Origin of the sequence: Cellulophaga fucicola (assembly GCF_900119145.1) — a bacterium.
GTDB classification, from domain to species: Bacteria; Bacteroidota; Bacteroidia; order Flavobacteriales; family Flavobacteriaceae; genus Cellulophaga; species Cellulophaga fucicola.
Genome location: NZ_FPIY01000001.1, coordinates 115344 through 230686 on the forward strand (window position 1 = coordinate 115344; position 115343 = coordinate 230686).

A 115343-nucleotide genomic window follows, 5' to 3' on the forward strand; every position below is an offset into this window, starting at 1 on the left:
GCAATGTTTGACTACACTAAGACTATTTTACAAAAAGTAAGTTTTGATTCTAAGTTGTTTTGCAAAGAACTAGAAAAATCAATTTCGAGGTTGTTACCTTACGAAATTGAAGAATTAAAACTCTGGTTAAATTCTTTTACTACAGATAAGCCGGAATTAAGGCAGTGTATGATATATATAAAGAACTAAAAAAAAGCCACCAATAAGGTGGCTTTTTTTATGCTTTAATTTTATTGTTAATAGGACTAATAATTTTTACATCTTGAAAAGCAATTGCACCACGTACAACACTTGTAATTACTTCGTGTAGCGCATTTGTAATTTGTATTTTAAGTTCTTTTTTATGGTAAATAAGACTTACTTCTCTTGCAGGAGATGGAGTTTCAAAATGTTTTAAATTTTGTTTTTTCTTATCATCTAAATCCAATGTGTTTAAATAGGGTAACAATGTCATTCCTAAACCCTCGTTAGACAGGTTTATTAAAGTTTCAAAACTACCACTTTGCAATCTAAAATGGTCTACAACAGAGTTTTTAGGAGATTTACACAAGTTAATTACACCATCTCTAAAGCAATGTCCGTCTTGCAAAAGCAAAACATCATCAATATCTAAATCTTCTGGAGTTAATTTTTCAATATTGGCCAACCTATGTTGCTGTGGTATGTAACCAACAAATGGCTCGTAATACAAAGGTCTTTCTTTTATAAATTCAATCTCTAAAGGAGTAGCAGCAATAGCAGCATCTATTTGTCCGTCTTGTAAATTTCTAATAAGAGTATCTGTGCTTTGTTCTTTAATAACCAAATTCACTTTAGGAAATTTAGAAATAAAAGTCTTTAAAAACATAGGTAAAAGTGTAGGCATAATAGTAGGTATAATTCCTAAAACATACTCACCACCAATAAATCCTTTTTCTTGATCTACAATATCTTTAATACGATCTGCTTCGTTTACAATGTTTTTAGCTTGTTCTACTATTTTTTGGCCGACTTCTGTAATAGAAATTGGTTTTTTACTTCTGTCAAAAATCTGAATATCTAACTCGTCCTCTAACTTTTGCACTTGCATACTTAAAGTTGGCTGTGTAACAAAGCTTTTTTCTGCTGCTAATGTAAAGTTTTGGTATTTAGCAACCGCTAATACATATTGTAATTGAGTTATTGTCATTCTTGATAGGTTAAAACTATAAAATTATAAAAATAAATGATTTAAATCACCTCAAAAATACTAAATAGAAGCTAACTTTGTAGTAACAAAAAAAGATATATATTATGAAATTAAACAGTATAGGATTAGAGGTAGAAAAAGCTACAGAACTAAACAGTAAATTAAATATATTATTATCTAGTTTTCAGGTGTATTATCAAAATTTAAGAGGTGTTCATTGGAACATTAGAGGAAAACGTTTTTTTGATTTACATATTAAGTTTGAAGAGTTATATACAGACGCAAATTTAAAAGTAGATATGATTGCAGAACGTATACTTACGTTAGGTGGTAAGCCATTGCATACTTTTGAAGATTATATGTCTATATCTAAATTGCCAGTAGGTAAAAATATATCTGTAGATGTAGAAGCAATAAAATTAATTGTTAATTCTTTAAAAGAATTATTAGTTATAGAACGCGATTTACTAGAACTTTCTGGAGATGCAAATGATGAAGGTACAAACTCTTTAATGAGTGACTTTATAGCTGAGCAAGAAAAAACTATTTGGATGATGAATGCTTGGTTAGAGGAATAGATTTCTGTAATTAAGTTGACAAAAAAGGGAGATAAAGCAATTGCTTTATCTCCCTTTTTTATGTTGGCTGGTTATTTTTAAAATCTGATAGCAAACTCTAAGTCTTTGTCTGTTACTGTAAACTTAGCATCGTTAAAGCTTGGTGGTCCATAAGGAGTTGAAGATCCAGATATGCCATAATCTTCTGTTGGCATTCCGTTTGCTTCCCTATCCATTTGTTTGTTATTATTTTTGTCATGCATTGCTAAAATTGCATACTCTCCAGGTTTTACATCTTTAAAAACTAAAGTTATTTTGCCATCTTTAATTGTGCTTTGCAGGTTTTGTACACCTTTACCTTTCATAAAAGTTTCTACGTTGTGTAAGCCAGCTAAAACAGAGCCATTATCGTTTGCTACATTATCTATGGTAATAGTAATGTTATATGCAGTTTCTTTGGCTTGAGCTGTTACCACAACACTCATTAAAAATAATCCTAAAAGTAATCCTAAAGTTCTCATAATATTTGTTTTTAAGTTGATTATGATACAAAGGTGCATTGGTAATTGTCTTTTTTAAAATGCAATAGGCTCAATTGTAGTTTTTTAAGACTGAATTGTCGAATATTAGTTTGTAAGGATAAAAAGAGACTGTTTATATGATTAAGGATTTTAATAAGAAAGATTAAGAGTGTAATACATTGAAAAATTTAGAGGAGAAATCTTTTTTATGTTAAGATCCCTCTAGCGTTTTTTGAAGATCAGAATTAATATTATCCGTAATAATGCTTTTTAGTTCATTGGTCTGGTAGTTATATTTTTTAATAACTGTGGGTTCGTTATTATAATCATATGTACCGTCGTTATTTTTATCGACTCCAAAGCTAATGATGATGTCTTTACTATCATTTAGAAAATGATATGAAACAATATCCATATTGTCATTTGCTACTTTCTTTAATTTTTTTTGATTGAATGAATAGATATAGAGCGACTTAAAATCAGCTAAATTAATTACACCGTCTTTATAAGTGTCTTTTTCCGCGGCATTAAACATTAAAAAGATATCATCAGAAAAATATTCAGTTTTTATGTCGTTAAAATTTACTCTTTTGATAAATAGTTGTTTAGTTATGTCACTTTTTTGGTTGTAGATAATAACATTATTATAGTTTCCATAAAACTCACGCGAATATCTATTGTCTTTAGATTCATAACTACTAGATTTACTTGCTATATTTAATAAACCATTTATATCTTCAGGTTCATTTAAATTTTTATGTGATACAGGAATAATATAAACAGAATTAAGTGTGTCTATAAGCATTGGAGTTTCATAAGAGATTACTTGTTCTCTTTTATTTTCTTTTTTTAACTCATCAATTTTCTCATCAGAAAGAATTCCTGTTTCTATATCATCATAATCATTAAACCTAAAGTATTCAGAAATAGCAATTCCACTAATTGTGATTATTGAAAATATAACAAGAATTATAGCTAGTGTGCCAAGAATAGCTAGTACTTTTTGATTATAGTTTTTTATTTTATCAGTTTTCATCATGTTTCAATTACTCTAAATACGGAATATTACTTATTAATCTAAAAAAGTTCGGTTATAGCTAAACGGATTACTCTTATTTGGATCTACGGTAACTTCTACAGCTCTGTAACCGCCATCTATTTGTACACGAGTTATATTTTTTTCTGGCCAGGGTTTGTTTGTAAACCAAATATGTCCGTCTCCTTGTAAGTAGAGTATAGGTTTGCCAAATGCAGCTGCACTACTTCTAAAAACATTTGTAAATGCTTCAAACTTTGTAGCGTCACCTTCTGTAATATTTGCGTGTCCAAATACAACTACGGCATTTACATTTTCTTTTTGGGTTTCTAAATGTTGTTTAACCCAATTGGCATTATCTGTTAATCTAGTTTGCCATTCTGTTGCATTGTGTACTGTGCTGCCAACTATGTTTATGCCTATAAATAAAACCTTGTTCTGTATCCAACTAAAATTTTCTTGGCGTACATCTTGGTAGCTCACAGGCTGGTTAAAATTCCAGTTTGTGTTTAGTTTTAAAAAATAAGTGTTCCAATACGCAAAACCTTGTTCCGGATCTATACAATCGTTAAACTCGTTATCTCCTAGAACAACAAAGGTTGGTGTATTAAACTGTTTTAAAATGTCACTAACATCTTTGTAAACGGATTCTTCACAAGCACCAGCTCCAGGTTTTATATCTCCTAAATGAATTACAAAGTCCGACTTTGCTCTTGTATTATGAGCTGCAATAACCTTAACAATAGAATCTCTTTGTTCCGCGTTATAAGGGACATCGCCAATTGCTGTAAAAACAACATTTGGTATGGCGGGTGTTGGTAATTCTTCTTCTTTACTATCGTTAGAACAAGATGTAATTTGCAAAAGGGAAGTTATACCTATAAAAATAAGTATAGTTTTAGAGAATAAATACTTTTGGTTGGTTGTTGGCATATTTAAAAATACAAAATTATACGGTATCTACTTGGTTTTTAGTAGATACCTATTTTTGCTTTTTCATTTGCTTAGCTATTTTCTTACTACCCGCATCTCTTTTTTCTAACTCTTCAATTATTTTAGGTTTGTCTTCTTGTCTTGTTTGAGACAGCTTGTATGTGGCTTGTATATCTGTTATTTCAATCTCAAAAGCAACAATACCATTTACTTGTGCTAATGTACCTTTAGATAAATTATCTAGATGTATAGGACATTCAGAAGCTTTCTCGTATTTATTAACTAATGTATGTAAACCTTCCATAGCAACATCATTATTTACAATAGATACTTTGCCATACACGTGTACAGCAATATAGTTCCAAGTGGGTACTTCTTCATCTTTATACCAAGAAGAAGAAATGTAGCCGTGTGGTCCGTTAAAAATGCAAAGTACTTCTGGAGTTTCCTTAAAATTATGCCACTGTGGGTTTGCTTTTGCAATATGCCCTACAAGTATGTCTTTTCCGTCTTTACTAGCTAACTCTAAAGGAATATGCGTAGCCCAAGGTTTGCCATTAGTTTGATTTACCAAAATGCCAAAACTATTTTTAGCTATAAAATCTTTTACTTCTTCTATATTTTTATTTTGATAAGCTGGCGGAATATACATTGTTACTTTTTTGTAGTTAGTGTTGTTAATACTGATAAATGATCTGATATATGTTTGTTATTGTCTAGTCTGTTATCTATAATTTGTACAGATAAAACATTAAGGTGTTTTACAAATATGTAATCTATTCTGTCTTTTACAATCTTATCTGTAAAACCATTAAAAGTGCCTTTTGGTCCGTATGGTTTTTCTGCTGTTACTGTGTAGCTGTCTTCTAGATAATTTTTTATGGTTGTAATAGTTGCTGTATTTGGGGTAACATTAAAATCTCCCATTAAAATAACAGGATAGTTTTCTGTGTTTAAACTCTTAATCTTTTCTATAATTAGTTTAGCAGAGTTTTTACGAGCTTCCACACCAATATGGTCAAAATGAGCATTAAAAACCCAGTAGTTCTGTTTTGTTTTTTTATGTTGAAAAAGGGCGTAAGAACAAATACGCTCCATTGATGCATCCCACCCAATAGAAATTTTGTTAGGTGTTGTAGATAACCAAAATGTACTAGATTTTATAACCTTAAAATTATTTTTGTTGTAGTAAATGGCGCTGTATTCTCCCTTTTGTTTACCATCATCTCTACCAACGCCTATGTAATTGTAGTTAGGTAAATTAGAGTCTAAATAATTAACTTGGTTGTGTAAACCTTCTTGTATGCCTAAAAAAGACGGATTGTAATGTTGTATTAAGGCCACCATTTTAGCTTTACGAAAGTTCCAGTTGTTTATAGTGTCACCAGTATTATCATACTTAATATTAAAGGTCATTGCCTTTATATTCTGACTAGTAAGAGAAACCGAAAATAATGTAAATACAAGAACTATAACAAAAGCATATTTTTTAATCATCTCTAATTGTTTTAGTAGAAGTTTCTACAAGTTTATTTATTTCGGTAAGTTCTTCTTTGGTAAACTCACGGTACGTACCAACTGGCATATCTAAAGAGATATTCATAATACGTACACGCTTTAGGGTAACAACATTGTATCCTAAATACTCCGTCATTCTTCTAATTTGTCTGTTAAGACCCTGTGTAAGTATAATTTTAAACTCGTATTTACTTAACTTTTCTACTTTACATTTTCTAGTAATAGTATCTAGAATAGGTATGCCATTACTCATTTGATGTACAAAGTCGTCTGTAATAATATTATCTACTTTAACTATGTACTCTTTTTCGTGATGGTTTCTAGCGCGTAGAATTTTGTTTACAATATCGCCATCGTTAGTTAAGAATATTAAACCTTCACTAGGCTTATCTAATCTACCAATAGGAAAAATACGTTTAGGGTAATTTATATACTCTATAATATTATCTTTCTCTACACGTGTATCTGTAGTACAAACAATGCCAACAGGCTTGTTAAAGGCTAGATATACAAAATCTTCTTTAGGTTCAGAAATTAGTTCTCCATCTACGCGTACTTCATCATCAGGAACTATTTTAGTTCCCATTTCTGGCACTTTACCATTAATGGTTACACGTCCTTGGTCTATTAGTTTGTCTGCCGCTCGGCGAGAACAATAACCAACTTCACTTAAATATTTATTAATTCTAGTTGCTTGTACTTCTTTCATTATAATTGCTATTCTAACAACAAAGATAAGGGTTTGTTTTACTTTGTTCCCTTAATTTTTCTGAGTTTTAGTCGTGTAGATTACAGAATTGGGCTAAATTTTTACAACTCATCTATAAATACATACAATTCGGTTTTATTTTATTGTTGTAGTGTGGGTAATACTTCAACTTTGTAACAGATAAGAACAGTAATTATTTAGTAAATTAGAGCCAAATCAGATTTTAAAATGTTCAATATTAAAAAGATATTAAAAATAAGTATTTACATTACAATTGTACTAACCATAATAAATGTGTTAGGTACTATTAGTAACGGCTTTTCTTTAACCAATACATTACGTAGTGTGGCTATTGGTTTTTTGTATTCATTTGTTTTAAGTTGTGTAAACTCTTATTATTTTCAGTATATATCTAGTATTTATAGTTGGGAGGAGCAACCTAAAAAAAGACTATGGCTTGGTGCATTAGGGTCTGTTGTGCTAACACTTATTGCTTTTGCAATTGTAAAGTTTATAATAGCTATTGTACTTTTTGGTAATAGTGTAGAGTATTATGTAAACAGCCAAACGTTGTCTCCGTATATGATTGCTATACTAATATCTATAGTGGTTTCTTTAGCATTACACGCTTACTATTTTTACAAGTACATACAAGACTCTAAAATAAAAGAACAAAAAATAATAGCAGGTACAGCATCTGCAAAGTTCGATGCTTTAAAAAATCAGTTAGATCCGCATTTTTTATTTAATAGTTTAAATGTGTTAACTAGTTTAATAGAAGAAGACCCGTTCCAGGCACAAAAGTTTACCACATCATTATCTAAAGTATATAGGTATGTTTTAGAGCAGAAAAATAAAGATTTGGTGACTGTAGATGAAGAGTTGCAGTTTGCTAAAACATACATACGCTTACTAAAAATGAGGTTTGAAGAGAGTATTGTTTTTGAAGTGCCAGAAAAAAGCAGCAATCCAGACGCTAAAATTATACCATTATCGCTACAATTATTATTAGAAAATGCGGTAAAACACAACGTAGTATCATCTAACAAACCTTTACATTTAAAGGTAGAAGAAATAGATAATATGTTAATAGTGAGTAACAATTTACAGGAGAAAAAAGTTGTTAAAAAGAGTAGTGGAGTTGGACTTAAAAACATACATCAGCGCTACAAAATGCTAACAGACAGAACAGTAATTATTAACAAAGAAGCAACAGAATTTAGTGTTCACTTGCCAATCTTAACCAAAAAAGTATCAATCATGGAAACGCAAAAAGTACATTTAGACGAAAAACGATATCAAAGAGCAAAAGAACGAGTAGAAAAAATAAAAGGGTTTACATATAATCTAGTAGCATATTGTTTTGTTATTCCTTTTTTAATTTGGTTAAATTACCAAACAACAGATTTCCCTTGGTCAGTATTTCCTGCCTTTGGATGGGGCTTAGGGTTAGCTGCTCACGGTATGGAGGCTTTTGGTTACAATCCTTTGTTTGGTAGAAACTGGGAAAATCGTAAGATAAAAGAATATATGGAAGACGATAAGTTTTAAAAAAAATACACCAACTAACCTTAAAAACAAAACTATGGAGATTAACACTAACGAAGACAAGTATATAAGAGCTAAAGAGCGTGTAAAGGACGAAAAAGAGTTTTATAATAAGGTAATATCTTCTTCTTTTACAGTAGCCGTAGTGGCGGCAATAAATTACTATGTAAACGAATTTAGTAACCCTTGGTTTTTATGGGTTGTGTTAGGTGTAGGTATTAGCCTTGCTTTTAAAGCAGTAAAAGTATTTAATGTTTTTCCTTTTATGGGTAAAGACTGGGAGCAGAAGAAAATTAACCAGTTGATGAAGGAGGATGAGGAAACTAACAAAAAATGGAGGTAATGGAAGATTATAGTCAGGAATATAGAAATGAAAAGCTAGAGAGAGCCAAAGAAAAAATAAAGCAGCTAAAAGGATTTTACGTACACCTAACGGTATATGTTTTGGTAAACGCCTTTATTGTTGGTAGTGTTATTTATAACTCAGGATGGGATGGCTTCTTAAACATAGGAACTTACTTTACACCATTTTTTTGGGGAATAGGACTTGTTGGTCATTATTCTAAAGTATATGGTTCGTTACCATTTTTTAGTAAAGATTGGGAAAAGCGACAGATAGAAAAGTATATGGAAAAGGAAAAAAGAGAGTCAGATGACTTTTTAAAAAAGAAATAAAATGAAAAAAGAACCATTGAGTAAATTAGCAAGAGCAGAGAAAAAGGTAAAAGAAATTAAGGATTTTTATAATCATTTAGCTTGGTTTTTAGTGGTTAATATTGTGGTCTTTATTGTTAGATTTAAAATGTTAGATATCTTCTCTATTGAATTTGATTCTGTAGGAAAAAACATTACTAATTGGATTGATGTTAATATGACGATAATGCCGTTACTTTGGTTGTTTGGTTTAACCTGCCATGGACTTTATGTTTTTAAAGACAAGTTTCGTTTTTATGAAAACTGGGAGCAACGCCAAATTGAAAAATATATGGAAGAAGATAACGATACAAAGTACATGTAGTTTTAAATTATAGAATCTTAAATTTTAAAAATAGAACAGGTAGTTTTAGATTAATTTTTATAAGTTGCCAACAATAACTAAATAGCCAAACTAATGAATGTAATAATTATTGAAGATGAAAAACCAGCAGCAAGAAGACTCAGTAGATTGCTTGCAGAGTTAGATGTAACAGTTTCTAAAATGTTACACTCGGTTGAAGAATCTATAATTTGGTTTAACGAGAACAAGCATCCAGAATTAATTTTTTTAGACATACAATTATCAGATGGATTGTCTTTTGAAATTTTTGATCAAGTAGAAGTAAAAAGTTCTATTATTTTTACCACTGCTTATGACGAATATGCACTGCAAGCTTTTAAATTAAATAGCATAGATTATTTACTAAAACCTATAGATGATGAGGAGCTAGAAATTGCAGTAAAAAAGTATAAGGATATGACCTCTTCTAAGACTCAAATATCTGTAGATTTTGAAGACATAAAAAGATTGTTAGTTAACCCAATAGAACGCGAATATAAAAAACGATTTACAGTTAAGGTAGGGCAGCATATAAAGATTATAAATGCAGATGAGATAGAATGCTTTTATAGCGAGAATAAAGGTACCTATGCAGCTACTGCAGATGGTAGAAATTACCTATTAGATCTTACCCTTGAGAATTTAGAATCTGAGCTAGAACCTAAAAACTTTTTTAGAGTTAGCCGTAAGTTTTATGTAAATGTAAGTTTTATAAAAGATATTGTATCTTACACAAATTCTAGATTAAAACTAGTATTAAATAAGTACAATGAGTCAGAAATTATAGTGAGCAGAGAAAAGGTAAAAGACTTTAAGTTGTGGTTAGAGTAATTGTTTTTAAATAGCTGGATTATAATATTTTAATAATATAAAAAAACCTAGTATAAGTTTTCTCTATACTAGGTTTTTTTATGCTTTTAGGTATCGTTACTCTATTCTGTTCTCATCAAAAGAAGATGGTAGTAATTTAGGAATCAATTTAATAAAAATAGGTAGTAAAATAGCTCCTCCTGGCAGCATAAAAATTGCTAAGGAAGGTATGCTTTTAAAAATATCTAAGAGTTGGTTTTGTACTTTTCTCTTCTCTTCTACACTTAAATTTGTAACCGTAGACTTAGAAATTAAGGCTACTAATTCCTTGCTTTCAGATAACTCTTTTTGCAATCTTTTACTATTTCTTAGTATTAATTTATTGGCAAATTTAGAAGTGTTATCATAGAATTTTTCAGCTAGATTATGGTCTTTTAAATGTGGTATTTTTTTAGCGTTTTCTTTAAAAAACACAGCTACTTTTTCTATTGAATTTTCAACCTCTTTTTTTGATAAATTTAGATCGTTTGCAATGCCAAAAACAAACTCCGATTCTTTGTAGTCTAGGGTTAAATCTTCCCATGCTGTAACGCAAATAATATCCATTAAATATTGGTATTCTATGGGCGTAAATTTGTCTATTAAACGGGCTCTGTATTGTGCGTCAAAATGATGATAATCGTCTGGTAAAAATGATAAAGAAGCAATAAATAAATAGCTTAATCGCTCGTCATATTTTTGCTGATGTTTAGAATTTAGCGTGTGGTGTACAAGATTTATTAGGATATATTCTAACTCTTCTGCATACTTTTTAATGTCTTTTTCATCCTGTAAAAAACGTTTAAAAACTAAAACATCAACAAAAAGTAAGGTATTTGTAACAGTGCTTCCAAAGGTTTTATTTATCAAATTATCTTCTAAAAAGACTCTGGATTTTATAAGAATTTCTAGTTTGTTACTTGCTTTTGAACTGGTAAAAACCTTGTCAAAAAAGCTAGAATCTACTCCTAGGGCATCGTAAAAATGATTCGTTTTTTCTACAAAATTGTTGTAATTTTTATCGTTGTATGCTATAACATAAGTAAAATATAAAGCAGAAATAAGGTTCGCTTTTGCATTTTCATCCTCTGTAGGCGTGTGTGTAATTGGTATAAAATCTAACCATTTTACATGTATTCCGTAAATAAAGCCTGTAGTACAAAGACTACGGTATAAGTCATTAAAATTAGAATAAGTAACACCACTATTTGTTACTGTTTGTCCAAACTTATCTATCCATCCAGAAGAAGAAGGGTTCATAACTTAATTTTTATGCTAAGCTATATATTGTAAAGATGTAATAAATGCTTTATTTCGTTTTAACATAATTTTAACAATTAAAAACCAAACCCTCCTAATCAATGCTCCGTAGGTAAGGCGAATTTAATTTTAAACATACTACAATGAGAAAAAACAGAAATTTATTAGTTGTATGCTTACTAGCAATAGTAGGTGTAGTTTTAGTAGCGGCAGACCATATAGATGCTCCGTCTACTACAGGGAAGACTGCAGATATTGCAGATTTTTACGCTTTTGAGCCAACAGTTGGGTCAGATAACACAGTATTTATTGTAGATCTACAAACAAGCGTTCTACCAGATTTAGCCTATGGTACTTTTGATGAGAACGTATTAACAGAAATAAATATTGATAGAGATGGAGATTTAGTTGAAGATATAGTAATACAGGCTATACCAAGAGATGGTGTTATGTATTTCTTTGGTCCAGTTGCACCTTCTTCTACTGGTTTAAGTGGAGAAGTAATGGTAGATTCTCCTTTAGGATCTGTTGCTATTTCTAATGCTACTGCTACAGTAGAAGAGTTATCTAACGGAGTTAAGTTATTTGCTGGCCCAAGACAAGATGCTTTCTTTTTCGATTTTTTCCAATTTAATGCTGTAATAGGCGGTATGGCTCCAGAGGGTTTTAAAGCTTCTACAGAGGCTGTAGATACTTTTGATGGTGCAAATACTATGTCTATAGCAATAGAGATTCCTAATACAATGTTAGGTACAACTACTGCTACTAATGCTTTAGGTTTAGAAGTATACAAAACTTGGGTTACTACAAACAAAAAATAATAACAACACTAAAAATTACAATTATGAAACTAAACAATATAAAACATCTTGCCTTAGCTTTTGGAGCGGCATTAACTATTGCATCTTGTTCTGATGATGATAACGGAGATATGCAAATGGAACCAGAAACGACTGATTTTTCTGGAACGTATGCACAGGTAGACCATATGGGTAGACCAGGTATAAATACAGTTTTATCTTTTGATATGGACGGGCAAGCAAGTGTAAAAGACGCGCAGAATGTTACAATACCATCGGAAATGGGAGCTATGTTCCAGGCTGGTTTTGAAGCTAGGTTAGAACAATACCATGATGTTTATGCAAATTTATTAGGAGCAGATCCTGCAGCTGTAAACTATGAGAACAATATTTTAGGTTTAGATGCTGCTACATTAACTGGCTATTTAGCTGCCGATGTTTTAGAAGTTGCTCCTAATTTACCAACTACTTATTTTAATCCTGGTACAGACAACGATGGCGATGGTAGAATTTTAGTGCCAGATGGTGATGAAGTTGCTTTAACTGGAAGATTAATTACAGACGATGTTATTGATGTTTCTTTAATTCTACTTTTTGGTGGAGCAGAAGGTGATCGTTTTAGTGGTCAAGATACAGATGGCGACGGTATGGCAGACTTACCTCGTTTAACATCAGATGGTGTTAGCTTAACAGCAACAGTTTCTACTGATTTTCCTTTTTTAGGAACTCCAGAAAACTAGAATACAATAACTATGAAGGGAGGTTTTTGCCTCCCTTTATTACTACTTTTTATAACTCTACAAAATTAAATATAATGAAAAAGATAGCCCTATTTCTTTTAATACTAAGTATAGTTTCTTGTAACCTAACAAGTAACCCTACAATTACAGATAGTCAAGATTACAATGCTTATTTAAAGGTTGATGCAGAAAAAACAACCTCAAGAAAATATGAGTTGTGGAACTCAAAAATAAAACCAGACAGTATGCAATTAACCAGTTTTGGTATAGTTGCGCAAGAGTATAACAGGTATTTTAAAAATACAGGCAAAATAGAATACTTAAAAAAGGCAGAACAAAGTTTAGTTAAGGCAGTAGAAATTGCAGCAGTTGGTAAAGCTGGTTATTATAGGTCTTTAGCGCGTACTTATATTTCTGAGCACAGATTTAAAGAAGCTTTAGAAATGGCAATGAAAGCTCAAAAAATGGGAAGTGGAGTAGAAGAAACTCAAAGTCTTTTGTTTGATGTGTATATGGAATTAGGAAATTATACGGAAGCAGAAAATAATTTGAATCTTCTGAAAGATAAAAATAGTTTTGGTTATTTAATACGTATTGCTAAATGGAAAGATTATAAAGGTGATTTAGATGCAACCATTGCTTATATGGAAAAAGCAAAGCAATTAGCAGAAATGGCGAATGATAAAACTCTTAAAATATGGTCCTACACTAATATTGCAGATTATTACGGTCACGCCGGAAGAATTGAAGATTCTTATAACTACTATTTAAAGTCATTAGAGTTAGAGTCGCATAATGCTTATGCTAAAAAGGGAATTGCTTGGATTGTATTTTCTTATGAAAGAAACCCAGAAGAAGCATTGCGTATTCTAAATGCGATTACCAAAAACTATAATTCTCCAGATTACTATTTGTTAAAGACAGAGATTGCAGAATATCAAGGGAACCATAAAGAGAAGCTTAAAAATATGGATCAATACATAAAGGCAGTAGGCAACCCTGCTTATGGAGCTATGTACAACAGTTATAATGTTAATTTTTATTTAGATTACACAGATTTATACACAAAAGCTCTAGAAATAGCGGAACAAGAAATTAAAAATAGAGAAACACCAGAGTCGTATATGTTATTAGCAAGCAGTCTTTATAAAAAGGGAGATTTAGCTAATGCTCTACAAATTATAACAAAGCATATAGATGGTAAAACGTTTGAACCACATATTTTATATAATGCTGCAGAAATATACAAAGCAGCAGGTAATACACAAAAGGTCAAAGAATTAAAAGTAGAGTTATCTGGAGCTATTTACGAATTAGGTCCAAATATGGAGAAGAAGATTGAGCTATTATAAGTAAGGTTAGGGATTATGTATAAATACAACTTTTGTAGAGTTTAGTTGTAGGTTGTTGCTAAAAGTGCCAAAGCAGTAATGTTTTTTAGGCACTTTTTTTAACAAAATTTAAGATTTTTTTGTATCTTCAATACTAAATCGGTAAAAATGTAGTTTTAATAAAACCACTTAACCTAAAACTCCGTATGTAGTGAAAATCGCGGTAGTGCAATACCTAAAGTTGTACTATTTGTATTAAAACATATTTGTTATGGAATATTACTTTTTTATACTTTGGATCGCAATTATGGCCTTTTATGGCTATAAGTTATTAACTGCTCATAAATCTTTAAAGAAGATGGAGTATAATAACGCACACAAGAGAAAAGAAAAACAGATTAAGATACACAAATAGTGTTTTTTAATAGGTACTTAAAATATGTTTGTTTAACATTTATTGGTTTTGTTAAATAAGGAAGCTCTACGCGTGTAGGGCTTTTTTTGTACACTATTATAAGACGAGACAATATATAAAGACAAAAAATCCTCTAGCATATGCTAGAGGATTTTTTAGTTTGGATTATAAAAACTATTAAGAGTTAGATGCTACACCTAACGTATATAGTTGTTCTAGATTTGGAGACTCACTACCACCAGCTGGTTCTAGTGTAATTCCAAAAGCTTCAGATTCATTATTATTTGCTAACGCAAATATTTTATTTTCATCACCTTTAAAGTTTTCTAATAAACCAAGACTTGTTGGTGTTAAAGGATTAAGTTTTAAAGACCATACTTGGTATACAAAACCATCTGGAGGTTCTGGTAATCCTTTTGCATCTATAAAAACTTTCTTTTCTTCTTTGTTCCAATATGCTTTAGCAAAAGACTCAGGAGATACAGCTTGTCCGCCTAAGGCAACTACTGCAATATTCTGATCTCTAATTGTATTTAGTAAATCTTGAGATTTTATTAAAGAGTTGTTGGCATTCTCTATTGTAGTTTCTAAAGTTTCCTTTTCTTGAGATACAACCTCAATTTTAGACTCTAACTCTTTATTCTGGTTATACATCCAAAATAAACCAGCAGATAAGACAACTGCAGCAGCCCAACCTGTATAACTAGCCCAGTTGCTTTTTTGTTTTGGTAATGTTATAACTTTAGTTTCAGACAAGCCTAATCTAGACCTTAAAGAGCTAAAATTAGCTTTGTCCATTGTTGGTGCAGCTTTTTTACTTAAAGCTAAAATTGATGCTTCTATAGCTTCTATCTCCTTTTTTAATTCAGGATATTGTTCAGCATCTTTATGTACTTGTTCGTTTTCTTCTTTAGAAAGCAAACCAGCAACATAAAGTTCTAATTTTCCGGATGATATGTATTCTTCAATATTCATATGCCTAGTTCAATACATTTTTTCTTAGTTGCGATATGCAACTTCTATTTCTTGTCTTTACGGTACCAATAGGAATATTTAATTCCTCAGAAGCTTCTTTCTGCGTATACCCTTTAAAATACAGCATTTCTATTATCTGTACGCAGGTACTTTTTAAATCTTGTAAAAACTTTTTAATGCCTATAGCATCTGTCTTATGATCAAGATTTGTACTGTCTTCTAGTATACCTACGAAGTAATCTGCAGATAGGTTTTGTTTGCTGTTTTTGTGGGACTTAGAGCGCACTTCGTCGATAGCGGCATTTCGCGCAATGTTCAAAATCCACGTAAAAAAACGACCTTTAGAAGAATTATATTTATCGGCATTATTCCATATTTTAATAAATACATCTTGACAAATTTCTTGCGATATATCTGAGTTCTTAACAATAGTGTTAATTACACCACAGATATTTTCTGCATACATATTGTAAAGTTTTTCAAAAGCTTTGGGGTCTTTTTGCTGAAACTGTACTACTAGGGTTTCTAATTGCATATAAATTTATATATCTAGATTCTAAAAATACAAAAAGCTACGTAATAACGTAGCTTTTATATAGATTGCTTTTGGGTGTTTGTGTATATTACTTTTTCATTAAAAGAACTTCTCCTTTTATAGCAACATCTTCCCAAGTTTTACTTATACCATCTGCACCAGTATGTAATGCCTCACAAGCTTTGTTAATAGATGCAACTGCATCTAAAGCACTCCACTCACCTAAATTCATTACTCCAGTAAAGGTAAATTTGTTGTCAGCTAATTTTTCTGTTTCTAATGGTATGTTAGCTGTTTCTCCGTTTAATGTAACGTCTAAAGAAGTTTTATCTCCATCAACTTTTAAAACACCAGAAATTAACTCTGTATTTTTCATTACACCAAAAAAGAATTCTAAAATTTTAGGATCTCTTGTTCCAGTACCATCGTTTGTAAATAAGCTACTAACAGGAATACTAAACTCCGTGCCATTTAACGCTTCTAAAGCTGTAGCGCCAGTATTAGATTTAGTAATGTTAATAGTTTTAAATGTTCCGCCAACAGGTACTTTGTCTGTAGTTTTATACGCAGTAAAACTAGCTTTTGTAGAATCTGCAATTAAAGAATATTGTACTTCTGTCTCTGTGTGACTATGATCTGCACCATTATGGTCTTCTGAGCTATGAGAATTTTCTTTGTTTGCATTTTTACAACTAAAAGCTGCTACGGCTAATAAGCTTACACATACTAATTTTATCTTTTTCATAATACTATAATTTAATAAAGTATAAAGGTAAAAAATCTATTACTCTTATCCTTTTAATTAATTGTAAAGGTTTTAATTTCTTTAAAAGAAATTGTTTTTAAGTCGCTTATTTTAGATTTGTACGGATTCCATTTTTCGGTAAAGAATGTATTCGTTTTTTCTAAAGTTTTTTCTAACTCTTCTTTAGCAAACTGTATTAATCTATTTTCTGTCTCTGTTATTCCAGTTTTTCTACTACGTACATAACCACTAGCGCTGCTAATTCTTTGCATAACTGTAATTTCTGGATTTCTTGTTATGCCTTGTCTTTTGTCTACTTTACCTAAATAAAGAGCAATAACACTATCTATTTCTTTTACAATGTTTGTAGATAGTTTTATCTCTTCTTTATATTTTTCTTTATCAAGAGTGGCTAAATCTGCTTTGTATTTAGTTGCAGTGTTTTTACTTTCTACCAGCTGTTTAACCGCGTCTGCAGCTGTTTGCGTATAATTAGCTAAAACTTTACTAGCAGTATAAACATCATTAATTGCAGCTGTAGATACATTTAATCTTGGATCTGATTTTACCGTTAGCATTGTTTCTTCAGTAGTTGTGCCGTATGTTAACTGCACTTTGTATGTACCTGGTTTTATACGTTGTCCGCTTGGTTCTCTTTTAGATTTACGTATGCTACGCGATGGTCTTTCTGGACCTTTTTCTGTCATATTCCATTGGTAACGGTGTAAGCCTGTTTTTTTTGGAGCTTTAATTTTTATTGTACGTATTAAATCGTCTCCATTAAAAAACTGAAACTGTAAAGAATCTTTAGAAACCACACCATCTTTTTTAGCAGGAGTATTTTCTTTTTCTTCCTTTTTGTCATCAGCATCTGGTTTTTTTACTTTTTCTTTTTTCTTATAAAAATAAGTTAGCATTGCTCCACCTTTTTTGTTTTCGCCATTAAATAATGCGTCAGCGCCAAATCTGCTTCCGGTTGGTTGTTGGTAAGCAGCTTGGTATGCTGTAGGTGGCGTAAACAAAGCAACATCTTTAGTAAGTACAGTTTTGTCTTTAGCTATGGCTCTTAGTGGTCTAATATCATCTAAAACCCATGCAGCTCTACCAAAAGTGCCAATAACAAGATCGTGCTCTCTAGGGTGTATAACTAAATCTTTTGTAGATACAGTAGGGAAACCTTCTGTCCATTTCTGCCATTTAGTACCAGCATCAAAAGAAACATATAAACCATCGTCTGTACCTAAAAATAATAGGTTAGGAGTTTCTAAATCTTCAACAATAGCTAAAGCATAACTTTTAACATCGCTCTCATCTACAATTCGTGTCCACGTTTTACCATAGTTTGTAGTTCTATATACATAAGGTGTGTAATTAAACCTTCTGTAATCGTTAGCAACAAGTAACGCTTCTCCTTTATTTTTATTAGATGCTTTAATCTGTGGAATCCAACTACCTTCTGGTAAACCTTTGATATTTTTAGAAACATCTGTCCAAGTGGTACCACCGTTTTGTGTTATATGCACACGGCCATCATCTGTACCAATCCATAGCATATCTTTTTCTACAGGAGAAGGCTCTATGACCAAAATTGTACAATGATTCTCTGCACCAGTGGCATCCATAGTTAAACCACCGCTTTCGCTTTGTTTTTGTTTTTCAGGATTGTTTGTAGTTAAGTCCGGAGAAATTACAGTCCATGTTAACCCTTTATCTGTTGTTTTGTGTACAAACTGACTACCAAAATAGGCTGTAGCGTTGTTAAAAGGATCTTGTCCAATTGCAGAGTTCCAGTTAAATCGTAATTTAGTTGCTGCATCTGGCGAAGTTGGCTTTACAGAGTAGTTGTTACCTGTTTTCCAATCGTATCTAGATAAAGATCCTTGCTGACTCATAGTATAACCGTACTGAGAATTATCTAAATCTGGAACAACATCAAACCCGTCTCCAAAAGAAATTTCTTGCCAGTAGCTATTACGTATCCCTTGAGATTTCCATACAAAAGCAGGTCCACGCCAAGAACCATTGTCTTGCATACCGCCATAAACATTATAAGGAAACTCGTTATCTACATTAATATGATAAAATTGAGCAACAGGTAAGTTGCCAATAAAACGCCAAGTTTTACCACCATCTTTGGTAATGTTTAATCCGCCATCATTGCCGTCCATCATAAACTCTCCATTTTCAGGGTGTATCCACCATGCATGATGATCTGGGTGTACACCATTATCTGCACCATAAGCAGGCATTAATTGGGTAAAGTTTTTTCCTCCATCCTCAGATACATTTATATAAGTAAAAACAGAATATACTCTATTCTCGTTTTTAGGATCTACATAAATTTCTGAGTAGTAAAAAGGTCTATTTCCTATATCAGCTTTATCATTAATTTTTTTCCATTTAAAGCCACCATCTTCAGATTTGTATAGTGCATTTTTTTTAGCTTCAACTAAAGCATAAACAACATTAGGTTTGTTGCGTGCAATAGCAATACCAATACGGCCTAAATCGCCTTTAGGTAAACCATCCTCTTCTGTTATTTTTTTCCAGTTTTCTCCGCCATCGTGAGTCATATATAAACCGCTGCCGCTACCACCAGATTTAAAAAACCAAGGATCTCTTTTGTGTTCCCACATAGCGGCAATAAGCTTATTTGGGTTTGTAGGGTCCATTACCAAATCTGCAACACCAGATTTGTTGTTGGTAAATAATATTTTTTTCCAAGTAACACCGCCATCTGTAGTTTTATAAACACCACGTTCTGGATGTTCTCCCCAAGGAGAACCAATTGCACCAGCATAAACTATATTTGGGTTTGTAGGATCTATTACAATTCTGTGTATGTGTCTGGTTTTTTCTAAGCCCATTGGCAACCAGTTTTTACCACCATCTAAAGACTTGTAAATACCGTAGCCACCATTTAAACTGTTTCTTGGGTTACCTTCTCCTGTACCAACCCAGATAACAGATGGATTACTTTGTTGTATGGCAACAGCACCAACAGATGCAGTAATTTCTTTATCAAAAATAGGGTCCCATTTTATACCACCAGAAGTAGATTTCCATAATCCGCCAGAAGCTGTACCTGCATAAATAATATCTGGGTTGGTATGTACTGCGTCAATGGCAGTTACACGGCCGCTCATACCTCCGGGACCAATATTTCTAGGTTTTAAATCTTGTACATAATCCATTTTAAAGTCTTGTGCGGAAAGGCATAATACCGTAAAAAAGAATAAAAGTGAGTGTAGTTTTTTCATTTTTAGTTGATCTTAGTTTGGTTTAAAAATAGGTATTTGTGAGTTATTTTATTGATTATCAGTAGATTTTATTTTCTTTATCTTTTTAGGGTTAATCCATAGTATAATTCCGCTTACGCTAATAAATATAAGACCTAAGGCAATTATTGAAGAATAAAAAAGTTTAAATACAGACGCATCATTCTTTATTAAAAAATCTAGAATAGACCCATCGTGTATCATTTCTATAATAGTATCTGTACGCTGCTTTACAGATACAATTTTACCTGTGTAACAGTTAATTTGTAGTTCTGTAAAATGATCTTCGAACCTAACTTTAGCAATACCTTTTGTAGGTCTGTAATCTATTCTATTAATTGTAGTAGAGAGTTGCAAAGAGTCTATATATGCAATAGCATTTTGTTCTATTTTTTCTAAAGGAACAAGTGTTTTGTTGTTGTGTGTTATTTTAGATGTTGGTGGCTGTAAATAAAGTTCTTTTTTCCAGGCGAGTAAAGCGCCTGTAATACTTATAAGTAGTATAAAAAGAACCAAGACAATGGCTATTGTTTTGTGTAATTTTCGGTATAAACGAGTGCTTTTTGCAAGCTTATTAATCTTTATTTTCAATAGGAACTTATTTAAAGTTTCCGAAAATAACGAAAAGTCTATCAAAATTTCATAATAATATGTTAACAAAGCGTTCTGTTATTTAGCAAAGATTTAATATAATTTGATTTTTGAAAACCAATGTTTAACTCAAAAAGCCGTATTTTTATACTTGTATGAAGAATGATAAAATAAACAGAAAAGGTTTTGTTTTTAAAGAATACAAAGCCCCTTCACAAACTCCGTTTGAAAAGCTTTTTGATATATTTAAAGAGCTTATTACACATACATCTGGAGATTTTGATGAAGCTATAGATTGGTTGCGGGAGTTAGATAAAGAGTATAAACTTACTACAGAAGACTATACCATAGACGATTTTATAGAAGACCTTAAAGCTAAAGGATATATAAAGGAAGAAATAAAACCAGATGGTACCAATGGTACTGCTATTACTGCTAAAACAGAAAGAGCTATAAGACAAGCAGCACTAGATCAGATTTTTGGTAAAATTAAACGTAGTGGTTCTGGTAACCATAAAAGCAAAGGTGTTGGAGCAGGAGATGAGCACACTGGCGATTTTAGAAATTACCAATTTGGAGATGCTTTAGATAAAGTCTCGATGACCGAGAGTTTACGAAATGCACAAATTAATAACGGTATTGATGACTTTAATTTAACGGAAGACGATTTGGTTGTTGAAGAAACAATGCACAAATCGCAAATGAGTACGGTGCTTATGATAGACATAAGTCATAGTATGATTCTCTATGGGGAAGACCGTATTACGCCTGCCAAAAAAGTAGCAATGGCATTGGCAGAGTTAATTACCACGCGCTACCCAAAAGATACCTTAGATATACTTGTTTTTGGTAATGATGCTTGGCCTATAAAAATAGCCGATTTACCATATTTACAGGTAGGTCCTTACCACACAAATACCGTAGCTGGTTTGCAATTGGCAATGGATTTACTGAGAAGAAAGCGTAATACCAATAAACAAATTTTTATGATTACAGATGGTAAACCTAGTTGTTTGCAAATGCCAGATGGAACATATTATAAAAATAGTGTTGGTTTAGACGAGGACATTATTAATAAATGTTACGGAATGGCACAACAAGCAAGAAAATTACATATACCTATAACTACTTTTATGATTGCACAAGACCCATATTTAATGCAATTTGTAAAAGCGTTTACCCAAGCAAACCAAGGAAAAGCATTTTATACAGGTTTAAAAGGATTAGGAGAAATGATTTTTGAAGATTACGAGACCAATAGAAAAAAACGAATTAAAGGATAATTAATTAGCTGTTAGTTTATAGGTGCTAGTCTTTAGTTTAAAAAAAAGAGTGCTAAAAACCAATAATAAACAGCCAAAAGCTATAGAATGAAAATAGATACAATTAAAACACTAGGCGAATTAAAAAAAGCCGGATACCAAAGCAAGTCTATCAAAGACGAGTTAAGAGATAATTTAATAGAGAAAATTAAAAATAAAGAAGCAACGTTTACGGGTATACACGGTTACCAAAACACAGTAATACCAGAATTAGAACGTGCAATTCTATCTAGACATAACATTAACTTATTGGGTTTACGTGGACAAGCAAAAACACGTTTGGCTAGATTAATGCTTAATTTATTAGATGAGTATATACCTGTTGTTAAAGGGTCTGAAATAAATGATGACCCATTACAACCAATTTCTAGATATGCAGTAGAGCTTATTAAAAAGGAAGGAGATAATACACCTATTACTTGGATGCATAGAAGTGAACGTTTTGCAGAAAAATTAGCAACGCCAGATGTTACTGTAGCAGATATTATTGGTGATGTAGACCCTATAAAAGCAGCAAACTTAAAATTGAGTTATGCAGATGATAGAGTAATACATTACGGAATGATACCACGTGCAAATCGTTGTATTTTTGTTATTAATGAGTTGCCAGATTTACAAGCAAGAATACAAGTTGCTTTGTTTAATATTTTGCAAGAAGGCGATATACAAATAAGAGGTTTTAAATTAAGATTGCCTTTAGATATGCAATTTGTTTTTACAGCAAACCCTGAAGATTATACAAATCGTGGTAGTATTGTTACTCCTTTAAAAGATAGAATAGGATCGCAGATTCTTACACATTATCCAGAAGATATAGAAACGGCTAAAATTATTACTGCGCAAGAAGCTAAATTAGATAGCAGACAGTCAGATGCTATTTTAGTGCCAGATTTAGCAAAAGATCTTTTAGAGCAAATTGTTTTTGAAGCACGTAAAAGCGAATATATAGATGCTAAAAGTGGTGTAAGTGCTAGACTAAGTATTACTGCTTTTGAAAACTTATTAAGTACAGCAGAACTTAGAGCTCTAAAAAACGGAGATAATAAAACAACAGTTAGACTTAGTGATTTTATTGGTATTATACCTGCAATTACAGGTAAGGTAGAGCTGGTTTACGAAGGCGAACAAGAAGGAGCAGCTAGTGTTGCTTATAATTTAATTGGCGAAGCAGTACAAACATTATTTGTAGAATATTTTCCTAAGATTGAAAAACTTAAAAAACAAGAAGATGCTAGCCCGTATGACGATGTAGTTTCTTGGTTCTTTAATAACGAAGCTGGTTTTGAGCTATTAGACGATCTTAGTGATAAGGAATATACTAATATGTTAGATGCTGTATCTCCGTTAGATGATTTATTAGGGGAGCATCAACCAAAATTAAAAAAAGAAGAAAGTTACTTTGTAAAAGAGTTTATACTTTGGGGCTTAGTACAATTTAAGCAATTAAGTAAATACAGATTTACAGAAGGTATACAGTTTAAAGATCCGTACAGTAGTTATATAAGCGGATTATAACCTATTATACATATTTAGACTTTATATTAGAATCGCAGAGTTTAACTATTTCTGCGATTCTTTTTTGTTTTGTTTCTACCCTTTTAGCTTGACTTAACCAGTGTAAATATTGTTTTTTATATGATGGTGCAAAATTATTATAATTGTTAAAAGCATTTGGGTTTTGCTTAAAAGCAGTCATTAAATTTTCAGGAATAATACCTTTTTCAACAGCATCTAAAGCGGTCCAAGAGCCATTTTGTTTTCCTGTCTCTACACTATCTAAGCCACTTTGGTGCATTAAACCATCAGCTGTAAGGTTATTTATATGCTGTTTATTTAATTTGCTCCAAACACTTTTTGCTTTTCGTTTACAAAAGTATTGTCTTCTTTTTCCATCACCCAAATTTTTAACCGTACTATCTATCCATCCAAAGCAAAGGGCAACTTTTACAGCATCTTCCCAAAGCATACTTTCTTTTTCGTGACTTACTTTATATAGTATTATATAAATACCAGGACTTGTTTTATGGTTATTTTGTAACCACGTACGCCACTCCTTTGTATTTTTAAAATAGAGTTCTGGTTTTGTTTCCATTTTTAGTTTGGTGATACTTTAGTATAAAGATTAATGTATATTTATATCCAAAAATAAAACAAAAAGTATGCAGCGTACATATTATTTAATTGCTTTAACTTTTATAACCGTCATGTCTACACAGGCTCAGGAGCAAACCAACCAACAATTACCGTATTACCAAATACCAACCGCACCAGAAAAATATACAGCAGGTACGGTAGCTGCAAGGACTATAGATGCGTTAGGTTTTAGATATTATTGGGCAACAGAAGGTTTAACAGAAAAAGATCTAATGTATAAACCCAATAAAGAGGGAAGAAGTACAGAAGAAACTGTAGATCATATTTTGGGATTGTCTAAAATGATTTTAAAAGCAACTAGCTTAAAGGCTGATGATACAAATACAGAAGAACTAACTTTTGAGCAAAAAAGAAAACTAACATTAGAAAACTTTAAAAAAGCAAGTACTATTTTTAAAAGTGCAACCAATTTAGAAGAACACGAATTGGTATTTAATGAAAAATTTAAGCTTCCGTTTTGGAATGCTATAAATGGGCCTATAGCAGATGCTATTTGGCACAGCGGACAAATAGTGGTAATGCGTAGATCATCTGGCAATCCAATGCCAAAAGGTGTTAACGTATTAATGGGTACTAAAAACTAATTTATTTTAACTTAAAACTAATTCATCAATAAAGAAATGAGAAAAATGAAACCTTTTTTGGCAGCATTAATTGTGTTGTTTGTAGTCTCTTGTAAAGAGAAATCGGAACAAAAAACAGAAGAAACAGCAAAAACAGAATTTAAAGTAGAATTTGAAAAATTTACATTAGATAATGGCTTACAAGTTATTTTTCATATCGATAGATCGGACCCTGTAGTAGCAGTAGCATTGACTAGTCACGTTGGTTCTGCTCGTGAAAAAGTGGGTAGAACAGGTTTTGCTCACTTATTTGAGCATTTATTATTTTTAGAATCTGAAAACCTAGGTAAAGGTGGTTTAGATAAAATGAGTGCTCGTATAGGTGGTTCTGGTGCAAACGGATCTACCAGTAGAGATCGTACAAATTATTTTCAAACAGTCCCAAAAGATGCATTAGAAAAAATGATTTGGGCAGAGGCAGACAAGCTTGGCTATTTTATTAATACAGTTACAGAACCTGTATTAGCAAAAGAAAAAGAAGTTGTAAAAAATGAAAAAAGACAACGTGTAGATAATAACCCATACGGACACGTAAATTACGTAGTAACAAAAGCATTGTACCCAGAAGGGCACCCATATAGCTGGACGGTTATAGGTTCTTTAGAAGATTTACAAAATGCAACTTTGCAAGATGTAAAAGACTTTTACAACAAATGGTATGTTCCTAACAACGTAACATTAACTATTGCAGGTGATTTTGATGTTGCAGAGGCAAAATCGTGGGTTAAAAAGTATTTTGATGAAATTAAAAAAGGAGATGCTATACCTACTTTAGAAAAACAACCAGTTACTTTAGAGACAACTAAAAAATTATATTACGAGGATAATTTTGCTCGTTTACCACAACTATCTTTAACGTGGCCTTCTGTTCCTCAGTTTGATAAAGATGCATATGCTTTAGATGTATTAACTACTTATTTATCTGATGGAAAAAAAGCTCCTTTATATAAAACCTTGGTTGAAGAAAAACAACTAACAGATTATGTAAGAATGTATAACTCAACATCGGAACTTGCGGGTGAGTTAGGATTGTCTGTTACAGCTTTTGATACTACAGAACTTACCAAAGTTAACAGTGCTATACAAGAAGCATTTGCTGCGTTTGAAAAAGAAGGTATCTCTGATGCAGACATTAATAGAATTAAAGCAGGACAAGAAACAAATTTTTACAATTCGCTTTCTAGTGTGTTAGGAAAAGGATTTCAGTTAGCACAATACGAGATATTTGCAGGTGATCCTGGTTATGTTAGTGAAGATGTAGAAAAAATACTAGCTGTAACTAAGGAAGATGTTATGCGTGTATATAATACATATATAAAAGATAAAAACTATGTAGCTGTTAGTGCGGTACCAAGAGGACAAGCTTCTTTAGTATTAGAAGGGTCTACAAAAGCTGAGGTTGTAGAAGAAAAGATAGTAGAAGGTAAAGAAAGTAATTTTGATCCTAGTATTGCTGCTACTTATGAGAAAACTCCTTCTAGTTTTGATCGTAGTATAGAGCCACCATACGGATCTAGTCCAGACGTAAAAGTACCAGACGTATACAAAGAAGAGCTTTCTTCTGGTATTAAGGTTTTTGGTATAGAAAATAACGAAGTGCCATTAGTACAGTTTAGTATTAAAATTAATGGTGGTATGTTGTTAGAAGATAAAAATAAAATTGGTGTTTCTAATTTAGTAGCTTCTATGTTAACTAAAGGAACAAAAAATAAAACACCAGAAGAGTTAGAAAATGCAATAGAAAGTTTAGGAGCAAGTATTAATGCATCTGCCAACGACCAGTATATTACAATTTCTGGTAACTGTTTGGCTAAAAATTACACTAAAGTAATAGAGCTTGTTAACGAAATTATCTTAGAGCCACGTTGGGATGCTAAGGAGTTTAGTCTTTTAAAACAAAGTACAATTAGTCAAATTCAGCGCCAACAAGCAAATCCAAATGGTATAGCAGCTAACGAATTTTCTAAATTAGTCTACGGAAAGGATCATATTTTAGCAAATAACAATGTAGGTACAACAGCTTCTGTTGCGTCTATTACTATAGAAGATTTAAAAAACTATTACAATGCTAATGTATCACCAACAGTTACAAGTTTCCATATTGTAGGTGATATTACAGAACCTAATGTAAAATCTTCTTTAGCATCTTTAAATAAAAATTGGAAAGCAAAAGACGTTACAGTACCAACTATAGTTGCTGCAGAAAAGCCAGAAAAATCTAAGGTATATTTTTATAATGTGCCAGATGCTAAACAGTCTGTACTTATGTTTGGTGCACCATCTTTGGCTGCAACAGATAAAAATTACTATGGAGCCCAGGTAATGAACTATAGATTAGGTGGTGGTAGTTTTGCCTCGCAACTTACACAAGAGCTAAGAGAAGGTAAAGGGTATACTTATGGTGTGCGTTCTAGCTTTAGTGGAGATAAAACAGATGGTTTATTTTCTATATCTAGTGGTGTGCGTACCAATGTAACTTATGAAGCTTCTAATTTAGTAAAAGAAATTTTAGAGAAGTATAGCGCTGGTTACAGTCAAAACGATTTAGAGGTATCTAAAGGATATATGATAAAAAGTAATGCAAGAGCTTTTGAAACTATGGGTTCTAAGTTAAATATGTTACTTAATATAAGTACATATGACTATCCAGTAGATTATGCTAAGCAAAGAGAAGAAGGAGTTAAAAATATGTCTGTAGAAGATGTAAAAGCATTGGCAAATGATTATATAAATCCAGATAAAATGATTTACTTAATTGTAGGTGATGCTAAAACTCAACTTAAAAAATTGAATAAGTTAGGATACGGAGAACCGGAATTACTAAACCCAGAAGAAATTCTAAAAGACTAAATTAAAGTTTAGTTAAAAAAGAAAAATCCGCTCTATGGCTAGAGCGGATTTTTTTTATTCTATTAATTTTAGGCTTACAATCTATAAGTTTTTAAGATTAATATAGAAGTTAGGATCAAAAACAACTGAAGCATCAGATGAAGCTACATCTGTAGTTTTCCATTCTTTAGAAGGAAAAACCCACTGTTCCTTATCATTAATTTTTACTTTAACAGGCATAGCAAAACCATCTACAATATTTGTATATCTGTATTGTAATTTATTACTCTCAATTTTATACTCTAAAGTAGGTATGCGTACATCTCTTAAATACTGATTAAAAAAAGTTGTTAAGTCTATACCAGATTGATGGCTTAAGTAACCTTCAATTTGTTCTGTAGTTACTATAGAATGATAAAAATCTTTGTTTAATCCTCTTAAAATACGTCTCCACTTTTCATCATTATCTACCAATTGTCTAATGGTATGTATCATATTAGCACCCTTAAAGTACATATCTCCAGAGCCTTCATCGTTTACATCATAATTACCAATAATAGGTTTGTCATTAGCAATATTTCTTCGCAAACCAATAATGTATTCATTAGCTGCTTGTGTGCCGTAATAATAGTCCAAAAAGATACTTTCAGAGTACGTTGTAAAGCTCTCGTGTATCCACATATCAGCAATATCTTTATTGGTAATATTATTCGCAAACCACTCGTGACCAGATTCGTGAATAATTAAATAATCGAATTTTAAACCCCAACCAGAGCCAGAAAAATCGTTACCCATATATCCTTGCTTATACTTATTGCCATAAGTAACAGAGCTTTGGTGTTCCATTCCTAAATATGGAGCTTCAACTAATTTGTAACCATCTTCATAAAAAGGGTAAGGTCCAAACCAATGCTCAAAAGCTTTCATCATTTTTGGGGCATCTTTAAAATGTACTTTTGCTTTTTCTAAATTATCGCTAAGCACATAATAATCCATAGTTAATGGTCCTTTTTCACCATTGTAAACTTCAGAAAAATGTACATAATCGCCAATATTTACATTTACACCATAGTTGTTAATTGGGTTTTTAACTACCCAATGAGATGTTACTGTATTTGCGTGTTCTTCAATTTTTTCTAATCTTCCGTTAGAGATGTTAGATAAACCTTTTGGGTTGGTAACACTAATACGCATACTATCTACCTCATCGTACATATGGTCTTTGTTTGGCCACCAAACACTGGCGCCTAAACCTTGACAAGATGTAGCAACAAATGGCTTTCCGTTTTCATCTTTAGACCAAGAAAAACCACCATCCCAAGGAGCGTTTACAGCTTCTTTTGGGTTGCCTTTATAGTGTACAACAATTTCGTTTACAGCTCCTTTTTGCTGTTTTTGTTTTAGTTTGATAAAATGAGCGTTAGTAGCTGAGGTAAACTTAAGTTTTTTACCTTTTTGCGTCACTTTTGTAATCTTTAAAGGTGGTTGCAAATCTACTTGAAGCACTTGGTTATTTTCTAAAACAGTATATCTAATAGTATTTTTACCAGAAATATATTTTTTAGCAGGATCTACAGTTACATCTAAATCATAATAATTTAGATCCCACCAAATACGCTCTGGCGTAATAGTGCCACGTAGCGTGTCGGTTTTAGTAAATGTTTTTTGTGCAGTAATAGCAAAGCTAAAAAGAATGGCTGCACTTAGTAAAAAAGTTTTTTTCATAAGAGTAGTAGTTGTTAGTCTTACAAATATATACTTATCTAAAGTTCTTATAAAAAGAAAAAGCCATTAAAAAGTTTCCTCTTTAATGGCTTTATTATATTGTAATGTGTGCTTAGTTTTGATTAACACTAAGTAAGTTTATATCAAAAACTAAAACAGCCCCGCCTGGTATAGAAGCACGACCACTATCACCATATCCTAATCTAGATGGAACAAGTAAAATACCGTTACCACCTTCTTTAAAATAAGTAATACCTTCCGTCCATCCTGCAATTACTTGTTGTAAGTTAAATGAAATACCATTAGCATCACTTTCATCAAAAGTATTACCATCTGTAAAATATCCTTTATATGCTACTGTAACATCAGATGTTGTAGTTGGTCTTAAACCTGTTCCTTCGTCATTAATTACATAATACAAACCAGTAGGACTTTTTAAAGCTGTTAAGTTATTCTCTTCTATGTAAGCTTTAATTTCTTTTTCGTTCTGTTCTGTGTAATCTACATTGTCGTCATTTTTACAAGAAATAAATAATGTAAAAACTAGTATTAGTATTCCGTATTTCATAAATAGTGTTTTTTTGCTGGGCAAATATACTTAAATAGAGTTGGGTATATTTTTAAAATTAAGTTAATAAATAAACTTACCTCATTATCTGGTTAGGAAAAACAACAACACTCTCAAAACCATCTTTGCCAACAGCAGCAACACCAAAAAAGTAATTGTCTATAACAATACCGTCTAAAGTGTGTTCTGTAACATTACCAACATATTTACTATAATCCCAAGTAGGAGAGGTGGTATCTCTCCAATAAATTTTATAGCCTACAGCACCATCAACCGGACTCCATTCAAATTTTGCTGAAGGAGCAACTATACCTCCAATTTTTACTATTTTTGGAGCAGGTGGCGCCCAGGCTAAATTGGCCATAGTTATAGCATTTACAGCTGTTAGTTTTTTTGCGTATCCAAAATTTACGTGCTCTACAACATCTCCATAAGCAATGCCGTTTTCTGTTCTAATATCTTGGTGTTGTTGTGTGTAATTTTCGTGAGCTTCCATTATACGTATACCCGGAAAACCTAAATCGTTAAATGGTCTGTGATGACCACCTCTGCCAAACCTATCTAATCTATAAATCATCATAGGGTTCATCTCTGGCATATATGTTTTTACATTTTTGTGTATGTAACGAGCCAATTGACGAGAAATACCATCTACCTCACCGCCATAAAAACGTCTTGCTTGTCTTTGTCTGTCTGTTTCGTTAGCAGGTACAGGTTCAGAAAAAATTCTAAAATCTCTATTGCTAATTACTCCGTCTACACCTTTAATATTCCCAATCATATCATTGTTAAGAATACCAATAATTTCCCATTCTTTTTCTTTTGCATATTTGGCTAAACCAGCACCGCCAAATAAACCTTGTTCTTCACCAGATAATCCAACATATATAATGCTGTTTTCAAATTTGTAGTTAGATAGTACTCTGGCTGCTTCAATAGTACCAGCCATACCGCTAGCATTGTCATTTGCTCCAGGAGCATCTGTAGTAAAGTCCATAGTATCACTTGCTCTAGAATCTATATCGCCACTCATAATAATATATCTGTTAGGGTATTTTGTTCCTTTTTGTATAGCAACAACATTAACAACCCACGCGTCGTGTGGTACTCTATTGTTTCCTTTTTTGGTCACAAAATCTTTCTGGTAAAAAACCGATAAACAGTCGTTACAATTACTAGATATGTTTTCGAACTCAGATTTTATCCAGCGCCTAGCTGCACCAATACCTCTAGTGTTAGAAACAGTATCGCTAAATGTATTTCTAGTGCCAAAATTAGCAAGAGTAGTTACATCACTTTTTATACGCTCTTCTGATACAGCATTAACAATATCATAAATTTTAGAGTTTGTTTGTGCATTTGCATACGTTACACCAAGAATAAACAAAAGCGAGAATAATTTTTTAAGAGTCATTTTTTAGTTTTTTTATGTGAGTTAGTTATATTTCTTTCTTAGTAAAGCAAATAAACCAATTAATGGTCCAATACCTAAAAATAAGAAAATTAAGGGAGTATTTATTTTTGTAGTTAGAGCGGATAAGAGTTGAATACTAATAATACTAATAGCAAACCCTATAGAATTTACAATAGTTAAAGCAGTACCTTTTAATTCTGGAGGAGCAGCTTGTGCAACAAGACTAGAAAATTGAGGCGAATCTGCGGTTACTGCCATTCCCCAAACAGACCAACTCATAAAAAAGAATAATGCAGGTAGCATAAATAATAGAGGAGATATAAAACAAAATACCCCAGATATAAACAAAGCAATAACGGCAACTTTGTAACTGCCATATTTTTTAGAAAAGTAACCTCCAAAAGCACAAGAAAATGCTCCTAGGGCAATAATTATAAAGGTTAGTAATGGTACAGAATAGTTTACGTTTTGTATGTTATTTATAGTTTTAATGGCTAATGGTGTAAAAGCCCAAAAAGCATATAGTTCCCACATATGGCCAAAATAGCCAAGTGCAGCTTTAGAAAATATAGGATTCTTAAATAACTGTATGCCTGCTTTTAGCTCTAATTTAGAACTTTGTTTTCTAAACGGACCATTAGGAACAAATAGTAGTACAATTAGCCCTCCTAAAATAGCTAGTATAGAAGTTGCTTGTACTATAGTTTGATAATTACTACCCCAGCCTAAGCCACTTATTAAAAAAGGGAAAGCTGTACCTAAAACAAGTGCACCAACCAAATAACCTAATGCTTTACCAAGTCCGTCTTTGTAATAGTCTGACGCTATCTTCATACCAACTGGGTAAATACCAGCTAAGAAAAAACCAGTACCAAAACGCGCTCCTAATATGTGCCATTTTGTAATAGTATCTACCAGCAAGCTAAAATTGCAGAGCGCAGCAAATAGTGCACATAAAGCAAAAACTTTAGAAGGTGAAAAACGATCGGCAATCATTAATAATGCAAAGACTAAAGTACCTAGGATAAAACCCAATTGAACCGAAGATAGAACATAGCCAATAATACTATCTCCTAAGCCAGTTTTTAAAGCTAAATCATCTACTATAGCATTGCCTGCAAACCATAAAGATGTACACGCAAATTGCGATACTATTAATAATGGTAAAATATGAGATTTCTTTATCAAGCTGTTTTGTTAAGGCTTATTGTTGGTCGTACAAAAGTACTAAACCTAAACCCTAAAAATTAATCTATAAAACGCTTTAGTAATTTACGAACATCTTTTGTGCCATCTACATAATATTTAGCTTGTGTTTTTTGGTGTCCTACTTTTACAGTAATAGCAGATTCTGGTAATTCTTGAAACATAAACTCGTCTGTCCAATCATCACCTATAGCAAAAACAAAATCGTAAACATCATCATTATAAACACGCATAGCAGCACGACCTTTGTTAACATTACTACTTTTTATTTCCATTACCTTGTTGCCGTTTAATACGCTTAAATCGTCATTAGCTATTAAGCTAGTTAATACAGTGTTTAATTCGGTAGCTCTTTTGTTTCCAAAATCTGGATCTGTTTTTCTGTAATGCCAAGCTAAAGAATAATTTTTAACTTCAATAAAACTACCAGGTGTGCGGTCTACAAAAGATTCTAAAACAGGATGTATTTTTTCCATCCAATCTTTTTTTACGTTTTCTAGCATTCTAAATTCTTCACCTTCTTGGGATATCCATACACCATGTTCTACAATCATATTGTATTTTTTGTGTAAAAACCACTTGGTAAATGTTTCTTTATCTCTGCCACTTATTAAGTACATAACAGTGTTTGGTTGTGAAGATATACGGTCTAATAAAGCGTATAGTTCTTCATCTGGATTAGCTTTTTGTGGATCATTTTTAAAAGCGGCTAAAGTGCCATCATAATCTATAAATAACAGTCTCTTTTTAGCCGATGTATAGTTTTGTTGTATTGTATTTAAGAGCTTCTCAGATAATTTTTTAGAAACAAAAATATTGCTATTTTCTCTTTGCTGTTTTAAAGAGTTTACAAAATCATTAGCCCATTTTTCAACATTGTAACGTTCTAATCTTTTTTGTAAAATATCATTGCGCTCTTGTTGTTCTTCTACTGGCATATTTATAGCTTGTTGCAAGGCATCTACAGTCTGTTCAAAGTTATTAGGGTTAATTAGTAATGATTCATTCATCTCATTAGCAGAGCCAGCCATTTCACTTAAAATTAAAACCCCAGTTTTGTCTGTTCTTGTAGCAATGTATTCTTTGGCAACCAGATTCATACCATCACGAATAGGAGTAAGCCATGCAATATCGCAAGAAGTGTATAAATCTATTAAGTTTTCAAAAGGCATAGATCTGTAGAAATACCAAATTGGTGTCCAATTTACCGTAGAGAATTCTCCATTAATTCTACCAACCAACTCATCAACTTCTTTCTTTAATAATTGGTATTGGGGTACATTAGATCTAGAAGGTACAGCTAAAATGATTAGCCTAACCTTTTCTTTATATTCAGGGTGTTTGTTTAAAAAATATTCAAAAGCATTCAATCTTTTTGCAATTCCTTTAGTGTAATCCAATCTATCTATAGACAAAATTAATTTTGCATCTTTTGTAGATTCTTTGTGTGAATTTAATCTTTGTTGAAAATCTGACTGATGTTCTGTTGCGTTTAGTGAATTTGCTTTACCAGCTTCGCTAAATTTTTTGTAGTCTATTCCCATAGGAAAAGAATCTACTTTAACAATTCTATTTTCTATATGAACTTCGTTAAAACTAACATCTAATCCTAATAAACGTCTCACAGAACTTAAAAAATGCCTTTCATAGTCATAGGTATGAAACCCAATTAAGTCAGATCCAAGTAATCCTCTTAAAATCTCTTCACGCCAAGGTAGTGTTCTAAATATTTCATAAGACGGAAAAGGAATATGTAAAAAGAAACCAATAGAAATGTCTGGCTTTTTCTCCTTAACCATTTGGGGTACTAACATTAATTGGTAATCGTGAACCCAAATAATATCATCGTCATCTGCCTTAGCAATAATTTCATCTGCAAACTTTTGATTTACTGTTTTATATATTTCCCAATTATCAAGTTCAAACTCAGAATACTCTAAAAAATAATGGAACAATGGCCATATTGTTCTATTGCTAAATCCAAAATAAAACCCATCTACTTCTTCTGCATTTAGTTTAACTTTAGCACATCCGTGATCTTTTAAAGTAGCATCTATCTTACTTTCTAGCTCTTTAGGGATGTTTTCATCTGTTAAACCGCTCCAACCAATCCATAAATCATTACTTCCAGAGTGTACAGATTTCATCCCCGTTGCCAATCCGCCAACACTGGGAGTTGTTTTTATTTCATTATTATGAATTTCCAATTGTACTGGTAGTCTATTTGAGATAATGATAGTTTTACTCATAAATCGGTATTTTTTGGTAGTATTTAATTGATTTTTGTATAAATTTCGATAAAATTGGTAATAAAACCTACTAATTAGAAATGTTTAACCCTAATTTATTATATGGATAATTTAGACTACGGAATTATAGGAAATTGTAGAAGCGCAGCCCTTATCTCTAAGAATGGTGCAATTGAATGGAGTTGCTTGCCTGCATTTGATTCTTCCTCGGTTTTTGCTAAGATTTTAGATGAGAATAAGGGAGGTAGTTTTGAAATCCTAACGACAGAAGACTATAAAATTACACAAAAATATGTAACCCAAACTGCAATATTAGTTACCACATATACTAGAGGAGAGCATATTTTTGAAGTACGAGATTTTATGCCAAGATATAAAACAGAAGATGGTTCTTATTACTCGCCACCAGAAATTATACGCTATGTTAGGTACATCTCTGGGACTCCAAAATTCAAGGTCTTATATGATCCTAAGTTAGAATATGCTGCCGGAGAAACAAAGACATATATAAAAGACAATTTTATTACTAGTTTAACACACGGAGAAAAGTTTGATACAGTTTTTTTATACACCTCTTTTAATAAAGAAAGTGTAATAAACGGTACAGAAATAGAGCTAACTGAAGATGGTTACTTTTTGTTTGGGTACAATGAGAAGATTTTTGCACCAAGTGTTAAAAAAGCATATTTAGAACAACAACGTACCAAGGTTTATTGGTTAAACTGGAGCGGAAAAATTCCTAAGTACGAATTATATAACGACGAAATAAATAGAAGTTCCATAACTTTAAAGTTGTTAACTTACGATAAAACTGGTGCTGTTTTAGCCGCAGCAACCACTTCTTTGCCAGAAACTATTGGTGAAGTAAGAAACTGGGATTACCGTTTTTGTTGGATTAGAGATGCCTCTATGGTTATAAAAGTTATGTCCGAACTAGGACATAAAAACGTAGCCAAAAGATACTTGCAATTTATAATAAACCTTATACCAGATAAGGACGAGAAGTTGCAAATAATGTATGGCATTAATGGTGAAAAACAGTTAACGGAAGAAACTTTAGAACATTTAGATGGTTATAAAGGATCTAAACCCGTACGTGTAGGTAATGCAGCTTACAAACAAAAGCAGAACGATATTTACGGCATTCTTATGGATGTTATTTACGAACAGCTTGTTAAGTTTTCTACCGATTTAGAAAATGGAGAAGATTTGTGGGGTATAACAAAAGGTATTGTTTGGATTGTAGAGAAGCACTGGAAAGAAGCCGATAAAGGTATTTGGGAGTTTAGAGCAGAAGATCGTCACTTTACATTTTCAAAAGTTTTATGTTGGGTAGCAATAGATAGGGCTATTAAAGTAGCGAGAATCTTTGATAAAAACCATAAAATTGAAAAGTGGACCAAATTAGAACAAGAAATTAAAAGAGATATTCACGATAATGCTTGGAATGAGGATGTTAATGCATTTACACAGTCTTACGGGTCTACATATTTAGATGCTTCCGTTTTGCTAATGGAATCTTATGGATTTATACATGCTAAGCACCCTAAGTTTGTTGCAACAGTTAAAGCTGTAGAAGAAAACTTATGTAATGATGGTTTGCTGTATAGATATAAAAATGAAGACGATTTTGGGTTACCATCATCATCATTTACTATTTGTACTTTTTGGTTTATTAATAGTTTATTTAAAATAGGTGAAGAAGAGAAAGCACGTATGTATTTTGATAAATTATTAGGGTATAGCAACCACTTAGGATTATTTAGCGAAGATGTAGATTTTAAAACAAAAAGACTTTTAGGTAATTTTCCTCAAGCATATTCTCATTTAGCTTTAATAGAATGTGCTCTTAATTTCTCAGCAAAAAAAAATGAAGAAAAAATACTAGAATCTATGAGAGAGTAGGTTAGTGACTTTTTCATTAGTGTATTATAAAAAAGATCCCTTATGCAATTATAAGGGATCTTTTTTATCTATATATTTTAATTTACTTCAGCTAAAATTTGTTTTAATAATTGCTGCAAGTGAATTTTAGTTGTAAACGGATTCATTATAGTTACACGTAAATAATGTATGCCTCTTAGTTTTGTTTGTACAATGTAGAATTCGCCTTTTTCTAATAAAGATTGACGAATTTTTTCATTTAAAGAATTGGTTTCTTTTTCTGATAACGCATCATTTATATACCTAAAGCATACAATGTTTGATGCAGGTTCTACCGCAATTTCAAAATTTGGATTTGCAACAACCATTTCAGCAAATTGATGCCCTAAGTTGTAAAGTGTAGTTACATATTCATCAAAAATTTCTTCACCATAAGTTTTTAAAATAGTATACCAATGTATGCTTGCCATTGTTTTAGTACACTCAAACGTACGTTTGGCAATGTTGTACCAATCTTCTTCTTTAGATTCTTCTAATAAATAATCTGCTTTCTGACTAAATGTTGCGTGTGATGTGTTGCCGTCTTTAAAGAGTAGGGCAGTAGTAAGTGCTGGCATCATCATCATTTTATGACCATCTATTACTATAGAGTCTGCTTTTTCTATTCCTTTTACCGTATGCTTATAGGTTTTAGAGAATATTGCAGCGCCACCGTGAGCACCATCTACGTGAAACCATATATTTTTTTTTGCACTAAACTCTGCAATAGCTTCTAAATCGTCATAAATACCAGTAGAGGTAGATGGCGCACTACCAATAATGGCAAATATTTCTATTCCAGAGCTTTTTGCTTTCTCGTATTCTTCATTAAGTAAGCTAATATCCATATTAAAATTAGAGGTAGATGGTATTTTTATAATTCCGACATCTCCTAATCCCATAATTCTTGCAGCTCTATCTACACAGTAATGTGCTTCTTCACTAACCATAATTCCTAACGCATTAACGCTTCCTTGGTTCCATACGTTTGTAGTTGCTTTTGCTTTACGTGCTGTAAGTAACGCTGTTAAGTTGGCTAATGTGCCACCAGAAGTTAATATACCGTTAGAAGCTATTGTATAGCCTGCTTTTTTACAAATGTAATCTGTAACAATGCGTTCTATTGCAGATGCTGCCACACCCATTTCATAAACAGCCATACCATTGTTTAAAGATGCACTTAGCATTGCTGTAAGAGCTGTAATAGGCAAAGTAGGTGTTACTTGATGTCCAATATATTTAGGATTGTGTACATGTATAGAGTGGTCTATTATAGTGCTAAACAAGTTTTCTTGATTGCCATTTTCTAAATAGTCTTTCCAAAAAACGTGTTCATCCTTAGGCTGACTCCAATGTATAACCTTGGTGTTTTTTTCTTGAATTGTATTTTCAAAATGATCTGCTAGTTGATCTACTAAATCGTGCCCTCTTTTTCTGAAATTTTCTGGACTATAAGCTTCGGCTAATTTTTTCAATCTATAAGAATTAAATAGTTGTTGTAAAATTAAGCCTTTTAAACAAAAAAAACCATCAGCAAAAACTGATGGTTTGTTAAATCTCTGCTTTGTAAGCTTCAATTCGAATTAGTCAATCTTTATTCTTACTTACAAAAAGTAAGTAAGAACGGCAGTAAATATAGTCCCTTTTATGTTAAAAACAATATTTGTTTTCTGCCTTTACTTTTTCTGCAATTTCGTTACGTAAATCTACGATGTCTGGATAGTTTTGGTACTTAGTAAAACGCTTAAGTCCCATTAACATCATACGTTGCTCATCGCCTTCAGCAAAAGAAATAATACTTTCTTTTCCTTTTTTCTCTATAATATCTACTGCATTGTATAAATACAACTTAGACATTGCAATTTGAGTTTTCTGAGAATCTTCACCAAAACGTTTTGCGTTTTTCTCTGTTCTAAGAATAGCAGATTCTGCCATATAGATCTCAATTAAAATATCTGCAGCAGCAATTAATAATTGTTGGTGTTCTTCTAATTGTGGTCCAAATTTTTGAACAGCACCACCAGCAACCATTAAGAATGTTTTCTTTAGTTTCTTAATCATTACCTTTTCTTCTGAAAATAATTCAGAAAAATCTGGAGTTTCAAAAGAAGGAATACCCATTAGTTCGCTTTGTACTTCACTAGCAGGACCTAATAAATCTACGTGACCTTTCATTGCTTTTTTAACCAACATACCTACAGAAAGCATACGGTTAATTTCATTTGTGCCTTCGTAAATACGAGCAATACGTGCATCTCTCCAAGCAGCTTCCATAGGTGTTTCTTCAGAGAAGCCCATTCCACCAAAAATCTGAATACCTTCATCTGCACAACTTTGTACATCTTCTGATACAGCAACTTTTAATATAGAACACTCAATAGCGTATTCTTCTACACCTTTAAGTTCTGCTTCTTGGTGTGTATTACCAGCAGCTTCACGCATTGCTATACGATCTTCTATGTTTTTAGAAGCTCTATATGTTGCAGACTCACCAACGTAAGCGTTAGTTGTCATTTCAGCTAATTTTATTTTAATAGCTCCAAAATCTGATATTGGAGTTTTAAATTGCTTGCGCTCGTTAGCATATTGCACACCAGTTGTTACAATTCTACGTTGAGAATCTAAACAAGCAGCTGCTAATTTAATACGACCAACGTTTAATGCGTTCATTGCAATTTTAAAACCTTCTCCACGACCAGCAAGCATATTTTCTGCAGGTACAACAGTATCGTTAAAGAAAACTTGTCTAGTAGAAGAAGCTCTAATACCTAGTTTGTGTTCTTCTTCACCTAATGTAATGCCATTAGCGTTTTTTGGATCGTACTCAACAATAAAACCTGTAATGTTTTTATCATCTTCAATACGAGCAAAAACAATCATCAAACTACAGAAACCTGCATTTGAGATCCACATTTTTTGTCCGTTAATTTTGTACGACTTACCATCATCAGAAAGAGTAGCAGTTGTTTTACCTGAATTTGCATCAGATCCTGCACCTGGCTCTGTTAAACAATAAGCACCAAACCACTCACCAGTAGCTAATTTAGGAACGTATTTTTGTTTTTGTTCTTCGGTACCATATAATGTAATTGGCATTGTACCAATACCAGTATGTGCACCAAAAGCAGTACTAAAAGAACCAGTACCACTAGAGATGTAATCACAAGTTAATACTGTAGATACAAAGCCCATTCCTAGTCCGTTATATGCTTCAGGAACAGCAACACCTAAAAATCCTAATTCACCAGCTTTACGCATAACTTCTTCTGTTAATGCATAATCTTTAGCTTCGAATCTTGCTTTGTGTGCTATAATTTCACGTTCGTTGAATTCAGCTACCGCTTCTTTCATCATTGTTTGTTCTTCTGAAAAATCTTCAGGAGTAAAAACGTCTTCGCAATTTGTTTCTTTTACTAAGAATTGACCTCCACGTAGGATATCTTTTTCTGTATCTGCCATTTGTTTTTTTATATTAGATTATAGAAGAAAGAAAATAGAATATAGACTCAGTTTAGTCCGTTTTGGAATCCCATTGTCATTCTTTGGAATTCTTCTATTTTATCTTCAATTGTTTTTAATATTTCGTTGTTTATATATTTTCTATGTTTTGCTACTAGTAATTGAGTTCCTAATTCAAAGGAAGAATCTAAAGCAATATCTAGATAATGACTAAAAGATTTATCTGTTCTAGAAGAACCCTCAGCAATGTTGCTTGGCATTGATACTGAGCATCTACTTAATTGTGAACTTAAATCAAATCTCTCGTGCTTTGGAAAATTTAATAATATATAAGAAATATAATTTGTAATCTATAAACCGAGCTTCCAAATTTTTAAATTTCTATAATTATGTCTTTGTTTAGCGCACATTTGTCTTTACTCTTTGCTCTTTTCTCTTTTTAGTTCAGAAACTCAAATATTCCACAAGCTCCTTGTCCTGTACCTACGCACATTGTAACAGCTCCGTATTTACCTTTCATATCACGTTTACGCATTTCATCAAATAACTGTACAGATAGTTTTGCTCCTGTACAACCAAGTGGATGACCTAGTGCAATTGCACCACCGTTTACGTTAATAATATCTGGATTAAGACCTAATTCTCTAATTACTGCTAGAGATTGAGAAGCAAAAGCTTCGTTTAATTCAATTAAACCTAAATCTTCTTGCTTTAAACCTGCTTGTTTTAATGCTTTTGGAATAGCCTTAACCGGACCAATACCCATAATGCGAGGTTCTACACCTGCAGCTGCATAGTTAACTAAACGAGCAATAGGTTCTAGATTTAATTCCTTAACCATATCCTCACTCATAACCATTACAAAAGCAGCTCCATCACTCATCTGTGAAGAGTTACCTGCTGTAACGCTACCACCAGCAGCAAATACCGCACGTAATTTAGCTAAAGCTTCTTTGCTGGTTCCTTTACGCGGACCTTCATCTTTAGTTACTGTGTAAGATTTTGTTGCTTTCTTTCCGTTAGCATCAATATAAGTTTGTTCTACTTCTATTGGTACAATTTGGTCTTGGAAACGATCTTCTGCTTGAGCTTTTAAAGCTTTCATATGCGAGTTAAAAGCAAACTCATCTTGGTCTTCACGAGAAACTTTAAATTGCTTTGCAACAGCTTCAGCAGTGTTACCCATTCCCCAGTAGTAATCTTCGTGTCCTGCTTTAACTATATCGTAGTTTAATTCTGGTTTAAAACCAGTCATAGGAACACTACTCATACTCTCTGCACCACCAGCAATAATACAATCTGCCATACCGGCTTGTATTTTTGCAGTAGCCATACCAATAGTTTCTATTCCAGAAGAACAAAAACGGTTTACGGTAACACCAGGAACATCAACAATATCTAATCCCATTAGAGAGATTAAACGTGCCATATTTAGTCCTTGAGCTCCTTCTGGCATTGCGTTACCAACAATAACATCGTCAATACGCTTTGGATCTAAACCAGGCAGCTCACTCATCATATGTTTAATGGTTTCTGCAGCTAATTCATCTGTTCTTTTAAAACGAAACACGCCTTTTGGAGCTTTACCAACTGCGGTTCTATATGCTTTTACTATATATGCTGTTTTCATTTTTCTTAGTTTCTTAAAGGTTTACCTTTGGTTAACATGTGCTGAATTCTTTCTAGTGTTTTACGTTCTGTACATAAACTTAAGAAAGCTTCGCGTTCTAAATCCAATAAGTATTGTTCGCTAACAAGTGTTGGTTCAGATAAATCTCCACCAGCCATTACGTAGGCTAATTTGTTTGCAATTTTATGGTCATGCTCACTAATGTAGTTACTATCTTCCATAGAATCTGTACCTACTAAGAACATACCTAAAGCTTGTTTACCAAGTACTTTAACATCTGTTCTGCGTACTGGCTGTGTGTAGCCCATGTCTGCCATTAATTTAGCGTGTTGTTTTGCTACAGCTATTTGGCGATCTTTATTTACTACAACAATATCTTTTCCTTTTTGCAAAAGGTTAGAGTCAAAAGCTTCGTAAGCAGAAGTAGAAACTTTTGCCATACCAATAGTTAAGAAATGCTCTTGTAATACATTTAATTGTACATCTCCTTTGCTAAATAGGTCAGATGCTCTTAAAGCCATTTCTTTAGAACCACCACCACCAGGAATAACACCAACACCAAACTCTACAAGGCCCATGTAAGTTTCTGCTGCTGCAACTACTTTATCTGCGTGCAATGATAACTCACAACCACCACCTAAAGCCATTCCGTGTGGAGCAGAAATAGTTGGGATAGATGAATAACGCATACGCATCATTGTATCTTGGAAGTATTTAATAGCCATATTAAGCTCATCATACTCTTGTTCAGCAGCCATCATAAATATCATACCTATGTTAGCACCAACAGAGAAGTTTGCAGCTTGGTTACCTACAACTAAACCAGCAAAATCTTTTTCAGCAATATCTATAGCTTTATTTAAACCAGCTAAAACATCACCACCAATAGTATTCATCTTAGATTGGAACTCTACGTTAAGTATACCATCTCCTAAATCTTCTACAACAACTCCAGAGTTTTTAAATACTTCTTTTGTTTTTCTGATGTTATCTAGAATGATAAATGAATCTTGTCCAGGAATCTTAGTTTGTTTTTTAGATGGAATGTCATAAAAGTATGAAGCGCCATCTTTTACAGTGTAAAATGATGTACTGCCAGAAGCAATCATATCATTAACCCAAGCAGCTGGCTCTAGACCTTCCGCTTTCATTAATTCTATTCCTTTTTCTACTCCAATAGCATCCCATATTTGAAATGGACCGTGTTCCCAACCAAAACCAGCTTTCATTGCATCATCAATCTTGTACAATTCATCTGAAATTTCTGGAATACGATTAGATACGTAAGCAAATAAAGCAGTGAAACTTTTTCTGTAAAACTCACCAGCCTTATCTTTTCCTTTTACTAATATTTTAAATCTGTCTACTACTTTATCAACAGTTTTAGTAAGTTCTAAAGTTGCAAATTTTGCTCTTTTAGCAGATCTATATTCTAATGTGTTTAAGTCTAATGATAAAATTTCTTTTTTACCTTCAGCAGAAACAGTTTTTTTATAAAATCCTTGTCCAGTTTTACTTCCTAACCATTTGTTCTCCATCATTGTATTGATGAAGTCTGGCAATTTAAAAAGTTCTAAACGTTCGTCTTTTGGGCAATTTTCTCTAATTCCGTTTGCTACGTGAACTAAGGTGTCTAAACCAACAACATCTACAGTTCTAAAAGTTGCAGATTTTGGACGGCCAATTACTGGTCCAGACAATTTATCTACTTCTTCTATAGTTAAGTCTAAATCTTTTACTGCATGAAACAAGCTCTGAATACTAAAAATACCAACACGATTACCAATAAAGGCCGGAGTATCTTTTGCAACTACAGATGTTTTACCTAAAAATTGTTCTCCGTAACCGCTTAAAAACTCTAATACAGAAGCATCAGTTTTTGGTCCAGGAATAATTTCAAATAAATTTAAGTAACGTGCAGGGTTAAAAAAGTGCGTTCCGCAGAAATTTTTCTGAAAATCTTCAGAACGACCTTCACTCATAAAATGAATAGGGATACCAGAGGTATTAGATGTAATTAACGTTCCTGGCGTACGGTACTTTTCAAGCTTTTCAAAAACTTGTTGTTTTATATCTAGCCTTTCAACAACAACTTCCATTATCCAATCTACATTGGCAACTTTAGCAATATCATCTTCTAGGTTACCCGTAGTAATACGACTAGCAAATTTTTGATTGTAAATAGGAGAAGGTTTAGATTTTAAAGAAGCTGTTAAAGCATCGTTTACCAACCTGTTTCTAACTACTTTGTCTTCTAGTGTTAAGCCTTTCGCTTTTTCTTTGTCGTTTAGTTCTCTAGGAACAATGTCTAACAATAGCACTTCTACACCAATATTGGCAAAGTGACAAGCAATGCCACTACCCATAATACCAGAGCCAATTACAGCTATTTTTTTTATGTGTTTGTTCATTTTTATTTAGACCTATTTATTAGTTATATTTTATTTAAAAATTTCTTTTTTAGCAATTAGCGCATTTATAGTTTCTGTTACCTCAAAAAAGTTATTTAGCTTTTCTTCTGGTATACTTGCTTTTATAACGCTATTAAATTGAAATACAGTATCCTTAGATAGGGTTCTTTTTTCTAAACCTATATCAGTTAGGTGTATTATTACGCCTCTTCCATCATTTGGGTTAGGTTTGCGAACTATAAATTTTTTTGCTTCTAAACTCTTTAATATCCTAGATAGACTAGTGGCTTCCATTCCCATTTTTGGGCCTAATGCAGTAGATGCAGTACCTGTTTTTGGGTCTATACTTAATAGAGTAAAAGCCATAGCCATAGTGTTATTATGGTTCTTTGCTTCTTCGTTATACATTTTGGCTACAGCTAGCCAAGTTTCTCGTAAAGCATAATCTATGGTAATCTCCTTCATTTGATGTTTCAATAGGTTACCAAATATAGTAAAATTTATTATGCATGCATAATAAATTCAATAAAAAATGAGAGCTTAATGTATGCTTAACATTAAGTATACGTTGTATGTGAAGTAGGGTAGTAGTTTAGCTGCTAATGATTTAGGGTATTAGCAGCTAATTACAATTTAGTATCCGTAAATATCATTATAAAGAGCTTTATATTTCTCTTTTATAATTTTTCTTTTAAGTTTTAGAGTAGGGGTTAAGTGTCCGCCTTCTACACTCCATGTATCTGCTGTTAATCTAAATTGCTTAATTTTTTCCCATTTAGCAAAGTTTTCATTGGCAGCATCTACTTCTTCTTGGAAACGAGCAATTACATCTTTATTAGCAACAATTTCTTCATTGCTACCTAGTTCAAGATTGTGTATTTTTCCCCAGTTTCTAATAAACTCAAAATCTGGTTGTATAAAGGCAGCTGGCATTTTTTCGCCTTCACCAATTACCATTACCTGATCTATAAATCTAGATTGTTTACATCTGTTTTCTAATAACTGTGGCGCAACATATTTACCACCAGATGTTTTAAACATCTCTTTTTTACGATCTGTTATTTTTAAGAAGCCATCAGCATCTATTTCGCCTATATCTCCTGTATGAAAATAACCGTCTATAATTACTTCTGCTGTTTTAGCTTCATCTTTATAGTAACCCATCATTACTTGTGGACCTTTAATACAAATTTCTCCGTCTGATGCAATTTTAACTTCTGTATTCTGAATAGGTTTACCAACGGTGCCAATTTTAAAACCACCATTACGCATATCGTTTACAGAAACAACAGGAGAAGTTTCTGTTAAGCCGTAACCTTCCATAACACCAAAGCCTGCTGCGTTAAATACGCGAGCTAAACGTGGCTGCAATGCTGCACTACCAGAAGCCATAACACCAACTTCGCCACCTAAAGCAGCTTTCCATTTGCTAAAGATTAGTTTACGTGCTATTGCTAATTTTTGTTCGTACCACCATCCGTTTGCTCCATAAGGTTCATATTGTAAACCAACATCTACAGACCAAAAGAATAATTTCTTTTTAATACCAGTTAAAGCAGCTCCTTTAGCTATAATTTTATCGTAAACTTTTTCTAGCAACCTAGGTACAGCCGTCATTACATGCGGGTGTATTTCTTGTGCATATTCACTAATTTGGTCTATTGGCGCATAGTGTATAGTTGCACCACAATACTGGTACAAATAAATTAACATACGCTCGTATACGTGACATAGTGGTAAAAAGCTAAGTGCTTTAGATGTACCTAATGCTATTGGTATTCTTTTAAAACTTCCTAAAGCATTGCTCACAAGATTTTCGTGAGATAACATAACACCTTTAGGTCTTCCGGTTGTACCAGAAGTATATATTAGAGTAGCTAAGTCTGTTGCCTTAACGCTATCTTTTAGTTTTTCTACTTCAACTTGGTTAGATTCGTCTTTACCAAGCTCTAACATTTCTGACCAATTTTTACAATCGTCCAAATCATCAAAAGAATAAACTTCTAATAAAGACGGTACTTGATCCTTAATTAATTTTACTTTTTCAAAAACATCACGACAAGAAATAAAACAGTATTTAGCTCCAGAATGATTTAAAACATAGGCATAATCTTCTTCTGAAATAGTTGGGTAAACAGGCACGTTTTGTGCGCCCAACTGCAGAATTCCAATATCCATAATATTCCACTCCATTCTATTGGTTGAAGATATTACGGCAATTTTGTCGTCCTTAGAAACACCTAACCTTAACAGTGCCCTACTCATTGTATTTGCTTTGTCTATATACTCTTGCGTAGACATATATACCCACTTGCCATCATACTTTGTAGCTAATGATTGTTGTAGGTTGTATTCTTTTAATTGATAGTAAGGAAAATCAAATAATCTAGTAACTTCTTGCATAAGAATTGATTGTATCAGAGTTGCAAATTAAGAAAAGGAATGCTTATTTTAAAATTAGATTCGTAAAAAAACACTGTAAATTCTATTATTTTCTTAGTTTAGTTTAGTAAAATGCTATAATTTAACAAGTTAACATTTTGTTAAAATTGTATTTAGATTAACAATTGTTTTGTTTTTATTCTTTTTAACTTAATTAAGGACACTTTTATTGCTAAACGCATATCTAAAATACAACAATTATTAACCAGAAATATATAATTATATGTTATAATTTTATTCTTAAGTGTCTCTTTTTTAGAGCTATTTGTGCTGTATTACCATTTGTCTACAGTAAACCGCATTTTATCGTACAAAAAGAACAAGCTATCTTTATGTAAGATAAATATATCTAAGTGTTTAGGATATTTGCCGTAATTAATTAACGCCCAAATTATTAATTATGAATAAATATCTACACAACTTAGGTTACATAAAAAAAAAGATTATACTTTTTTTGTTTTCAGCTATTACAGTTATAAGTATAAATGTATCCGCTCAGTCAGATCCTTTTGAGTGCGACTTTAATGCGTATTTATTTCAGACTAACGATGTTTATGCTTTAGATTTAGCTTCGGGAAGCTCTTATTTAGTTGCAGAAGACATAGTGCCAGGTAATATTAATGCAGCTGCTTATAATTCTGCAGATGGTTATATTTGGGGGTACTTATCTTCTCCGCAGATGTCAATAGTACAAATAGGAAAAGATTTTACGCCAACAATACATACTATTCCAGAATTACCTAATAATGGTAATAAGTATGTTGGAGACATTAATTTGGACGGCATTTATTATTTAAGAGCTGGTGGCACTACATATTACGCAATAGACTTAAATCCAGAGTCTAATAACTATTTAGAATATATAGGTTCTTACACTTTAGATACAAGTATTAGTATTCATGATTGGGCTTTTAATGCTGTAGATAGTAAAATATATAGCGTTAGTAAAAGTACAAATAAATTGTACAGAATTACAGCAGAAACAGGTATGGTAGAAGATTTAGGTGAAGTTCCTATTTTAGCAGGACTTACTTATACATATGGTGCTGTTTATTTTGATGTAGATGGTAACCTTTATGTTTCTGCAAACCAGACAGGTTCTGTGTATAAAATTAATAATGTACAAGATATTACGCCAAACAATATAACATCTAATATATTTGCTTTTGGCCCTTCTAGTTCTTCTAACGATGGTGCGCGTTGCCCAACAGCTCCAGTGCCACAAGAGAATTGTACAAACGGAGTAGATGATGATGGTGACGGGTTAGTAGATTGTGATGATCCTTCTTGCTCTGGTGTTAGTGCTTGTCCTGTAATTACAACAACTTCTGGTGGTAACGATGGCGGATTAGAAAGTAACGATAGACTTGCAAATTTAATTACCAATAGAAATTACAATAGAGCAAAAAACAATTACATTTTTGATAAGCTAACTGCTGCACAGGTAACAAAAAGTAAAGGGTATAAGCTTAGTGGAAAATACGATAGTGCTAACATACCTCTAAATGCACTTGTTCCTTTAGGTGTTCTTGGAGAAACTAGTACCATAGAATCTTCTCCGGCAGATTTACTAGCACTTACAAATGCTAGCGATATTTTCTCTGTAGATTACTTATCTGGAAACGAAACTATTGGAGCCTTAATGGTTATTAAAACTGAAGATAAAGTGTATGAGCACAGTAAGTTTATTTGTGATCGTTTTTTAGGAGCAGAATTACTATCTGTTTCAAGTTTAAAGGTAAGAGATAACAATTTTATAAAATCTATAATTAAACAAGCAGATGGCAATAAGGAATTTGCATTGTCTTTTTCTGCAAGACTTAATGCAGATAAGAGTTTTACAATAGAATCTCATTGGAACATAGATGCGTATGAGAATAATAGTATGTTTTATAATTTTCAGATATGGTCTAATTCTGTAGATGATTTAGTGCTGCTAGCAGAAGAAATATTGTCTTTGTTAGAGGCTAATAACAAAATAGCAGCGTACAAAGGTTCTGCGCCACCACCAGTATTTGTTAGGTCTGCAAAATATGTAAACGGAACTGTAGAAATGCAGGTTGTTAATACAAACGTTTCTAAAAAAATAACTTTAGAAGGCGGATTAAAACGTACCGAAACTAGTGAAACAGATAAAGTAACGTTAGAATCTTCTTTAGATAAATATATAGATGTAATTTCTGTAGAAACGGGTGCTTTATTCGATTTAGGTTTTAGACTTAAAAATGAAAAAGGAGATACTCCAGATGATTTATTTGTTGCAGATGCTCCTTGGGGATTAGACAATTCTTCTGCTTCTACATCTATTGATATTTATGAGATAGAACAAAACAACGATTCGTATTTTGGAGATGGTTATAGAGTAGAGCGTAACGTGCATTTAAAAGGCACAACACAAGAGTATTTAGGAGCATATAGAGCTTTTAATCCTAGATTCTTGGCAGTAGATTTATCAGAATATAAAAAGTTGTCTTTTACTGCATCTGGAACAGGAACCTTAGAGGTTAAATTACTTAAAGGCTCTGGAGAACCATATATTGCTACTGTAGAACTAACAAGAGAGGCTAAACGTTTTGTTATAGAAGATAGCGATTTTAAAAACGAACATGGAGGTACAACAGATTATGCATCTTTAAAAGTATTGTTGTTTAACTTAAAATCATTAGACGGTAGTTTGCAAGAAAAAGAATTACAATTGTCAGATATTGACTTTAATAATACAGAAGAAAGAAACAACTATTTATCTAAAAATAAAACCAAATCTATATTACTACCAAACCCTGTAGAGGAAAAAACAACACTTTATTTCTATGAAGAATTAGCTAGTAAATATACCTTAGAATTCTATACAATCACTGGTACATTAATACCTGCACAAACTATTGTTGGTACAGCAAAAAAAGGACAAAATAGTATAGAGATAAATGCAGAAAAGCTAGCATCTGGAATATACCTTTACAAGTTAATTAGCTCTAATAATGCTATGTGGAGCGGTAAAATGATAAAAAGATAACTAAACACAACCATAAGTAAACACTACCATTGCAAACACAAACCATTGCAAAAAAAAGCAGGATTTTTATAATCCTGCTTTTTTGTTTTTTTTAAGATGGCAATCTGCTTTTTATAAACTTAAATTGTCCGTTATGGTTAGACTCGTGCTCGCAAACGTGAAACCATTTACAATAATTGTTTGTTGGTCCCCAAGGAAAAGCTTCATCTACTTTTAAAAGCCATTTGTCATCCCTATTTGCAAACTCCTTTAAAGTATTTTGTCGTACTTCATCTAAGGCATCTAAATAATAACTTAACTCGTTACCTTTTATTTTTTTTCGTGCCTTATCGCCTAAACCAGAAGCAACACTCCATTTTTTTGTGTCTTCTTTAGGCCAGTCTCCCCAGGTTTTATCGTTAAAAGTATGTATTTGGTAAAATCGCTCTGTTGCAGCTAAATGCATAAGCATTGCACCAATAGAGTTGGCGTTGTCGTCTACCAAATAGTCTAACTCTGTAACACTCATATTGTGTACAGGAGCTAATATTACCATACGCATCCAAGTCATCATAGAAACTAAAGTTCCTATTTGCGGACTGTAACCTTCTTTTGGCCCAATAATATTAATATCTGTTTCTTGTGTAACAATAGTTGTTGGTTTGCCTAACGGAAAAGCTAATAAACTACTTGTTCCCATTGTTAGTAGAGATGCATTTTTAATAAACGACCTTCTGCTGCTGTTCTGTTCTTTTTTTTTCATTTTTTTATAGATTGATGAATATGTAGGTAAGTTACAAAATTTGCAACAACACAAATTCATCATATTTTCAGTCATTTTTCTTACAAGTTCTATTGTTGTACACTTGTTATATTGCTTATTTTTGCAGACTATTAAATTAGTAGTATGATTAAGAAGCGTGCAAAACAGCTTACTTTTATTTTAATAATCCTTTGTCATTTAGGTTTCTTGGCGGCTATTATTTTTGAAAAGCAGAACAATTATTTAATTTTTGGCTTTTTAATTATTGCATTGGTCTTATTACTTGTTACCTATAAAAAAACTCCTGTTAGTGCTAAAAATCACACTTTTGAACATTTTTTAACTGTAGCCTTTGTCTTTTTTGGGGCTATAGTCACCTATATATTGCATACCTCTTTTGGGTTTTCTACCGTTTTGGCAGCTTCAACAGTAGGTTTGACAATTAGTTTTGTTCCTAACGTAATTAAAAATAATGCAGTAGTAAATACAGTGCCAACAGCTGTCTATTGTGGAGCATTTGTGGGTATGACAAATGCTAGCGTTGCTCCAGACTATGTTTTTATAGCTTTAGCAAGTGTTTTTACTGGTTTACTTTTAGTTGGGTCTAAAGATAGTTTTCACGGAGTAGGAGGCAAGCTTGGTACATTGGCTTTCGGTGGAGTTGTGTTGGCATTTTTAATAACATTTTTACTATCGCAATGAAAGTAGCACATTTTATATTAGTTTTTGCAGGTAGTTTATCAGCAATTGTAACATACCTACTTCAGTTTAAGTACAAGCAAAGTGCTGTAAGAGCATCTGCACTGGTTGGTGTTTTTTCAGGTTTATTTGTGTTGGTGTTTCCCAATGTACTGTCAAGCTATTTATCACAGAATTTACCATTGGTATGTTTTGGAGCTTCTTTTATAGGTATGGTATCTTCTAACCTTGTAAAGAGCTATTGGACAATAGGCGTATCTGGAACAATTTTCACAATACTTTTTTTAAATACGAGTAAATTGTTTACAGGCTTTGGAGGCGGATTAGGCTCTGCCGCTTGTATAGCTCTTTTGGTAACCTTGGCAATACCAATTGTAGTAAATAAAGGGAATGTAACAAACGGTTTTTTACAGCTAAAAAGACTAATAAATAAACGAAGCTTAAAAAAGTAAGATTGTTATTTTAAAGCAATACTTTTAAGTTCTAATTTAAAATCTTCTGCTGTTTTATTGCCAATTAAAAAGGCTATTTCGTTAATGTTTTCTGCGCTAAAGTTAGGAATATCAACCTTATTTCCTCTAAACATTGCATACATATTACTTAGCTTAATTTCTATAGTTTGCCACTCTCCATTTGTGCTAAAAGGAGCAATAAACCAATGTTTAGTTTCTGAGTTTTCTTTTATTCTAAATTGATATGCTTTACCATCGCCTTTTAATGTAATACAAATAGTAGTGTAGTTTTTACAGTGTAACGATGTACTGTGTTTAACCATTGCAAAACCGCCATTATTATCTAGTGATACGTGACCATTAAAAATAGCTAAATTATTAATTGTAACCTCAAAATTACTTTTAGATACCCCACCCATAACCGCATCTGTAATAGTATGCCATTCTTTTGAGTCTGTTGAGGAAGTAAAATCGATAATAGTTTTCATATAAGTTGATGAGTTTTACACTGTGAAGATAAGTTGTTTTATCAAGCATAAAAAATCCCGCTTAATGGTTATAAGCGGAATTATTGAGAATTGATTAAACTTTTAATTTTCTTTAAAGAAAAATTCATGAATGTCAATTATACTTCCTCTTCCCATTTGGACTAGGTTTTTAGTTTCCTTTAAAAAGATACCAAGCGATTTTTCATTGTATATAAATTTTATTTCATCATTATAATCTTTTGTCACATATAGATCACCCGATAATTGATAAAAAGGAACTTCCATTTTGCTTTTTATTTTAACTCCTTTATTTACAATTTTTCCATTTGTAAGTGATTCTTTTATGTAATTATCTCTATCCTCTCCTGAAGCAGTTTTTACGTATACAGTCATCATATTTAGCCATTCTTCAGAATCTATTAAGAACCACATTACTTTTTCATAATCAATTCCGTATTCATTTATCCACCCATAGCTAGTAAAACCTAATAAAATATGTTTTTTTCCATTTAACTTTGGTTTATCAGTCGGTATAAATTCCTGTATTTTAAAAGTTATTACAGAAGTATTAGATATATCTTTTAATTTTTTTCCGTCAAAATCTAATGTCTTTAGAGAAAAATTTTCAAATTCAGGGTTGTTAGATAAGATATACTGTGTAGCTGTTAGTTCTGCTCTTTCTTTCATTTGCTCTACCGCAGCCACTCCAGCTCCAATTGCTAGCAATGCTCCTGCAGCAGCGGCTACAACTGCTCCTTTTTGCTGTGAATAACCCGTTTTAGGAACTATACACATTGATAATAATAAAATAGTAAGAATAATTTTCTTCATGATTTTTTTGATTTTGTTATTTAATCTAAAATTCAAGAAAATTTTTCAATCTATATTACGGATATACGTAATTGGCTATGTTTTTTCTTATAAGAGAAAAGAAATGGAAATAAAAATAACCCGTTTCGTACTAGAAACGGGTTATTTTAAGTATATGTATAAAAAGTATTTTTAAGCACTAAAATGTTCACTGTTTTTAGCTTCTTCTAAGATGTCTTTATATAATGGGTGGTTTAGGTAGCCTCCATAAGCAATATCTGCCATAAATATTGATGGATATTCATTTGCTTCTATAATTATAGGGCCATTTTCGCCAATTGCAATATCCCACCCTATATATCTATCAGGGATAAAATCAACAGCCTTAAATACTACATCTTTTAATTCTTGAAAATAGGGTATAGAGAAACCTTCAAATACATATCCATTATCTGGGTGAGCTATATAATGTGCACCACCATATTCCATATATTGATGTCCTATTTTATTTAGAATTCCGTTTTGTAAATTTATACCAACGTAAAAACCTCCAGAATGTGCGTTATCAACAAAACTATCTCCAACTCCAAATCTCATAAATGCAGATAGAATGTGTGTTTTTCCTTCTTTATCAATAAAAGTTTCTACTCTTATTGTATTTACACATTTAGGGTGTATTTTATTTATTTTAGGATGTTGTTTTACAAACTCTTCGTGTACACAACTATCAGAAACGACATATTGAAAACATTTATTTATGTCATCAGCTAAATGCTCTTTTCTTATTTTATAACATCCTTTTCCGCCATATAGAGAAAGTGGTTTAATAAATAAACAGGAGTCTTTATTTTTGCTAAACACTAGTTCATAAAAAGAAATTAAATCATTTTTAGTTTTAATTTTATAAACATTATTCTCAAAGAAGAAATTGGAATTAAAATTGTAGCTTTTCAATTCTGGTACGGGTAAATTATTTCTTTTACAATAAACAGAAAAGATTAACTTGTTGGAGATGATTGTAGTGTATTCTATTTTATGAAAATTTGCACTATGTTGAATTTTAGAAGCTTCTTTTGTGCTAATATAGTCCAAGTAATTATGAACTTCTTTTCTGTATAAGTACTTAAAGTAATAAAAAGGAACTTCCTTTTTAAGAATCCATAAGTGAATAGATTCTTTTAAAATTTTACCCATACTTTTTTTTCTGTTATCCTTTAGGAATACAGAAAGTCTGTTTTTTGTTTTTTGTATCATTATATTTATTCACCATTTAAATACTTCTTAATGGGGGGATTTTGAATAAAATAATATTAAAGTGCACATAATATAAAAATATGTATACACTTTAAAAGTACAAAAAAATCCCATTTCAACTAAGAAACGGGATTTTACTTTATGATTTAAAAAGAAATATTATCCTTTTTGTTTTAAGATCCACTCTCTAGCATTTGTAAATGCTTCTAGCCAAGGCGTAACTTCGTCCTTACGGTCTGTTGGGTAATTTGCCCAGTTCCATTGGAACGTAGAACGCTCTATATGTGGCATTGTTACTAGGTGTCTTCCTGTTTTATCACATAGCATAGCAGTGTTAAAATCACTACCGTTTGGATTTGCAGGATAGCCCTCATAACCATAAGTAGAAACTATGTTGTAGTTTTCTTTTTGCATTGGTAAGTTAAACTTTCCTTCACCATGGCTAATCCAAACACCTAATGTTGTACCTGCTAATGTAGATAGCATTATAGAGTTGTTTTTTTCTACGGTTACAGATGTAAAGTTACTCTCGTGTTTATGAGAGTCGTTATACGTCATTTTTCCGTGTTGTTCATGCTCTGGGTTAATAAGGTCTAACTCCATAAATAACTGACAACCGTTACAAATACCAATAGACAAAGTGTCTTCTCTTTTAAAGAAGTTGTTTATTACTTTGTTGGCTTTTTCATTGTATTTAATGGCGCCAGCCCAACCTTTTGCACTACCAAGTACATCTGAGTTAGAGAAACCACCAACGGCTCCTAAAAACTGAATATCTTCTAAGGTTTCACGGCCCGATATTAAATCGGTCATATGTACGTCTTTTACATCAAAACCAGCTAAGAACATTGCATTTGCCATTTCACGTTCAGAGTTACTTCCTTTTTCACGTAGAATTGCTGCTTTTGGTCTTTCTCCATTAATTAAAGGTAATTTACCCGTAAAGTTAGCAGGGAAAGTATATTGTAAAGGCTGATTTTTATAATTGTCAAATCTGTCTTTAGCTAAGTTGTTTGCCGTTTGTTTACTATCTAATAAGTATGATGTTTTAAACCACGTATCTCTTAACGATGTTACGTTTAGTCCCATTTCCATACCATTATTTTTTATAGTTAGTGTTGCTTCTTTAGCCACAGAACCAATTTTAATAGCATTTACCCCAGCGTTAGCAAATAAAGCTTCTACACTTGCATCTGCCTGAAAAACTACACCAGCATTTTCAGCAAATAATAATTTTATGGTGTCGTCTTCACCTAATGCAGATAAGTCTAAGTTAGCACCCAAATTAACATCAGCAAAACACATTTCTAATAAAGTTGTAATTAAACCACCAGAGGCAACATCGTGTCCAGCGTTAATTTTATCAGCTTTAATAGCGTCTTGTAATGTATTAAATACTGTTTTTACATAAGCAGCATCTGTAACATTTGGAGCGCTATTACCTATTTTGTTTTGTGTTTGTGCAAAAGAAGAACCACCTAATTTAAAGTTGTCTTTAGATAGGTTTATGTAGTAAATAGCATTGTTGTTTTTTTGTAAAACAGGTTCTACTACTTGGTTAATATTGTTACAATTTGCAGCAGCAGAAATAATTACCGTACCAGGAGCTATTACTTCTTCATCTTTATATTTTTGCTTCATAGAAAGCGAATCCTTACCAGTTGGTACGTTAACACCTAAAGCAATACTAAACTCAGATACGGCTTCTACAGCTTCATACAAACGTGCATCTTCACCTTCGTTTTTACAAGGCCACATCCAGTTTGCAGATAAAGAAACAGATTGTAAACCATCTTTTAAAGGAGCCCAAACAATATTAGTTAAAGCCTCTGTAATACTATTTTTACTACCTGCAGCTGGGTCTATTAATCCTGAAATAGGAGAGTGCCCAATAGAAGTAGCAATACCTTCTTTACCTTTAAAGTCTAATGCCATTACACCACAATTGTTTAATGGTAATTGTAATGGACCAGCACATTGTTGTTTGGCAACACGGCCACCAACACAACGGTCTACTTTATTTGTTAACCAATCTTTGGAGCCTACGGCTTCTAATTGTAAAACTTGCTCTAAATAATCGTGAAAGAACTCTAAAGAATAATTAGGGTTTTCATAATTACGAGTAACAGTTTTATCTGTTAGTATTGTTTTAGGGGAACTCCCAAACATATCTTCTAAAGCTAAATCCATAGGTTTTTCTCCTGTAGTTTTAGACTCAAATGTAAATCTATGGTTGTTTGTAACCTCACCAACTTCGTACATTGGAGAACGCTCACGTTCTGCAATGCGCTCTAGTAAGCCCATATCATCTTTACCTATAACAAGACCCATACGTTCTTGAGATTCGTTACCAATAATTTCTTTAGCAGATAATGTAGGGTCACCAACAGGTAATTTATCCAAATCTATATGTCCGCCTGTATCTTCAACAAGTTCAGACAAACAGTTTAAGTGTCCGCCTGCACCGTGATCGTGTATAGAAACAATAGGGTTTTCATCGCTTTCTACTAAACCACGAATAGCATTTGCTGCTCTTTTTTGCATTTCTGGATTAGAACGTTGCACTGCATTTAGTTCAATGCCAGAAGCAAATTCGCCTGTGTCTGCACTAGAAACAGCAGCGCCACCCATACCAATACGGTAATTGTCGCCACCAAGAATTACTATTTTGTTACCTTCTTTAGGTTCGTCTTTTAAAGCTTGATTTTCTTTAGCGTATCCTATACCACCAGCTTGCATAATAACTTTATCAAACCCAAGTTTACGAGCATCTTCTTGATGCTCAAAAGTTAAAACAGAACCAGTAATTAAAGGTTGTCCAAATTTGTTTCCAAAATCTGAAGCTCCATTAGATGCTTTTATTAAAATATCCATTGGCGTTTGGTATAACCAAGGACGTTCTTCCATTGCTTTTTCCCAAGGTCTATTTTCTTCTAGCCTAGAGTAAGATGTCATATATACCGCAGTACCGGCTAAAGGTAAAGAACCTTTTCCGCCAGCTAGTCTGTCTCTAATTTCTCCACCAGAACCAGTTGCAGCACCATTAAAAGGTTCTACTGTTGTTGGGAAATTGTGAGTTTCTGCTTTTAATGAAATAACAGAATTAAACTCTGATTCCTTATAAAAATCTGGCTTATCTGCTGTCTTAGGCGCAAATTGTGTTACTGTTGGGCCTTTTATAAAGGCAACATTGTCTTTATAAGCAGAAACAATATTACTAGGATTTTCTTGAGATGTTTTCTTTATCAATTTAAATAAAGAAGAAGGTTTTTCTTGGCCATCTATAACAAATGTGCCGTTAAATATTTTGTGTCTACAGTGTTCTGAGTTTACTTGGCTAAAACCAAAAACTTCAGAATCTGTTAGTTTTCTTCCAATTTTAGTAGCTACACCTTCTAAATATGTAATTTCTTCATCGTTTAAAGCTAAACCTTCTTGTTGGTTGTAGGCAGATATATCTTCAATTGGTAAAACAGCTTCAGGAGTACTGTTAACTTTAAAAATATCTTGATTTAACTGTGCGTATTTCTGAGAAATCATTGGATCAAAATCTTTAGCATCTGCAGTAGAAGCAAAAAATTCTTCAATTCTAAAAATACCTTCTATACCCATATTCTGAGTAATTTCTGTGGCATTTGTACTCCAAGGCGTTATCATAGCGGCTCTTGGGCCAACAAAAAAGGCGTCAAGAGACGCCGCATTTATTTTAGGATTGTTGCCAAAAAGCCAAGTTAACTTAGTAATATCTTCTGGTGTAAGATTGTTTTTGGTTTCTACAGCAAAGATTTTGCTGGAATGGTCTCCGAAAAAGTGAATCATTGTAGCTCTTGTGTTGTTTTGTTTAACAAGCCACAAATTTACACTTTTTAAGTGTAATTTTTTAGAAGAATAGTTAACAGTTTTTAGTGGTGATTGTTAATTTCTTCTAACTCCTAATTTAGGTGTTTTAAAGTGCTAATAAATGAGTCTATAACTTGTAGTGAGTTTATAAGATGTAAATTGTAGAATAAGAAGTATCTAAAATGAAAAAGAGCCTTGTCGGCAAAAACAAGGCTCTTTTTACGAGAACACTATATGAAAATGAAAAATTTATTCTGACTAATTATACTGCTAATATATAGCGAGTGTTTTGTTTTTTAAATTTTATGTTGTCAACTGCTAGATACTTGTTGTTTGTAAAGTAACTTATGTTGTTTTGGGTTTTTTATCAATAAAAAATGAATACAAAAAACAAAAGCCCTTTAAAATGAAAAAGAGTCTTGTCGGCAAAAACAAGACTCTTTTTACGAGAACACTATATGAAAATGAAAAATTTATTCTAACTAATTATACTGCTAATATATAGTGGGTGTTTTGTTTTTTAAATTTTATGTTGTCAACTGCTTAATACTTGTTGTTTACAAAGTAGCTTATGTTGTTTCAAGTATTTTTTAAAAAAATAAAGTAGGGTTTTTTAAATGTTAGTTGTTATAAAAAGGTATTGCAATATTGAAGAACGTTGCAATTGTTTTAACTTAAAAGCCAAATTTTATGAAAAAGCTACATTTTTTATTACCTGCATTTATAATAGTAATGTCATTTACAGTAACAGCACAGGAGAAAAAAACTACAGAAAAAGAAAAGTTATCTTATTATGAGCAACGTGCTAAAGAAGATGCTGCTTACGAGCAGTCTACTGAAGTAGTAACAGAAGGCGAAGAAGAATTTTGGGAAGAACAAAAGGCTTACGAAAAGGATTTAAAGAAAAGAGATAGAAAAGCGTATAGAGCTTATATGAAAGGTAAGAGAGATGCTTATGCAGAACACGCAGAGCATTGTGACTCTCATTGTCACCATAGTAATTACTACCATAGTCACGCTACGTTTTACTATAGCTACAATAATTACAGAAGAGAACCTAGGCGTTCTACTGTAGTAAGAACTAACGTTGGTATTGGGATACCAAAGGTTAGAATTGGATTATAATTGATAATTTATAATTTGTATTTGGGAAAGAAAAAGTCGGCTGGTTAGAGCCGACTTTTTTGTATTATATATGTATTTTTTTATTTATTTTTTTTCTAACATAGCCATATAAAAGCCATCAAAACCAGAAGTAGAAGCGTATATCTTATCTTCTTTTGTTAAAGTAAAGTCTGCACCAGCCTCAGAAGCTAAAAATGTAATAACTTGATCGTTGTTTTCTTGCGGTAAAATAGAACAAGTTGCATATACCAACTTACCACCACTTTTAACCATTCTACTATAGCTTTGTAAAATTTCTTGCTGTGTTTTAGTAATTTTCTCTAAAAACTCAGGTTGTAATTTCCATTTAGCATCTGGGTTTCTTCTTAAAACTCCAAGTCCAGTACAAGGTGCATCTATAAGAACACGGTCTGCGCTATTGTATAGTTTTTTAATTACTTTGGTAGAGTCTATTGGTCTTGTTTCAATATTGTGAGCGCCATCTCTTTTAGCACGTCTTTTAAGTTCTTTTAATTTGTTGCCGTAAATATCTAAAGCAATTAAAAGCCCTTTGTTTTCCATTAGAGCAGCAATATGTAAAGATTTACCACCAGCACCAGCACAAGTATCTATAATACGTTGACCAGGTTTAACATCTAAAAAGTGACCAACCATTTGTGAAGACGCATCTTGCATCTCGAACATACCATTTTTAAAAGCTTCAGTTTTAAAAACATTAGCTCTTTCTGTAAGTACTAATGCATCTGGGTATCCTTTAATTGGGTTAGCAATAATATTGTCTTCTAATAATGCTTTTTGCAAACTTTCTTTAGTTGCTTTTAGTGTATTTACACGTAAAACAACTTGTGCTTGCATATTTAAAGCATTCATTTCTTTGGTCCATTTTTTATCGCCTAAAGCTTTTTCTCCTAATTCATCTATCCAATCTGGAATAGATTCTTTAAACTTTCTAATTTTAGACAATTCATCAAATCTACCTTTAATTCTTCTTGTAGGTGTATCTTCTAATTGTTTCCAATCTGGTAACTCTATTCCTTTTAAAACAGCCCAAACAGTCCAAATTCTAAACAAATTAGGTCTGCTAAACGGAGCTTTAACTTCTGCTATTTCTGTGTATAGTCTTTTCCAACGTACTATATCATATGTTGTTTCAGCTATAAAACCACGATCTCTAGATCCCCAACGCTTATCAAACTTTAAAACTTTTTCTACAACCTTATCTGCATATTCGTCTTCATTAAAAATAAGGTTTAGTGCGTCTATAACCGCAAATACTAAGTTTCTATGTAATTTCATTTTTACTTTTTATTATTTTTTTTGATATCTAGATGTTCGCAAAACGCAAACCTATCCTAGAATGTATATAAATTTAATTATTCTTCTATGTAAAATTTCACGGAAGAAAAATTACATTCAATTCGTTTAAAAAAATATGGCTGCAAAGGTATTGTTTTAGAAAGGAATACACTTATTTTTGATGAAATATATGTGTGTTAATAGCTATTTAAAGATGTTCTTGCGTATTTAAATAAAGAAGTACTCTGTTTTATAGCTGTAATTGAGTACATAAAATTAGATAAAAATGAAGAAAGTAATATTTGTATTGTGTTCATTAGCACTTTTTGCTTGTGAAGATAAGAAAGAGGTAAAATCGTTTTCTGCTGTTACTGTTAAAGATATCTACACAGAAAAAGTAAGTATTAGAGCTATAGATGTTTTAGATGGTAGTTTAGGTTTTGCAGGTAGCAATGGCATTTTTGGTTCTGTAGATTTAAAAACGGATAAAGTTTTAACTAACGTACAAAAATACGATACTATTTTACCAGAGTTTAGAGCTACCGCACATACAGCAACGGACTTTTTTATGTTATCTGTAACTAACCCTGCGTTATTATATAAAACAGGTGAAAACGGACAGATGGAGTTAGTTTATACAGAAAAAGGCGAAGGTGTTTTTTACGACGCTATTAAGTTTTGGAATAATGCAGAAGGTATTGCTGTTGGCGATAGTGTAGATGGTTGTTTGTCTGTTATTATTACTAGAGATGCTGGCGCAACTTGGAATAAGGTTGCTTGCGCTAGTTTACCAGAAGGTATTGCTGGTGAAGGTGCTTTTGCTGCTAGTAATACTAATATTGCTATTGTGGGCAATAAAACGTGGGTAGCAAGCACTAAGGGACGTGTTTATTTTTCTAATGATAAGGGAGTAACTTGGGAAATATATACTGTTCCTATGGATGGACTAGGGGAGACACACGGTATATTCTCTATAGATTTTTATGATCAAAATTTAGGTTTTGCTATTGGTGGCGATTTTACAAAACCAGAAAAAAATATAAGAAACAAGGCTATTACTTTAGATGGAGGTAAAACTTGGAATCTAATAGCAGATGGTAAAGAGCCAGATTATAAAAGCTGTGTTCAATTTGTACCAGGAAGAAAAGGTAACGAGTTGATTGCTGTGGGTTTTACTGGAATATCTTATTCTAAGGATAAAGGACAAACTTGGAAAGAATTATCTAGCGAGAGTTTTTATACAATTAGATTTGTAAACGATACTATTGCTTATGCTGCAGGTAAAGACCGAATAGCTAAATTGGTATTTAACTAAAAAGAAAAAGGAAAGCTTATTGCTTTCCTTTTTGATGTTTATCTCTATACTCGCGTATTAATTGTCTTTTAAACTCTTCTTCTACACGTGCAAGTTTGTATGTTTTTCTGTAGCTTAATACTTTGCTTATTTTAGCGTAGTATGTTTTTGTAATATCTACTTTCTCTCTTTCGAATTCCAAATACGTATCTAGTAAGTGTTTAGAGTCTTTTTCAGATAAATTACTGTAATCATATTTTTTTTTTAAGTCTCTTCTGCCTTCATATAATTTATGAAGATCTTTTTCAAAATTCTCATATATAGGCCAAAAACCTTTAGCTTCACTACTAGATAATTCTAATTTTTCTGTAAAGTAGGCTACTTTTAGGGATTTAATTTTTTCCCAATCATTTTTTTGACCATAAAAAACTGTAGTTCCTACAAAGAAAACTAAAACAGCTATTAGGTTACGGGTATTGTTCTTCATCATCTTCTAAATATATATCTTGTATGTCTATACTATTGTTAGACTCCAAGTAATTCATAATTTCATTTTCATTAAAATTGCTCTCTACAACATCAGAAATATTAATGTCATCTACAGGTAATATCTGTGCCAGGTCGTAAGTAGAGAATTCTATATCATTTTCATTAAAATAGCTTTCTATGTCAGATGCGGCTATGTCGTTAAAAGTGATACTTGTAGAACTTGAGTTGTTAAATACTACGGCTGCAATTAAAATAGCAACTGCGGCTGCAATACTAGAGGCTGCATATAGCTTCTTTTTAAAAGAATGTAGTTTAACAACCTTAGGTTCTTTTTGGTTTAGTTTGGTTTGAATTTTGGTATGCAGTGTACTAAAATAGTCGTCAGGAATGGTGAAGCCTTCGGTTTTTGGAATAGCAGTTTCTTGAGCAATAGAATTGTTCAGTTTTTCTGAGAAATTTTCAAAATATGACTCAGGGGTTTTAAATCCGCTATTTTTTGGTAGACTTTTCATACTTATAATTTGACTGTCAATACTCTAAATGGTTTAATTGCTTTTTAAATAATTTTCAATTTTTTTTGCTGCTTGATGGTAAGAAGCCTTTAAACCACCAACGGAAGTGCCTAGTATCTCTGATATTTCTTCGTATTTTAACTCGTCAAAATATTTCATATTAAACACTAATTTTTGCTTTTCGGGCAATGTGTTTATTGCTTTTTGTAGCTTTAATTGAATTTCATCACCCTCAAAATAGACGTCTGACTGTAAATTTTGGAGTAAAATGTCTTGTAATTCTTCATTAGTTACGCCTAACATTTTAGATTTAGTCTTTAAAAATGATAAAGATTCATTAGTCGCAATTCTATATATCCAAGAAAATAGTTTACTATCGCCTTTAAAACCATCGATGTTTTTATATACCTTAATAAAGGTGTTCTGTAAAACATCATCTGCGTCTTCGTGGTTCAGTACAATTTTACGAATATGCCAATATAACCTTACTTTGTAGGTGTCAACTAAAACCTCAAAAGCCTTGGCTTGTGAGTCTTTTTGTTTTAATTGATGTACTAAAGTTTCTTCGGTTACCAAATTGTGTATATTTAAAATTTAGACTTTTATAAGTGAAAAAGGTTTAATTCTATGCATCAAAAGATTGCATATCTACTAGTTTTTTATAAACGCTATTGTTATTAATTAATTCTGCATGAGATCCTTGTTCTACAATTTCTCCTTTTTGTAAAACTACAATTGTATCTGCACTTTGTATCGTAGATAACCTATGTGCAATAACAATAGAGGTTCTGTTTTGCATCATCTTTTCTAATGCATCTTGTACCAAACGCTCGCTTTCTGTATCTAAAGCAGATGTAGCCTCGTCTAAAATCATTATTGGAGGATTTTTAAGAACCGCACGTGCAATAGATAAACGTTGCTTTTGTCCGCCACTTAGCTTGTTACCACTATCACCAATATTAGTTTCATAGCCATTTGGTTGCTCCATTATAAAGTCGTGAGCATTAGCAATCTTAGCAGCTTCAATAATTTCTTCTTCGGTAGCATTAATTTTACCTAAAGCAATGTTGTTTTTTATACTATCGTTAAATAAAATAGAGTCTTGTGTAACTAGTCCCATTAAGTTTCTAAGCGACTTTTTAGTTAGATCTTTAATGTTATTGTCATCTATTGTTATTTCACCCTCGTTAACATCGTAAAAACGAGTAACAAGGTTTGCAATAGTACTTTTTCCACTACCAGACTGTCCAACAAGAGCAACTGTTTTTCCTTTGTTTACTTTTAGATTAAAGTTTTTAAGAACGTACTCATCTTCATACTTAAAAGATATATTTTTTAATGTAATGTTGTTCTGGAAATCTTCTTTTACAATTGCATTTTCTTTTTCTGCGATAGGATTTTTAGTTTCTAAAATCTCTAAAACACGTTCTGCGGCTGCATTACCTTTTTTAACTCCATAAGATGCTTTACTCATTGCTTTTGCAGGAGTTAGTATTTGGTATGCAAGTCCCATATAAGTTATAAATAAACCCGCTTCTAAAGTTTTTTCAACCAATACCATTTGTCCACCATACCATAAAAGAATACCAATAACGCCAATACCTAAAAATTCACTAGCAGGAGATGCAAGATTTTGTCTGTTTAATAAGCTATTAGAAAATTTAAAAAATCTATTAGTTGATTTTTGAAACGTTCCTGCAAAAGTTTTTTCTGCATTAAAAGCTTTTATAACGCGTAAACCACCCAAGGTTTCTTCTAAAATTGATAAAAATGTACCTTGTTCTTTTTGTACTTTATCCGATTTCTTTTTTAACGATTTACCAATTAATGAGATTAAAAATCCAGAAATAGGTAGAAAAATAAAAACAAATAAAGTTAATTGCGGACTAAAAGTAAGCATTGCTGCAATTGTAAATATAATAGTAAGAGGTTCTCTTACTATTAATTCTAATACTGATAAAAACGAATGTTGAATTTCTAAAACATCAGATGTAATACGTGCAATTGTATCTCCTTTTCTTTTTTCTGAATAGTAAGATATTGGTAGCTCTACAGTTTTATCATACAAAGCATTTCTTAAATCTTTTAGAACACCGTTTCTTAAAAATGTAATAAAATACATAGCTAAGTAGCCAAATACATTTTTTAAGAAAAACATACTTATAACTAAGCTAACCATTAGCATTAGAGCATCTCCTTGGTCTCCGTTGCTAACGTTTTGTGTAATAAAAAAGTTTAAGTAGTCTATGGCATAGTCTTTAATCTCTGCTAATCCTTCCCATTGTGGCGCTACAGTGACAGCTTCTGTATCTCCAAAAAGTACAGCAAGCATAGGAAATAAAGATACCATTGCAAGTGTGCTAAATAGAGCGTAAAAGATATTGGCAATTATATTTAGTATTGCATACTTTTTGTATGGCTTAGCAAAAACTAATATTTTTTTAAAGTAATTCATTAATTTAAATTCAGTTCTTTTAGAATTCTGTTTATTTTATCTTCTAATTGTGAGTTAATCTCTTTGTAATCTTCAGCTTTTTCTAAACTAGCATTAACACTAAAGTAGAATTTTATTTTAGGCTCTGTTCCACTTGGTCTAGCAGCCATTTTAGTGCCATCTTTTGCTATGTAAATAAGAACATTAGATTTAGGAATAGTAATTTCTTTTTCTTCTCCTGTAATTATATTTTTAGCTGTAGATGTATTGTAGTCTTCTATCCATTCTACTTTAGAACCATCTATTGTAGTTACAGGATTGTTTTTAAAATCTACCATCATTTGCTTAATCTCCTCTGCTCCAGTAGCTCCTTTTTTTGTTAAAGAGACTAACTTTTCTTTGTAAAAACCACAGTCTACGTAGGTGTCTATTAAATCCTTGTAAAAAGAACTTCCGTTGGCCTTAGCATTTGCTCCAATTTCGCAAGCAAGTAGAGTAGAGGTAACAGCATCTTTATCTCTTACAAAATCACCAACCATAAAACCAAAACTTTCTTCGCCACCACCTACAAAATATTGATTAGGCGCGTCTTTTATCATTTTAGCAATCCATTTAAAACCAGTTAGAGCTGTTTTGCACTCTACATTGTAAAGATCTGCTAACCTGTTCATCATTGGAGTAGATACAATTGTAGAGCCAATAAACTCGTCTCCTGTAAACCCTTTTTGTTTGCGTTGCTCTAAAAGAAACTTGGTCATTAAAACCATTGTTTGGTTACCGTTTAACAACTCTAATTTTCCTTCTAAATTACGAACAGCAATACCTAGTCTATCGCAATCTGGATCTGTGCCAATAACGATATCAGCATCAATTTCTTCAGCTTTTTTTATAGCCATAGAAAGTGCCTCTGGTTCTTCTGGATTAGGAGAAACAACCGTTGGAAAATCACCGTCTGGTTTTGCTTGCTCTTCTATTATAGTTACATTTTTATAACCGGCACGTTTTAAAACCTCTGGTACAGCTGTAATAGATGTGCCGTGTAAAGATGTAAATACAATTTTAAAGTTGTCTTTATCTTTTGCGTTAAAGTTTCCGTTTTCTACAGATGCATTTAAAAAAGCTTCATCTACTTCTGTATCTATTAATTCAATTTTAGCTTCATCAGCATTAAAGTTTACTTCGCTAAAATCTAGTTTGTTTATTTCTGAAATAATTTCTTTGTCCTGTGGAGGTACAATTTGTCCGCCATCTGTCCAGTATACTTTATAACCATTATATTCTGGTGGGTTATGAGATGCTGTAAGTACAATACCAACGTGACAGTTTAGGTGTTTAACTGAAAATGATAAAGCAGGTGTGGTTCTAAGATCAGAGAATAAATATACTTTTATGCTATTGGCAGAAAAAACGTCTGCTACAGTTTTAGCAAGTGTGTCACTATTGTGTCTACAGTCGTAAGCTATAACAACTTTTAACTCTTCGTTAGGGTATACTTTTTTAAGGTAATTACTTATGCCTTGTGTGTTTTTACCTAAGGTATATTTGTTTATACGGTTGGTTCCAACGCCCATTATACCACGCATACCACCAGTACCAAATTCTAAGTTTTTATAAAAACTATCGTTTAATTCTTCAGGGTTATTTTTTATTAAATCTTCTACTTTAGATTTTGTGTTTGCATCAAAAGTAGTTGTAAGCCAAGTTTTTGCTGATTCTAAAATTGAACTCATTTTTATTTTTTTTATTAGTGTTGTAACTATTTTTTATTTGGTATTTAGCTCTTCAGAAATAGAATATCTAGTTTCATTTTTTTTAGAGCGTACCATAATTTCTCCTATAAAGCCAGCTAAAAATAACTGACTACCCATTAACATAGCGGTTAAAGCAATGTAAAATTGTGGTCTGTCTGTAATTAGTCTGCCAAATCTATTTAAGAATAATTTATCTATACCTAAATATAATGCAAAACCAAAACCAATTATAAACATTAATGCGCCTAAGGCACCAAATAGGTGCATAGGTCTTTTTCCAAACTTAGATAAGAACCAAATTGTAATTAAGTCTAAAAACCCATTAATAAACCGTTCCATTCCAAATTTGGTGTTACCGTATTTACGAGCTTGGTGTTGTACTACTTTTTCATCAATTTTTGTAAATCCTGCATTTTTAGCAAGAACAGGAATGTAGCGGTGCATTTCGCCAGAAACTTCAATGTTTTTAACAACATCTTTTCTGTAGGCTTTTAGTCCACAGTTAAAGTCATGTAGTTTAACGCCAGATGTTTGTTGTGCAGCCCAATTGAATAATTTGGAAGGTAAATTTTTAGCGATAACAGAATCGTACCTTTTCTTTTTCCAACCAGAAATAAGATCAAATCCGTCCTTTATAATAAGGTTGTAAAGTTCAGGTATTTCTTCTGGGTTGTCTTGTAGATCCGCATCCATAGTAATAACAACATCTCCTTGTACAGCTTTAAAGCCCGCATGTAAGGCTTGCGATTTGCCAAAGTTGCGTTGAAATCGAATACCTTTTACATTTGGATTTACTTCAGATAACTCAGTTATAACTCTCCAAGAATTATCTGTGCTGCCATCGTCTATAAAAAGTATTTCATATAAAAAATGATTGGATTGCATTACGGATACAATCCAATCATGTAGTTCTTTTAATGATTCTTCCTCGTTTAAAAGGGGAATAACAATAGATAAGTTCATAAGGTACTCTTGAAAATATATTCAAAAGTACAAATTCCTAAATAGTTTCTTGCTTTTTTATTAGTAATGCAGGAATTAAAGAAAGAATAAAGCCCATTATAATGCTATACAGTAACCCAAATAAGATTTGCATTGTTGGTGTCTGAAATGGTTTGGTCATCTCTATATTTGCTTCTATTTGTTCTATAGTCAAGCCAGACTCTAAAAGCATTGCTTTCTGGTATTCGGTTGCTTTAGTCATAAAATCAGGATCTATTACACCTACAAGTATTTGATTAAAGATTATACCTATAATACCGCCAACTAAACTAACGCCTACTCCAATTTTTAAAGCCTGACCAACAGATATAAAACCTCCGTTTGCTTTTTTAAATTGAAACATACCTATTAGAATAAAAGCTAAGGTTAATAACATAGACACAACAAAGACCATTGCGCCGCCTTGGTAATGCATATCTAAAGAGAATAACATTAACCCAAACACCACGCTAATACCTCCTAGTATTAATCCGTAGTTTAATGCGTATTTTCCAGTTTTTGGTAAATTTTCTTCCATTTTTATATTATTTTTGGTTATTACTTAGTTAGTAATCTTTTTAGTAAATTTGTTACAGTACAAAGGACGTTATTTTTTTTATCTTTTTTTTTAGATAAACATTGTGGTTTTCATAAAAATGCGTATTTTTGCACCGCTAAATTTATTTAGAAGAATTAAAGTTTTTAAAAAATGAGAAAAGGTATACACCCAGAGAATTATAGATTAGTAGCATTTAAAGATATGTCTAACGAAGAGGTATTTTTAACTAAATCTACAGCAAATACAAAAGAAACACTTGAGGTAGACGGTGTTGAGTATCCATTAATAAAATTGGAAATCTCTAGAACATCTCACCCGTTTTACACTGGTAAAGCGAAGTTAGTAGATACTGCTGGACGTATTGACAAGTTTAAAAACAAATACAAGAAATTTACTAAGTAATAATTTCTTTACAATATATTTAAAAAGTCACTTTTCAATTTATTTTGAAATGTGACTTTTTTTAGTTTTTAATTAAAAATCTTTTTAGTGTTATGAATTATATTTTATTTGATGGTAGCGCAAGAACAGCATTATTACCTTTTACTTTTACTAGGCCTGTTGCAGAGATTAGAGTAGGGATACTTACCATACGTGAAAAATGGGAAATGCATCTTGGGAGTACTACAAGTACAATAACAGAAGACTATTTAAGTGAAAAACACCCAATGGTGGAGTTAGAAGAGAATGTAATGATTAATGCGTCTTACCTCCCTAATACTACTTTGGTTGCTTTAATTGAAGATTTAAAAGAAAACCAAGTAATATACCATAACGACAATATTGTTGCTTTTTTTGCTAAAGAAGCACAAGAAGAAATAGATTTTGATACTTACGAAGTAATAGACTTTAAGGGAGATGTAATAACTATAGAGCAAACTTGGGATATTTTTTCTAAGAATGAAGAAGCATTGCAAGAAGATTTTGATCTTGTTACTGCCGGAAGAACTAGTGTGTCTATTTCTAAAACCAATACAGTAATAAACCCAGAAAACATTTTTATAGAAGAAGGTGCAATTGTAGAGCACTGTATTCTTAATGCTACAAAAGGGCCTATTTATGTTGGTAGAGATGCAGAAATTTGGGAAGGTGCTATGGTGCGTGGTGGTTTGGCATTATGTAACAATGCTGTAATAAAAATGGGAGCAAAAATATACGGTGCTACAACTATTGGTCCTTACGGTAAGGTTTGTGGCGAAGTAAGTAATTCTGTTATTTTTGGATATTCTAGTAAAGGCCATGAAGGTTATTTAGGAAATTCTGTTTTAGGAGAATGGTGTAATATAGGTGCAGATTCTAACAACTCTAACCTAAAGAACAATTACGCTAAAGTTAAGTTATGGAGCTATGAAACAGAAAGATTTGAGCAAACAGGTTTGCAATTCTGTGGTTTAATGATGGGAGATCATAGTAAAAGTGCCATAAATACAATGTTTAACACGGGTACGGTAGTAGGGGTAAACGTTAATATTTACGCCCCAGGTTTTCCAAGAAACTTTGTGCCTAGTTTTAGTTGGGGTGGTGCTTCTGGTTTTACAACATATGGAACTAAAAAAGCTTTTGAGACAGCAAAAGTTATGATGGAAAGACGTAATGTAGAGTTTACGGAACAAGATGCTGCAATTTTAACTCACGTTTTTGAAGAAACAAAAAAATGGAGAAAAGATTAAATAATAATTAAGAAGCAGTAATACATTAAGTAAATTCTAATAAGTTTTTGTATTTTTCCATTTAATTTTTTAATCTATAACAGCATTGAAATTAAATGAAAAAGCTAACCTTAATTCGTCACGGAAAATCCTCTTGGAATTACGATGTTTCAGACAGAGATAGACCTTTGTTAGAGCGTGGTATTAATGATGCTTATCTAGTAGCTAGTGCTATTAAAGAGCCGGTTATAGATGCGGTTTTTTCAAGTCCGGCTAATAGGGCATTGCATACGTGTAATATCTTTTTAAGAGTACTAAATATACCTTCTAGTGACTTACGTGTTTATGATGAGCTTTACGATTTCTCTGGAGAACACGTTATCAACTTTATAAAATCTTTAGACAATAGTTTAGAACACGTTGTTATTTTTGGACACAACCATGCGTTAACTCACATTGTTAATTTATGGGGAGATAAAGAAATTGAAAATGTACCCACGGCAGGTTTAGTTCAACTAAATTTTAATGTGTTAGAATGGAAAGCTATTACGAAAGGTAATACGCTAAATGTAATATTTCCTAAAAATTTGAAGAATGATTAAGACAAAAAATCAATATATAAATAGAGAAATTAGCTGGTTAAGTTTTAACGCGCGTGTATTGCAAGAAAGTGCAGATGTAAAAGTGCCGTTAATAGAAAGGCTACGTTTTTTAGGTATATTTTCTAATAATTTAGATGAATTTTTTAAGGTACGTTACGCAACAGTAAAGCGTATTGTAGACGCGGGTAAAACAGGTAAAAGTGTTTTAGGTGGCGAAAAAGCTAAAGATTTATTAGAGGAGATAACAACTATAGTTATAAAACAGCAGACTAGAAGTTTAAAAATTCTAGGTGATATAGAAAAGGAGTTAGAGACAGAGAATATTTTTATTATTAACGAAAAAGAAGTTAATAAAAACCAAGAAGCTTTTATAAAAACATACTTTACAGAAAAAGTAAGTCCGCGTTTAATGACAATTGTTTTAAACGATTTAAGAGAGTTTCCGTTATTAAAAGATACCGCAGCATATTTGGCTATAAAAATGGTATTAAATAATGTTAATGAAAACGGTATTCCTGAGAATAAGTACGCATTAATAGAGATTCCTAAAGAAATAGAACGTTTTGTAGAGTTGCCAAAGGAAGGTGATAAAAATTATATTATTCTTTTAGATGATTTAATTAGATATTCTCTGCGTCATATTTTTAATATGTTTACGTATAAGTCTATTTCTGCGCATATGATTAAGATTACTAGAGATGCAGAATTAGATATAGATAATGATCTTAGTAAGAGTTTTATAGAGAAAATTTCTTCTAGTGTGGAGCATCGTAAAATTAGTGATCCAGTACGTTTTGTATACGATAAAAGAATAGCAAAAGATACCTTGGCTTTTTTAATGGAAAAGATGGGGATAGAGGAAACAGATAGTATAATTCCGGGTGGTATTTACCACAACCGTAGAGATTATATGAAATTTCCTAGTTTAGGTCGTAAGGATCTTATGTACGGGAAAATTACGCCTTTACCCGTTAAAGATTTTAGTTTAGAAGGTAGTATTTTAGAGCGTATTGCAGAGAAAGATCATTTGCAGTATACGCCATACCATACATTCTCTTACATCACTAAATTTTTAAGAGAGGCAGCATTAGACCCTCAGGTAAGAACCATAAAGCTTACGGTGTATAGGTTGGCGAGTAATTCTCAAGTAGTTTCTTCTTTAATAAATGCGGTTAAAAATGGTAAGCAAGTAACGGTGCAAATAGAATTGCAAGCTAGGTTTGATGAGCAAGCAAATATTGAATATGCAGAGTTGTTACAAGCAGAAGGGGTTAAGCTTATTTTTGGAGTACCAGGCTTAAAAGTGCACAGTAAAATATGTGTTATAGAGAGAGAAGAATCAGAAGGACTTAAGCGTTATGGGTTTATTAGTACAGGTAACTTTAATGAATCTACGGCTAAAATTTATACAGATTATACGTTGTTTACAGCGCATTCATCAATATTAAAAGAGTTAAATAAAGTTTTTGATTTTTTTGAAACTAGCTATAAAATTAATAAGTACAAGCACTTAATTGTATCGCCTCATTATACAAAAAATGTTTTTAGAGCGTTAATAGATCAAGAGATTGAAAATGCAAAGGCAGGTAAAGATGCTTTTATAAAAATTAAGATGAATAGCTTAACTTCTTATAAAATGGTAGACAAACTTTACGAGGCTAGTAATGCTGGGGTAAAAGTTCAATTAATTATTAGAGGTATTTGTTGTTTAGTTCCCGGAGTTAAGGGAATGAGCGAGAATATAGAAGCAATTAGTGTAGTCGATAAATTTTTAGAACATACACGTGTTTTTATTTTTGGTAACGATGGTGATACAAAAATTTATATTTCATCTGCAGATTGGATGACAAGGAACTTGGATTTTAGAGTAGAAGTTGGTTGTCCTATTTACGATAAAGATATTAAAAAACAACTATTAGATACTTTTGATATTTCTTGGAATGATAATTTAAAAGCACGTATATTTTCAGTTAAACAAGACAATGCATATCGCAAAGATAATATGCCAGAATTGCGATCACAGTTTGCACTGTATAATTATTATAAGGAGAAATTAAATAAATAGATTTTTATTTTGAAGATTTTTAAGCTTGCTGCAATAGATATTGGCTCTAACGCCATACGTCTGCTTATACATAACATTATCGAAACCAAAGGAAAGAAGACAGAGTTTAGAAAAAGCTCCTTGGTTAGGGTGCCTATACGTTTAGGTGAAGATTCTTTTACTGTTGGTGAAATATCTGATAGAAATATAGAACGAATGATTGATGCTATGAAGGCATTTAAATTATTAATGAACGTAAATGGTGTAGATGGTTATATGGCTTGTGCTACATCTGCAATTAGAGAGGCTAATAATGGGTACGAGGTTGTAGAAAAAATACGTAACGAAGCAGGAATAAATATTCAAGTTATAGACGGTAAAAAAGAAGCAGCTATAATTGCTTCTACAGACTTAAAAGAGTTAATTAATAACGATCAGGCTTACTTATATATAGATGTTGGTGGTGGTAGTACAGAGTTTACCGTTTTTTCTGAAGGAAAGCTAATAGCCTCTAAATCTTTTAAAATTGGTACAGTTAGACTTTTAAATGATATGGTTGGAGTTAAAGTCTGGACCCAGTTAGAAGAATGGATTAAGTTGTATACAAAAGACCTTGTAAAAGTTTCTATAATAGGTTCTGGTGGTAACATAAATAAGTTGCATAAAATGTCTGGCCGTAAAATAGGGGAGCCATTATCTTATATCTGGTTAAATGCTCAGTATCACTTTTTAGAAAGTATGAGCTATGAAGATAGGGTGTCTGAACTTGGTTTAAACCAAGATAGGGCAGATGTTATTATACCAGCAACACGTGTTTTCTTATCAGCAGCAAAATGGTCTGGAGCAAAGAAAATACACGTGCCAAAAATTGGATTATCAGATGGTATGATCAAGACTTTGTATCAAAAAAATAAAGAGTCTATTTAATAATTTAATTACCCGTGTATATTTCCTCTTTCGCCTAAGTTTTTCATTAAACTAGCTTCGTATTCTAATAAATCTTGCCATTTTTGGTCAACTTCATCACGGTCACCATATTGTCTGGCAAAGTTTAGGAACATAGTATAATGTCCGGCTTCGCTAATCATCAATTTACGATAAAATTCAGCTAAATCTTTATCTGTAAGTTCTTCAGATAGTAACCTAAAACGTTCGCAACTACGAGCCTCTATTAAAGCGGCATACAAGAGCCTGTGTACCAATTGTGTTGTTCTGCTACCTCCTTTAGGAAAAAACTTTAAAAGGTCTATTACATACAGGTCTTTGCGGTCTCGGCCTAATGTATTACCACGAGCAATAATACGATCATGAACCATTTTAAAATGTCCCATTTCTTCTCTAGATAATGCAATCATTTCTTGTACTAATTCTGTGTATTCTGGAAAGCCAACAATTAACGAAATAGCTGTAGCAGCTGCTTTCTGTTCGCAAAAAGCATGATCTGTTAATATATCATCTATGTTTTTTTCTACAATGTTAACCCAGCGTGGGTCTGTAGGGAGTTTTAAGCCTAGCATAATTTATGTATTATAGTGCAAAAATAGGTATATTGATTAGTATGTAAATAAAAAAGACATATTTTCTATGGTAGAAAATATGCCTTTTAAAGGTCTAGGTTGATTAGTTATTTTAAATATAATATTGATTTAAAGAACACTTGTTTGTATAATAGAATACAATAGTAGGTATTACTGTTAAAATTATATTAAAACCTAAATGTAGCATAAATCATTCAATAATGAAATAAAATAGACGAAAAAGTAACAAATCTGTACTATTTGTTAAATCATTACATATTCTCTAATGCTCTTGTATTTGTATTAAATTATTGTATGTTAGTTGTTTGTATGTTTTTTGTTGACTTTTTGTCTAGTTTATATTAGTTTGCTTTTCTGTATCTATTTAAAAATAAATGGTTTAGCTTTTCATAAATTTATTACCTTACCATTAATTAAGAACAACCATTTAATAAACTATCATTTCATGAAATCTATATTTTTAAAAGTTTTTGTATTTATATTTTTAAGTATTTCCTTTTTTTCTTGCGGCTTACAAAGTCCTAAAGTTTTAGTGTTTACTAAAACAGAAGGCTTTAGGCACGGATCTATAGAAAGTGGAGTAGTAGCATTAGAAAAAATGGCTAACGATCATAAATTTGTTATTGATACTACAGCAGATGCAAAGATGTTTACAGAATCTAATTTAAAGCAATATAAAGCGGTTGTTTTTTTGAATACTACGGGAGATATATTAAATGATGAGCAGCAAGCAGCTTTTGAAAAATATATAAAATCTGGGGGTGGTTATGTTGGTATACACGCTGCTGCAGATGCAGAATACAGTTGGCCTTGGTATAATAAGTTGGTTGGCGGGTATTTTAATGGTCACCCTAAAGTTCAGAAGGCAACATTACAAGTTATAGATAATACTCATTTAGCTACTAAAATGTTAGATGCCACTTGGGAAAAGGTTGATGAATGGTATAACTACAAAGATTTAAATGAAGATGTAAATGTATTACTAGATATTGATGAAAAGAGTTACTCTGGCGGTACAAATGGTGATAATCATCCAATGGCTTGGTATCATGATTATGATGGAGGTAGAGCTTTTTATACGGGATTAGGCCACACTAATGTAACTTTTGAAAACCCTGTATTTTTACAGCATTTATATGGTGGTATAAAATATGCAATGGGAGAGAAGAAGTAAAGGTTAAATACTTAAATCAAATTCCTGTCGTAGCAAGTCTATTACAGGATTTTTTTCTCTAAGTTTTTGATATTTTTCTTCTGGAGTAAAAGCAAATTTCTTTATAGCTTCTTCGTTAACCGTAATTTCTAAAGTTATAAAGTAGTTGTTAAGTTCCTTTTTTAGGTACTCCATAAGATCAAACTTTTCACGTTCAACCTCTTTTTTCATAGTGTCGTTAGGCAATTGTATGGCAATTGTTGTTCTGTCTTTTAACGTTGGTGTATCACTATGTAAGTTAGATGCTAAAATACGCTGTCCTTCGGCTTCTATTTTATCAACAAAGATATTCCATAACTCCTGTAGTTTTTCTTCTGTAAAATCATCATCAGGAAGAGTGCTTTCGTCAATTACAACATCAATTTTATTTAGTTTATGCTCTTGTTTTGCTTTTAAACTAGATAATGATAAGCCAGAAACTCTTTTAGGAGCATTAATGTCTAGTTTTTTTATGGCAGGAGGTGGAGTAATTTCTGCTGTTGTTACACTTGTTTCTTTGGTTATAACAGTAGGGGTGGCTGTTGTAGGAACTACAATTGGTTTAGTGTCTGCAACAGTTATTTGTTCTTTGGTCTCTGTAGGCGCAGTTTCATTCTGGTTAGTAGTAGAGTTATTTGTTGTAGCCTTTGTATTGGCTAACTCTATATTTCTGAAATGAGATGCAGGAACCAGTGATATAATTTGGTTGCTTAATGCTATAGATTCAGGATTTTTTTTTTCTCCATCAAAAGTGATAGAGGCTAATTTCATTAAGGCAAGTTCTATTAACAAGCGCTGATTTTTACTTGTCTTGTAGTCTAAATCTGTGCTGTTTGCAATGTCTATTGCTTTTAGAAGAAATGCATTGTTGGTTTGTTGTGACTGTTTTAGATATCTTTTCTTGGCTTCATCGCCAACCTCAAGTAAATCTACAGTATTAGGGTGTTTACATACCATTAAATCTCTAAAGTGAGATGCAAGACCTATAATAAAATGATGTCCATCAAAACCTTTACTAAGTGTAGTGTTAAACAAGATTAGTAAAGATGGTATATCGTTTTGTAAAATATAATCTGTAGTTGTAAAGTAGGTGTCGTAATCTAATACGTTTAAATTTTCTGTTACAGCCTTACGTGTAAGCTGCTTCCCAGAGAAACTAACAACCCTATCAAATATAGAAAGAGCATCTCGCATTGCACCATCTGCTTTTTGAGCAATAATATGTAAAGCATCATCATCTGCTTCTATACCTTGATTTTCTGCAATGTATTTTAAATATTCTGCTGCGTCTTTTACTGTTATTCTCTTAAAGTCGAATATCTGACAACGAGACAGAATCGTTGGTATAATTTTATGTTTTTCGGTAGTTGCTAAAATAAAAATAGCGTGTTTAGGCGGTTCTTCTAATGTTTTTAGAAAAGCATTAAAGGCTGCCTGAGATAACATATGTACCTCATCAATAATATAAACTTTGTATTTACCAACTTGTGGTGGTATACGTACTTGGTCTATTAAACTTCTAATGCCATCTACAGAGTTATTAGAGGCAGCATCGAGTTCAAAAATATTAAAAGCAAAATCTTCTTCAGACTGTTCTTCACCGTCAGAATTAATCATTTTTGCTAAAATACGAGCACATGTAGTTTTACCAACACCTCTAGGACCTGTAAACAATAAAGCTTGCGCTAAATGATTGTTTTGTATGGCATTTAAAAGTGTATTTGTAATAGCTTGTTGCCCCACAACATCTTTAAATGTTTGTGGTCTGTATTTCCTAGCTGATACTACAAATGGTTCCAATTATATTGCTTTTTTTTAGTGAACTACTGTTAACACTACAAATATAAAAATACCCTCTTATTTTACCTTGTATTTTGTAAAGATATAGTACTTACTTATCAACAATTAAATTACCTTTGCCACGAGCAGGTTACTCTATCGCTTTACAATTTAATTTGTAAAGAGGAAAGTCCGGACACCATAGTGCAGCATAGCGGGTAACGCCCGTCCGTTGTAAGACGAGGACAAGTGCAGCAGAAAGTATGTACAGGTAATGCTGTAGTGAAACCAGGTAAACTCTATGCGGTGCAACGCCATGTAAATTAGCGTTATAAGGGTACACGCCCAAGCTAAAGGGTAGGCGGTTTGAGCTTTTGGGTAACCAAAAGCCTAGATAAATGATAGAGGAGTTTCTTTTAGGAACTTTACAGAATCCGGCTTATTGCCTGCTCTTTTTATTCTTCAGATTTTATTTTCAAAAAAGCTAAAAACACTTCCTCCGTATCTTTTTGCATAAGAGAAATGTGGTAGGTGTTCTAATTTTGTGTGTTTAGAGTGCTCTACTATCAACATTCCGTCTTCTAGAAGTAATTCATTTTTAAAAACTAGTTCTGGAATTTTAGAAAAGTTTTCTAAAGATAAATCGTACGGTGGATCTGCAAAAATTACATTAGACTTTATAGAAGTGCGTTCTAGATATTTAAAAACATCACTTTTTACAGTAGATAAATTAAACTCTAGTTCTTTTGCAGTTTGATTTATAAATTTAATGCAGCCATAATCTGCATCTACACAAATAATATTTTCTGTACCACGAGAAGCAAACTCGTAACTAATGTTGCCTGTGCCAGAAAATAAGTCTAAAAGACTAACATCTTCAAAATAATAATGATTGTTCAAGATGTTAAAAATGGCTTCTTTAGCCATATCAGTTGTTGGTCTAACAGGCAGTCTTTTAGGAGCTGTTATACGTTTGCTTTTATGTTTTCCAGATATTATGCGCATTATAGAGCGTTTAAGATGGTAAGGTCAATGTTTTTTTTAGTGTAATCTCCTAATTGAAAAGTACTACTGTCTGGAGCATATATAGAAACATTTTTAAAATGCTTGTAGCTTCCTTTGTAAATATCACTATCCTCCTCTATTTCTCCAAAAAGTCTAAGTAGTAGGGTTTCGTTATTTAATTTTAATTGCTCGCAAGTAAAAAGTAAATAGTATAAAAAGTCTTCAGTGGTAGTATACTCAAAACTATTAAAAAGCAATAATTTCTTTTTGTCTAAAACTGTTATATCCATCTGTTTTTCAGAGGCGTAAATATAACAAGTAATGTCATTATTTGTATTTGCGTTTAGCAAAGAAGTAATTAGTATAGACGAGCTGTGTTTGTATGTAAACTCACCAAATAGATCATAGATGTAATTATTTATGTTAACCAATGGTACATATACATTTATAATGTCGTAGTTGGTAATTTCGTCTTGCGCTAGTAAGTCTGTAGCTAAAACTTTGGTATTGTATTTCAAATAATTTTTTGCTTCATCCTCAATAAACAACGGTTTAGGAACAAAACAAAATAGTGTATTTCTATGTATACCTATGACTTCAGAAAACTCTTGCTCGGTAATTTTATGTTCTGTAAACATAGTTACCAACTCTTTTTCTAACTCAATAGGGTTTAGTTCTTCATCAAAAGTTTTTTGGTCTGATACTATAATAGAATTATCTAAAGTATCAACAACACAAAAAGAAAGTCCATTCAAACTAATTTGAATGGACAATTTTTTATAATTAGATGTAGAATCTAACGTATTATTTTTTTTCTTTTCTGTCATAGATTGGAGGCCAGTTACCACTAGTGCTTACATCTTCTAAGTCACCAACAATAATTTCATCGCCGTTTATTTCTTCAACACTATTTAAAACTTTTTCTCTTTCTGTTAAATCTTTAGGCTGATCATATAAAACAACATCTTTTTTAGTTGATGCTTTAAATACAGAAACAGCTTTACCACCTTTTTCAATAGTAGCTGTACTCATTTTAAATTCAGCTTTACCATCTTCAGAGAAAGGAACATACATCATTCTTTCGTATCTCTTATCAGACTTAAATAAAGAATCTTTAACAGGTACTATGCTTAAAGTATCTACAATTTTTACATCTCTTTGTAAATCAATGCCAAAATCTTTATCATACTCCATATAAGAAGAATCTCTCTGTTGTATAATATAGTAGTTTCCTTTTTCTACAAAATTAACTAAAGCTTTAAAATTAGGAGCAAATTTACCAGTGGCAGATTTATGAGCTTCTTGTACATCTCTAATATCTTTTAGAGAATTTACTACAGCTTGGAAGCGCTCTTGTTTTACTTTTTTAAATTCTATAGGACCATTTACAGATTGGTAGATCATGTATCCAAAAAAGATAGCTGCTAACCAAAGAACAATTTTAATTACGGTTTTCATCAGTATACTGTTGTTTTTATTTAGTGGTTTGACACAAATCTACAATTTTTTTTTAATCACAAAAGTATTTCACCTTAAATTTCATCATTATCTTTGAACACATATGAATCTACCTACCTCAACATCATTTTTTACAATTTTAAAAGATAAATTTCCTTTTGAGCCTACTTTAAAGCAACTTATAACTTTAGAAAAGCTCTCTCAGTTTCTAATTTCAACAGAAAAAGACACGCTATTTCTGTTAAAAGGGTATGCTGGTACAGGAAAAACAACAATTATAGGCACAATTGTAACAAATTTATGGCATGTTAAAATGAAAGCCGTTTTGTTAGCGCCTACAGGTAGAGCAGCCAAAGTAATGTCTAATTACGCAAACACAAAGGCGCTAACTATACACAAGAAAATATATTTTCCTAAAAAACAAAGTGGTGGTGGTATACAATTTACGCTAGCACCAAATAAACATACAAATACAGTTTTTGTAGTAGATGAAGCTTCTATGATACCAGATGCACCATCTGATTCTAAGTTATTTGAAAACGGTTCTTTGTTAGATGACTTAATGTCTTATGTGTATTCTGGAAAAAATTGCAAACTAATTTTAATAGGAGATACGGCTCAGTTGCCACCCGTTAGATTAGATATTAGTCCGGCTTTAGATGAAGACCGTTTGTCTCTAAATTACAATAAAGAAGTAACTAGAGTAGAGCTAGATGAAGTAATGAGACAAGCTGAAGACTCAGGTATTTTAATGAACGCAACAAATTTACGAGAACAATTACACGGTAGTTTTTTTGAAGATTTTAAGTTTGATGTTAATCCGTATAAAGACATTGTACGTTTAATAGAAGGGAACGATATTTTAGAAGCTATAGAAGATTCTTATTCTCAGAACGGAAAAGAAGAAACAGCTTTTATAGTACGTTCTAACAAACGAGCTAATTTGTATAACGCTAATATTAGAGGCAGAATTTTATATCTTGAAAATGTAATTGCTACTGGTGATTATATGATGGTGGTTAAAAACAACTACTTCTGGATTAAGCCAACCACAGAGGCGGGCTTTATTGCTAACGGAGACATTATAGAGATTTTAGAGATTTTTGCAATTAAAGAATTGTACGGTTTTAAGTTTGCAGAGGTAAACGTAAAAATGGTAGATTATCCTAATATGCCTCCTTTTGAGACTGTTTTAATGTTAGATACCATAGATGCAGAAACACCGTCTTTACCTTATGAGGATAGTAATAGATTATATCAAGAAGTAATGCTAGATTATGCAGATGAAACTTCTAAATATAAAAAATTTTTAAAGGTTAAAAATAACAAATATTTTAATGCTTTACAGGTAAAATTCTCGTATGCTATTACATGTCATAAATCTCAAGGTGGACAATGGGATACCGTATTTGTAGAACAGCCGTATTTGCCCAACGGTATAGACAAAGATTATTTACGTTGGCTATATACTGCTGTAACAAGAGCAAAAAATAAACTGTATCTTATAGGATTTAAGAACGATTTTTTTCTTGATTGGGAATAACCTATTTTTGGTATAATATATGTGTATAACTAAGCAATAGTTGCTTTTTTTAGCAATTATAAACACATAAAACCATTAGTAATGACAACAGAAACAATAATAAGCATATTTTTAGGAATAGGATTAGCCACATCTGTGGGTTTTAGAGTCTTTTTGCCACTCTTTGCGTTAAGTTTAGCCGCATATTTTGGGGTTTGGGAACTAAACGGAAATTGGGATTGGATAGGTAGTTTACCAGCCTTAATAGTTTTAGGTGTAGCTACATTTGTAGAAGTTTTTGCTTATTTTATTCCTTGGGTAGACAATATTTTGGATACTGCTGCCGTACCTTTGGCCGCTATAGCTGGTACAGCGGTAATGGTATCTACAGTAGCTAATTTAGACCCGGTAGTAACTTGGTCTCTAGCTATAATAGCAGGTGGTGGTACAGCCACAGCTATAAAGGGGACCTCTGCAGCTGGTAGGTTAACATCTACAGCAACAACTGGTGGTTTAGCAAACCCAATAGTAGCAACAGTAGAAACAGGTACAGCAGTAGTTGTATCTACAGCAGCCATAATAGCACCAGTAATAGGAGCTGTTTTGGTGGTAATAATATTGACATTAATTTTTAGAATGTACAGAAAATTAATGCCCAAACGAAAACAATAGAAAAAGATATACATGAAGATTATTGCAATGATTCCTGCACGTTATGCAGCATCTAGATTTCCGGGTAAACTAATGCAAAATTTAGCGGGTAAGCCCGTAATTGTTAGAACTTATGAAACTGCTGTAAATACAAATTTGTTTGATGATGTATTTGTGGTTACAGATAGCGATACTATTTACAATACCATTACAGAAGCTGGCGGTAAGGCTATAATGAGTATTAAAGAACACGAGTGTGGTAGTGACCGTATAGCAGAGGCTGTAGAAAATATGGACGTAGATATTGTTTTTAACATTCAGGGTGATGAGCCTTTTACTCCTAAAGAAGGACTAGAAGAGTTACTGTCTGTTTTTAAAAACGATGAAACAAAAGAAATAGATCTTGCCACAATTATGTCAGAAATGACAAATGAAGAAGATATTAAAGACCCAAATTTTGTAAAAGTTATAGTAGATAACAGAAATTTTGCATTGTACTTTTCTCGTTCTCCAATACCATACCCAAGAGAAAAAAATGTTGATCTTAAATATTATGAGCACAAAGGTGTTTATGCTTTTAGAAAGTCTGCTTTAATGGATTTTTATAATTTACCAATGTTGCCTTTAGAAGCATCAGAAAAAGTAGAGTGTATACGCTACTTAGAATATGGTAAAAAAATAAAAATGATTGTAGATAATACTTCTGGTATAGAGATAGATACCCCAGAAGATCTAGAAAGAGCACAGGCAGAATGGAAGTAGATTACAAGAATATAAAAGTTATTGGTTTTGATGCTGATGATACACTTTGGGTTAATGAAACGTACTTTAGAGAAGCAGAAGAGCGTTTTGCAGAGTTATTAGAGGGGTACGAGACTAAAAATAAAATAGATCAGGAATTGTTTAAAATGGAAATGCAAAATTTAGGTCGTTACGGGTACGGCATAAAAGCATTTGTATTGTCTATGGTAGAGTCGGCTTTAGAGCTGTCTAACAACAAGGTAAGCAATTCTGTAATAGCAAAAATTTTAGATATTGGTAAAGAGATGATAGCGCAACCGGTAGAGTTATTACCTGGTGTTGAGTCTGTTTTACAAAAGCTTCAATCTAAATACAGATTAATAGTTTTAACTAAAGGAGATTTACTAGACCAAGAGCAGAAGTTAGCAAAGTCTGGTCTGCAAAAATATTTTCATCACGTAGAAGTTTTAAGCGACAAAAAAGAGGAGAACTATAAAAACTTGTTAGATCATCTTCAAATTAAAACATCAGAATTTATAATGCTTGGTAATTCTTTAAAGTCTGATGTGTTACCAATTGTAAAGTTAGGAGCACAGGCGGTACACATTCCTTTTCATACCACTTGGGTACATGAAATGGTTTCTAAAGAAGAACAAGAATCTAATAATTATTTAACTTTAGATAAGATTGAAGATATTTTATCTTATTTAAAATAACATATTTTAAGAAAAAGAAATATACATAACCAGATAGGTTTACTTAAATTTGTACTATCATATTAAATAGATGTAATACTATGACAACATATAGAAACTTCCCAATGGTACCTAGAGTAATTTTTGGGAACGGTAGTTTTAGCCAAATAGGAGACATTTTAAAGTTGAAACGTAAAAGTGCTACGGCTCCTTTTATTTTTTTAATTGATGATGTTTTTGAAGGAAAAGAACTAGCTACAAGAATACCTTTGGTAGAAAATGATAAAACTATTTTTGTTTCATCAGAATTTGAACCAAAAACATACCAAGTAGATGCTTTGGTAGAGCAAATTAAGGCAGAATATAATGAGTTGCCTTCTGGTATTATTGGTATTGGTGGTGGTACATTGTTAGATATGGCTAAAGCTGTAGCTATAATGTTAACTAACCCTGGTAGTTCTGCAGAATACCAAGGATGGGATTTAGTTAAAAACCCAGCAGTTTACCACGTAGGTGTACCAACAATTAGCGGTACAGGAGCAGAAGTTTCTAGAACAACAGTATTGTTAGGGCCAGAACGTAAATTAGGTATAAATTCAGATTACACTCCTTTTGATCAGGTTGTTTTAGATCCAGATTTAACACAAGGAGTATCAAAAGATCAGTGGTTTTATACAGGTATGGATTGTTATATACACTGTGTAGAATCTTTAGAAGGTACTTTTTTAAATGCTTTTAGTCAGAGTTATGGTGAAAAAGCAATGGAACTTTGTCATGATGTGTACTTAAAAGATATTCCAGAATCAGAATCTAGAGATAAATTAATGATGGCGTCTTGGCACGGTGGTATGAGTATTGCTTACTCTCAAGTAGGTGTTGCGCATGCATTAAGCTACGGATTGTCTTATTTATTAGGTGTAAAACACGGTATAGGAAACTGTTTGGTGTTTAATCATTTAGAAGAATTTTACCCAGAAGGTGTAAAAGTATTTTATAAGATGATGGACAAGCATAACATTACATTGCCAACTGGTATTTGTAAAGATCTTACAGATGATGAGTTTACAACAATGATTAATGTTGCATTAAGTTTAGAGCCACTTTGGGAAAATGCCTTAGGAAAAGATTGGAAAAAAACAGCAACTCCAGAGAAATTAAAGTCAATTTACAAGAAAATATAGTAAAGTTATATAAGTTATTAAAAAGCCGAAAGTGTTTATTCACTTTCGGCTTTTTTTGTAGTAATTTTATAGATAACTATAAATTAGAACAAAATGTACGTTATTATAGGTGCTGGAATAGGAGGGTTAACAACTGCTTTGGCTTTTGAAAAGCTAAACATACCATATCATTTGTATGAAAAAGCAGCTACTATAAATGCTATTGGTGCAGGTATTTGGTTAGCTCCAAACGCTTTAAAGGTGTTTGAGTGGTTGGGTATTTTAGATCAGATAAAATTAGCGGGTAACTCTATAGATCGTATAACCATAGCAACATCTACCTTAAAAACCCTAACAGATAGTAAGCAAGATGATGCTAAAGAACAGTATGGGTATTCTACAGTAGCTATACATAGAGCAGAGTTACAAAAAGTACTAGCTAAGAATGTACCAACAGATAAAATTAGTTGGGGAAAAGGGTTAAGTAGTTATGTAGAAAATAAAGAGAATATAACACTTACTTTTTTAGATGGTACAACAACTAAAACAGACTATTTAATAGCAGCAGATGGTATAAACTCAGTAATACGTAAACAACTTTTTCCAGAAAGTGAAATTAGATATAGCGGACAAACATGTTGGCGAGGTGTTACTAGTTTTTCAATAGGGGAAGAGTTTAATCATAGAGGTTTAGAAATGTGGGGAAAAGAGACCCGATTTGGTATTTCTAGGCTTTCTAAAGATAAAACATCTTGGTTTGCGGTAGTTAAGAGTAAACCATTTTTAACAGATAATAGAGAGATTCTAAAAGAAGATTTACTTGCAAGGTATGCGGATTATACAAGTATTGTTAAAGACCTAATAGCAAATACAGATATTAATGCAATTCTTAGGAATGATATTATAGACCTTAAGCCAATTAAAAAATGGTATTCTAATAGGGTTTGTTTATTGGGTGATGCTGGGCACGCTACAACACCAAATATGGGACAAGGTGGAGCACAGGCTATAGAAGATGCTTATTTTTTATCAAAAGTTATAGCAGAAAATACAACAAAAGATGCTTTTAAGGAGTTTCAAAAAGTAAGATACAAAAAGGTATCATCTATTGTAAATCAGTCTTGGTTAACGGGTAAAGTTGCACATATAGGTTTTGGTGCAAGTATTAGAAATATGGTGTTTAAAAGTATGCCAAAATCTATGATAGATAAAAAAATGCATTACATCTATACTTTAGATAAAGAGTAATGTATTTTTGTATCTCACTATTGTAATAATGATTAAGAGGAAGAAAGATGATGCATGCACTAGCTAAATTTATATATTTTAAAATAATGGGGTGGACCGTAAATGGGGCTTTTCCTAAAATTGATAAATGTGTTGTAATAGTAGTGCCACACACTAGTAATTTAGATTTTTTTATGGGTTTACTTATACGTAGAGTCCTTAATGAAGAGTTTAATTTTGTTGGAAAAAAAAGCTTGTTTAAATGGCCTTATGGATGGTATTTTAGATGGCAAGGTGGTATGCCAATAGATCGTACAAAAAGCAATAATTTTGTAGATGCTTGTGCAGACTTAATAAAAAACACAAAAAAAATACACTTAACATTAGCTCCTGAAGGCACGCGTAGCAAGGTTACTAAATGGAAAACAGGTTTTTACTATATAGCTAAACAAGCTAATGTACCTGTGGTTTTGGTTGCCTTTGATTATGGTAAAAAAGAAATAAAGATATCTGAAGCTATACGTACTACCGATAATACAGAATTAGATTTTAAAACCTACGAAGCTTTTTTTAAAGGAGTAGAGGGTAGAGTAAAAAGAAATATGTAATTATTTTTAAGTTTGATAAAAAAAAAAGCCCTCAAAATTTTATTTTGAGGGCTTTTTATATGAATTTGTTATGTTTTATTCTTGCATAGAATGATAAACGTTTTGTACGTCATCATCTTCTTCTAATTTTTCTAAAAGTTTTTCTACTTCTGCAACGTGTTCTTCGTTATCAAGAGCTTTAGTTACTTGAGGTATACGTTCAAAACCTGAAGATAATATTTCTAATTCTCTAGATTCTAATTCTTTTTGTATAGCACCAAAACTTTCAAAAGGAGCATAAATTAAAATACCATCATCATCTACAAAGACCTCTTCGGCACCAAAATCTATCAATTCTAATTCTAATTCTTCCGGGTCTAATCCTTCAGCAGGTATTCTAAAGTTGCAAGTATGGTCAAACATAAACTCTACAGAACCAGAAGTTCCTAAGCTACCATTGCATTTATTAAAGTAGCTACGTACGTTTGCAACTGTTCTTGTATTGTTATCTGTAGCAGTTTCTACTAAAATTGCAATACCGTGAGGAGCGTAACCTTCAAAAAGCACTTCTTTATAATCACCAAGACTTTTGTCAGATGCTCTTTTAATAGCACGCTCAACATTATCTTTAGGCATATTTACAGCCTTTGCATTTTGTATAACAGCTCTTAAACGTGAGTTAGTGTCAGGATCTGGTCCGCCATCCTTTACAGCCATTACAATATCTTTACCAATACGAGTAAATGCTTTAGACATTGCAGACCAACGTTTCATTTTTCGTGCTTTTCTAAACTCAAACGCTCTTCCCATAAATTAAAATGCTATAAAAATTAGTATAAAGGCAAATTTAAGAAATTTTAATAGCGTAGCAAATGATGACTAGTCTTTTAGCTAACTAAATTGAGTTTTGTGTATAAAAAAAAAGAGAGTTACCAATTGGCAACTCTCTTTTTGGTCTTATTTATGTGTTTTTCTTCTATTGTATAGTAAAATCTAAATCTACATAAGTTGGAGGTAAACATCTAGAGTCGTCACAAACCATAAACTCTACTTCTGCAACAATACTTGTTTTGCCAGGTTTTGCCAATTTAACACGTTGTGTAAATTTAGCTTTACCTTCAAAATATGTAATTTTCATATTAAACATTTTGTCATCTACAGTATGTCCTTTTTCTTCTATTGTTTTACCAGATAGTTTATAGTTACTACCTTCTTCAAAGATAAAAGTAGTAGCTATTGGTCCACCTTCAGCTACGTTTTGTGAGTATAAATGCCAACCAGCATCTATTGTTGCTGTAGCAATTAAATCATACTCAGTTGCAGATATTTTTTTAACTGATGTTGTCCATTTTACCGGATCTAATATTTGTCCATAAGAACTAATACTAAGCATTAAAACTACGGCTGCTAAAATGTATTTTTTCATTATTTGTTTTTTTAGGTTATACTTTAGGTTTGCAAAATGCGTACCAATTATTTTTTAGATGTAAAGTTACCAACACCTTCTTTTAACCAGTTGTGATATTCTTCTACATCTGGTGTATAAGCAACTGGGGCATTTAAATTTTCTTCATTATGGTCTATAAGAACGTAATATGGTTGTGCATTTGTACCATATCGCAATTGTTGTAGTTCACTCCATTGCTGACCTGTATAGCGTAATTTTTTACCAGGACGTAATTTAGATTCAGGAGCTTCACCTTCAAACTTTATTTTTTCATCAACATATAAAGAAATCAAGATAACATCATTCTTTAAAACATCTAATACATTGTCTTTTACCCAAACGTTTTGCTCCATTTTTCTACAGTTAACACAAGCGTGTCCTGTAAAATCTATCATAACGGGTTTGTTTACTTTTTTAGCATAAGCTAAACCTTTTTCATAATCATTAAAAGCAAGTATGTTATGTGGTGCCATTAAATGTGCGCCTTCTGGTATTTCTTGAGTATGTGTAGCTGTGCCACCACCAGTTTGCATATTACCAACACCATAAGGAGATTCGCTATAATGTTGTGGTGGAGGAAAAGCACTAATTAAATTTAATGGTGCTCCCCAAAGTCCAGGAATCATATATATTGTAAAGGCAAGGGTAATTAATCCCATACTTAATCTACCTACAGATATATGTTTTAATGGTGAATCATGAGGTAGTTGTAATTTACCAAATAAGTATAGTGTTAAGGCTCCAAAAACGGCTATCCATATCGCTATAAATACTTCGCGTTCTAGTAAGTGCATTTGTAAAACCATATCTGCATTAGATAAGAATTTAAATGCTAAAGCAAGTTCTAAAAATCCTAAAACAACTTTTACAGAGTTTAACCATCCGCCAGATTTTGGTAAAGAGTTTAACCAACCTGGGAAAGCAGCAAATAAAGCAAATGGTAAAGCAATTGCTAAAGAGAAACCGAACATACCTACAATTGGACCTATTTGGCTACCGCCAGAAGCAGCTTGTACTAATAATGTACCAACAATTGGTCCTGTACAAGAGAAAGATACTATAGCTAACGCTAGTGCCATAAAGAAAATACCAACCAAGCCACCACGGTCTGCTTGTTTGTCTACTTTATTTGCCCAAGAGTTAGGTAACATAATTTCAAAAGCACCTAAGAATGATGCAGCAAAGACTAATAGTAGAACAAAGAAAATAACATTAAACCATACGTTGGTAGACAATGCGTTTAAAGCATCTGCACCAAATACAGCACTAACTATAATTCCTAATAATAAGTATATTACAATAATAGAAATACCATAGATAATAGCGTTACGTATTCCTTTGGCTTTTGTCTTACTTTGTTTTGTAAAAAAACTAACCGTCATTGGTATCATAGGAAATACACAAGGAGTTAGTAAGGCTGCAAAACCAGATAAGAATGCAAGGAAGAAAATAGAGAATAGACCTTTACTTTCATCCTTTTTAGAATTTTTATTTTCAGAAGTAGTTTCTTTTTTAGCAGGAGCAACTGTTGCTTTTTCCGTGCTAAATTTAAACTCTATGTCTTTGTAAGTAGGAGCTAAACATTGTGTATCATTACACACCATATAATTTACTTCTCCGTTAACTACAGATAACTCTTTGTTTATAATTTTTATACGTTGTTTAAATGTAGCAGAGTTTTCAAAATACTTTACCATCATATTGTTAAAAGCAGGTTCTGGAGCAGAATGTCCTTCTTCTTCAGTAGGAGTACCAACAAGCGTATAATTCTCGCTTTCTTTAAAAGTAAAACTTGTAGCTATTGGTCCGCCTTCGTCAAGTTTTTGAGAATATAAATGCCATGAAGCGTCTATACTGGCTTTCATAACTAAATCGTATTCTGTATCAGAAATTTTTTCTACAGATGTAGACCAACTTACTGGGTCTAAGATCTGTGCTTTTACAGTACTACTAAAAACAGTAGTAAAAATAACTAGTAGGAAATAAAAAGTACGTTTATTCAAAATATAATATTTATGGATATATAATATAAGACGTAAAAATAACAAAGAACCCTTACTTTAATGTTGTTAAATTTGGTTAATATTTTAAAGTTAAGTTTACGCTTTCTTAATATAAGAGTAATAAATAACTAAGTTGGGTGACAAATTAGTATAAAATAATGCACAAAAAAATCATCTTGATAAATTACCAAGATGATTTTTATATTTTAAAGTGTATAGTTTACTGTATTATAACAGGCTATTTAAAACTTCTTTTAACTTAGGGTCAGATGGTCTAGGAGCATTTGCATTTACAATATTACCTTCTGTATCTAATAATATAAATTTAGGAATACCTTGTATAACGTAATCTTTAATAAAATCTGAGTCAAAATTATTATCTGCTAATAACTGTACACCTCCTAATTCTTTGTCTACAACCATTTGCTTCCATTTTTCATAAGCATCTGGTCTATCTACAGAGATACTTACAAACTCTATGTTTTTACCATGGTATGCTTCTTCAGTTTCTTTTAAAGCAGGGATTTCTGCTAAACAAGGTCCACACCAAGTAGCCCAAACATCTATGTATACATATTTACCTTTTAAATCTTCTAAAGATGTTTTGCCTCCAGCGTGGTTTTCATAACCAATAAACTTAGGAGAAAGGTTACCTGCTTCTACAGCCTTTAATTTAGTGTAATACTCTTTTACTGTTTCTTTCTGATCTTCATCTGTAGAAGCAGCCATAAAAGTATTGTAGTACTCATCTAGTTTTTCTGTAACTGTAATACCAAAAACAGTTTCTTTTAATAAACCATTTCTAATAACCTCTGACTCTATAGGTGCAATTGTTTTTAACATAGCAAGGTCATAAGACATAGAATCCTTTTCTGCTTTATCTCCTGCAATTTTGCCATAGTGTGCAATTACTAAAGATTTGTAAGAACTAGAGTTGCTAAAGTCCTCTTCGTTAGTAATGTCAATAGCACTTAACTCCGCTAAAAAGTTTTCAGAAACTTTAAAGTCTGGCTTTTGAGCATAATGTTGGTGGTAACTTTCAAAATTAGATAAACTTACAAGGTAGTTGTAGTTGTTATCGTTTTTCTGAGTTGTTTTAAAAGCCTCAGATAAACCTTCTGTACCATCTAATAAAGAATTAATAGCTGCTTTTTGACTTGCCATTTTTTCCTTAAAAGCAGCTTCTTCTAGAGTATAAGGGTTAGTACCGTCTCTAAATTTAGCTTCTTTTTCACTTTTGGCTTTAAAAAAATTGTTTTCTACAGAGCCAGTACCAGTCATAGCTATACTTTTTGCAAAGTCTTTGGCGTCTGCGCTAAAATTAATGTTAAAACCTTCTTCTAAATAGATACTAGTTCTGTTTTTATCGTTAATAAGTGCATACTGCCCTTTAGGAGATTGTATAGTATCTACAAAAGAACCATCTGCAGCTAAAGTAAGCGTGTCAATTGCTTTTCTATTCTCATAACTAGCAATTAAAACTTGATTCGTAGTTGCATTAGTAACCTTACCAGTTACTATAGCATAATCTATAGGTGCTACTACTTCTTCTTTACAAGAGGCTAAGCTTATTACAGCTAGGCCTAAAACATAAATTGATTTTTTCATTAGTTATTATTTTTTAGGTTTAAACGCAATCTCGTATGTTTTTGCGCCTTTTAATAATGTTTTAGTGAATTTTTGAATGTCTTTTACTGTAATTGAATTTACAATGTTTTCAAAATTCTTAGGATCGTTCATATTATAACCTTCTAAAACATAGTTTTGAAGTAGGCTCATATCATACCCATTATAATCTTTAGATTCTTTACGTTCTTTAATAAAGTTAGTTAAGGTTTTATCTAAATCTACTTGACTAATTTCGCCTTCACCTATTTTTTTGATTTCTGCGTGTACAATTTTTAATAAATCGTCTACTTTATCAGGGTTACAATCAAAGCTAACACTAATGCTACCTTCAGATACTGGTCTTTTAGAAAAACCTGCACCAGCTCTAGGAGAGTATGCGCCGCCTTCTGCTTCTCTAACTGTTTCTGTAATCCTTAATTGTAAAATATCACCTAAAGCACTTGCTAAAATATCGTTTTTAAGGCTGTATTTCATTTCGTTTTTATAACCAACTCTAACAGAACCTTTTTCATCTTCCATTTTCAAGAAAATATCTTTATCTGTAGCATTATTTACCCAAACTGAAGGATCTACTTTGTAGTTCTCTTTTGTTGTGTTGGCAGAAATACTAGCAATATATTTAGCTAATAAAGGCTTTAACTCATCTTTTTGTACATCACCTACAATAAAGAATGTAAAGTCAGCTGCATTGTTAAATCTGTCTAAGTAGATTTCTTTCATTTTATTAAATGAAACATCTTGCATATAAGCCTCGTCCATAACACGTACCTTAGGGTTGTTGTCGCCATAAAGTGTAACAGTAACGCTATCTTGCATTTTAGAGTTAATATCTTTGCTTTTTCTTGCTAAAAAGTTGGTTATATTACCTTGTAAAACCTTGTATGCATCTTCATCAAAACGAGGATTTTCAAAACGTAAATAAACCATTTGTAACATAGTCTCTACATCTTTAGTTGTAGAAGAGCCACTAATGCTTTCAGATAAACTAGATAAGTTAACACTTGTGTTTGCTGTTTTGCCAGCTAATACTTTAGGTAACTCTGTTGCAGAAAACTCCCCTAAACCAGACATTTGCACTATGTTACCCATAATGTTTGCAGATGGCAGGTCTTTGTCTTCTAGTAAAGATGTACCACCATAACTAGTAGCAGTTAATTTTACATCGTTCTTGTTTTTGTCTGCAAACTTGTAATATACTTTTGCACCATTACTTAGTGTAAAAATTGTAGCGCCAGTTTCTTTGTTTTCTTCTTCAGATACAATGCTACCGGCTTTAATTGTTGTTCCAGAAATTAAAGTTTTACCACTAAACTCGTCAGCATAAGCAGTTAATTCACTATTGTTTTCTGATCCAGAAATTATAGCTAAACCTTCTTCTTTAGTTAAGTTCTTTTTTCCTTTTACACCAGTTACGTTAAGTGTTCTATTTTCTTTTGTGTAAAGGTTTTTTATGATTGTATGAAAATCTTCTTTAGTTACCGATGCAAATATTGCTTGTACAATTTTGTACTCTTCTGCAATAGGAGTAATAGTTTCATTAGATAAATAGTTAGCTTTTATAGAGTTAATAAGTTGTCCGTGAGACATATCATCTTCTTTACTAATACTATTTTCGTAATAACTTTCATATTGCTTTTTAATACGATCTATTTCGCCGTCTGTAAATCCAAATTTAACAGCTCTGTTAACTTCGTCCATTACTGTTTTAAAAGCATCTTGCTGTTGTCCTGGCTTAGGGCTAATGCTAACAGAAAAATCGTTATTTAATCTAGCTTTTTCACTAAAACTAACTCTAGCTCCTAAAAAAGTAGCATCTGGTTGTTGTCTAATCTCGTTTAATCTTGTAGATAACATAGAAGTTACCATACCTTTTAATAGCGATTCTTTTAAATCTCCTACAGTTTGGTCTTTTATTGTTTTAGGATGATTTATACTGAAAGAAATACTTGCAGTAGAAACCTCTTCATCCATAGCAATGTTATAAAGCATTTCTTTGTTTCCAGGAATCTCTACAGAAAAACGTTCTTTGGGACTTTTTACAGCTGGAATTTTAGAAAATTTATCTTTTATTTTTTGCTCAATCTCGTCTACGTTAATATCACCAACAATAGCAATAGCTTGTAAATCTGTACGGTACCAATCATGGTAAAAATCGCGTAAAGCTTTGTATTCAAAATTGTCTACAACATCCATTAAGCCAATTGGTAATCTATTGCTGTATTTAGAGTTGTTAAACATAACAGGTAAAGATTGTTGTAGAATTCTCATTCTACCATTTTGGCGTGTTCTCCATTCTTCTTTAATAACACCACGTTCTGCATCAATCTCCTCGTCTGTAAGTAATAGGTAGTTAGACCAGTCATTTAATACCAATAAACAAGTATCTACCAAACCATCTTTAGTTGGTATATTATCCATATTATATACGGTTTCATCAAAACCAGTATACGCATTAATATCTTTTCCAAAAACAGCTCCGTGTTTTTGTAGTGTATTTAAAATACCTTTTCCAGCAAAGTTTTTGGTACCATTAAAAGCCATATGCTCTAAAAAGTGAGCTAAACCTTGTTGGTCATCGTTCTCTAAAATAGAACCTACATTTTGTATAATATAATAACTGGCAACACCTTTTGTTACGTCTGTATTATATATGTAATAAGTCATTCCGTTTGGTAAAACACCTTTTTTAAATTTAGTGTTTACTGGCAGTGGTTGGTTTAAATCTAACTGCTGAGCAGAGAGCCCAATACATAGAAATAAACTAAGCAGAGTTGTGATTTTCTTCATTTTTAAATTGTGTTAGTTTTTGTTAGTATATTATTAAGAGACGGTTAAATAATGCTATACCCTTATTATTATACTGTTAAATAAATTATAAATAGTAAGTCTACCTATTCTTGTTTTGTTACAAAAAATAAATATTTTAACTTTTTGTTTTTCATTGCCCCCCTATTTTTATTAGGTTTTAGGCTACGTACACGTAAGATGTATGGTGTACTAGTATGTTCCTTTTATTTTTTACGCTAGTCGATGATATTTTGTTATCCGTCTATTAATAACACTAAGTTTATTTGTATTAACATAAATTTAAATTGTAATAAGATTAAAAAATCTAAATTAGTAGCTTTTGTTTTTTGATGAATACCAAACAAAAAATAAATGAAGTTGCTTAACTTGTAGCTTTAATCAATGAAATTAACCAAATTAACTCAAACTAAATTAATATGCAGATAATAGAATCTTCAACTATGTATGATGTTATCATAGTTGGTTCTGGTGCTGGTGGAGGTATGGCAACTAAAGTTTTGTCAGAAGCCGGACTTAAAGTAGCTGTAGTAGAAGCAGGCCCATTTTTTGACCCCAAAGACCCTAAACAACAAACACAATTTAAATGGCCTTACGAGTCGCCAAGAAGAGGTGCTAATACCGTAAGAGACTTTGGTGAGTTTGATATGGCTTTAGGTGGCTGGAATATAGAAGGAGAACCGTATACGCAAAAAAATGGATCTAAATTTAATTGGTTTAGATCTAGAATGCTTGGTGGTAGAACCAATCACTGGGGACGTATATCTCTGCGTTTTAGTGAAAGAGATTTTAAACATAAAGATGTAGATGGTTTAGGTGATAACTGGCCTATTGGTTATGAGGATGTTAGACCATATTATGATAAAGTAGATAAATTAATTGGTGTTTTTGGTTCTAAAGAAGGACTTATTAACGAGCCTGATGGTTTTTTCTTGCCAGCACCAAAACCAAGATTGCACGAGTTGTACTATATGGATGGTGCAAAAAAATCTGGAGTTCCTGTAATTCCTGCACGTATGTCTATGGTAACTAAAAAAGTAAACAAAGATCGTGGTGTTTGTGTGTATTGTGGGCAATGTGCTAGAGCTTGCCAGTACTACGCAGATTTTTCATCTGGTAGTTGTTTAATTTTTCCGGCGCAAAATAATGGCGGACAAATAGATTTATTTGTGAACTCTATGGTTAGAGAGGTTACTACTAATGATGAAGGTAAGGCAACTGGTGTTTTATACATAAATAAAGAAGATCGCAAAGAATACAGATTAAAAGGTAAGGTTGTTGTTATGGCAGCATCTGCTTGTAGTTCTGCACGTATTTTATTAAATTCTAAGAGTGAGCAACATCCTGCTGGTTTAGGAAACAGTAGTGGTTTAATTGGTAAATATTTACACGATTCTACTGGTGCTAGTAGAGGTGGTTTTATACCATCTATGATGGACCGTAAAATGTACAACGAAGATGGGGTAGGTGGTATGCACGTATATTCACCTTGGTGGTTAGATAATAAAAAGTTAGATTTCCCTAGAGGATACCATATAGAAGTTTGGGGAGGTATGGGAATGCCAAACTACGGCTTTGGTTTTAATCCTAACAACTTTAACGAGTACTTTGGAGAAAAAGTTGGTGGTTATGGTAATAGTTTACGTTCTGATGTTAAAAAGTACTACGGCGCTACTTTAGGTTTTGGTGGTAGAGGAGAATCTATTGCTCAAGAAAGTAACTATTGTGAAATAGATCCTAATACAGTAGATGAATTTGGTATCCCTGTATTGCGTTTTAATTACCAGTGGACAGATTACGAGCGTAACCAAGCCAAGCATATGCAACAAACCTTTGAAGAAATAATTCATAATATGGGTGGTAAGGTGTTAGGAGATACACCAACATTAGAGCAAGATTACGGACTTAATAAGCCAGGAGAAATTATACATGAGGTTGGTACAACACGTATGGGAGATAATCCAAAAACATCTGTTGTTAACCAATACGAGCAAATGCATGACGTAGACAATGTGTTTATAGTAGATGCAGGACCTTTTGTTTCTCAAGCAGATAAAAATCCAACTTGGACAATTTTAGCCTTAGCTTGGAGAACATCAGATTATATAGTAGAACAGTTTAAAAAGCAAAATATCTAAGTTATGGATAGAAGAAAAAGTATAAAATCTATTATTCTTGGTGGTGTAGCCGGTGGTTTAGCTTTAAACGGATGTAAACCAGGAACAGATAGTGATGCAGTTGTACCTGAAGAGGCAGCTGTAGACGAAAAATATTTTGGTCGTACACCTGAAGAAAAAGAACAAATAGCAAAATTAAACGCAGAACAGTTTTTTAATGAGCACCAAATGGAAACATTAGGTGTCTTATGTGCACTAATTTTACCTGCAAACGAAAAATATGGTAGTGCTACAGATGTTGGTGTGCCAGATTTTATAGAGTTTATGGCTAAGGATATTCCAGCATATCAAACAGAGCTTAAAGGTGGTTTAATGTGGTTAGATCATAAAAGTAATAAAGACTATAGTGTAGAGTTTAAAAAAGCTACGCCAGAACAGCAAAAAGTAATTCTAGATGGTATTGCTTTTCCAGATGAGAAAGAGCCAACATACGAGCAAAATTTCTTTTCTTTAGTACGTAATTTAACAGTAACAGGTTATTACACATCTAAAGAAGGTATAGAAGATCTAGGATATAAAGGTAATACACCCAATGTTTGGGATGGAGTGCCGCAAGATGTATTAGATAAACACGGAAAATCTTATCCTAAGGAATGGATGCCTAAGTTTGTAGATCAAAGCAAACGAAATGTAATGGCAGAATGGGATGATGATATGAATTTAATTACGTAATCTAATTAAGTTTTAAGTTAAGAGTGTTAAATTGCCTTTGGAGTTATAATCTAAAGGCAATTTTGCTTTTTATAAAATGATTAGAAAACAGAAGAATGAAACCAAAACACTTATTACCATTATTACTAGTTAGTTTGTCAATAGCTTGTAAAGAGAATAAAACAACTCCTAAGCTAAATGATGTGCAAAAAGATACAATTACAATTAAACAAGACACAGTTGTTGCTACACCAGTGGTAAAAGAAATAAAATACAAATCTCTTACAGGTTTGGCAGATACTACATTTGTACGTATAGCAGATTTTAGTGGCGATTTTGCTTATGATTTACGCTATGCAACTGCTAATAATTTTTTAAAAGAAAAAGTGTACAATTGCCCTGAGTGTTACACTCGTGCAAAAACTGCTAAAGCTCTTTTAGCTGCTAATGCAGATTTTATGAAACTTGGATACCGTATTAAGTTTTTTGACTGTTACAGACCAAATTCTGTACAGTATAAAATGTGGAAGATTGTACCAAATCCGCAATATGTTGCAAACCCTAAAAAAGGGTCTATACACAACAAAGGTGGTGCTGTAGATATTACACTAGAGACATTAGACGGTGTAGAAGTAGATATGGGAACAGATTTTGATTTTTTTGGTAAAAAAGCATATCACGATAATACCAATTTGCCTGAAGAAATTTTAGCAAATAGAAAATTGTTAAAAGGAACAATGGAGAAACACGGCTTTTGGTCTATACGTACAGAGTGGTGGCATTACAATTTATCTGCAATGTCTAATGCAAAGGTGGCTAATTTTAAGTGGGATTGTCCAGAGTAGTTTGTTATACTTTACTGCACAACAATACAATTTTATTATTGTTACAATCTGTAGTAAAAAACAGGTAGTTTGTACCACCATCTTTAATTTTAAACTTTTTACGAATGTTTACAACGCTTTCAGGGAAATTACGGGTTGTAATATTAGCTTTTGTAAGTTGCAAGCGTTGTATCTCTTTTTTATTATAAGGTATTTGTTTTTCTATTGTAAAACGTCTTCCTGCAAAAGCTACTAAGTTTGTAGAAGTGTATAAATGTGCATGCTCGTGCAGTTTATTTATATTGTAATAAGCAGCAACAGATTTAAATGCTCCAGATTTTAAAATAGCCGAATTGGGTTCGTACAAATAACGTTGAGGTTCATTGTAATTTAAAGCAACCTCCCTTTCATCTGTATAATTAAAAGAAAAAAGAGCATCTTCAGTTTTAGTTATATTGATGGTTTTTATATTGATATCTGAGGTGTAATCCTTTTTTAATACCCATAATAATTCTTTTACCTCATTGTTTACTGCTACAACGTGTATTTCTTTTACATTTTGTAACGATTTTATACCAACTGAAAAATCTAACAGCGGTGATGTTTTTATAAGAATGTTATCAGCTTTGCTAAAAATTAAATCTAAATGTTCTGGTACGTTAGGCAAACAATCTTCTAAAAAAAAGACTTTTCCTTTGGCGTCATTTCGTCTAGAGGGATCAATGTATATCCAATCAAAAAAGAGGTCGGTGTTTTGTAGAAACTCTAAACCATTTTCTGCATAGGTTTTAATATTGTTTGCACCTAACGTTTTAAAGTTGTGTGTTGCTATTTTAGATACGTTCTTAGAGATTTCGCAATGGTAAACAGTAGTTAATTTTTTAGCGAAGAAAAAGCAATCTACACCTAAGCCTCCGGTAAGGTCTATAAGTGTTTTGTTATTTACAATAGATGCTTTGTATGCTGCTGTTTTTTCTGATGACGTTTGCTCTATATTTAGTTTGTTAGGGTAATAAATAGAGGGTGTGTTGTACCAAGTAGGTAACTTGTCTTTGCACTTGTTTTTGGCTTCAATTTGCTCTGCTAGTTCTTTATTGTCTACAGCGTTAAATGTATTTTTTTTTAACAATACAGACATAATATCTGTAGCTAGATTTTCAGTTATAAAATCTTGTATGTTGGTATGTAAAATAGCAGTATTCAAACTAAAATTATAAATTTTTGGTCATAGATTTTACAATCTTATTCTCTGCAAAAAACTCTTTTAAAATTACTTTAATAGCAGTGTAACCAGGTACAGCTATTATCATACCTGTAATACCAAAAAGTAAGCCGCCAATAATAATAACTAAGAAGATTTCTAACGGATGAGATTTTACACTATTTGAAAATATAACAGGTTGCGAAAAGAAATTGTCTACCAATTGACCTATAGCAAAACCGATCATAACATAACCTGTTTTTGGTAGTATTACATCGCTAAAACTTTCTCCTAAATTGCTAGACATTGTAAGCGCCATCATTAATACACCACCAATAATTGGCCCTACGTAAGGTATAAGGTTTAATAGAGCGCATAAAAAGGCAATTACAATAGCGTTTTCTATACCAATAACAAGTAAAACTATTGTATAAATAACAAATAAGATTAAGATCTGAAAAACCAAACCAACAAAATATCTAGATAGCAAGTTGCTAATGGTGTCCATAGATTTTTTAAATCTATTTTCTTTGGCTTGTGGAGTTAACATTAAAAGACCATCACTAAATAGTTTGCGATCTTTTAAAAAGAAAAAAGTAATAAATAATACAGAAAACAGCCCAATACTTAAGCTGCCAAGTACGCCAACGAGTGAGTTTAAAAAATCTGGAATAAATGCAAAATCTAATTTACTAAAAAAGTTAGAAGACTTTACGTTTTCTTCTATATCGTGTGTGCTAACACCAAAGTAATTTACAACTTCTGTGTATAAGTCCTCTGCGTTTCCTTGTAGTTGGTCTATATCTAAAAGTGATAAGTTTTGACCTTGTTGTATAATAAGCGGAATAAATAAAGCAATAATGCCGCCTATAATGCTAATTAGTAATAGCATTGTAATAATAACAGCTAGTGTGTTATTAAATTTTAATTTGTCTCGTAAAAAAATAACAATGGGTCTGCCAATTAAAGAGGCAACCGCTGCAATAGAGATGTACGCTAAAACCGAGCTAATTTTATAGAGAAAAAAGCATAATAAAAGAACGCCAACTATAATGCCTAGTGCGCGTAAAATACCATCTGCTATTGTTTTTGATTTCATTATTTAGTTGTTAAAAACATATTTAATAATATTGGCTCCCATTTGTAAAGCTTTTAATCTTACTTCTGTAGAGTCGTTATGTACTTCTTGGTCTTCCCAACCATCGCCAAGATCGCTCTCAAAAGTAAATAACAATATAAGTCTATTATTGTGAGTTATGCCAAAAGCTTGTGGTCTTTTTCCGTTGTGCTCGTGTATTTTTGGTAAACCATCTGTAAATTTATATTTCTGGTTAAATATAGGATGATTTGCACCTAATTCTTCAAGCTTATTATTAGGGAATAATTTAGCTAGTTCTTTTCTAATATAAGGCTCCATACCATAATTATCATCAATGTGTAAAAAACCACCAGATAATAAATACGTTTTTAGGTTTGTTGCTTCTTCATCAGAAAAAACAACATTGCCGTGTCCTGTCATATGTAAAAATGGGTACTGAAAAATACCAACACTGTTAACTTCTACAGTTGCAGGTTTTGCCTTTATTTTTGTTCCTATTTCTGTATTACAAAATTGAATTAAATTAGGTAATGCAGTAGGGTTAGAGTACCAATCTCCGCCACCATTGTATTTTAAAATAGCAATTTCTTGTGCTTGTAAGCCTGTTGTAATAGCAAATGAAAGTAGCAAGCAAAAAAGAGCAATTTTTTTCATAAAATAATAGTGTTGTAATTATGGTTTTAAAAAGACTATCCGTTATTTATCATAGCAACAGTAGCACAGGCTACTATTGCAGCAGTTTCTGTACGTAATCTATTTTTACCTAAAGATACAGGAACAAAACCATTTTCGTAAGCTTGCTTTATTTCAGACGGAGAAAAATCACCTTCTGGTCCAATTAAAACGGTAACATCTTTGTCTGCTGCAACTCTTCTTTTTAGTTCTTCTTTTTCCTCATCTTCACAATGTGCAATAAACAATAAATCTTTATGTTCTTTTTTTACAAATTCTGAATAAGCAATAGGAGCATTTAATTTAGGAAGGTATGTTTGCAGAGACTGTTTCATAGCAGATTGCAATACTTTTTCCATACGTTCTAATTTAATAATTTTTCGTTCAGAATGCTCACAAATTATAGGGGTAATCTCGTTTACACCTATTTCCGTAGCCTTCTCTAAAAACCACTCAAACCTATCATTCATTTTAGTTGGTGCAACAGCTATGTGCATCCAATGCATTGGTCTGTGTTTTTTTTCTTTAGAAGTAATCTGAACTTTACATTTTTTCATATCAGCAACCATAATCTTAGCAGTAAATAAATAGCCATTACCATTGGTTATGTACAATTCATCTCCTTCAGTTTTACGTAACACCTTAACAATATGTTTGCTTTCTTCTGGTGGGAAAACAAATTGAGAAATACTATTGTCTAATGTCTCGCTATAAAATAATTGCATAAATTTATAATTAGGTTACTGTTTGTTTTGTTTACTCGTTAATTACGTAACGTGCTTTTGCTGTTATTTCTTGTGTAGCAAATAATTCTTCTTTGTATTTTAAATAGCCAACAATACCAATCATAGCAGCATTGTCTGTGCAAAATTCAAAAGGCGGAATAAAAGTTTTCCAGCCGTGTTTTTGTTCTGCTTCTTGTAAAACTTTTCTAATTCCCGAATTAGCAGACACTCCGCCACCTATGGCTATTTGGTTTACTCCAGTTTGTGCTACAGCCTTTTTTAATTTATCTAATAAAACTCTAATAATTGTGTACTGTATAGATGCACAAATATCATTTAAGTTTTCGGTAATAAAATTAGGGTTTTTCTGTGTTTCTCTCTGTATAAAATAGAGTACACTTGTTTTAAACCCGCTAAAGCTAAAGTTTAGTTCGCCTACTTTAGACTTAGGAAAAGGAAAAGCTTTTGGGTTGCCTAATTGTGCATATTTGTCTATTAATGGTCCACCTGGATAAGGTAAACCTAGTATTTTTGCACTTTTGTCAAAGGCTTCACCAACAGCATCATCTAAAGTCTGACCTAGAATTTCCATATCAAAATAACTTTTTACCAACACAATTTGCGTGTGTCCGCCACTAATAGTCATTCCAATAAATGGAAATGTAGGTTTTTTACCAGATTCATTATCAATAAAATGAGCTAAAATATGAGCCTGCATATGGTTAACCTCTATTAAGGGTATGTTTAACCCCAGTGCTAAAGATTTAGCAAAAGAGGTACCAACAAGCAAAGAGCCCATTAAACCAGGTCCTCTTGTAAAAGCTATTGCAGATAAGTCTTTTTTGTTGATATTTGCCTTAGCTAATGCTTGGTGCACCACCGGCACTATATTTTGTTGGTGTGCTCTAGAGGCTAGCTCGGGAACAACACCTCCGTATTCTTCATGAATCTTTTGCGTAGCAACAACATTGCTAAGCATTTTAGTGTTGTGTAAAACGGCCGCAGACGTGTCGTCACAAGAAGATTCTATTGCAAGTATGTAGATATTGTTTTTTTCCACGTATTTTTGGAATAAATATTGAAGTAACAAAGGTAAAACATAAAGGGCTATCAAAAAACTATTTAAAATACTACTAAGAATATTGCTGTTTATAATACTGCTTTGTCTTATTACGACCCTTATTTTTTCCTTGTCTTCTGTACAGACAAGCCTAGCTAATTACGCTACAAAAACCATAAACAAAGATTATGGTACCAATTTAAAAATTGACAAGCTTAAGGTTAACTTTATTACTTGGAACACTTCTGCAAAAGGTATCTACGCAGAGGACGAGAAAAAAGACACTCTTTTTTATATAGGTGATCTTACCACATCTATCTTAGATATAAAGAATTTAGTAAAGGGTCAGTTAGAGTTTGGAGATATAGATATAGATGATCTACATTTAAAATTAAAAAGATATAAAGGGGAACCATCAACTAATTTAGAAGTTTTTATAGACAAGTTAGATGATAAAAAACCACGTGCTGTAGGAAGTAAACCTTTTAAATTAGGATCTTCTAATGTAAGAATAGAAAATAGTAGGTTTCAGTTAATTGATGATAATTTAGAAAGACCACAGCAGTTAGATTTTAAAAATTTAAATATTGGAGCAACAGATTTTCTAATATTAGGGCCAGATGTATCTGCGCAAATAAACACACTTACATTTACAAGTAGAAGAGGACCTAAGGTAGAAAACTTAACCACAGCATTTAAGTATTCTAGAACCCAAATGAGGTTTGATGCTTTAGAGATAAAAACAAAAGAGTCTAATTTAAAAGGAAACTTAGTTTTTAATTACGATCGAAAAGATTTTGCAGATTTTATTAATAAAGTACAGATAGATGCAAACTTTACAGACTCAGAAGTTGCTTTAGACGATATTAATATGCTCTATAATGAGTTTGGTAGCGGTAAAAAAGTAACCTTGTCTACAAGAGTAAGTGGTGTTTTAAACGATTTAAAAACAGATCGTTTAATGCTTTTTTCAGATAACACAGGTGTTCGTGGAGATTTTAACTTTAAAAACCTATTTACACTAAGTAAGCCTTATGTTATAGATGCAAATATGAAAAGTGTAACAACTAGTTATTATGAGTTACGCTCTTTACTGCCTAATATATTAGGTAGTGTTTTGCCTTCTTCTTTTGCAAAGTTTGGACAATTTACGGTTAGGGGAACTACATCTGTTACAGAGACTGTGGTAAATGCTAAAGTAAACATAAATACTGCTATTGGTAGTAGTTATGCAGATGTGGAGCTTACGAATATTAATAACATAGACAATGCAAATTACCACGGATTTGTTTCTTTAATAGATTTTGACCTAGCTAGCTTTCTAGACTCTAAAAGCTTTGGGAAAGCAACTGTAGATATTAATGTAGATGGTAAAGGGTTTGTTGCTAAAACAATGAACACAGAGATTACAGGAGAGGTGTATAGTATACAGTTTAACAAGTACACGTATAGAAACATAAAAGTAGTTTCTGGTATTTTAAAAGAACAGTTTTTTGATGGTGCTTTAATTAGTAACGATGAAAACCTAAAATTAAACTTTAAAGGTCTAGCCGATTTTTCTTCAGAAAAAAATACGTTCGATTTTATTGCATCTGTAGATCACGCAAATTTTAAAGCATTAAATTTTATAAACGATAGTGTGTCTGTTTTTAAGGGTAATATTAATATGGATATTACTGGTAATACACTAGATAATATTGTTGGTGCTATTAAGTTTACAGAAACTAGCTATCAGAATAAAAACGATACGTATTATTTTGAAGACTTTAAAGTAACATCAGATTTTGAAAATGATTCTCTTCGTAAAATAGCAATTAACTCACCAGATATTATTACCGGTTATTTAGAGGGTAATTTTAGAGTAAACGAGCTTGGTAAATTAATGCAGAATTCTGTTGGTAGTATTTATACCAATTATAAGCCACATAGAATATCAGAGGGGCAAAACGTAGATTTTAAATTTAATGTTTATAATAAAATTGTAGATGTGTTTTTTCCTGAGGTTAAATTTGGGCCAAATACATTTATTAGAGGAAGTGTTGTTGCAGACGAAGGAGATTTTAAACTAACATTTAAATCACCAGGTATAGAGGCTTATGGTAATAAGTTAGATAAGATAGATGTTAAGATTGATAATAAAAATCCGCTTTTTAACACCTTTATTTCTGTAGACGATGCCACTACTAGTTTTTACGATGTTAAAAACTTTAAGTTGATAAATACCAAGTTAAAGGATACACTGTTCTTTAGAACGGAATTTGCTGGTGGCCGTGGGTATGATGATAATTACTTCTTAAATTTTTACCACACATTTAATAAAGAAAATAGATCTGTAATTGGACTTAAAAGGTCTACTGTTCTATTAAAAGGAAACGAGTGGGTAATTAATAAAAATAGGGATAAAAATAATAAGGTTGTTATTAATACAACTTTAGATAGTATAGATATTAAAGAAATTGTATTTAACAATGCCCAAGACGAAAAAATTAAACTTAGCGGTAAAGTTATAGATTCTACCTACAAAGATTTACTGTTAGAGTTTAGCGATGTTTCATTATATAAAGTAACACCTGCACTAAAAAATTTAGAATTAGACGGTGAGGTAAACGGATCTTTAAATATTTATCAAGAAGATGGTAAGTATATGCCATCTAGTAATTTAACAATGACAGATTTTACTGTTAATAAAATTAGATTAGGTAATCTAGGTATAGAGGTTGTTGGTAATGATGATTTAACTGTTTTTGATGTAGAGACGCATTTACGTAACAAAGGAGAAGACCGCTTAATTGTAACGGGCGTTATTAATAATAACGACAATACACCAACGGCAGATTTAAACGTAGACTTTAAAGATTTCTTGTTAGAACCTTTTGCAGCTTTAGGAGAAGGGATTATTACTAATATTAGGGGCTCTATAAATGGAGAGGCTAAAATAACAGAAAGTCTTTCTAATCCAGAGATTACTGGTAAGTTGTTTTTAAACAATGCAGGCATAGGAGTAGATTATTTAAATGTTGATTATAGTTTTGCAGATAACTCTGTGGTTAACCTGTTTAAGCAAACTTTTGATTTTGAAGATATACAACTTACAGACATAGCTATGAATACCACGGCAACGCTAGATGGTACAATTAGTCATAAAGAATTTGCTGAGTGGGATTTAGATTTAAATGTAAACACAAACAACAATCGTTTTTTAATTCTTAATACAGAATATAGTGAAGAAAGTCTATATTACGGAACAGGCTATTTAAATGGTACCGGAAAAATATATGGTTCAACAAAAGCACTTAATATAGATGTTATAGGAGAAACAGCTAAAGGAACTTCTTTAAAAATACCTTTAAGCGATGTTGCTACTGTGGGCGATTATAACTTTATAAACTTTGTAACAAAAGAGACAGAGGAAGAAAAAGGACGTACATTAAAAAACTATGAAGGTTTAGAGTTAATGTTCGATTTAGATGTAACTCCGGAGGCAGAAGTAGAGATTGTAATAGACCCTAGCACTAAAAGTTCTTTAAAAGGAACCGGTGGTGGTACTATTTTAATGGAGATTAATACCAATGGTAAATTTAATATGTATGGAGAATTTGCTACAGCTACTGGAGAATACAATTATAAGTACGGAGGTATTATAAATCGTAAGTTTACCGTAGAACCAGGAGGTTCTATTATTTGGGATGGTTCACCTTTAAATGCAGAGGTTAATATGAAAGCCAAATATTCTTTAGAGGCAAATCCAGCTCCGTTGTTAGATAACTCAGACTACAGAAACCGTATACCTGTAGATGTTGTGGTAAGCTTAGAAGGACCATTAGAGAAAACAGAGATAGATTTTAATATAGAATTTCCGGGTACTAGTTCTATTGTAAAGTCCGAATTAGAGTATAGGCTGCTAGATCATAACTTTGAGCAAAACAATGCATTCTATTTGTTAGCACAGGGGACTTTTGTAAATGAAGAAAGTGGTTTAAATGCAACTGCTTTAAGTGGTAATTTAGCACAAACAGCATCTGGTTTACTTAATTCGGTTTTTAAAAATAATGGAGAAAACTTAGACTTGGGTATTGTGTACGAGCAAGGAAATCTTAACCCTAATGCAGTACAAACAGAAAATAGAGTAGGTGTAACTGTATCTACAAGACTTGGAGAAAGAATCTTGTTTAACGGTAAGTTTGGAGTTCCTGTTGGTGGTGTTGGTGAATCTGTTGTTGCAGGTGATATGGAAGTACAGGTTATCTTAAATGAAAAAGGAACATTAAGTGCTAAGGTATTTAATAGGGAAAACGAAATTCAACAATTTTTAGCAGAGCGTCAAGGATATACGCAAGGAGTTGGTTTAACGTATCAAGTAGATTTTGATACTTTTAAAGAGCTAATGCATAAAATTTTTCCTAAAAAAGCGCGTAAAGAAGAAGAGCTAAAAGTAAAGGAAAAGCAAAAAACAGCTCAAAATTAAAATTGGATATAATTTAAGACTATCATCTAAAAAACACTTTTTTTTCATAATTCATCATTTTTCGACTTTAAAATCACACATTTTTAAGAGCTTTTGATAAAACTTATTAACGAAAACGTTTGAAGTTTTAGTCGTGCCAAAATTTAGGGTTCATACCGTTAATTTATTAAAATAAGTTTCCTAGCTTTACTACAATAAATTAATAAATGGCGTCAAAAATTAAAAAAATAGCAGTATTTACATCTGGTGGAGATTCTCCTGGGATGAATGCAGCAATAAGATCTGTTGTACGTACATGTGCTTATTTAAAAATAGAATGTGTAGGTATTTATAGAGGGTATGAAGGAATGGTTGAAGGAGATTTTAAACCAATGGATGCCCGTAGTGTAAACAATATTATTAACAAAGGAGGTACTATATTAAAGTCTGCTCGTTCAGATTCTTTTAGAACAAAAGAAGGTCGTAAACAGGCTTACGATAATTTAATAGCAAATAATATAGATGCTTTTGTTGTAATTGGTGGCGATGGTAGTTTTACCGGAGCAATGATTTTTAATCAAGAATACAACTTCCCAGTAATGGGTATTCCTGGAACTATAGATAACGATATTTTTGGTACAACCTATACTTTAGGTTTTGATACTGCTTTAAATACAGTTGTTGAGGTAATAGATAAAATTAGAGATACAGCCAGTTCTCATAACAGACTTTTCTTTGTAGAAGTAATGGGTAGAGATGTTGGGCATATTGCATTAAACGCTGGTGTTGGTGCAGGAGCAGAGGAAATACTTATTCCAGAAGAAAACTTAGGTTTAGATCGTTTGTTAGAATCTCTAAAACGAAGTAAAAAATCAGGTAAATCATCTAGTATTGTAATTGTTGCTGAAGGAGATAAAACAGGTAAAAATGTTTTTGAACTTAAGGAATATGTAGAAGAACATTTACCAATTTACGATGTGCGTGTATCTGTACTAGGTCATATGCAACGTGGTGGTTCGCCTTCTTGTTTTGATCGTGTACTAGCAAGTAGAATGGGAGTTAGGGCTGTAGAAGCTTTATTAGAAGGTAAAAGTAACCTAATGGTTGGTATTCAGGATAACAAAATTATTCTAACACCAATAGAACAAGCAATAAAAGGACACACAAAAATAGATAAAGAGCTCATTAGAGTTTCAGACATAATGTCAACATAATTAATAACAAAAAGCAAGAAAATGTCAAATTTAAAAATAGGAATCAACGGATTTGGAAGAATAGGTAGGTTGGTTTTCAGAACAACAATAAAAAGAGGAGATGTAGATGTTGTTGCAATTAATGATTTATTAGATGTAGAACACTTAGCATACCTTTTAAAGTACGATTCTGTTCACGGTAATTTTGATGGAACTGTAGAGGTTAAAGACGGACATTTAGTAGTAAACGGTAAAGTTGTACGTATTACAGCAGAACGTGAGCCTAAAAACATTAAGTGGGATGCTGTTGGAGCAGAAATAGTTGCAGAATGTACAGGTATTTTTACAACTTTAGAAATGGCTCAATACCACATAGATGGTGGTGCTAAAAAAGTTGTTATATCTGCACCTTCTAAAGATGCTCCTATGTTTGTAATGGGCGTTAATCATAAAGATGTAAAAGCATCAGATACTATAGTTTCTAATGCATCATGTACTACAAATTGTTTAGCTCCTATAGCTAAAGTATTAAATGATAATTTTGGTATAGAAGAAGCATTAATGACAACTGTACACGCAACTACTGCAACTCAAATGACAGTAGATGGTCCTTCTAGAAAAGACTGGAGAGGTGGTCGTAGTGCAATGTTAAATATTATACCAGCTTCTACGGGTGCAGCAAAAGCAGTAACTAAGGTTATACCTGCATTAGAAGGTAAATTAACTGGTATGGCTTTTAGAGTACCAACTGCAGATGTATCTGTAGTAGATTTAACGGTACGTTTAGAAAAAGAAACATCTTACGAAGAAATTAAGAAAGTTTTTAAAGCAGCTTCTGAAGGAGAATTACAAGGTGTTTTAGGGTACACAGAAGAACTTTTAGTTTCTCAGGATTTTATTGGAGATTCTAGAACTAGTATTTTTGATGCTAACGCTGGTATGGAGTTAAACTCTAAGTTTTTCAAAATAGTTTCTTGGTATGATAATGAAGCAGGTTTCTCTAATAAAATGGTAGATTTAGCACAACACGTAGCTAGTCTATAATCATTTTATAAATGTGATATAGTATCCTGAAAATTGGTTAATATTTACTTTTTTTCAGGATACATTAATTTTAAGTAATAACGTATGATTTTAATTGTAGATAGCGGTGCTACTAAGTCAGATTGGATTGCCTTGGATGATAAAGGCGAACAATTGTTTATGACGCAAACATTAGGTTTAAGTCCAGAAGTACTAACTAGAGAGGTTATAGAAGATAGGTTAGCTAATAACTTTGAGTTGTCTAAAAACAAAGATAAAGTTACTAAGTTACATTTCTATGGAGCTGGTTGTGGTACCGAGCGTATGCGCTTATTTTTAAAAGAGATTTTTAAAGTCTTTTTTCCTAATGCGGTAGCAGAAGTAAAAGAAGATACTTACGCAGCTATACATGCTACTACAAAACTTGGTGACCCTGGTATTGTTTGTATTTTAGGTACTGGATCTAATTGTAGTTACTATGACGGTGAAAATGTACATCAAAAAGTAACATCTTTAGGGTATATTTTAATGGATGATGGTAGTGGTAACTTCTTTGGAAGAAAGTTACTAAGAGATTACTATTTTCATAAAATACCTAAGGATTTGGCAGATAAATTTGCAGCCGAATATGATTTAGAGGCAGATATTATAAAAGAAAATTTATACAAACAGCCTAATCCTAATACATACTTGGCAACTTTTGCTAGGTTTATTATAGAGAACAAAGATCACCCTTATTCTAGAGGAGTTATCAATAAAGGATTGCAACAGTTTATCAATAACAATGTAATGCAGTTTGATTTGGCTACTAAAGTACCTGTAAATTTTGTGGGTAGTATTTCTTATTTTTTAAGAGATGAATTAGCTAAAGTTATAGAAAGAAACGACCTTATTTTAGGTGTCATAAGAAGAAGGCCAATTGAAGGATTGGTAGACTTCCATAGAAGCACTATTTAATACTATAGTGTAGTTGTTAAATAGCTTATAAATAGAAAAGCGTAACTTTTAGTAGTTACGCTTTTTTTTATGTTTTTATTTTTGATAATGTATTACTTAATGAACAGCAATCATAGAGATTTCTACATTTACAAATTTAGGTAAGTTAGCTACTTCTACGGTTTCTCTTGCTGGTGCAGTATCTGCATTAAAATAAGAACCGTAAACTTCATTAATTTCTGCAAACTGATGCATATCGTTTACAAAAATACAAGCTTTCACTACATTTTCAAATGTCATCCCGGCTTCTGTTAGTATGGCTTTTAAGTTTTCCATACTTTGTTTTGTCTCAGCTTTAATATCACCCTCTACCAAATCTCCTGTCTTTGGATCTATTGGTATTTGACCAGAAATATATAATGTATTGCCAGTTAAAACAGCTTGGTTGTATGGCCCTATTGGAGCAGGTGCATGTACCGTTGTAATAATTTTTTTCATCTTAATTAGTAGTTTTAATTAATGTAAAAGAATAAATAATACCTCTATTATCTCTGACTTCTTTGTTCCCATTTAAGGTCTTTAAGTATGCTACTCTTAATTCCTATAAAGAAATACCATCTTTCGTAAGTGCCAAATGGTGTCCAGTTAAAGTTAAGTCTAAAACTTTTAAGATCTCTTTCAAAACGTAATTGTGTTAAAGAAAAACCTTGATTTTTAAAGTCGTAACCAGAAGATACACCAACTTTCCATCTTGGGGTTAAGTCAACATTTCCAGAAAACATTAAAGAGTGATTGCTAATTTCATCTTGTCTGTTAGGATTGCTATAGCTAACTGCGTACGCTAATCTAACATCCCAAGGAATGGCATTTTTGTATAGTGGGTTCTCTTTTACTTCTTCATCTTCATCGTTAGGGTTACCTGGTCTGTCGCTAAAGTCGTCACTTCTGCCAAAAAGATCATCTGTTCTACCACCACTGGCAGCAACATAGCCATCATCATCCTCATCATCTTCATCCTCTTTTTTATCAAACATTTTACTGCTTAAAGAGTAACCAATATTGGCTCTAGCACTAGTTAACCTAGCTAAGCTACCACCATTGTTAATGTTAAGTGTGTTAATTCTAGTTCCTTTGTTATCTATGGCATAAGGATCTAAATTAGCAGAAAAGTTAATAGACATCTTCTTATTCAATATAGTAGTACCACCATTAATTCTAAATGGACTTAAACGTAAAGAATCTGCCTGAAAGTTATAGTTGGTAGAAATATTAAAACTGCTTAATAAAGATATTTTTTTAGGTTCTGTTGCTGTAGAATCCTTGTCTTTAACTTTGGCTTCTAAAGTATTTTGTAGCGAAAAACTAAGAGCGCTACTCTGTGTAAGTCCGGGAGCTCCGTTTAATGTACCTTCAAATCTACTGTACTGTATGTATTCTCCATCAGCATTCATATACTCATCATAAGTTTCCTCGAAAGAAGGAGAGTAGCTGTAGCCTATAGAAGGTCTCATGGTATGTCTAATGGCTTGTATGTTTTTGCTTTCGTCAAATGTCCAAGTACCATACATTGTAGTTCCTAAACTAGCGCTAAAACTGTATTTGTTGTAACGGTCAAAACCATTTATTTTTTCAGAAATTACAGCATCGGTAGCAGCATCATAAAACTTATCGTATGTTTCTAATGTCCATACATCTTCATAAGAACCACCAAGGCTAACACTTAATTGTTTAAAAACTTTAAAGTTTGTGCTAACTGGTATTCTGTGTCTTGCTCCTACTTTTGCATCGTCAAACATTTCAGACTTAAAGAAAAGAGAATCTGATGTTGTGATCTGGTTTTGCGCATTAACATCATACTGGAAATTAATATTCTGTATAATTCCTTTTTTTAAACCATCTCTTTTTGCAAACGGAAAAATACGCTCCATACTTGCCTGCATTGTAGGTAAAGTAAGGTTTATAACATCTGTGTTTGTGTTCTGGTTGTGTGTAGCCGTTAAACTAAGGTTTACAGAAGGGTACTCAGGAAACGTTTTTGAATACGATACAGATGATGATAAGTTGTTATTTTGTGTATTTGGTACGTTGTATTGGTTTAATGAGCTTCTGTAATAATCGCTACTACCTAAGTTTACACTTGCAGAAAGCCTAGAATTTGGATTATTTTTAGGGTCCTGTGTATGCGATATTTGTATGTTGTAGTTGGTAGATCTACTGTAATCATCAAACCCTTTTTGACTATTTATCTGATTTTCGTACCTAATATTAACATTACCCCTGTATTTGTACCTTTTAATATAGGTAGATTGCCCTCTAAAACCATAACTACCATTGGTGTAGAAATCTCCTTGTAATGTTAGGTCTACAAATTCGTTTATAGGGAAATAATAACCACCATTTTGTAAAAAATAACCACGATCAGGATCACTACCAAAGGTAGGAAAAATTAAACCTGCCGTATTACCTGTAGTCATAGGAAAATAAGCAAAAGGCAAAGCAATTGGCGTAGGCACATCTGCAATGTACATATTGCTATAACCAGCGATCATTTTTTTGCCAGGTACAAATTTACCTTTACGAACTAGTATGTAATAATCAGGATTAATAGTATCGTTAGAGGTTGTTATTTTTGCTCTACTCATAAAGTAAACAGAGTCATTTTCTTTTTTAGTTTTTTCGGCATATACTTTCATCGCATCACTACCAATACTACCTAAACCAGCTTGTTGCTCTGTTCTAGAGTTCCAGATAAGTGCTTTTTGTGTGTCAAAATTAAACCGAATAGAATCTGGTTTTACAACCTGACTACCTTGTTTAAAATCGGGTAGTTGAGAATAGACACCAGTAGAATCTTTTATACGACCTGCGTAAACTTCATTTTTAGCAAGGTCCATTATGATAATACCTGCTTTTAGTTCTGTATCTTGGTAGTACAATTCTGCTTTGTCATACAAGTAGATTTTTTGCTCCTTACGATCATAACGCATATAGCCTTCTGCCTTCCTTTTTACTATATCTACAAGTAAAGGTTCTTTTGTTTTAGAAGAATCTTGTGTAATGCTGTCCTTTTTTTGCGACTTGTTTATAATATCCGCAGGAATTAAAGGAGCTACTATAGAATCTTTTTGTTTCTTTACAGTTAATGGAATTACCTTATCTTCTTGTGCAGATAGGCTTAAAACCCCTAGAAACAGGAGTAAATAAAAAAGTAAACGATGTTTATTTGATTGCAAGGCTATAAATCCTATTTTTGTATTGATTTGGCTCGGTATTTCGGGTTTCAAACTTACGCATATTTTTTATTTTAGAATACGCATTAGAATAAATTTAACCTAAATGAATAAAAGATTTAATAATTATATATTAAAATTTAACAAGTTTTCATCAGTAGGAGTATTGGTGCTTACTTTTTTGTTGTCCTCCTTAAGTGTTGTTTTTAATACAGTTTCTGCTCAAGATAAGTTTGTAGTTGTGTTAGATGCAGGTCACGGTGGGCACGATCCAGGTAATTTAGGTAATGGGTATTTAGAAAAGAATATAGCATTAAATATAGTGTTAAAAGCGGGTGAATTACTGTCTCAGAACCCAAATATTAAGGTTTTATATACAAGAAAAGACGATACGTTTGTAGATTTATTTGAGCGCGGACAAATTGCAAATAAAGCAAATGCAGATTTATTTGTGTCTGTACATTGTGACTCTCATACATCAGATGCACACGGAGCTGGTACTTTTGTATTAGGATTACACGCTAATAAACAAAATTTTGATATTGCTAAAAAAGAGAACTCTGTAATATATTTAGAGGACAATTACCAAGCAAACTATTCTGAGTATAACATTAATTCGCCAGAATCTGTAATTGGTTTAACTATAATGCAAGAAGAGTTTTTAGACCAAAGTATTGCGTTGGCTAAGTTGTTGCAAGATAAATTTTCTAATAAATTAAAACGTACAGATCGTAAAGTTAAGCAAGCTGGTTTTATAGTACTACACCAAACATTTATGCCTAGTGTATTAGTAGAAACAGGATTTTTAACAAACAAAAGTGAGGGAGCTTACTTAAATTCTAAATCTGGACAATTAGAAATGGGCACGGCAATTGCTGAGTCTGTTTTAGCGTATATGGATCAGCTTGTGTCTAATGCAATTGCATCATCTACAGCTACACCAGAACCTAAAGAAGTGGTGAAAGAACAGATTAAGGTCGTTGAAGAGAAAAAAGTAGAGGAAAAAAAGCCCGCAGTAGTTGTTCAGGAGCCTAAAGAGAAAGAAGTTGTAGTTAAAAACGAAATCAAGCCTAAAGAAGTAGAAGAACAGGTGACAACAAGCAGTAATATAGAGTTTAGAGTACAATTATTTGCTAGTTCTAAATCTATACCTTTAGTTTCAGATAATTTTAAAGGACTAAGGGCGTTAACAAAAGAACCAGTAAATAATATGTATCGTTATATGAGCGGACACGCAAAATCTCATTACGATGCAAAATTAATTAAGTCTAATGCAGATTTAAAAGGGTATACTTCTTCTTATATTGTAGCATATAAAGATGGAAAGCGAATAAATATTAAAGAGGCAATTAAGTACACAAAAGAATAATTTATAATTCTAATTAAATTTAGAGCAAAACATATTTCTATTGAAACTATCTAGAGAAGTTAAAACAGGTATAATTGTAATTGGCGGAATATTGCTATTTATTTTAGGGTTTAGCTATTTAAAGGCAACACCGTTGTTTGATAATAGTAAAACATTTTATGCTATATATGATGACGTTGGTGGTTTACAACCAGGCACACAAGTATCTATAAATGGTTTTAGCGTTGGTAAAATAAACGATATTAGATTTAAAGATAAATCAGGTAAACTATTAGTTACTTTTTCGGTAGACAGTAGTTTTGAGTTCTCTAAAAATAGTATAGCAGAATTGTATGATACTGGTATTATTGGAGGTAAGGGAATACAAATTATTCCTGTCTTTGATGATGCAGCACTTGCAAAATCTGGAGATACTTTGGTTACAAATACAAAACCGGGTTTAACAGATTTAGTTCAGCAGAATTTGGCTCCTTTGCAAAATAAGGTTGAAGGCGCAATATCTAATGCAGATTCTCTTTTAGTTAATTTTAATGACATACTAGATGTAAAAACAAAAAAGGATTTGCAAAGCAGTATTTCTGGTTTAAACGATTTAATTAAAAGCTTTAAAGTAACCACAAACTCACTTAATAGCTTAATGGCTAATAATAAAGAGGAATTAGAAGGGTCTTTATCTAATATTAAAAAAATAACAGACGATTTCTCTAAAATATCTACAGCCTTATCTGAAGCAGAACTAGATAAGAGTATAGCAGGCTTACAAAAA

Annotated in this window: 99 protein-coding genes and 1 other RNA gene (2 of these 100 cut by a window edge); 44 read left to right on the forward strand and 56 right to left on the reverse strand. The window is 32.2% G+C overall.

What is annotated here, in order from left to right:
- Positions 1-189, forward strand: partial view of a hypothetical protein gene (locus BT107_RS17640; protein ID WP_072301815.1) — the 3' portion only. It extends 9 nt beyond the left edge of the window; the window shows 189 of its 198 coding nt (coding positions 10-198); the start codon falls outside the window, past its left edge; it ends in the stop codon at positions 187-189.
- 28 nt (positions 190-217) lie between these two features.
- Here the strand turns inward: BT107_RS17640 and BT107_RS00565 are convergent, their stop codons facing one another.
- A complete protein-coding gene (locus tag BT107_RS00565) occupies positions 218-1168 on the reverse strand; it encodes a LysR substrate-binding domain-containing protein (RefSeq protein WP_072301816.1) in 951 nt (316 codons plus the stop codon).
- A gap of 104 nt (positions 1169-1272) precedes the next feature.
- Between BT107_RS00565 and BT107_RS00570 the strand changes: the two genes are divergently transcribed.
- On the forward strand, positions 1273-1746 hold the full coding sequence (locus tag BT107_RS00570) for a Dps family protein (RefSeq protein WP_072301817.1): 474 nt from the start codon (positions 1273-1275) through the stop codon (positions 1744-1746).
- Positions 1747-1823: 77 nt separating this feature from the next.
- Here the strand turns inward: BT107_RS00570 and BT107_RS00575 are convergent, their stop codons facing one another.
- The 6 genes from BT107_RS00575 to rluF form a co-directional block, all read right to left on the reverse strand.
- Positions 1824-2246: a DUF2141 domain-containing protein gene (locus BT107_RS00575; protein ID WP_072301818.1), complete on the reverse strand. Its 423-nt coding sequence runs from the start codon at positions 2244-2246 to the stop codon at positions 1824-1826.
- 211 nt (positions 2247-2457) lie between these two features.
- On the reverse strand, positions 2458-3285 hold the full coding sequence (locus tag BT107_RS00580; RefSeq protein WP_244543083.1) for a hypothetical protein: 828 nt from the start codon (positions 3283-3285) through the stop codon (positions 2458-2460).
- 33 nt (positions 3286-3318) lie between these two features.
- A complete protein-coding gene (locus tag BT107_RS00585) occupies positions 3319-4215 on the reverse strand; it encodes a metallophosphoesterase family protein (RefSeq protein WP_072301819.1) in 897 nt (298 codons plus the stop codon).
- A 49-nt stretch (positions 4216-4264) separates the two neighbouring features.
- Entirely contained in the window at positions 4265-4867 is a 603-nt protein-coding gene (locus BT107_RS00590; RefSeq protein ID WP_072301820.1) for an FMN-binding negative transcriptional regulator, read from the reverse strand.
- A gap of 2 nt (positions 4868-4869) precedes the next feature.
- On the reverse strand, positions 4870-5712 hold the full coding sequence (locus tag BT107_RS00595; protein WP_072301821.1) for an endonuclease/exonuclease/phosphatase family protein: 843 nt from the start codon (positions 5710-5712) through the stop codon (positions 4870-4872).
- Complete coding sequence (gene rluF / locus BT107_RS00600) at positions 5705-6442, reverse strand: 23S rRNA pseudouridine(2604) synthase RluF (protein ID WP_072301822.1); 738 nt, start codon at positions 6440-6442, stop codon at positions 5705-5707. Before rluF ends, BT107_RS00595 begins: the two co-directional genes overlap by 8 nt.
- A 228-nt stretch (positions 6443-6670) precedes the next feature.
- Between rluF and BT107_RS00605 the strand changes: the two genes are divergently transcribed.
- From BT107_RS00605 to BT107_RS00625, 5 genes are all read left to right on the forward strand, one after another.
- Positions 6671-7993: a 2TM domain-containing protein gene (locus tag BT107_RS00605; RefSeq protein WP_072301823.1), complete on the forward strand. Its 1323-nt coding sequence runs from the start codon at positions 6671-6673 to the stop codon at positions 7991-7993.
- A 34-nt stretch (positions 7994-8027) separates the two neighbouring features.
- Positions 8028-8333 carry a 2TM domain-containing protein gene (locus tag BT107_RS00610; RefSeq protein ID WP_072301824.1) on the forward strand — a complete coding sequence of 102 codons (306 nt, stop codon included), beginning with the start codon at positions 8028-8030 and terminating at the stop codon, positions 8331-8333.
- Complete coding sequence (locus BT107_RS00615; RefSeq protein WP_244543084.1) at positions 8324-8665, forward strand: 2TM domain-containing protein; 342 nt, start codon at positions 8324-8326, stop codon at positions 8663-8665. Before BT107_RS00610 ends, BT107_RS00615 begins: the two co-directional genes overlap by 10 nt.
- Position 8666: 1 nt before the next feature.
- Positions 8667-9008 (forward strand): 2TM domain-containing protein, encoded by a 342-nt coding sequence (locus tag BT107_RS00620; protein ID WP_072301825.1) that lies wholly within the window; start codon positions 8667-8669, stop codon positions 9006-9008.
- A gap of 93 nt (positions 9009-9101) precedes the next feature.
- Positions 9102-9857 carry a LytR/AlgR family response regulator transcription factor gene (locus BT107_RS00625; RefSeq protein WP_072301826.1) on the forward strand — a complete coding sequence of 252 codons (756 nt, stop codon included), beginning with the start codon at positions 9102-9104 and terminating at the stop codon, positions 9855-9857.
- A gap of 96 nt (positions 9858-9953) precedes the next feature.
- On the opposite strand, the gene BT107_RS00630 is transcribed toward BT107_RS00625, so the two are convergent.
- Positions 9954-11135: an LETM1-related biofilm-associated protein gene (locus BT107_RS00630; RefSeq protein WP_072301827.1), complete on the reverse strand. Its 1182-nt coding sequence runs from the start codon at positions 11133-11135 to the stop codon at positions 9954-9956.
- A gap of 143 nt (positions 11136-11278) precedes the next feature.
- Here BT107_RS00630 and BT107_RS17705 point away from each other — a divergent pair, with 143 nt between their 5' ends.
- From BT107_RS17705 to BT107_RS17455, 4 genes are all read left to right on the forward strand, one after another.
- A complete protein-coding gene (locus tag BT107_RS17705; RefSeq protein ID WP_072301828.1) occupies positions 11279-11956 on the forward strand; it encodes a DUF4331 family protein in 678 nt (225 codons plus the stop codon).
- A 23-nt stretch (positions 11957-11979) separates the two neighbouring features.
- Entirely contained in the window at positions 11980-12675 is a 696-nt protein-coding gene (locus BT107_RS00640; RefSeq protein ID WP_072302871.1) for a DUF4331 family protein, read from the forward strand.
- Positions 12676-12749: 74 nt separating this feature from the next.
- Positions 12750-14027, forward strand: a complete 1278-nt coding sequence (locus tag BT107_RS00645; RefSeq protein WP_072301829.1) for a tetratricopeptide repeat protein — start codon at positions 12750-12752, stop codon at positions 14025-14027.
- A gap of 250 nt (positions 14028-14277) precedes the next feature.
- On the forward strand, positions 14278-14421 hold the full coding sequence (locus BT107_RS17455) for a hypothetical protein (protein ID WP_170854681.1): 144 nt from the start codon (positions 14278-14280) through the stop codon (positions 14419-14421).
- Positions 14422-14598: 177 nt separating this feature from the next.
- Here BT107_RS17455 and BT107_RS00650 read toward each other — a convergent pair whose 3' ends face one another.
- From BT107_RS00650 to BT107_RS00670, 5 genes are all read right to left on the reverse strand, one after another.
- Positions 14599-15396 carry an anti-sigma factor gene (locus BT107_RS00650; RefSeq protein ID WP_072301830.1) on the reverse strand — a complete coding sequence of 266 codons (798 nt, stop codon included), beginning with the start codon at positions 15394-15396 and terminating at the stop codon, positions 14599-14601.
- A gap of 4 nt (positions 15397-15400) precedes the next feature.
- Positions 15401-15931 (reverse strand): RNA polymerase sigma factor, encoded by a 531-nt coding sequence (locus BT107_RS00655; RefSeq protein ID WP_072301831.1) that lies wholly within the window; start codon positions 15929-15931, stop codon positions 15401-15403.
- A gap of 88 nt (positions 15932-16019) precedes the next feature.
- Positions 16020-16676: a hypothetical protein gene (locus BT107_RS00660; RefSeq protein WP_072301832.1), complete on the reverse strand. Its 657-nt coding sequence runs from the start codon at positions 16674-16676 to the stop codon at positions 16020-16022.
- A gap of 53 nt (positions 16677-16729) precedes the next feature.
- The gene (locus BT107_RS00665) at positions 16730-19936 is read right to left on the reverse strand and encodes a VPS10 domain-containing protein (RefSeq protein WP_072301833.1); all 3207 of its coding nucleotides are present in this window, start codon (positions 19934-19936) and stop codon (positions 16730-16732) included.
- A gap of 48 nt (positions 19937-19984) precedes the next feature.
- Positions 19985-20545, reverse strand: a complete 561-nt coding sequence (locus BT107_RS00670) for a PepSY-associated TM helix domain-containing protein (protein WP_072301834.1) — start codon at positions 20543-20545, stop codon at positions 19985-19987.
- A 155-nt stretch (positions 20546-20700) separates the two neighbouring features.
- Between BT107_RS00670 and BT107_RS00675 the strand changes: the two genes are divergently transcribed.
- Positions 20701-21828, forward strand: coding sequence for a vWA domain-containing protein (locus tag BT107_RS00675; RefSeq protein ID WP_072301835.1), 1128 nt, complete (start codon positions 20701-20703; stop codon positions 21826-21828).
- A gap of 87 nt (positions 21829-21915) precedes the next feature.
- Positions 21916-23382, forward strand: coding sequence for a magnesium chelatase (locus BT107_RS00680; protein WP_072301836.1), 1467 nt, complete (start codon positions 21916-21918; stop codon positions 23380-23382).
- A 4-nt stretch (positions 23383-23386) separates the two neighbouring features.
- Here BT107_RS00680 and BT107_RS00685 read toward each other — a convergent pair whose 3' ends face one another.
- The gene (locus BT107_RS00685) at positions 23387-23959 is read right to left on the reverse strand and encodes a YdeI/OmpD-associated family protein (RefSeq protein WP_072301837.1); all 573 of its coding nucleotides are present in this window, start codon (positions 23957-23959) and stop codon (positions 23387-23389) included.
- Positions 23960-24026: 67 nt separating this feature from the next.
- On the opposite strand from BT107_RS00685, the gene BT107_RS00690 reads away from it, so the two are divergent.
- Both BT107_RS00690 and BT107_RS00695 read left to right on the forward strand, forming a co-directional pair.
- The gene (locus BT107_RS00690; protein WP_084639060.1) at positions 24027-24605 is read left to right on the forward strand and encodes a hypothetical protein; all 579 of its coding nucleotides are present in this window, start codon (positions 24027-24029) and stop codon (positions 24603-24605) included.
- A 36-nt stretch (positions 24606-24641) separates the two neighbouring features.
- Positions 24642-27494 (forward strand): M16 family metallopeptidase, encoded by a 2853-nt coding sequence (locus BT107_RS00695; protein ID WP_072301838.1) that lies wholly within the window; start codon positions 24642-24644, stop codon positions 27492-27494.
- A gap of 81 nt (positions 27495-27575) precedes the next feature.
- On the opposite strand, the gene BT107_RS00700 is transcribed toward BT107_RS00695, so the two are convergent.
- The 5 genes from BT107_RS00700 to BT107_RS00720 all read right to left on the reverse strand — a co-directional run bounded on the left by BT107_RS00700 (position 27576) and on the right by BT107_RS00720 (position 34635).
- Positions 27576-29198, reverse strand: coding sequence for a M1 family metallopeptidase (locus BT107_RS00700; RefSeq protein ID WP_072301839.1), 1623 nt, complete (start codon positions 29196-29198; stop codon positions 27576-27578).
- Positions 29199-29310: 112 nt separating this feature from the next.
- Positions 29311-29766, reverse strand: a complete 456-nt coding sequence (locus BT107_RS00705; RefSeq protein ID WP_072301840.1) for an FKBP-type peptidyl-prolyl cis-trans isomerase — start codon at positions 29764-29766, stop codon at positions 29311-29313.
- 76 nt (positions 29767-29842) lie between these two features.
- Complete coding sequence (locus BT107_RS00710; protein ID WP_072301841.1) at positions 29843-31180, reverse strand: M28 family metallopeptidase; 1338 nt, start codon at positions 31178-31180, stop codon at positions 29843-29845.
- Between the two features lie 21 nt (positions 31181-31201).
- Positions 31202-32368 (reverse strand): MFS transporter, encoded by a 1167-nt coding sequence (locus tag BT107_RS00715; RefSeq protein WP_072301842.1) that lies wholly within the window; start codon positions 32366-32368, stop codon positions 31202-31204.
- A gap of 59 nt (positions 32369-32427) precedes the next feature.
- On the reverse strand, positions 32428-34635 hold the full coding sequence (locus BT107_RS00720; protein ID WP_072301843.1) for a bifunctional alpha,alpha-trehalose-phosphate synthase (UDP-forming)/trehalose-phosphatase: 2208 nt from the start codon (positions 34633-34635) through the stop codon (positions 32428-32430).
- A gap of 102 nt (positions 34636-34737) precedes the next feature.
- Between BT107_RS00720 and BT107_RS00725 the strand changes: the two genes are divergently transcribed.
- The gene (locus tag BT107_RS00725; protein ID WP_072301844.1) at positions 34738-36540 is read left to right on the forward strand and encodes a glycoside hydrolase family 15 protein; all 1803 of its coding nucleotides are present in this window, start codon (positions 34738-34740) and stop codon (positions 36538-36540) included.
- A gap of 77 nt (positions 36541-36617) precedes the next feature.
- Here the strand turns inward: BT107_RS00725 and BT107_RS00730 are convergent, their stop codons facing one another.
- From BT107_RS00730 to BT107_RS00760, 7 genes are all read right to left on the reverse strand, one after another.
- Complete coding sequence (locus tag BT107_RS00730) at positions 36618-38033, reverse strand: pyridoxal phosphate-dependent decarboxylase family protein (RefSeq protein WP_072302873.1); 1416 nt, start codon at positions 38031-38033, stop codon at positions 36618-36620.
- 175 nt (positions 38034-38208) lie between these two features.
- The gene (locus BT107_RS00735; protein ID WP_072301845.1) at positions 38209-40017 is read right to left on the reverse strand and encodes an acyl-CoA dehydrogenase family protein; all 1809 of its coding nucleotides are present in this window, start codon (positions 40015-40017) and stop codon (positions 38209-38211) included.
- A gap of 47 nt (positions 40018-40064) precedes the next feature.
- Positions 40065-40367, reverse strand: a complete 303-nt coding sequence (locus BT107_RS00740) for a four helix bundle protein (RefSeq protein WP_244543102.1) — start codon at positions 40365-40367, stop codon at positions 40065-40067.
- 89 nt (positions 40368-40456) lie between these two features.
- Positions 40457-41647: an acetyl-CoA C-acyltransferase gene (locus tag BT107_RS00745; RefSeq protein ID WP_072301846.1), complete on the reverse strand. Its 1191-nt coding sequence runs from the start codon at positions 41645-41647 to the stop codon at positions 40457-40459.
- Positions 41648-41652: 5 nt separating this feature from the next.
- A complete protein-coding gene (locus BT107_RS00750; protein ID WP_072301847.1) occupies positions 41653-44058 on the reverse strand; it encodes a 3-hydroxyacyl-CoA dehydrogenase/enoyl-CoA hydratase family protein in 2406 nt (801 codons plus the stop codon).
- A gap of 30 nt (positions 44059-44088) precedes the next feature.
- Entirely contained in the window at positions 44089-44523 is a 435-nt protein-coding gene (locus BT107_RS00755; RefSeq protein WP_072301848.1) for a MarR family winged helix-turn-helix transcriptional regulator, read from the reverse strand.
- Positions 44524-44691: 168 nt separating this feature from the next.
- Positions 44692-46461 (reverse strand): AMP-dependent synthetase/ligase, encoded by a 1770-nt coding sequence (locus tag BT107_RS00760; RefSeq protein ID WP_072301849.1) that lies wholly within the window; start codon positions 46459-46461, stop codon positions 44692-44694.
- 439 nt (positions 46462-46900) lie between these two features.
- On the opposite strand from BT107_RS00760, the gene BT107_RS00765 reads away from it, so the two are divergent.
- The gene (locus BT107_RS00765; protein WP_072301850.1) at positions 46901-49513 is read left to right on the forward strand and encodes a DUF6923 family protein; all 2613 of its coding nucleotides are present in this window, start codon (positions 46901-46903) and stop codon (positions 49511-49513) included.
- Positions 49514-49604: 91 nt separating this feature from the next.
- On the opposite strand, the gene BT107_RS00770 is transcribed toward BT107_RS00765, so the two are convergent.
- Positions 49605-50255 (reverse strand): DinB family protein, encoded by a 651-nt coding sequence (locus tag BT107_RS00770; protein ID WP_072301851.1) that lies wholly within the window; start codon positions 50253-50255, stop codon positions 49605-49607.
- Positions 50256-50399: 144 nt separating this feature from the next.
- On the opposite strand from BT107_RS00770, the gene BT107_RS00775 reads away from it, so the two are divergent.
- Together BT107_RS00775 and BT107_RS00780 are read left to right on the forward strand one after the other, a co-directional pair.
- Positions 50400-50957, forward strand: a complete 558-nt coding sequence (locus BT107_RS00775) for a hypothetical protein (protein WP_072301852.1) — start codon at positions 50400-50402, stop codon at positions 50955-50957.
- Positions 50954-51406 (forward strand): hypothetical protein, encoded by a 453-nt coding sequence (locus tag BT107_RS00780; RefSeq protein ID WP_072301853.1) that lies wholly within the window; start codon positions 50954-50956, stop codon positions 51404-51406. The genes BT107_RS00775 and BT107_RS00780 overlap by 4 nt, the downstream gene beginning before the upstream one ends.
- Before the next feature lie 5 nt (positions 51407-51411).
- Here the strand turns inward: BT107_RS00780 and BT107_RS00785 are convergent, their stop codons facing one another.
- The 4 genes from BT107_RS00785 to purL all read right to left on the reverse strand — a co-directional run bounded on the left by BT107_RS00785 (position 51412) and on the right by purL (position 57777).
- Complete coding sequence (locus BT107_RS00785) at positions 51412-51894, reverse strand: CIA30 family protein (RefSeq protein WP_072301854.1); 483 nt, start codon at positions 51892-51894, stop codon at positions 51412-51414.
- A 102-nt stretch (positions 51895-51996) separates the two neighbouring features.
- A complete protein-coding gene (locus tag BT107_RS00790; protein ID WP_072301855.1) occupies positions 51997-52725 on the reverse strand; it encodes a hypothetical protein in 729 nt (242 codons plus the stop codon).
- A 171-nt stretch (positions 52726-52896) separates the two neighbouring features.
- Complete coding sequence (locus BT107_RS00795; RefSeq protein ID WP_072301856.1) at positions 52897-53958, reverse strand: sugar-transfer associated ATP-grasp domain-containing protein; 1062 nt, start codon at positions 53956-53958, stop codon at positions 52897-52899.
- Between the two features lie 159 nt (positions 53959-54117).
- Positions 54118-57777 (reverse strand): phosphoribosylformylglycinamidine synthase, encoded by a 3660-nt coding sequence (gene purL, locus BT107_RS00800; RefSeq protein ID WP_072301857.1) that lies wholly within the window; start codon positions 57775-57777, stop codon positions 54118-54120.
- Between the two features lie 711 nt (positions 57778-58488).
- Between purL and BT107_RS00805 the strand changes: the two genes are divergently transcribed.
- Positions 58489-58923: a hypothetical protein gene (locus tag BT107_RS00805; protein WP_072301858.1), complete on the forward strand. Its 435-nt coding sequence runs from the start codon at positions 58489-58491 to the stop codon at positions 58921-58923.
- Positions 58924-59007: 84 nt separating this feature from the next.
- Here the strand turns inward: BT107_RS00805 and BT107_RS00810 are convergent, their stop codons facing one another.
- Positions 59008-60219: an RsmB/NOP family class I SAM-dependent RNA methyltransferase gene (locus tag BT107_RS00810; RefSeq protein ID WP_072301859.1), complete on the reverse strand. Its 1212-nt coding sequence runs from the start codon at positions 60217-60219 to the stop codon at positions 59008-59010.
- Between the two features lie 286 nt (positions 60220-60505).
- Between BT107_RS00810 and BT107_RS00815 the strand changes: the two genes are divergently transcribed.
- Positions 60506-61534, forward strand: a complete 1029-nt coding sequence (locus BT107_RS00815) for a WD40/YVTN/BNR-like repeat-containing protein (RefSeq protein WP_072301860.1) — start codon at positions 60506-60508, stop codon at positions 61532-61534.
- A gap of 16 nt (positions 61535-61550) precedes the next feature.
- Here the strand turns inward: BT107_RS00815 and BT107_RS00820 are convergent, their stop codons facing one another.
- From BT107_RS00820 to BT107_RS00850, 7 genes are read right to left on the reverse strand one after another with little or no spacing between them, the layout of a single operon-like run.
- Positions 61551-62003, reverse strand: a complete 453-nt coding sequence (locus BT107_RS00820) for a hypothetical protein (protein WP_139254253.1) — start codon at positions 62001-62003, stop codon at positions 61551-61553.
- The gene (locus BT107_RS00825) at positions 61981-62514 is read right to left on the reverse strand and encodes a hypothetical protein (RefSeq protein ID WP_072301862.1); all 534 of its coding nucleotides are present in this window, start codon (positions 62512-62514) and stop codon (positions 61981-61983) included. Before BT107_RS00825 ends, BT107_RS00820 begins: the two co-directional genes overlap by 23 nt.
- A gap of 33 nt (positions 62515-62547) precedes the next feature.
- Entirely contained in the window at positions 62548-63090 is a 543-nt protein-coding gene (locus tag BT107_RS00830; RefSeq protein ID WP_072301863.1) for an RNA polymerase sigma factor, read from the reverse strand.
- A 49-nt stretch (positions 63091-63139) separates the two neighbouring features.
- Entirely contained in the window at positions 63140-64969 is a 1830-nt protein-coding gene (locus tag BT107_RS00835; RefSeq protein WP_072301864.1) for an ABC transporter ATP-binding protein, read from the reverse strand.
- Entirely contained in the window at positions 64969-66678 is a 1710-nt protein-coding gene (locus BT107_RS00840) for a phospho-sugar mutase (RefSeq protein ID WP_072301865.1), read from the reverse strand. The genes BT107_RS00835 and BT107_RS00840 overlap by 1 nt, the downstream gene beginning before the upstream one ends.
- 33 nt (positions 66679-66711) lie before the next feature.
- A complete protein-coding gene (locus BT107_RS00845; protein ID WP_072301866.1) occupies positions 66712-67662 on the reverse strand; it encodes a glycosyltransferase family 2 protein in 951 nt (316 codons plus the stop codon).
- Between the two features lie 37 nt (positions 67663-67699).
- The gene (locus tag BT107_RS00850) at positions 67700-68218 is read right to left on the reverse strand and encodes a DUF4199 domain-containing protein (protein WP_072301867.1); all 519 of its coding nucleotides are present in this window, start codon (positions 68216-68218) and stop codon (positions 67700-67702) included.
- A gap of 171 nt (positions 68219-68389) precedes the next feature.
- Between BT107_RS00850 and BT107_RS00855 the strand changes: the two genes are divergently transcribed.
- From BT107_RS00855 to BT107_RS00875, 5 genes are all read left to right on the forward strand, one after another.
- Positions 68390-68641, forward strand: coding sequence for a type B 50S ribosomal protein L31 (locus BT107_RS00855; RefSeq protein WP_072301868.1), 252 nt, complete (start codon positions 68390-68392; stop codon positions 68639-68641).
- 92 nt (positions 68642-68733) lie between these two features.
- Positions 68734-69909 carry a GlmU family protein gene (locus BT107_RS00860; protein WP_072301869.1) on the forward strand — a complete coding sequence of 392 codons (1176 nt, stop codon included), beginning with the start codon at positions 68734-68736 and terminating at the stop codon, positions 69907-69909.
- A 95-nt stretch (positions 69910-70004) separates the two neighbouring features.
- Positions 70005-70490: a SixA phosphatase family protein gene (locus tag BT107_RS00865; RefSeq protein ID WP_072301870.1), complete on the forward strand. Its 486-nt coding sequence runs from the start codon at positions 70005-70007 to the stop codon at positions 70488-70490.
- Entirely contained in the window at positions 70483-72555 is a 2073-nt protein-coding gene (ppk1, locus tag BT107_RS00870) for a polyphosphate kinase 1 (protein WP_072301871.1), read from the forward strand. The genes BT107_RS00865 and ppk1 overlap by 8 nt, the downstream gene beginning before the upstream one ends.
- A 9-nt stretch (positions 72556-72564) precedes the next feature.
- A complete protein-coding gene (locus tag BT107_RS00875; RefSeq protein WP_084639062.1) occupies positions 72565-73461 on the forward strand; it encodes a Ppx/GppA phosphatase family protein in 897 nt (298 codons plus the stop codon).
- Positions 73462-73469: 8 nt separating this feature from the next.
- On the opposite strand, the gene BT107_RS00880 is transcribed toward BT107_RS00875, so the two are convergent.
- Positions 73470-74051: a MiaE family protein gene (locus BT107_RS00880; protein ID WP_072301873.1), complete on the reverse strand. Its 582-nt coding sequence runs from the start codon at positions 74049-74051 to the stop codon at positions 73470-73472.
- A 466-nt stretch (positions 74052-74517) separates the two neighbouring features.
- Here BT107_RS00880 and BT107_RS00885 point away from each other — a divergent pair, with 466 nt between their 5' ends.
- Positions 74518-75246 (forward strand): ThuA domain-containing protein, encoded by a 729-nt coding sequence (locus BT107_RS00885; protein WP_072301874.1) that lies wholly within the window; start codon positions 74518-74520, stop codon positions 75244-75246.
- A 3-nt stretch (positions 75247-75249) separates the two neighbouring features.
- On the opposite strand, the gene BT107_RS00890 is transcribed toward BT107_RS00885, so the two are convergent.
- Positions 75250-77064 carry a DNA polymerase III subunit gamma/tau gene (locus BT107_RS00890; protein ID WP_072301875.1) on the reverse strand — a complete coding sequence of 605 codons (1815 nt, stop codon included), beginning with the start codon at positions 77062-77064 and terminating at the stop codon, positions 75250-75252.
- A 122-nt stretch (positions 77065-77186) separates the two neighbouring features.
- Between BT107_RS00890 and rnpB the strand changes: the two genes are divergently transcribed.
- Positions 77187-77500: RNase P RNA component class A (gene rnpB, locus BT107_RS00895), an RNA gene on the forward strand.
- A 5-nt stretch (positions 77501-77505) separates the two neighbouring features.
- On the opposite strand, the gene BT107_RS00900 is transcribed toward rnpB, so the two are convergent.
- Genes BT107_RS00900 through BT107_RS00910 form a run of 3 tightly spaced genes read right to left on the reverse strand, consistent with a single transcriptional unit; the run spans position 77506 to position 79506 of the window.
- Positions 77506-78048 (reverse strand): RsmD family RNA methyltransferase, encoded by a 543-nt coding sequence (locus BT107_RS00900; RefSeq protein ID WP_072301876.1) that lies wholly within the window; start codon positions 78046-78048, stop codon positions 77506-77508.
- Positions 78048-78875 carry a DUF3822 family protein gene (locus tag BT107_RS00905; protein WP_072301877.1) on the reverse strand — a complete coding sequence of 276 codons (828 nt, stop codon included), beginning with the start codon at positions 78873-78875 and terminating at the stop codon, positions 78048-78050. Before BT107_RS00905 ends, BT107_RS00900 begins: the two co-directional genes overlap by 1 nt.
- Positions 78853-79506 carry a hypothetical protein gene (locus tag BT107_RS00910; RefSeq protein ID WP_072301878.1) on the reverse strand — a complete coding sequence of 218 codons (654 nt, stop codon included), beginning with the start codon at positions 79504-79506 and terminating at the stop codon, positions 78853-78855. The genes BT107_RS00905 and BT107_RS00910 overlap by 23 nt, the downstream gene beginning before the upstream one ends.
- Positions 79507-79609: 103 nt before the next feature.
- Here BT107_RS00910 and BT107_RS00915 point away from each other — a divergent pair, with 103 nt between their 5' ends.
- From BT107_RS00915 to BT107_RS00945, 7 genes are all read left to right on the forward strand, one after another.
- Complete coding sequence (locus tag BT107_RS00915; RefSeq protein WP_072301879.1) at positions 79610-81049, forward strand: ATP-dependent DNA helicase; 1440 nt, start codon at positions 79610-79612, stop codon at positions 81047-81049.
- 81 nt (positions 81050-81130) lie between these two features.
- Positions 81131-81700, forward strand: a complete 570-nt coding sequence (locus BT107_RS00920; protein WP_072301880.1) for a DUF4126 domain-containing protein — start codon at positions 81131-81133, stop codon at positions 81698-81700.
- A gap of 12 nt (positions 81701-81712) precedes the next feature.
- Positions 81713-82441, forward strand: coding sequence for a 3-deoxy-manno-octulosonate cytidylyltransferase (gene kdsB, locus BT107_RS00925; protein ID WP_072301881.1), 729 nt, complete (start codon positions 81713-81715; stop codon positions 82439-82441).
- Positions 82432-83136: an HAD family hydrolase gene (locus BT107_RS00930; RefSeq protein WP_072301882.1), complete on the forward strand. Its 705-nt coding sequence runs from the start codon at positions 82432-82434 to the stop codon at positions 83134-83136. Before kdsB ends, BT107_RS00930 begins: the two co-directional genes overlap by 10 nt.
- An 80-nt stretch (positions 83137-83216) precedes the next feature.
- Entirely contained in the window at positions 83217-84296 is a 1080-nt protein-coding gene (locus BT107_RS00935; protein ID WP_072301883.1) for an iron-containing alcohol dehydrogenase family protein, read from the forward strand.
- Between the two features lie 93 nt (positions 84297-84389).
- Positions 84390-85523: an FAD-dependent monooxygenase gene (locus BT107_RS00940; protein WP_072301884.1), complete on the forward strand. Its 1134-nt coding sequence runs from the start codon at positions 84390-84392 to the stop codon at positions 85521-85523.
- Positions 85524-85570: 47 nt separating this feature from the next.
- The gene (locus BT107_RS00945) at positions 85571-86110 is read left to right on the forward strand and encodes a 1-acyl-sn-glycerol-3-phosphate acyltransferase (RefSeq protein WP_084639064.1); all 540 of its coding nucleotides are present in this window, start codon (positions 85571-85573) and stop codon (positions 86108-86110) included.
- A 75-nt stretch (positions 86111-86185) separates the two neighbouring features.
- On the opposite strand, the gene BT107_RS00950 is transcribed toward BT107_RS00945, so the two are convergent.
- The 5 genes from BT107_RS00950 to BT107_RS00970 form a co-directional block, all read right to left on the reverse strand.
- Positions 86186-86899 (reverse strand): YebC/PmpR family DNA-binding transcriptional regulator, encoded by a 714-nt coding sequence (locus BT107_RS00950; protein ID WP_072301885.1) that lies wholly within the window; start codon positions 86897-86899, stop codon positions 86186-86188.
- Positions 86900-87065: 166 nt separating this feature from the next.
- Positions 87066-87515 (reverse strand): protein-disulfide reductase DsbD domain-containing protein, encoded by a 450-nt coding sequence (locus BT107_RS00955; RefSeq protein ID WP_072301886.1) that lies wholly within the window; start codon positions 87513-87515, stop codon positions 87066-87068.
- A gap of 47 nt (positions 87516-87562) precedes the next feature.
- Entirely contained in the window at positions 87563-89539 is a 1977-nt protein-coding gene (locus BT107_RS00960) for a protein-disulfide reductase DsbD family protein (protein ID WP_425291834.1), read from the reverse strand.
- A 228-nt stretch (positions 89540-89767) separates the two neighbouring features.
- Positions 89768-91147, reverse strand: coding sequence for a TlpA disulfide reductase family protein (locus tag BT107_RS00965; RefSeq protein WP_072301887.1), 1380 nt, complete (start codon positions 91145-91147; stop codon positions 89768-89770).
- Positions 91148-91153: 6 nt separating this feature from the next.
- Complete coding sequence (locus BT107_RS00970) at positions 91154-93955, reverse strand: M16 family metallopeptidase (protein WP_072301888.1); 2802 nt, start codon at positions 93953-93955, stop codon at positions 91154-91156.
- A gap of 437 nt (positions 93956-94392) precedes the next feature.
- On the opposite strand from BT107_RS00970, the gene BT107_RS00975 reads away from it, so the two are divergent.
- The 3 genes from BT107_RS00975 (at position 94393) to BT107_RS00985 (ending at position 97646) form a co-directional block, all read left to right on the forward strand.
- The gene (locus BT107_RS00975; protein WP_072301889.1) at positions 94393-96111 is read left to right on the forward strand and encodes a GMC family oxidoreductase; all 1719 of its coding nucleotides are present in this window, start codon (positions 94393-94395) and stop codon (positions 96109-96111) included.
- Between the two features lie 3 nt (positions 96112-96114).
- Positions 96115-96822: a gluconate 2-dehydrogenase subunit 3 family protein gene (locus BT107_RS00980; protein WP_072301890.1), complete on the forward strand. Its 708-nt coding sequence runs from the start codon at positions 96115-96117 to the stop codon at positions 96820-96822.
- Positions 96823-96917: 95 nt separating this feature from the next.
- Complete coding sequence (locus BT107_RS00985; protein WP_072301891.1) at positions 96918-97646, forward strand: M15 family metallopeptidase; 729 nt, start codon at positions 96918-96920, stop codon at positions 97644-97646.
- A gap of 4 nt (positions 97647-97650) precedes the next feature.
- On the opposite strand, the gene BT107_RS00990 is transcribed toward BT107_RS00985, so the two are convergent.
- From BT107_RS00990 to tsaD, 5 genes are read right to left on the reverse strand one after another with little or no spacing between them, the layout of a single operon-like run.
- Positions 97651-98829 (reverse strand): THUMP-like domain-containing protein, encoded by a 1179-nt coding sequence (locus tag BT107_RS00990; protein WP_072301892.1) that lies wholly within the window; start codon positions 98827-98829, stop codon positions 97651-97653.
- A 7-nt stretch (positions 98830-98836) separates the two neighbouring features.
- Positions 98837-99925, reverse strand: a complete 1089-nt coding sequence (locus BT107_RS00995) for an AI-2E family transporter (RefSeq protein WP_072301893.1) — start codon at positions 99923-99925, stop codon at positions 98837-98839.
- 3 nt (positions 99926-99928) lie between these two features.
- Complete coding sequence (locus tag BT107_RS01000) at positions 99929-100579, reverse strand: DUF4159 domain-containing protein (RefSeq protein ID WP_072301894.1); 651 nt, start codon at positions 100577-100579, stop codon at positions 99929-99931.
- A 35-nt stretch (positions 100580-100614) separates the two neighbouring features.
- The gene (locus tag BT107_RS01005) at positions 100615-101322 is read right to left on the reverse strand and encodes a 16S rRNA (uracil(1498)-N(3))-methyltransferase (RefSeq protein WP_072301895.1); all 708 of its coding nucleotides are present in this window, start codon (positions 101320-101322) and stop codon (positions 100615-100617) included.
- Between the two features lie 31 nt (positions 101323-101353).
- Entirely contained in the window at positions 101354-102382 is a 1029-nt protein-coding gene (gene tsaD, locus BT107_RS01010; protein WP_072301896.1) for a tRNA (adenosine(37)-N6)-threonylcarbamoyltransferase complex transferase subunit TsaD, read from the reverse strand.
- An 82-nt stretch (positions 102383-102464) separates the two neighbouring features.
- On the opposite strand from tsaD, the gene BT107_RS01015 reads away from it, so the two are divergent.
- The 4 genes from BT107_RS01015 (at position 102465) to BT107_RS01030 (ending at position 109999) form a co-directional block, all read left to right on the forward strand.
- Positions 102465-106847 (forward strand): translocation/assembly module TamB domain-containing protein, encoded by a 4383-nt coding sequence (locus BT107_RS01015; protein WP_072301897.1) that lies wholly within the window; start codon positions 102465-102467, stop codon positions 106845-106847.
- A gap of 206 nt (positions 106848-107053) precedes the next feature.
- Positions 107054-108040, forward strand: coding sequence for a 6-phosphofructokinase (gene pfkA / locus BT107_RS01020; protein ID WP_072301898.1), 987 nt, complete (start codon positions 107054-107056; stop codon positions 108038-108040).
- Positions 108041-108061: 21 nt separating this feature from the next.
- On the forward strand, positions 108062-109063 hold the full coding sequence (gene gap / locus BT107_RS01025; RefSeq protein ID WP_072301899.1) for a type I glyceraldehyde-3-phosphate dehydrogenase: 1002 nt from the start codon (positions 108062-108064) through the stop codon (positions 109061-109063).
- 84 nt (positions 109064-109147) lie between these two features.
- On the forward strand, positions 109148-109999 hold the full coding sequence (locus BT107_RS01030; RefSeq protein WP_072301900.1) for an N-acetylglucosamine kinase: 852 nt from the start codon (positions 109148-109150) through the stop codon (positions 109997-109999).
- A gap of 96 nt (positions 110000-110095) precedes the next feature.
- Here BT107_RS01030 and BT107_RS01035 read toward each other — a convergent pair whose 3' ends face one another.
- Positions 110096-110476, reverse strand: a complete 381-nt coding sequence (locus BT107_RS01035; protein ID WP_072301901.1) for a RidA family protein — start codon at positions 110474-110476, stop codon at positions 110096-110098.
- Between the two features lie 47 nt (positions 110477-110523).
- The gene (locus BT107_RS01040) at positions 110524-113262 is read right to left on the reverse strand and encodes a putative LPS assembly protein LptD (RefSeq protein ID WP_084639066.1); all 2739 of its coding nucleotides are present in this window, start codon (positions 113260-113262) and stop codon (positions 110524-110526) included.
- Between the two features lie 52 nt (positions 113263-113314).
- Here BT107_RS01040 and BT107_RS01045 point away from each other — a divergent pair, with 52 nt between their 5' ends.
- Both BT107_RS01045 and BT107_RS01050 read left to right on the forward strand, forming a co-directional pair.
- Positions 113315-114577 (forward strand): N-acetylmuramoyl-L-alanine amidase family protein, encoded by a 1263-nt coding sequence (locus BT107_RS01045; protein ID WP_072301903.1) that lies wholly within the window; start codon positions 113315-113317, stop codon positions 114575-114577.
- A 40-nt stretch (positions 114578-114617) separates the two neighbouring features.
- Positions 114618-115343, forward strand: the 5' portion of a protein-coding gene (locus BT107_RS01050; protein ID WP_072301904.1) for an MlaD family protein. The gene runs 240 nt beyond the window's last position; 726 of the gene's 966 nt are visible here — the first part of the coding sequence; it begins with the start codon at positions 114618-114620; its stop codon lies off the right edge, out of view.

Excerpts from the sequence above, each read along its gene's own strand:
- BT107_RS00700 (WP_072301839.1), bottom strand. The coding sequence starts at position 29,198 with ATGAAAAAAACTTTTTTACTAAGTGCAGCCATTCTTTTTAGCTTTGCT.
- BT107_RS00755 (WP_072301848.1), bottom strand. The coding sequence starts at position 44,523 with ATGAAGGAGATTACCATAGATTATGCTTTACGAGAAACTTGGCTAGCT.
- purL (WP_072301857.1), bottom strand. The coding sequence starts at position 57,777 with ATGATTCACTTTTTCGGAGACCATTCCAGCAAAATCTTTGCTGTAGAA.
- BT107_RS00790 (WP_072301855.1), bottom strand. The coding sequence starts at position 52,725 with ATGAAGAAAATTATTCTTACTATTTTATTATTATCAATGTGTATAGTT.
- BT107_RS00825 (WP_072301862.1), bottom strand. The coding sequence starts at position 62,514 with ATGAAAAGTCTACCAAAAAATAGCGGATTTAAAACCCCTGAGTCATAT.
- BT107_RS00795 (WP_072301856.1), bottom strand. The coding sequence starts at position 53,958 with ATGATACAAAAAACAAAAAACAGACTTTCTGTATTCCTAAAGGATAAC.
- BT107_RS00640 (WP_072302871.1), top strand. The coding sequence starts at position 11,980 with ATGAAACTAAACAATATAAAACATCTTGCCTTAGCTTTTGGAGCGGCA.
- BT107_RS00735 (WP_072301845.1), bottom strand. The coding sequence starts at position 40,017 with ATGGCAGATACAGAAAAAGATATCCTACGTGGAGGTCAATTCTTAGTA.
- BT107_RS00605 (WP_072301823.1), top strand. The coding sequence starts at position 6,671 with ATGTTCAATATTAAAAAGATATTAAAAATAAGTATTTACATTACAATT.
- BT107_RS00695 (WP_072301838.1), top strand. The coding sequence starts at position 24,642 with ATGAGAAAAATGAAACCTTTTTTGGCAGCATTAATTGTGTTGTTTGTA.
- BT107_RS01045 (WP_072301903.1), top strand. The coding sequence starts at position 113,315 with ATGAATAAAAGATTTAATAATTATATATTAAAATTTAACAAGTTTTCA.
- BT107_RS00840 (WP_072301865.1), bottom strand. The coding sequence starts at position 66,678 with ATGAGTTCAATTTTAGAATCAGCAAAAACTTGGCTTACAACTACTTTT.
- BT107_RS00650 (WP_072301830.1), bottom strand. The coding sequence starts at position 15,396 with ATGAATATTGAAGAATACATATCATCCGGAAAATTAGAACTTTATGTT.
- BT107_RS00710 (WP_072301841.1), bottom strand. The coding sequence starts at position 31,180 with ATGACTCTTAAAAAATTATTCTCGCTTTTGTTTATTCTTGGTGTAACG.
- BT107_RS00775 (WP_072301852.1), top strand. The coding sequence starts at position 50,400 with ATGATTAAGAAGCGTGCAAAACAGCTTACTTTTATTTTAATAATCCTT.
- BT107_RS01030 (WP_072301900.1), top strand. The coding sequence starts at position 109,148 with ATGATTTTAATTGTAGATAGCGGTGCTACTAAGTCAGATTGGATTGCC.
- BT107_RS00665 (WP_072301833.1), bottom strand. The coding sequence starts at position 19,936 with ATGAAAAAACTACACTCACTTTTATTCTTTTTTACGGTATTATGCCTT.
- BT107_RS00885 (WP_072301874.1), top strand. The coding sequence starts at position 74,518 with ATGAAATCTATATTTTTAAAAGTTTTTGTATTTATATTTTTAAGTATT.
- BT107_RS00855 (WP_072301868.1), top strand. The coding sequence starts at position 68,390 with ATGAGAAAAGGTATACACCCAGAGAATTATAGATTAGTAGCATTTAAA.
- BT107_RS00595 (WP_072301821.1), bottom strand. The coding sequence starts at position 5,712 with ATGATTAAAAAATATGCTTTTGTTATAGTTCTTGTATTTACATTATTT.
- BT107_RS00905 (WP_072301877.1), bottom strand. The coding sequence starts at position 78,875 with ATGACAGAAAAGAAAAAAAATAATACGTTAGATTCTACATCTAATTAT.
- gap (WP_072301899.1), top strand. The coding sequence starts at position 108,062 with ATGTCAAATTTAAAAATAGGAATCAACGGATTTGGAAGAATAGGTAGG.
- BT107_RS00965 (WP_072301887.1), bottom strand. The coding sequence starts at position 91,147 with ATGAAAAAATCAATTTATGTTTTAGGCCTAGCTGTAATAAGCTTAGCC.
- BT107_RS01035 (WP_072301901.1), bottom strand. The coding sequence starts at position 110,476 with ATGAAAAAAATTATTACAACGGTACATGCACCTGCTCCAATAGGGCCA.
- BT107_RS00930 (WP_072301882.1), top strand. The coding sequence starts at position 82,432 with ATGGAAGTAGATTACAAGAATATAAAAGTTATTGGTTTTGATGCTGAT.
- BT107_RS17455 (WP_170854681.1), top strand. The coding sequence starts at position 14,278 with ATGGAATATTACTTTTTTATACTTTGGATCGCAATTATGGCCTTTTAT.
- BT107_RS00630 (WP_072301827.1), bottom strand. The coding sequence starts at position 11,135 with ATGAACCCTTCTTCTTCTGGATGGATAGATAAGTTTGGACAAACAGTA.
- BT107_RS00935 (WP_072301883.1), top strand. The coding sequence starts at position 83,217 with ATGACAACATATAGAAACTTCCCAATGGTACCTAGAGTAATTTTTGGG.
- ppk1 (WP_072301871.1), top strand. The coding sequence starts at position 70,483 with ATGATTAAGACAAAAAATCAATATATAAATAGAGAAATTAGCTGGTTA.
- BT107_RS00910 (WP_072301878.1), bottom strand. The coding sequence starts at position 79,506 with ATGAAAACCGTAATTAAAATTGTTCTTTGGTTAGCAGCTATCTTTTTT.
- BT107_RS00975 (WP_072301889.1), top strand. The coding sequence starts at position 94,393 with ATGCAGATAATAGAATCTTCAACTATGTATGATGTTATCATAGTTGGT.
- BT107_RS00615 (WP_244543084.1), top strand. The coding sequence starts at position 8,324 with ATGGAGGTAATGGAAGATTATAGTCAGGAATATAGAAATGAAAAGCTA.
- BT107_RS00805 (WP_072301858.1), top strand. The coding sequence starts at position 58,489 with ATGAAAAAGCTACATTTTTTATTACCTGCATTTATAATAGTAATGTCA.
- BT107_RS01000 (WP_072301894.1), bottom strand. The coding sequence starts at position 100,579 with ATGAAAAAAATTGCTCTTTTTTGCTTGCTACTTTCATTTGCTATTACA.
- BT107_RS00625 (WP_072301826.1), top strand. The coding sequence starts at position 9,102 with ATGAATGTAATAATTATTGAAGATGAAAAACCAGCAGCAAGAAGACTC.
- BT107_RS00970 (WP_072301888.1), bottom strand. The coding sequence starts at position 93,955 with ATGAAGAAAATCACAACTCTGCTTAGTTTATTTCTATGTATTGGGCTC.
- BT107_RS00865 (WP_072301870.1), top strand. The coding sequence starts at position 70,005 with ATGAAAAAGCTAACCTTAATTCGTCACGGAAAATCCTCTTGGAATTAC.
- BT107_RS00685 (WP_072301837.1), bottom strand. The coding sequence starts at position 23,959 with ATGGAAACAAAACCAGAACTCTATTTTAAAAATACAAAGGAGTGGCGT.
- BT107_RS00655 (WP_072301831.1), bottom strand. The coding sequence starts at position 15,931 with ATGCAATTAGAAACCCTAGTAGTACAGTTTCAGCAAAAAGACCCCAAA.
- BT107_RS00765 (WP_072301850.1), top strand. The coding sequence starts at position 46,901 with ATGAATAAATATCTACACAACTTAGGTTACATAAAAAAAAAGATTATA.
- BT107_RS00580 (WP_244543083.1), bottom strand. The coding sequence starts at position 3,285 with ATGATGAAAACTGATAAAATAAAAAACTATAATCAAAAAGTACTAGCT.
- BT107_RS00705 (WP_072301840.1), bottom strand. The coding sequence starts at position 29,766 with ATGAAATACGGAATACTAATACTAGTTTTTACATTATTTATTTCTTGT.
- BT107_RS00585 (WP_072301819.1), bottom strand. The coding sequence starts at position 4,215 with ATGCCAACAACCAACCAAAAGTATTTATTCTCTAAAACTATACTTATT.
- BT107_RS00810 (WP_072301859.1), bottom strand. The coding sequence starts at position 60,219 with ATGAAATTACATAGAAACTTAGTATTTGCGGTTATAGACGCACTAAAC.
- BT107_RS00645 (WP_072301829.1), top strand. The coding sequence starts at position 12,750 with ATGAAAAAGATAGCCCTATTTCTTTTAATACTAAGTATAGTTTCTTGT.
- BT107_RS17705 (WP_072301828.1), top strand. The coding sequence starts at position 11,279 with ATGAGAAAAAACAGAAATTTATTAGTTGTATGCTTACTAGCAATAGTA.
- BT107_RS00760 (WP_072301849.1), bottom strand. The coding sequence starts at position 46,461 with ATGCAAGAAGTTACTAGATTATTTGATTTTCCTTACTATCAATTAAAA.
- BT107_RS00720 (WP_072301843.1), bottom strand. The coding sequence starts at position 34,635 with ATGAGTAAAACTATCATTATCTCAAATAGACTACCAGTACAATTGGAA.
- BT107_RS00770 (WP_072301851.1), bottom strand. The coding sequence starts at position 50,255 with ATGAAAAAAAAAGAACAGAACAGCAGCAGAAGGTCGTTTATTAAAAAT.
- rluF (WP_072301822.1), bottom strand. The coding sequence starts at position 6,442 with ATGAAAGAAGTACAAGCAACTAGAATTAATAAATATTTAAGTGAAGTT.
- BT107_RS00880 (WP_072301873.1), bottom strand. The coding sequence starts at position 74,051 with ATGCTAGGCTTAAAACTCCCTACAGACCCACGCTGGGTTAACATTGTA.
- BT107_RS00620 (WP_072301825.1), top strand. The coding sequence starts at position 8,667 with ATGAAAAAAGAACCATTGAGTAAATTAGCAAGAGCAGAGAAAAAGGTA.
- BT107_RS00860 (WP_072301869.1), top strand. The coding sequence starts at position 68,734 with ATGAATTATATTTTATTTGATGGTAGCGCAAGAACAGCATTATTACCT.
- BT107_RS01005 (WP_072301895.1), bottom strand. The coding sequence starts at position 101,322 with ATGCAATTATTTTATAGCGAGACATTAGACAATAGTATTTCTCAATTT.
- BT107_RS00570 (WP_072301817.1), top strand. The coding sequence starts at position 1,273 with ATGAAATTAAACAGTATAGGATTAGAGGTAGAAAAAGCTACAGAACTA.
- BT107_RS00995 (WP_072301893.1), bottom strand. The coding sequence starts at position 99,925 with ATGAAATCAAAAACAATAGCAGATGGTATTTTACGCGCACTAGGCATT.
- BT107_RS00610 (WP_072301824.1), top strand. The coding sequence starts at position 8,028 with ATGGAGATTAACACTAACGAAGACAAGTATATAAGAGCTAAAGAGCGT.
- BT107_RS00950 (WP_072301885.1), bottom strand. The coding sequence starts at position 86,899 with ATGGGAAGAGCGTTTGAGTTTAGAAAAGCACGAAAAATGAAACGTTGG.
- BT107_RS00940 (WP_072301884.1), top strand. The coding sequence starts at position 84,390 with ATGTACGTTATTATAGGTGCTGGAATAGGAGGGTTAACAACTGCTTTG.
- BT107_RS00835 (WP_072301864.1), bottom strand. The coding sequence starts at position 64,969 with ATGAATTACTTTAAAAAAATATTAGTTTTTGCTAAGCCATACAAAAAG.
- BT107_RS00955 (WP_072301886.1), bottom strand. The coding sequence starts at position 87,515 with ATGAAAAAATACATTTTAGCAGCCGTAGTTTTAATGCTTAGTATTAGT.
- BT107_RS00565 (WP_072301816.1), bottom strand. The coding sequence starts at position 1,168 with ATGACAATAACTCAATTACAATATGTATTAGCGGTTGCTAAATACCAA.
- BT107_RS00900 (WP_072301876.1), bottom strand. The coding sequence starts at position 78,048 with ATGCGCATAATATCTGGAAAACATAAAAGCAAACGTATAACAGCTCCT.
- BT107_RS00590 (WP_072301820.1), bottom strand. The coding sequence starts at position 4,867 with ATGTATATTCCGCCAGCTTATCAAAATAAAAATATAGAAGAAGTAAAA.
- BT107_RS00985 (WP_072301891.1), top strand. The coding sequence starts at position 96,918 with ATGAAACCAAAACACTTATTACCATTATTACTAGTTAGTTTGTCAATA.
- BT107_RS00745 (WP_072301846.1), bottom strand. The coding sequence starts at position 41,647 with ATGAAAACAGCATATATAGTAAAAGCATATAGAACCGCAGTTGGTAAA.
- BT107_RS00575 (WP_072301818.1), bottom strand. The coding sequence starts at position 2,246 with ATGAGAACTTTAGGATTACTTTTAGGATTATTTTTAATGAGTGTTGTG.
- BT107_RS00915 (WP_072301879.1), top strand. The coding sequence starts at position 79,610 with ATGAATCTACCTACCTCAACATCATTTTTTACAATTTTAAAAGATAAA.
- BT107_RS00945 (WP_084639064.1), top strand. The coding sequence starts at position 85,571 with ATGATGCATGCACTAGCTAAATTTATATATTTTAAAATAATGGGGTGG.
- BT107_RS00820 (WP_139254253.1), bottom strand. The coding sequence starts at position 62,003 with ATGATGAAGAACAATACCCGTAACCTAATAGCTGTTTTAGTTTTCTTT.
- BT107_RS00850 (WP_072301867.1), bottom strand. The coding sequence starts at position 68,218 with ATGGAAGAAAATTTACCAAAAACTGGAAAATACGCATTAAACTACGGA.
- BT107_RS00750 (WP_072301847.1), bottom strand. The coding sequence starts at position 44,058 with ATGAACAAACACATAAAAAAAATAGCTGTAATTGGCTCTGGTATTATG.
- BT107_RS00980 (WP_072301890.1), top strand. The coding sequence starts at position 96,115 with ATGGATAGAAGAAAAAGTATAAAATCTATTATTCTTGGTGGTGTAGCC.
- BT107_RS00920 (WP_072301880.1), top strand. The coding sequence starts at position 81,131 with ATGACAACAGAAACAATAATAAGCATATTTTTAGGAATAGGATTAGCC.
- BT107_RS00675 (WP_072301835.1), top strand. The coding sequence starts at position 20,701 with ATGAAGAATGATAAAATAAACAGAAAAGGTTTTGTTTTTAAAGAATAC.
- kdsB (WP_072301881.1), top strand. The coding sequence starts at position 81,713 with ATGAAGATTATTGCAATGATTCCTGCACGTTATGCAGCATCTAGATTT.
- BT107_RS00780 (WP_072301853.1), top strand. The coding sequence starts at position 50,954 with ATGAAAGTAGCACATTTTATATTAGTTTTTGCAGGTAGTTTATCAGCA.
- BT107_RS00845 (WP_072301866.1), bottom strand. The coding sequence starts at position 67,662 with ATGAACTTATCTATTGTTATTCCCCTTTTAAACGAGGAAGAATCATTA.
- BT107_RS00785 (WP_072301854.1), bottom strand. The coding sequence starts at position 51,894 with ATGAAAACTATTATCGATTTTACTTCCTCAACAGACTCAAAAGAATGG.
- BT107_RS00815 (WP_072301860.1), top strand. The coding sequence starts at position 60,506 with ATGAAGAAAGTAATATTTGTATTGTGTTCATTAGCACTTTTTGCTTGT.
- BT107_RS00660 (WP_072301832.1), bottom strand. The coding sequence starts at position 16,676 with ATGAAAAAGATAAAATTAGTATGTGTAAGCTTATTAGCCGTAGCAGCT.
- BT107_RS00725 (WP_072301844.1), top strand. The coding sequence starts at position 34,738 with ATGGATAATTTAGACTACGGAATTATAGGAAATTGTAGAAGCGCAGCC.
- pfkA (WP_072301898.1), top strand. The coding sequence starts at position 107,054 with ATGGCGTCAAAAATTAAAAAAATAGCAGTATTTACATCTGGTGGAGAT.
- BT107_RS00690 (WP_084639060.1), top strand. The coding sequence starts at position 24,027 with ATGCAGCGTACATATTATTTAATTGCTTTAACTTTTATAACCGTCATG.
- BT107_RS00680 (WP_072301836.1), top strand. The coding sequence starts at position 21,916 with ATGAAAATAGATACAATTAAAACACTAGGCGAATTAAAAAAAGCCGGA.